The following is a 115,343-nucleotide window of genomic DNA, read 5'->3' as shown; positions in this document are numbered from 1 at the left end:
GGTCGGGCGCTTGCGGGGAATCTCATGAAACGTCGTGGGCATCAGGCGAATCGTTATAGGTATAGAAGATGCGGCAGTTTACCTGATGCATCGCCCCCTGCCCACGCGTTGGTCTTTTTTGGCGGATACGCCGTCAGTTGCGCCGCTCGACGATATACCGGGCCAGTTCGCGCAATGGCTCGGCGGCCGCGTCAAACGGTCGCAGGGCGTGCAGGGCCTGATCGCGCAGTTCCAGGGCGTAGGCCTTGGCGGCGTCGAGACCGAGCAGCGCCGGGTAGGTCGGCTTGTCCCGAGCGATATCGGCGCCCTGGCGTTTGCCGAGGGTTTCGGTATCGCTTTCGACGTCGAGGATGTCGTCCTGCACCTGAAAGGCCAGGCCGATGGCCTGTGCATAAGTCTGCAGGGCTTTGAGTTCATCCGGCTCGGCACGACCACTGGCCAGGGCGCCGAGTTTGACGCTGACTTCGATCAGCGCGCCGGTCTTGTGCCGATGCATCTGTTCGAGGGCTTTCTGATCGAGTTTGAGGCCGACCGAACCGAGGTCGATGGCTTGACCGCCGACCATGCCTGCCGGACCAGCGGCGTTAGCCAGCGCGGTGACCATTTGCAGGCGGATGTCACTGCTGCAATCGCTCAGACGCGGGTCGAGCAGGGCGCTGAACGCCAGACTCTGCAAACCGTCGCCGGCCAGAATCGCGCAGGCTTCATCGAATTTCTTGTGGGTGGTCGGCTGGCCGCGACGCAGATCGTCGTCGTCCATCGCCGGCAAATCGTCGTGCACCAGCGAATAAGCGTGGATCAGCTCAACCGCGCAGGCTGCGCCGTTGGCCTGTTCAGCCCTGCCACCGAGCGCTTCGCACGCGGCGTAGGCCAGCAGCGGGCGCACGCGTTTGCCGCCGTTCATCACGCTGTAGCGCATGGCTTCGTAAAGCCGCGCCAACTCTGGCAGCGGCGCATTGAAAAGGGTTTCCAGCGCTGCGTTGACCCGGGTCTGGCTGGTCGCCGTATACGCCGCAATCATTCTGGCTGTTCCGCGTCGAAGGGTTCCTCGGCGAGTTCGCCATCGCGCTCCAGCAGCACTTGCACCTTCTGCTCGGCCTGCGCCAGCGCTGCCTGGCAATCGCGGGTCAGACCGATGCCCTGCTCGAAAGCGGTCAGCGAGTCTTCCAGCGACAATTCACCGTTCTCCAGACGCTCGACCAATGTTTGCAGGTCGGCGAGGGACTGTTCGAAATCCAGTGCAGCTTTTTTGCGGGCCATGGCGGCGATTTCCGGTTGACGTTAAACCGGCGCGACACTAGCAGATAGGGGGGGTATGGGCAAATGAGCGGGGTGCGACCGGCCCTTTTTCCTGAGGCGATTCTGGAAAGCTGAAACCTATTCGGCTCATTTTGTGAGCCGAATAATCTCTCTATTCGGCTCACGCCCCTTAAAAAGCAGGTTTCCTACAGCAACAGCACATGTATCTGATTGTTAAAAAACCGCCGAATCGCTAATCTTCGCGCCTTCTACGACCCCATAGTCACGGGTCTTTCAGACGAAACGCAGTTTCACCGCTGTGAAGTACCGAGGATCGGGTGCAAGGTTTCGTTCAGGCATGGCAGGAGGCATCACATGCGTTCATTTCTTTGGCTGCTGATCGGCCTGGCCTGCGCGCCCGCGCTGCTGGCCGCGCCGACGGCCGAGCTGTCGGAGCCGGTCGGCGGCTGGCGCTATCAGGGCTTGCTCGACCGCACGGAAAACCCGCAAGTCGCCTACCCGACGCCGCCGATCGATCGCGGCATCCAGCGCAATCGCACGATGATCCAGGGCCAGCTCAAGGCCATCGGCCATATGCGCCCGCCGCACAGTCTCGCCGTAAATGGCAATCCACTGAATCTGTACACCGACGACCAGGGCCGTTTCGCCCGGCCGTACGCGTTCGGCGCCGGCTCCAACAGTGTCGAGGTGATCAGCGCCGAGGGCCAGTCGCTCAAGCGCGTGCAATTTTATGAAGCAAACAATTTGCGCACGCCGGCGCGGATTCGTCTTGTCTTGGGCTGGGACGATCCGAAAGCCGAGCTCGATCTGCACATTGTCACGCCGGATGGTCAGCATGCGTTCTGGGCGCAGCCGGCGTTGAGCAATGGCGGTGGTCTGGACCCGGATGGCGTCGATGGCCCCGGTCCGGAAATGTTCACCATGACCGCGCCGCTGCATGGCACTTATCTGGTTTACGTCAACTATTGGGGCAACTTCGGCAACGGCGGCTATAACTTCGAGGAGACCAGCAACCAGAACGAGGTGATCACCTCGCAAATCACGCTGGTGCTCAACGAAAACACCGTCGACGAAAAACGCGAAACGTTCATCGTGCCCCTGCGGGCGATCGGTGATCTGCTGCTGGTCAAGACTTTCAACTATTAAGCATTCCGCCACGGATGAAATCCTGAGCTTTGGGAAATGAGCGAGAAGATGAGCGATAACACTGTTACTCCGGCTGCCGACACGCCAGCGGCCAAACCTTCGCGGCGCTGGCCTTTGCTCCTGGCCGGGTTATGCCTGGTGGCCGGCGTGGCGGGTGGTTTTGGCTGGCTGCTGCTCAAGCCCAAGGCACCGCCGGCGGAATTGGCCAGTGACAAGCTTGGCCTGAGCCGTCCGGACGCGTTGCTGGAGACCCGCTCGCTGAGTCAGTTGCCCAAGGACCTGCTGACGGTGCCGTTCCTCAAGGCCACGCTCACCGAGGATTTCGTCTTCTATTACGAGACCCATGCTGATCGCCTCGGCTTGATCGGCAGTCTGCGCCGGATCATCTACGAGCATGACCTGAAACTGCAGGACAGCCTGATCGAGCAACTTTTCGATCAGCCAGCCGACGTTGCGCTGTGGCGTGGCGCGGATGGGCGCTTGAAAGATTTCCTGCTGGTGATGGACCGTGGTGGGCTGGCGAAACTGCTCGAGCCGCTGGCGAAAGTAGCGCTGGATGACACGCAGCTCAGTCAGATGGGCGAACTCAAAGTCGGCGGCGATAGCGTGCCGCTGTATCAGTTGACCTATAACGCCAGCAAAGCCCTGTTGTTCGCCTCTCACGGCGACAAACTGGTGGTGCTGTCAAATCCGGCCAAGTATTACGACCCCGAAAGCGGCGTCTCCGAAGAATCGGGCCATGTCTCGCCACAAGCGCTGGCGGCGCTGCTCAATGGCGAAAAACTGTTCCCCGAAGCGTTCGGTCTGCCAGCGAAAGCCCCGGAAACCAAGCAACGCCTGTCGGTCAACTCCAGCGTTCTGGCCATGGGTTATCAACGTTTCATCCCGAACTTCGCCGGGCTGCGCTTCGACATGGACGACAAGGGCTGGCACAGCTACCTCGCCATGGACGAGCTGGACAATCAGCCCGACTTCGATTTCAAACCGGTCTGGCAAGCAATGCCGCTGGGCGCCAGTGCCTGCGTAACCTTGCCGGTCGCGGCCGAACCGCAAAAACCATTGCTGGTAAAACTCGGCGCCGAAGAAGCGGTAGCGCAGACCCTCACCGAACATGTGGCCGGCGCGGCAGGCCTGTGCTGGTACGCCGATTCGCGTTTGTACACGCCATTGTTGGTGGCCAGTCTGAAAGACGAGGACAGCAGCAAACTCGATGGCGACCTCGGCAAACTGTTTGGCTCGATGGTCGGCGCGTTCGAGGCCAACGTCGACGAAAACGTGTTCCCGGTGGTCGAGAAGCAGGAAGGCCAGAGCCACGTCTGGCAGCGTCAGGTCAGTTCCAACTTCGGCCCTTATGCGGCGAAGACTGCCGAGAACCCGGACGCAATCAGCGGCAAGGCGTTCATGAAAGTCAGCCTCGCCCGTCACGGCTCGACACTGCTGTTTTCCCTCGACGACAAACTGGTCGACAAGGCCCTCGGCACCCTCGATAAGCGCTTCCCGCCAATGGCCGACGTGCTGCCCAAAGATGTGCTGATGCCGATCTACTTCGGCCCGGATTCGATGGCGCAACTGATGCAACAGGAAACCCTCGATAGCCTGCCACAGGACATGGAGCCGGTGTTCTACAACGCCGCGCAAACCTACCTGATTCCGAAACTGCGTACCCTCGGCGGCTACGGCAAATATGCCCTGACTTTGCCTGAAGGCAGCGAGCCTGACGGCCACTGGCAGTGGCTGCCGCTGGAGTGGAAAGCGCTGTGACGACACTGATCCGCAGCCTCGGCCTGCTCGCGCTGTTACTCAGCGCGGGCGCCCGCGCCGTTGAAACGCCGGCACTGGATCCGGCGCAATCCCAGGTGTTTCGCGCCTGGTTCGTGCGTATTGCCCAAGAGCAACTGAGCCAAGGCCCGAGCCCGCGCTGGTATCAGCAAGACTGTGCCGGGCTGGTGCGTTTTGCCGCCAACGAAGCGCTGAAAGTCCACGACGACAAATGGCTGCGTAGCAATGGCCTGTCCAATCGTTATCTGCCGCCGGAGCTTTCGCTCAGTGATGAGCAACGCAAGCTCGCCCAGCAATGGCAGCAGGGCGGTGGCAAGGTCGGGCCGTACGTCAACGCGATCAAATTGATTCAGTTCAACAGCCACCTGGTCAGCCGCGATGTGTCGCAAGCACGGCCCGGTGATCTGATGTTTTTCGATCAGGGCGACGACCAGCACCTGATGATCTGGATGGGCCGCTACATCGCCTATCACACCGGCACCACTACTCCCACAGACAACGGCATGCGTTCGGCAAGCCTGCAGCAACTCATGACATGGAAGGACACCCGATGGATACCCGACGCAGCCAACCCCAACTTCATCGGCGTCTATCGACTGAACTTTCTCTCCCAATGACCGGTGCCCGCATGTTGCGTATCTGCTCGCGAATTCCTTTGCTGCTGGCGCTGTTGCTGCCATTGGCGACCGTTAACGCCGAAGATTCGGTTGAGCCGAGCGGCTATACGCCGGTGTCCGGTGAGAGCTTTTTCCTCCTCGCCGACAGTAGTTTCGCGGCGGACGAGCAGGCGATGGTGCGCCTCGAAGCGCCGGGCCGTGACTACCGTCGTTTTCGCATGGAACCGTACGGCGGCGCCGACATTCGCGTGTATCGCATCGACAAACCGCTGGATTTCCTCAAGCGCCAGAAGAACCTGCACCGCGTGGTCAGCGACGGCCAATTCAAGGGTGAAGGCCTGTCCAACACCCTCGCTTACTTGTGGGACAACTGGTACCGCAAATCCCGTCGGGTGATGCAGCGTGCTTTCTCCTATGAGTCGCGCAAACAGGTCACCGAAGAAGTGCCGGAACTGAAGATGGGCAATGCCATCGCCGCACCGACGCCGTACGACGCGCAACCGCAATTTGCGCTGATTCCGGGTCTACCGGTGGTCAGCCAGTTCCGTTATCCGTTGTGGCAGGCCAAGCCGATTCAGCCGCCGGCCGGGGTCAATCTGGCCGGCTCCTCCAGCGATGTCGTCAGTGTTGCGCCGGGCAACGTTTACATCCCGTTGGGCAATCTGAAGCCGGGTCTGTATCTGGTCGAAGCATTGATCGGCAAGTACCGCGCGACCACCATGGTTTTCGTTTCCAACACCGTCGCAGTGAGCAAGATTGCCGGCGACGAATTGCTGGTCTGGGCCGCGCGCAAACACGAAGGCAATTCGGTACCGAAGGTCAATGTGCTGTGGACTGACGGCCTCGGCGTGATGAGCAGTGGCGCGACTGATGCCGATGGCTTGCTACGCCTGAAACACGTCAGCCCGGAGCGTTCGTTCGTCATCGGCGAGGATGAAGAGGGCGGCGTCTTTGTTTCTGAAAACTTCTATTACGACAGCGAAATCTACGACACCAAACTGTATGCCTTCACCGATCGGCCGCTGTATCGCCCGGGTGATTGGGTGTCGCTGAAAATCGTCGGTCGTGAGTTCAAGAACGCGCGGGATTCGGTGTTGCCGGGCGCGGCGGATGTCACGGTCAGCGTGCTCGACGCCACCGGCACCGAGCTGCAACATCTTGACCTGAAACTCGATTCGAAGGCCGGTACTCAGGGCCGTTTCCAGTTGCCGGACAACGCGGTGGCGGGCGGTTACGAGATTCGGTTCAACTATAAGGATCAGGCCTACAGCAGCGCCTTCCGTGTGGCCGAATACATCAAACCGCATTTTGAAATTTCGCTGAACCTGGCCAAGCAGGATTACCGCACCGGCGAGCCGGTCAAAGGCAGTCTGGTGTTGCTCTATCCGGACGGCAAACCGGTGGCCAACGCCAAACTGACCCTGAGCCTGCGCGCTCAACAACTGTCGATGGTCGACAACGAGCTGCAATACCTCGGGCAATTCCCGGTGGAACTGACCAGCACCGAACTGACCACCGACAGCAAAGGCAACGCGACCCTCGACCTGCCGGCCGCCGACAAGCCGAGCCGCTACATGCTCACCGTGTTTGCCAGCGATGGCGCGGCGTATCGGGTCAAGACCACCAAGGAAGTCCTCATCGACCGTGGCGCCGCGAGCTTCCGCGTTAGCGCGCCGCAACGCTTCAGTGCAGTCGGCGACAAGGTTGCGTTCAGCTACGCCAACGAGGGCGGCACCGAGCAAAGCAAAGCGGTGACGCCGAGCACGTATGGCTGGGTGCGTCTGGAAGACCAGAGCACCGGTGAAGGCAAACTCGCAGCGACGGATAAAGGCTTCAGTCTCGCTTTCGAGCGTCCGGGTACTTACAACCTGACCTTGAAAGATCAACACGGTCGCGTCCTCGGCGCCACCGGTCATTCGGTCACTGGCGATGGCGTCAAAGCAGTGCCGGGCACTGTGGAAATCGTCCTCGACAAGCCTGAGTACAAGGCTGGCGATGAAGCGCTGGCGCTGATCACCTTCCCGGAAACGGTCAGCGATGCATTGCTTTCGCTGGAACGCGACAAGGTCGAAGACACCGCGCTGCTGGCCAAGGGCGGCGACTGGCTGAAACTGGAAAAACTCAGCGACACTCAATACCGCGCGCGTATCCCGGTGAAGGACAACTTTGCACCGAACCTGACCTTCTCCGTGCTCTACACCAAGGGCGGTCAGTACAGCTTTCAGAACGCCGGGATCAAAGTGGTCGCGCCGCAAATCGACGTGGCGATCAACACCGACAAAGCGGTGTATCTGCCGGGCGACACGGTCACGGTTGACCTGACCACGCAGTTCGCCGGCAAAGCCGTTCCGGCGCATCTGACCGTCAGCGTCGTTGACGAAATGGTTTATGCGCTGCAACCGGAAGTCGCGCCGACCATCGACCAGTTCTTCTATCACCCGCGCCGCAACAACGTGCGCACCAGCGCGAGTCTGTCGTTCATCAGTTACGACGTCGCGTTGCCGGGTAGCCCCGGCGCACCGGGTAAAGCCAACCGCAGCGAGCGCGGGGTGAAAGTGCTGGAGCGGCCGCGTCGTGAAGACATCGATACCGCCGCATGGCAGCCAGAGTTGTTGACCGGTGCCGACGGCAAAACCCGCTTCACTTTCAAGATGCCGGACTCGCTGACCCGCTGGCGCATCACCGCCCGCGCGATCGCCGATGACGGTCAGGTCGGACAGAGGAAGCAGTTCGTTCGCTCGGAAAAACCGCTGTATCTGAAGTGGAGCGGCCCGAGCAAATTCCGCAAAGGCGATCAGCCGCAACTCGGTGTGTTCGCGTTCAGTCAGGCCGAGAAACCGGTCAAGGCTGAACTGGTCACTCACTACGCAGGCGCTGAACAGCGTGTCCCTGTGACCCTCAACAACGGCATCAACTACCTACCGCTGCCGGCATTCGCCCTGGCTTCCGGCGAGTGGACGGCGGAGCTGGTGCAGGACGGCAAGACTGCCGACTCTCTCGCCTTGCGCCTGAGTGCGACCGGTGACGGCTGGCAAGTGACGCAGACGCAAAGCCTCGATGTCGCCAGTGGTGACACGCCGTTGAGCCTGCCGGCGGATGCCACGGATATTCGCCTGCGTCTGGATGACAGTCCGCAAGCGTTGTTCCGCTCGGCACTCGATGATCTGCTCAGCTATCCGTACGGCGGCGTCGAGCAGACGGCCAGTCGTTTGCTGCCATTGAGCATCGCTTATCCGTCGCTGGCGTCGAATCCGCAGATCCGTGATCGCTTGCGCCTGATCATGCAGAACAGCCGTCTGCGTCTGGTGCAAATGGCCGGGCCATCGGCGAGTTTCACCTGGTGGGGTTACGACGGTGAGCCGGATGCGTTCCTCACCGCTTACGCCTATTACGCCGACTGGAATGCCAGCCAAGTGTTGGAGCTGACCCTGCCGCCGGAGCACTGGCAGCGGGTGCTGGAGGTTTACGCCAAGCAGGCGCCGAACACGCCGTTGCTGCAACGGGCGCTGATTCTGTCGTTCGCCAAGCAGATGCATTTGCCGGTGAACACGTTGCTCAGCGGTTTGATGGACGATCTGGCCAAGGCCGGCGAAGGCAACGCTGAAACGCTGATGGACGATGGCGAAGACAGTCTGGTGATGAGTGATCCGGATTCGGCGCTCGGTCTGGCAGCGGCACGGGTGTTAACCGCCTCTTTGGCCACGCAGTCGAAAGTCGCCTTGCCTGACGCGTTCAATCGTCAGGTGGGCGCTGCACAACAGCGTCTGTCGGTCAGTTCGCAGCCGTTTGCCGAGGCGCTGAACCTGTCGCTGCAACCGTTCGATCAGGCGCGTGCGCAAGCGCTGTTGCAACGACTGTTGCCGCAGCAATCGACCCTCGAACGTGCGCTGGCACTGACCTGGCTGCAACGCAGTATCGCTCAGGCTTCGCCGACCATTGCCTTGACGCCGGCTGAAGGCTGGAAGAAAAACTACGGTGCAACCGGTGAGATGTACTGGACTTGGCAGGGCGCCACTCCGGTGCCGAGCGTGTTGACAGTGTCCGGCACGCAAGAGCGTCCATTGCGCGCGGCGCTGAGCTTCCAGACTCAGCAACCGGCAGTCGATCCAATGGCCGTGACCATCACCCGCCGCCTGTCGCGACTGGTGCCGGGCGATGAAGCGTTCACCTTCAAACTGGAGCCGGTCGGCACCAAGCCGCTGTCCAGCGACAGCCTGTATCTGGACGAAGTGATCCTCACCAGCAAAGCGCCGAAACCACTGCGCTACGGCATGCTCGAAGTGCCACTGCCACCGGGCGCTGATGTTGAGCGCACGACGTGGGGCATCAAGTTGCAGGGCAAGGACGGCAACGAACCGACTGCGCTGGAGAAGGCGCGTTTCGAACCGGGCCAGTTGGCCTACGCGGTGCCGGTCGATGCGCTGAGCGGCGAGTTGCGCCTGCGCCACTTGGTGCGCTTCTCGCAGAAGGGCCAGTTCAACTTGCCGCCGGTGCGTTTCAAGCAGGTCTACGCACCGCAGCATCAGGCCCAGGAAGCGAAAGCCGCCCTCGGTCAGGTCACGGTCAACTGACATGACCCGGCCGCTGCTGTGGCTGCTGATGTGTGTGATGCCTGCGCTGGCGACGGCGCAGGATGAGCCGTTGCGCGTCGCCTATAAGGGCGAATTGTTGTCGTTGAGTCAGACGCAACTGATCAAGCGTGAACCGTTGCCGTCATCGCTGGATACGCCGCTGGGCAGTCTGTGGAAGTTGTTTGTCTACGCGTGGCTGGTGGACACCGGCGCGCGGGAGCCGGCGTATGAGTGTCGCGGGCAGTCGAAGGAAGAGGTTTATTGCTGCTCGGCGGGCGGCAAGATCGAGCGCGATCAGGCGCTGGTGAAATCCTGCGGGTTGTATTTTGAGCCGGCGCGGTTGGGGATTGCAGCGGCGGATTGGCGTACCTATTGGCAGGCGCGGCAGGCGCCGTCGTGGTTGCTCGACTTGCCGTCGGTGCAGCCGGCGCAACGGGTTTCCGTGGTTGAGTTGCTGAAAGTATTGGCCACTTTGCCGGCTCAGGATCAGGCACGTCGAGTGCTACTCGATGTAGTGCTGAATGCGGCGGATGGCAATGTCGTTGGTGAACTTGGCGGACGTCTACGGGTGAAAACCTGGAGCTGGCTCGGTGATCAGGATCCGCAATCGCGACAGGGTGGATTCGCTGGCTGGACGGCTGATGGCTCGCCGGTCTGGGCAGGCGGGCGCGGCACTAGTCAGATGGTTTTACGTCATTACGGGCAAGCGCTAGCGACGGTGTTACCTGCGGCTTGGCCGGCAGAGGCGGGGCGTTGTGTTCAGGTCGGTCTGTTTTCACGCTATCCACTTAGGCGTGTATTGGCTGGCGAGCAGGTAGTGAATTCCGGCCCGCTGCATGGCGACTACCGCGTCGAATTCGCCAACGGCAACGCGCTGGATATCCACAGCGACGGCGAACTGTTTCTGCTCAACGACAAACTCGTCGCAAGGCTTGATCGCGACGAATATGTCGCTCGCGTCCTTGAGCGCGAAGCCAAATCCGAACCCGCCGAAGCGGCCAAGGCGTTGGCCGTAGCGATCCGCACTTATCTGCTGCAAAACGCCACACGTAACGGCGACTGCCTGAGCATCGATGACAGCAGCAATCGCCAGCGCGTCGCCCCGCGTCCAGCCTCGGCCGAATCCCGCAATATCGCCGCCTGGACGGCAGACCTGGTACTGGCCGGCAGCACCGTCACCTATCACTCCGATCAACCCGGCCCGGACAAACTCGCCTGGCAACAAGCCGTCGCGCAAGCTAATGCCGGTCAGCGTTACGACGCGATTCTGCTACATGCCTATCCGCGCGCCAGCCTTAGCCGTTGGGACAACCCGGTCGCTTCCTGCGAAGCGCTGCCCGCCGCGCAAGACTGGCTGCAGAAACAGCGACGTGGCTGGCGCCCGAAGCTGGAAAGCGAAACCGGCTACAACGAAGTCAGCACCTTCGCCGTGTGCAAACTCGCCTTCGGCCGTCCCTTCGTCGACCGTGAACGCCAACGCATTTACGTACGCGGCGTGCTGACTTTGCAGGATCGCCTCGACCTGACCCACGAATATCTGCACCTGGCTTTTGAAGCGCATCCCAACGGCCAGGATGAAACCTACATCGAAGGGCTTGCCCGTCACCTTTTGCTGGAATAGACCATGACACTCCGTTATCCACAGGTCTTGCTGCTGCTCTGCACCTTGACTGCGCTCTCGCCGGCCATCGCTGCCGACGGCGTCAAACTCGACACCCCAGTCGGCGGCTGGCGCAGCGGCGCCCCCGAAGGCGAAGGGGAAAGCTTCCGCCAGACCGTCAACTACCCAGCCTCATCGGTCAACACCCCGGTGGGCCAGGCCAACACTGCACGCATCAGCGGCGAAATCAAAGCTACGCAGAAGGGCAACGAACCCGGACGGCTGATCGTCAATGGCGTGAGCATGCCGCTGAAAATCGATGACAGCGGCCGCTTCGATCGCCCGTTCTCGTTCCCCAATGGCAGCAACAGCGTCGAAGTGCGCAGCCCCGACGGTCAGCAACGTCACCGCACACAATTCCTCAATACCAGCGGCGGCGCGACCCCGGCGAAACTGCGCGTACTGCTGGCGTGGGACAGTGACGGCACCGACCTCGACCTGCACCTCGTCACCCCTGACGGCGCGCACATCTGGTACGGCAACCGCAGCGCCGCCAACGGCGCCGCGCTCGACGTCGACGTCACCACCGGTTATGGCCCGGAAATCTTCGCCATGCCGGCGCCGATCAAAGGGCAGTATCTGGTGTACGTGAATTATTACGGCGGTGGCTATCGCGGGGATGACGAGGGCGGCGAAGAGGCGGTGCAGGCGCTGACCACGGCGCAGGTGACGGTGATTACTGAAGAAGGCACACCGAGCGAGAAAATGCAGACGTTTCTGATCCCGATGCGCGCGGTGGGTGAGCTGACGCTGGTGAAGTCATTCAGTTATCCGTGAGGGGGATTGGTCAGCAGGTTGCTGACCAAATTATTGAATTAGCATCCATAAGATTTTTAAGGACACATCACTTGCCCATCAAAACGGATGTCTGGACGGTTGGACTGTCACCGAACAAGCTGCGTCAGAGCAGGTTGGCAAGTGAGCAGTTGCTGGAAGAGATGATCATCAGTTCGCCCAGCATTCTCTCGGATGAATGGATGCTGATAGGTCGGCAAGAAAATACTGGTGCCGGAGGGCGAATCGATTTGTTGGCCATTGCACCTGATGGCGCGTTGGTCTTGATTGAGCTCAAACGTGATCGTACTCCTAGAGAAGTCGTCGCTCAGACCTTGGATTACGCGGCTTGGGTAGAAAGTTTGCGGGGGGATGAAATCGCAGCAATCTACAAACGTTTCAAACCCGGCTGCAGTTTGGACGTAGATTTTTTAGCTCGCTTTGGGCGTGTACTGGATGAAGATGAACTGAACAAAACCCATCAATTGATTATTGTCGCCACGGAGTTGGATTCCAGCAGTGAGCGAATCGTTGAATACCTAAGCAAACGAGATATTCCGATTAACGTTTTGTGTTTTCAGATTTTCGAAGCTGGCGACCAACAATTGTTGAGTCGATCCTGGCTGCTTGACCCAGTTCATACTCAAGTCAACGCGGTGTCGACGAGCGAAGGTCATAACGAACCTTGGAATGGCGAGTTCTATTGCTCGTTTGGGGATTCCATCTCTCGCTCTTGGGCTGACGCAGTAGAGTTTGGATTTATTGCCGGTGGCGGCGGTACTTGGTACAGCAAGACGTTGCAGGTCTTAGCGCCGGGGGATCGAGTTTGGGTCAACATTCCTCAAAAAGGCTACGTTGGCGTTGGACTGGTTCGTGGAACCGCCACGCCTGCAGAGGCGTTTACGGTTTTACAGAATGGGATTGAGCGACCTGTGCTTGAGGTTGCAAAACGTGCGAAATATCACGCTGAGTTTGTGGATGACCCAGAGCGGTGTGAATACTTCGTTCCGATTGAGTGGCTTGAGACCGTTCCGCTAGAACAGGCTGTGCGGGAAATAGGGATGTTTGGTAACCAAAATACGATTTGTCGGCCTACTACACCTAAATGGCGTTGGACGATTGAGCGCTTGAAACAGAGATTCCCGCTTGTTGATTCGGTAACGGAGGCTATTTCAGTTTAGACATCGCAACGCTTGCTTGAGCCGAAATGGCTGGCTTTCAAGAGTTACATCAGCGTCAGGTACAGCGAACGCAAAGTCTGTACACGATTACGCCCCTGATCCTTGGCGCCGTACAGCGCCTGATCCGCTTCCGATAGCAGGCGTGACAAGTCGTATCCGGATTCACGGGTAGTCACAACTCCGATGCTGACGCTGAGCAGCCCCGGCTCAAGAATCGACAATTGCGAGAACGAACGGCGGATCCGTTCGGCAATTTCCAGTGCAGTCTGCTCATCGCAATTGTTGAGCAGGCAGGCAAACTCCTCACCGCCAATCCGCCCGCAAACATCTTCCTTACGCAGGCTCTCGGCCACGATCCGGCCGAACGCGATCAACGCCTGATCCCCAACGGGATGGCCATAGGTGTCATTCAGACGCTTGAAGTTATCCAGGTCACAAAGCAGCAAAGCCGCCGGTTCTGCGTGTTGCTGGCTTTCAGTAAGCAACTGCCCGGCGTTCATCATGAACGCGCGACGATTGCCAATGCCCGTCAGCGGATCGCTGAACGCCGCCGCTTTGAGCTTGAGCTCGGCACGCTCCTTGACCATCGCCAGCGTGATGTAGGCGATACCGATGACATACAGCATCGACTCGAACAGCATGAACGAGAAAAACGGCACGCCTTCGCCACTGCCCAGCAGCGCCTTTGTCACCGGCAGCCCTTCATCGGTCGCACTGCGAACGGCGTAGAACACCGTGTGCAAAACGGTCAGCACCAGCGCCGGCATAAACGCGACGTTCAGAGTGTGGCGGCTGCGCCAGAGCTCTAGCGTTGTCAGCACGCCGTAACCGAATGCCAGCAAGGAGTAGATTAAAACCCGATTTGGCATCGACTCGTAGAAGGCGGGAATCAGACACAAGGTCAGCCAGGCGAACGCCCCCGCCAGAATGCCGGACACTGACGGTCTGCGCCCGACCAGCGTGCGCATGGCCGTCCAGTTCAGCGCTGCACTGAGCAATAGAACAACATTGCCGAACACAATGGGAATGAAGTCGACCCCTCGATCACGCCAACTGACCAATACCACGCCCAAGGCGCCCAGCAGCATCATGCTGCCGAGGTACGCCAGTGGCGGCTCGCGGGTTTCGCGATACCAGGCGTGCAGCGTCAAAAGCCCCATCAAAAAGAAGACGAAGACCGAAACGACCAGCAGGGTCGGGATATGCAGGGCCATTCCATGGATTCCCGTGAGGCTCAATACCGGAATCCGGCCGGGGTCGGGGATGCGGGTAAAAAAAGAGGGGGTGGGTGTTGGGCAGGATTTAGCACTGAGGGGGTTAGGGTTGGCAAGTGTTGAGTCAAGCTCGCCAAGGTAAACGTGTTTTTTTGCAGGCATTAAAAAGCCGGCTTGTGGGCGGCGTTATTTTTGAATTATGGCCATATTTTATTGGAGTTGGCGAAAACTAGCGTTTCTGTCCCCCCATTTGTCCCCCCACGCGGGCCTTGCGTAGAGAGCGATGCTCAGCACAACGGCTACTGCTGAATAGTTGTTCAAGGGTAAATCTGCTTTAGCCCTATGACTGACTTCGAGTTTATAGCTCTCCTGCAAAATGATAGCAACGGCTCAATTCCGCCGTTTTTCACCAGATTCTCTGATTTTCCGGTTGCGCGTGTTTTTTGCACGGAGGCGCGTTACACGAAACGGGGGTTTACCATCATTATGCTACTAAAACGCATTAATCGGTTGAGTCACCCATGTATCATTCAGCCCTATCTGCCCGGCAGGCTTTCGCATTGCCCGAAGGTTTTAGGGTTTTACGCAATCGTAGGTTGTACGCATTGCGCTGAATAAGGAGTAGTGCATGACTGCGGCATTGGAAGAGGGGAGCTACCGAAGTATCCCAGAGGCTGGTCAGCTTGTTGAGGTGCGGCGCAGGCAATGGGTTGTCGCAGAGGTTAACTCATCAAAGCTGGGAAGCGTGCAGCAGCACGCCATCACACTAGCTTCGATCGATGACGATGCTTTAGGTGAAGAGCTACAAGTTATCTGGGAGATAGAGCCGGGGGCGCACGTCATTGAGCGCGCAGGTCTTCCTGATATCACGGGACAAGATGACTCCGACACGCTTGAGGCCTTCCTTGATGCCGTGCGCTGGGGCGCAGCCACTAATGCTGATCGTGGCTTTTTGCAGGCGCCCTTTCGTAGTGGTGTGACGCTGGAAGACTTTCAGCTTGATCCGCTTGTACGGGCCATCGATATGGCGCGGGTGAATCTGCTGATCGCTGATGATGTTGGTTTAGGCAAGACCATTGAGGCCGGCTTGGTCATCCAGGAAATGGTGCTACGCCATCGGGCACGCACCGTGCTGATCGTTTGCCCTGCCTCGCTACAAGAGAAGTGGCGCCTTGAGATGGCGGAGAAGTTCGGGCTCGAATTCCGTATCGTCGATAGCACGTACATTAAAGAGATGCGTCGCGAGCGTGGGATTCACGCCAATCCGTGGAACTCGTTCCCACGCCTGATCACCTCAATGGACTGGGCTAAAGCTGGCGAAGGATTACGGGCATTTCGCGATATTTTGCCGGCAAATGCTAATTATCCGCGTAAGTTCGACCTATTGGTCGTGGATGAGGCTCACAACGTGGCGCCGGCTGCCGGTGCCCAATATGCGCTTGAGAGTCAGCGAACTCGCTTGATTCGCACCATCGCGCCGCACTTTCAGCATCACCTTTTCCTGACTGCGACGCCTCACAACGGCTACACCGAGTCTTTCACCTCGCTGCTGGAGTTGCTTGATGATCAGCGTTTCGCCCGCAACATCCTGCCGGATGAGAAACAGCTCGCTCAGGTGATGATTCGCCGACTAAAAAGTGAAATCACCGACAAGGATGGGCAGCTGATCTACGCCCCACGCAAGCTTGAGGCCCTGGGCGTCGACTACACCGCAAAAGAGCGTGAAATCCACCACAAACTGCAGGCTTTCTGCGCCAGTCGAGAAGTTGCAGACGCTAAGCTAGGTAGTGTCACGGGCGTTTCCTTCATCAATCAGTTGCTGAAAAAGCGCCTGTTCTCGTCACCGGCCGCATTCGCTTCGACCTTGGCAAAACATATTGCCACATTGGAAAGCGGCGCAGTTCGCAAGGATCGCGGCGGGTTGTCAGATCGCATCTTGCTCAAGGCCATTCAGCGTGCTGAAGAGGATTACGCCAACGACGCTGATGTCGAGACGGCGCAGCAAGAGGCTGTCGAGGAAGCGACCCGTCATTCTCGGCCCTTGAATGACATAGAACGTGTTTTGTTGGACGAGCTACGTCAGTGGTCGCAGCAGGCGATGCACCAGAGTGATTCTAAGGCGGAAGCCGTTCTCGCCTGGATCCACAGCTATCTAAAAACCAAAGGTGACTGGAACGGTAAGCGTGTAATTCTCTTCACCGAATACCGCACGACGCTAGATTGGTTACAGCGAGTTCTGGCAACCCACGATTTGGGTGGCGACCGCCTAATGAAGTTGCATGGCGGCATGGATCACGACGACCGAGAGATGGTCAAAGCGGCTTTCCAGGCAGCTCCGGATGTTTCGCCAGTGCGCATCTTGCTGGCGACCGATGCGGCTTCTGAAGGTATTGACCTGCAGAACCACTGTAACTATCTCATCCATCTAGAAATCCCCTACAACCCCAACGTCATGGAGCAACGCAACGGTCGTATTGATCGTCACGGTCAGCGGGCAAAAGAGGTGCTTATCTGGCACCCGGTTGATGTCAAAGAAGATGGCGAAGCTGTCGGTGGGCATAAGGACGACATTCTGCGTGCACTGCGCAAGCTCGACTCAATGCGTGCAGATATGGGCAGTGTTAACCCGGTCATTGCCCCGCAAATGTCGGGGCTGATTGAAGGCTCTTTGCGTGACCTCGACACACGCATGGCGGAGGCAAAGATTGAGCGGGCCCGTCGCTTTGTTCGTACGGATAAAGAAATTAACTCTCGAGTGGCCAAGCTGCATGAGCGCCTAATTGAGACAAAAGAAGGCTTACACCTGTCGCCAGAACACATCCTGATGGCGGTCAAGACTGCTTTGGCGTTGGCCGAAAAACCCGCGCTGAAACCGTTGCAATTGGCCGGCTTCGAGGCAGGTGCCGTATTCGAGCTACCACCGCTGGGTGGCGCTTGGGAGCGTTGCCGAGAGGGGCTAGAACACCCATTCACCGGGAAGATTCGGCCCGTGACCTTCGATCACGAAGTCGCGAAGGGCCGCGACGATCTGGTACTGGTTCACCTCAATCATCGCTTGGTGCAGATGTGTCTGCGTTTGTTACGTGCTGAGGTCTGGGCGCAGGAAGACAACAAAAAACTCAATCGAGTAACCGTTCGCGTGCTGCCTGACGATCGCCTTGATACGCCTGCCGTAGTGGTTGTGTCGCGATTGGTCATTACTGGTGGTAACCACCATCGCCTGCATGAAGAGCTAACAGTGGCCGGTGGCTACCTTCGTGAGCAAGGTTTCAAGCGAGAGGAGGGCGTAGCCCGTGTACAAGCTTGGCTGGATGAGGGGCAACCGTTCAGATTGGAAACGGTTGCGTTCAACACCCTGCGAGCACGTTTCGGTGCTGCCGAAGAGTCTATTCAGCAAACTCTTAAAGCGCGCTCGCGCAACCGCCTCGAATCTCTGGGCAACACCCTCGAAACCCGGAAGAACTCAGAGCTGAAAGACATTAGCGCCGTATTGAGTGAGTTAGAGCGAGCGATTGGTGCAGAGCTTCGCAAGGCAGAGGATCCTGAGCAATTGACTCTGTTCAGTGAGGATGAGCACACCCAGCTGCGTCGTGACAAGTCAGCGCTGGAGGCGCGCCTAGCACGCATTCCAGTTGAGCGAGAACAAGAAATCAGCGCTATTGAAGCGCGCTATGCCGCGCCGCAGGATCGCACCTTTCCCATCGCTGTCATCTTTATCGTTCCCGCATCGTTTGCACAGGAAGGCCACGTATGAGCCAGGACAACAACCACGACGAATGGCTTTCGCTGATCGAGATTTCAGGCCCGTTCCTCGCTGTACCTGTATTAAAAAAAGCCTTTCCACAAGGTCTGGAGGCTGTCGATGGCCGCGTACGCAAGTACCTCCGTCAGGCCTACGATGAGTGGTGCGAGGCGCGTGATAATGACGACCCGCAACTCGAAGAATTACACCGTGCCTGGATTCGCGAAGTGCTGGCACGTGGCCTTGAATATGATGAGAAAGATTCGGGCGAGTTGCTCAAGCTAGGTGAGGCTATACCGGCGACCTTGCACATCGCGCTGCCAGAACATGGTGTCACGCTAAGCCCGGATTACGCGCTGGTCAATGGTGATAAAGCACTGCTGCTAATCCAGACCTACCCAGCGGATACCGACTTGGATGCAGCCATCAGCCAGCAAGGTTGGGTGGCCACTCCTGCCGAGCGGGTGGTACAACTCTGTCGTACTACTGGCTGTCGTTTGGGTTTGATTACCAATGGCGAACGTTGGCTGCTGATTGATGCGCCTGTCGGCTCGGTCGTGACCTACGCTAGTTGGTATGCGCGTTTGTGGGGGCAAGAGCCATTAACTCTCCAGGCCTTCCTCACGCTGTTAGGTATTCGCCGTTTTTTCGTGGATGCTAGTGAGCAGCTGCCTGCACTTTTCGATGAATCTCTACAACACCAGGAAGAGGTCACCGATGCATTGGGTGAGCAGGTACGTCGCGCTGTCGAAGTGCTTATCCAGTCGCTCGACAAAGAAGACCTGAATAGCGGTCGGACGTTGCTGCAGGATGTGGCGCCTGCCCAGCTGTACGAAGCCGGCCTGACCATCATGATGCGGCTGGTCTTTTTGTTGTCGGCTGAGGAGCGCGGGCTGCTGCTGATGGGCGATGCAGCTTATGAGGCTAACTACGCCATCTCCACCTTACGTATGCAGCTACGCAAAGAGTCGGACGAGGTGCTGGAGCGTCGGCATGACGCTTGGGCGCGTTTGCTGGCGACTTTCCGTGCCGTGTATGGCGGCATTGAGCATGAGGCTTTGCGTTTACCGGCGCTGGGCGGCTCGTTGTTCGATCCGGATCGTTTTCCCTTTCTCGAAGGCCGTTCAATGGGTTCAAACTGGCGCACGGATGATGCCCGACCCTTGCCGATCGACAATCGCACCGTGCTGCTCTTACTGGAGGCAATTCAGCAATACCAAGGCCGTACCCTGTCTTACCGTGCGCTCGATGTAGAGCAGATCGGCTACGTCTATGAAGGCTTGCTCGAGCGTACGGTTAAACGCACAGATGCAGTGACGGTAGAACTGGTCGGCGGCAAGGGCGCAAAAAAAACTATTCATGCCTTGAGTGAACTGGAAGCTTTACGAGGGCGTGATGAGGATGAATTCACTCGCCAACTGGCGAGTTCGGATGAGCTGAAGCGAAGTGAAAGTGCTATCCGCAAAGATTTGGCGGGTGTTGTGGATGCCGCTCTGACCAATCATCTGCTCACGGCCTGTCATGGCGACGAGGCGCTGCGTGATCGTCTATTGCCGATCGCTAATTTGTTGCGAGCCGACCCATGGGGCTACCCATTGGTGTATGCAAAAGGTGCCTTTATTGTCACCACGGGTTCTGATCGACGCGAAACCGGCACCCACTACACCCCGAAGTCGCTGACCGAAACAATCGTTGCCGAGACTCTCACGCCGGTGGCTTATGTTGGTCCAGCAGAGGGAACACCGCGCGAGCAATGGGTGCTTATTTCGCCCGCCGAACTGCTTGACCTCAAGATCTGCGACCCGGCCATGGGCTCGGGCGCATTCCTGGTGCAAGCCTGCCGTTGGCTCTCTGATCGCCTCGTCGAGGCTTGGTCACAGATTGAGGCTACAGGAAAAACCGTGAGTGTGGATGGCGAGGTTCTAGACGAAGGAGTGATCAAGGAACCTCTGCCCCGCGACAGCGAAGCACGCTCAGTGGTCGCGCGTCGCCTCATCGCCGAGCGTTGTCTGTACGGCGTCGATCTGAACCCGCTTGCTGTCGAGCTCGCCAAGCTGTCCATCTGGCTGGTGACGCTGGCAAAGGGACGCCCCTTCGGCTTCCTCGACCACAACCTGCGTTGCGGCGACAGTTTGCTCGGACTTCATAAGTTGGATCAACTGACAAAATTCTCTCTTCACCCAGAAGAAAAAAAGACCTCATTCATCTTCGCGTCTGATATTCAAGAAGCGGTCAAGGAGGCAATCGCGCTTCGCAAGCAGCTCCGAGGTACTCCGATTCGGGATATTAGGGATGTCTACTATATGGAACGGTTGGATAAAGAGGCCCGGCAGAAGCTAGAACATATCGAACACATTGCCGACGCCATGATCGGTGAACTATTAGCTTCTGATCGAAATCAACGAACGCTGGATGCGGCCATGGACGACCTTTCCATATGGGCGACTGCCTATATTGAAGGTGACGAGAAGACTGAACGGGGAACCATAGCTGAGTCAAGGAGATCTCTGTCGGTTGAGCTTTTGTCAGGCGAGCTACCACGGAGTCCTTTCCATTGGGCTTTGGAGTTTCCGGAGGTCTTTGAGCGAGGTGGGTTTGATGGAGTTATAGGTAATCCGCCGTTCTTGGGCGGAAAACGTATTGGTACAGTTCTTGGTGAAAAATATCAAAACGCTTTGAAAACCTCTTATGAATATTCAAAGGGGGCGGCGGATTTAAGTGCATTCTTCTTTAGACGGGCGCAATCAATTATCAAAAATGAAGGGTGCTTTTGCTTTATCGCGACAAATACAATTGCACAAGGTGACACAAGAAAGGTTGGCTTAGAGTATTTAATAGAGAAGAAGTGCAAGATATTTTTTGCGAATAATTCCGTTCCGTGGCCCGGAAAGGCTGGTGTGCACATTAGTGTTGTGGGTCTCCTAAAGGGAAGTTGGAGTGGTCCCGTGTACTTAGATGGTTCGTCAGTGGTAAATATTTCAAGTGCCTTGGAAAATGAGCATGGCTTTAATTCTTTTTCGCTGAAGAAAAACAAAGGTGGGATTGCCGAAGGAATTAAAATACATGGAAACGGATTTTTAGTTGATGAAAAAGCGTATGCCGAACTGATTAATCGTGATCCAAAAAATAAGACTATTCTGCGGATTTATTTGGGTGGAGAAGATGTTACGAATGATCCATCCCAAAGGAAGGTTAGGTATGTAATAGATTTCGGAGATTTTGATAAATTCAAAGCCGAAGAGTTTCCGGATTTATTTGACATAGTTACCCGAGAGGTCAAGCCTTATAGGGAGGGATTAAAGGGACAAATCCACGAGCATAGATATTGGATATTTTGGGATAGAAGAGAGGCATTTTTCAGGCAGTTAGATAAAGGAAAAAATATTTTAGTTTGTTCAGGGGTTGCAAAATATCTCGCCCTGGATTTTGTTCAGCCTGATGCTGTTATTTCACAGAAGCTGAAGGTTTTTAAATTTCAGGACTACGCGTATTTCAGTATTTTGCAATCAAGCCTGCATGAGTGTTGGGTTAGAAGAAATAGCTCTACCTTGGAAACTCGATTGAGTTACTCAAATAAAGATGCATTTGCGACGTTTCCTTTTTGCGATACGACCGACAGACTTGAACAGATAGGAAAAGTTTATTACGAGCATAGAAAGGAAGTCATGACTCAATTTCGTGAGGGTCTAACATCAGTATATAACCGACTTCACAATCCTGAAATTACTTCTGTTGATTGCGTTAGATTTAGACTGCTTCAAGCCCAGATGGATGAGGCTGTCGCATCTGCGTATGGATGGGATGACTTAGCGCTTGATCATGATTTTCTTGAAACCAAACTGGGAACTCGGTTTACGATTTCCGAGTCGGCTCGTTTAGAGATATTGCGTCGTCTTTTAAAGCTTAATCACGAGCGATATGAAGAAGAGTTAGTTGAAGGTGTACCTGGAACGCCCACTACCAAGAAGTCAGATAAAACTCTAAAACTAACAGCGCAGATAGCGAATTTGGATAAGGATGTTCAGTCCGGTTTTGATTTCGGCAAGTTGGCTCAATGAGCGATCAGTGTTACTCCGCTGAACTGATCTTCACGAAGCAAGACTTCGCGGATGTCTACTGGAAAAGTACTTTGGTCGATGAGGAACGCGAAGGCTATTCCTCCATGTGGCAGGCATTTCCCAGCGCCGCACGTAAAGCATTGGAAGACAATCGCCCGTCACACGGAAAAGTACGGCCATCGGGACAGCCATCACAAGGGGGCGTAATGACAGGAACTGAAACCATGCTCACGTTCGAGCTGAAGATAGCTTCGAGGATATCGGATTGCATAGGGAGAACCATTTTATGACAAAGCCAAGCACTGACACAGCTCAGGCCAGCCCAACGAAGCAGTTCTTCGTATCGATGCTAACGCGCGACATCAGTCTCGTTGATGCCATCCTTGACCTGCTCGACAACTGCCTTGATGGCGCAATGCGACTGAAACACGGTAATGAGGTCGATTACTCGAAGCACTTTGTGAGCATCAAGGTCGCCGAAGATCACTTCTCCATTGCTGACAATTGCGGCGGCATCCCGCGCGACGTTGCCATTAACTACGCATTCAAGATGGGGCGCGATTCCGACGACGACCGCGACTCGGATGCAGAAACCATTGGTATGTACGGCGTCGGCATGAAGCGAGCGATCTTCAAGATGGGTCGTAACGCGTTAGTGCGAACACGGCATGGTGATGACATGTTTGAGGTGCCGATCACATCGCAATGGCTGGAGGCAAAAAATTGGGATCCGCTTCCTATCAATGAACCGACTGAGACAAAGGAGCGGCTTGACGAAGCGGGCACCACGATTTACGTCACTGATCTCTATGAGGGTGTCTCGCGGCATTTTTCTAACGGGGGATTTATTAACGACGTGAGCACCGCGATTTCGGAGCACTTTACGACGTTTATTCAGTGGGGCCTGAAGGTCTCACTGAACGGCACGCCTATGAAGGCGGTCCCCGTACAGGTTCTCGTTTCGACTGAAGAGGGCAGTCCGGCCCCTTACGTTTACCAGGCGACGATTGACGAGGTGCTAGTGTCGATCTCCGTAGGCCTCAATACGGGGAAAAGCCTAGACGACGATGATGAAGATGATACGGGTTTCGAGCGTGATCGCTCTTCTGCAACTGCAGGCTGGACAGTACTTTGCAACGACCGTGCGGTTATCGTTGGAGATAAAAGCCGCCTGACAGGCTGGGGCGACGGCATTCCGCTCTACCACCCGCAGTTCGCCATGATCACAGGCATCATTGAGTTCCGTTCCAAGCATGCCGACAAATTGCCAGTTACGACGACAAAGCGGGCACTCGACACGTCCTCGAACGTTTGGTTGGAGTCCCTCGTCAAGATGAAGGAGGGTATGCGCATATGGATTTCTTACACGAACCAGTGGAAGAACCATCCACGCGCCGACCAGACGAGTCATTGGGAATCCGCCAAGCCGATGCCGTTGAACCAGGCTATTGAGGTTGTTGGCGCTCGTAGTGCTACTAAAAAAAACGCTGGCACGATCGAATTCAACCCCCAGAAAGCGAAGGTTTTGCCGGTACCGGATGACAAGAAGCCATCTTCCCGAAAGATCGTTTACTCACGCCCTGCCGAGGAGATACGACTCGTCTCGAAACTGCTGTTCGACGAGCCGGATGAGAAACCCGGGATCGTGGGCGATAAGTGCTTTGAGATCCAGCTCGCGAACGCCAAGAAGCAGGGGGACTGACAATGAGTGCAGGTTCGTCACTGCCGTACCAGTTACGGCCCAACAAAGCCGTGGACCGTGAGCTGTTTCTGTCTTTACTCATGCGATTGGCTCCGAAACTCGTGCTCGAAAAGTACCACTACGTTGGCCTTGGTGGGCCCTTTCTCGAAGATTTCCGGATGATCCACGGCCGGCTCGGCATTCCGAGGATGACATGCATTGAGATAGAAGAGCAGGTACATAAGCGTCAGCTCTTTAACCGCCCAATCTCGTCCATCGAATGCATTCATAAAACCCTTGAAGATTATCTTGATGAAACCGACTTCAATGACCCCGTCATCATTTGGTTCGATTTCACGGAGCCTAGAGGTATCACAACGCAAATCGAGCGATTTGCAAGGACCATGGGTTCCGTACCAATTGGAAGCATCCTACGAGTTACTCTGAACGCAAACCCTGGCTCCCTTGGTAAACCAGCAGAGAACCTGTCTGAAGCTGAGCTTATGGAGTGGCGACTCCAAGCATTCCAAAGGCGCCTCGGAGCACTATTTCCGAATGATCTAGCTGCGGACGGGATGAAGCAAAAAAACTTTGGTAAAAGTCTGCTGTACGCGCTCAAGCTGGCGGTGGAAAGAGAGGTGCTTAGCTTTAGGGATCGGCAGATCGTGTGGGCGCTCGCGACTCACTATTCCGATGGTCAGGCGATGGTCACAGCTACACTCATCATCTGCGAGGCGGACGACAAGTCGGTGGAAGAACTGGTGAAGGGGTGGGAGTTCTACTCGACTGCTGATGCCCCGCATCGAGTGGACCTACCTGCACTTTCGACTCTGGAGCGGTTGACGATGGAATCCAGCGTTGATGCCAAGGCATATATGGGCTTCGAGTTGCCAAAGTCAGATATGGACGAAAACCCGTTCGAGGTCTTCAGGAAGTTCTATCGCATCTACCCGCATTTTTCGCGTGTTGAGCTTTAGGAATATCAATGGCTACTAAATTGGTACCTAATAATCAGCTATCAATGAGTGAGCTGATTGTTGATGCGGTATATGAAGGCAGTGCTGATGGACAGCTTTCAGGCGAGCCCATTTCAAAATTGCTTCCAGGCTCGGGCAATATGGGCGGTTTCCGTGTGTCTGGTCGAGGCGAACGAAAGAATTGGGTGGTTTTATTTACGACGGGGGAAGATCGGGACTGGCCTGACACGCTTGATCTGAGCACCGGCCAATTTGTCTACTACGGTGACAATAAAACACCAGGTCATGAACTGCATGACACTCGTTCAGGTGGAAATAAGGTGTTGCGTCACGCGTTCTCACGGCTCCATGCCGATCATGAGCCGCGGTGCGATATTGCCCCGTTCTTGATTTTTAAAAAACTACCGACTGCTAATGCGGCTCGATCCGTTCAGTTCAAGGGCCTTGCCGTCCCTGGGTTTCAGGGGCTGTCGGCGACCGAAGATTTAGTCGCCGTCTGGAAGTCATCCGGTGGGCAGCGATTTCAGAATTACCGTTCGACTTTTACGATCCTCGACGTTCCGGTCGTCAAGCGTGCATGGATCAATGATCTTGCTGCAGGTAATTCTAGGACCGCGAATGCGCCAAAAGCCTGGATCGATTGGCTAGAGTCGGGAAGGTATTGCCCACTGGCGGCAGAGGCGACAACGATCATTCGCTCTGCCGAGCAGCAATCACCCGATACTGCCTTGAAACGCCGCATCTTGGCCGGTGTATGGCAGTATTTCAAAGATGTACCTATCGCATTTGAGGCATTTGCTGCACGCATTTACCAGATGACCGACTCGCGCGTCATCGTTGATGAAATCACTCGCGGCACTATTGATGGTGGGCGTGATGCAGTAGGGCGTTATTTGCTTGGACTTGGCGACGACCCTGTTTATGCCGAGTTCTCGCTTGAGGCCAAGTGCTACCGGCCAGCACTTGGTGGAGATACGCCGAGTACGGTGGGCGTAAAAGAGGTGTCTCGACTGATTTCTCGGATACGGCATAGACAATTTGGCGTGTTGGTTACGACCTCGATAGTTGCTCGTCAGGCCTATCAAGAAGTGCGAGAGGATCGTCATCCGATCATTTTTATATCGGGGCGAGACATTGCTGAAATTCTGATCAAGAACGGATTCAACACGGAAGGCAGAGTCGAAGCCTTGCTAAAAAATGAATTCAAGATTTAGAGGTGCTCATGGAGCCAAGCCCTGTGAAACAAACTGCTGATGCATGGATCGCTATTGATCATGGACTTACCATTGATCCGGCGCTTGCACGTTACACACTTGTCCTAAAAGGCGAGCGCGGGCTTTATCAAAAAATTGCTGCAGATGATTGGGTTTTGATTCTGAACACCTCTGGCGAGATAACCCGTGTGGGGCGCGTCATGCGCCTTCGCTCCAACCGCGAGACCACTTCTCTTTTCTTCGACAAAGTACTGGCTGTTGATTCACCAGTACCGTTTGTTAAAACGGGGCTCGCTTCGCCAACGGGTCGTATTTCTCGCGTGCAGTGGACTGAATTCGCTGAGGCGCTGCCCAAGGCGCTTGATCTGACGGTTGCCGACGTCCCCTTGATCAAAAATGAGGCCTACGTACGAGAGTTATTGCAGTTCGCCATCATGGATGATTTGTTAGGACCTGCCGGTGGCCCCGAAGAGTTCATCGTCGATATGGGCGTACGAGATCGTTACCTGGTAGGCAAGCTGGCGCCGATGGACAACGCTGAGCGTGGCGAAGACTGGGTGCCTGCCGAAAAAGGTGATGAAGATGAGCCTTCCGACCTAGAGCCAAAAGCGCAAGGTAAGAAAATTGACTCGCCCTTGATCTCTGGCAGCGGTGAGTCCGATGCAGATGAAGAGGTGGATGCTGCATCGAATCAATCGCTGGCACCCTCTAGTTTGGGTTTCACTTTTTGTGTCGATGGTAACATTGAAAGTCTTGAGGTAGCGGTGAGTTGGGGGCGTTATGAGCGTGTAGCCAGCGACGATCACGACCATACAAAGCTTATAAAAGACAAGCTCGTTAAGGCTAAGGTTTGGAAACGAGCACCTTCTGGTGGGGTGTTTTCGCTTGCGATGACACCGGGGGGTGTTTCACCTATCGCGCCAGATGCTAGCAGCCCTGAGGTACGCATCCAGGGCACTGTCAGATCGCCCAACGACAAGGGCGATCGCTTGGTCACTCTTTTTCTGGTTAACGGACAAGTGGAGCCAGATGAGAATCGCGATACCGCGTGGGTGTTTCAGCCTGAAATCATTGTGCGAGCGAAAGCTGGCAGCGCAGTAAGCGATATTTTTCGTCGCCGTCCGGCACTGGATTCGGATACTGGCGCTGAAGACGATGAGGATCTGCGAGAGCGCTTGGCACTGGAAATGATCTATCGCGATCGCGTCGAGTTTGCCGTAGGTCATGGTGTTGCGGTGCATGCAACAACTGGCAGCGTTCCAGCTAGGGCGCTTGAGCTGCGTACGGTAGTCATGCCGCAATACGAAGTCGCGGTCACTGAAACGCCAGGCTTAGATCCGCAAGATCGCCCTGCGATGCGCAAAATGACCGCCGATGGCTTACTGGATATGCAGACTCTGGCAGACCTTGATAAGGATGCCCTAATCGCGGCACTTGGTGTGCTGACGCAAGACTATGCCGCCTGGATTGAGGATCAGCGTGGTCGAATCGGTAGCGATGTGATTGGCTACGAGCAGCAGGCCAAAGAAGCGCTGGAACGCTGCGAGTTGATTCAAGCGCGACTGCTTGCGGGCGTGGAATTATTGGCTGTCGATGACAAGGCGCTGGCTGCGTTTCGCTTCGCTAACCGAGCAATGGCCATACAGCGTGTGCGCAGCGCTTATGCTCTAGCCCGGCGTCGAAAACAAGAAGTCGATGTGGCTGCTTTCGATGTATCGAAGAACCGTACTTGGCGACCCTTTCAGTTGGCCTTTCTGTTGTTGTCCGTTCCGGCGCTGGCCAATCCTGCCCATACGGACCGTACCCAGCCATTGCAGGCTTATGCCGATCTGATTTGGTTTCCCACGGGTGGCGGCAAGACTGAGGCGTACTTGGGTGTGGCGGCGTTCACCATGGCGATTCGTCGCTCACAGGGAAACTTGGGCGAGTACGACTCATCCCGTGGCTTAGCAGTCATCATGCGCTACACCTTGCGTCTTTTGACATTGCAACAGTTCCAGCGGGCCACTGCATTGATCTGCGCAATGGAGCATATACGGCGCGAGGCACTGGCTGCGGGGGACAAGTCCCTGGGTGAGAATGCCTTCACCATTGGCCTGTGGGTCGGTAACACCGTGACACCAGGTAAAACTGAGGATAGTCACAAGTTTATTGAAGCCGTTCGTACCCCAGGAAAGAATACTGCTGGTATGGCATCACCGGCGCAGCTGACGGGCTGTCCTTGGTGTGGCTCCGAAATTCTTCCCGGCCAAGATATTGTCGTCGACAAAGTTGCAGGGCGTACGTCGATCTACTGTGGCGACAAGAAGAGTGAGTGCGATTTCTCGCGTGGCCGCTCAAGTAAACAAGATCATCCTGGCCTACCAGTGATGGTGGTGGATGAGGAGATGTATCACCGGCCACCAACGATGATGATCGCCACCGTCGACAAATTCGCGATGATGGCCTGGCGCGGACAAGTGCGAAATTTGTTTGGTAACGTTTCGCAGGAGTGCACGCAGCATGGTTTGCTTTGGCCCGGTTCTAAATGTAATACGGCACATAAGGCTGCTGCAAAGGTCAGAGCAGTTCGTCCAATTCGACCGCCAGATCTAATCATTCAGGACGAATTCCACCTGATCAGTGGCCCACTGGGAACCATGGTGGGTCTCTATGAAAGCGCCGTCGATGAGCTGTGCAGCTGGCGTTTGGGTGAACACTCAATTCGCCCAAAGGTAATTGCATCCACGGCTACCGTGCGTAAGGCGCAGCAGCAGGTCAACAACGTGTTTATGCGCCAGGTAGCAGTGTTCCCGCCGCACGGTCTGGATGTTGAGGACAACTTCTTCTCGGTACAGCGGCCGATTGAGCAAAAACCTGGGCGACGTTATTTGGGCATTTGCTCACCTGGCAGTTCGCGTCCGGCGATGCTGATTCGGGTCTACACCGCGGCGTTGACGGGCGCGCAGGCGTTATTCGACCGCTTCGGTAAGGTCGCTGATCCGTACATGACCATGGTGGGGTACTTCAACTCGCTACGTGAGCTGGGGGGCATGAAACGTTTGGCTGAGGACGATGTGCAGACTCGTGCTTATCGCGTGCAAATGAGCATGGTCCAGCGCCCTGGGTTGGCTCAGCGCAGTGTCATGAATATTCGTGAGTTAACCTCGCGAGTGTCCAACCAAGACATCCCTAAGTACCTAGATCAGCTTGAGGTAATGTTCAAGTCCGAATGGGACCCTGAAAAGCTCAAGCACGTGACTCGCTGGGTTGATGGGGACTCTCGGGCCATCGACGTTGTGTTGGCGACCAATATGTTGTCGGTCGGGGTCGATGTGAGTCGTCTAGGAATCATGGCTGTCAATGGTCAGCCTAAAGGGACCGCGGAATACATTCAGGCGACTAGCCGGGTAGGGCGGCAGTCGCCAGGTCTGGTCTGCACCGTTCTGACTTGGGCAAGGCCTCGCGACCTCTCGCATTACGAGACCTTTGAGCATTATCACGCCACCTTTTACAAACATGTCGAGGCTCAGTCGGTCACGCCATTTTCACCGCGGGCGATGGATCGAGGGCTGACTGGCGCGATGCTGTCATTACTGCGAGCAAAACATGCGGACTTTGCTGCGAACACTGGGGCGGAGAGTCTCAAGCAGCCGAACCAGCCTGAGATGTTGGATGCCATGAAGGTGCTCGAAGCTCGAGCCGATAACGTTGCGGAAGAGCCGGCGCAGAAGCTCGCTGGAAGCATGCTCAAGCAGCGTGCGGATGAGTGGGTGAAGGAAGTGATACAGGGTAACCGTCTCTTGGCTTACGAGAAACGAGGACCGGATAAGGACAGAACCGCTGCATTGATTAATGCGCCTGGTCCGCAAACTTGGAACAACTGGACAGTGCCAATGTCGATGCGAGAGGTCGAGCCGGGTGTGCGTTTAGTGATGAACTCAGCGCGTATAAATGACGATATTCAATGGAAGCCTCGCCCTGCAGCGGTTGATAAGGACGAATGAAAATGGCTAACGAAAAAACTCCCGTTGGTTCAGTCCGGCCGAGCCAGCTGCTCTGGACCTATGGTCCTGGTGCGCTGATTGATTTGCCAAACCTGTCGGTCGTGACGCTAGGGATAAACTTTTGGGAGAAGGATCGCTGTCGGCCGGTGGTAGAAAGTCGCCTGCTGGCTGCCGTGCAAAAAGTACTCGGGCCGCAGGTTGAATCGCTACGTATGCCTCCATTCACGACTAGCGACGCGGTTGATCCGTACTCGGCTGAGGCTTATGTAGGGGTTCCTGTGCGGCCCTTTCCTCGCTGGTTGCGTTGCGTTAAGTGCGGAATGCTTTCGCCTTATGACAGTGGGCTGTTCGATCTGAAGGAAAATCGTTATCGGCCGGAGGCGACTTGCTTCGTTCATAAGGGCTGCACGGGGTCAAAAGGAGATCAGCCTGCGAAGGATGCCGATGCTGTGCCTGCGCGTTTCTTGCTGGCTTGCAAGAATGGGCATCTGGATGACTTTCCGTGGAACTGGTACGTCCACAGTGGTCTTGGTGGTTGCAAGGGTACGCTGCGATTCTTTGAAAGCGGCGCGTCTCTGCAAACCGAGAACCTTTGGGTGAAGTGTGACTCCTGTGGTGTGGCCCGTAATATGGCTCATGCTTTCGGGCAGCTAGGTAAAGAAAACCTTCCAGGGTGCCGCGGTCGGCACCCTCATCTGGATCATTTTGATCCTGATTGTGATGCGGAGCCGCGCGTGGTTCTGCTGGGGGCGACCAATAGTTGGTTTCCTATCTCTATTTCTGCGTTGGCCATTCCACAGGCTAAAGATTCGCTGAGTCAACTTATCGACGATGGTTGGGATTTCTTCCACGATCTTGATGGCGTAGAAGAGGTGCCGTTGACGGTAAAAATGTTAAAAAAAACCGGTGCGTTACCGGGGATTGACCAATATTCTGCCGAGCTGATCTGGGCTGCAATCGAGCAACATCGTAGCGGTGGTGATGCGAATGTCACTGAGTCGGACATCAAGGGGCCTGAGTGGCGCGTGCTGATTGATCCGTCACCAGTGAATGACTATCCGCATTTCACCTCAGACATAGTCAATGTTCCTGGGCGCTTCAAGAGCAAGATCTCGAGGGTGCTGTTATTGAAGCGCTTGCGTGAGGTTAATGCGCTGCTCGGCTTTACACGAGTGGAAGCTCCTGACGATTCAGCTGACCTGGCAACCGGTCCTACTAAGGCTCCGCTGTCACGGGGTAAACCCGATTGGATTCCTGCGAATCAGGTGCATGGCGAAGGCATTTTCATCCAATTCGATGAGCAGGCTATCGCTGAGTGGGAGCAACTTGAAGACGTCCAAAGCGTTGATGAGCGCTTACGTGGCGGTCATAAGGGCTGGCGAAACTCTCGGCATTTAAGCCCTCCGGAAGAAGGCTATCCAGGCGCTCGGTATGTGCTGCTTCATACCTTGGCGCATATGTTAATTCGTGAGCTGGCGTTGGAGTGCGGGTACAGCGCGGCCAGCATCCGCGAGCGTATTTATGCGGACGTGAATGCAGAGGGCTGCCAAGCGGGCTTTATTATTTACACGGCGGCTGCCGACTCCGATGGGACCCTGGGTGGTTTGGTCGAGCTAGGTAAGCCAGAGAACCTTGAGCGGTTGCTTGTGCAGGCTTTGCGGCGTTCTCGCATATGCTCGTCTGATCCGCTCTGCGCCGAGCATGATCCGCAGAAGGATCGAAGTTTGCATGCGGCCGCTTGCCATGCATGTTCATTCGTCGCTGAGACCTCTTGCGAGCGCGGTAACCGCTATCTCGATCGTGCGATGGTGGTTCCCACGTTTGAGAACGACAAGGCCGCATTCTTCAAGGACGTTTGAGATGAAAGCTCTGCTGGAGGCAGTGTCGGCATTGGTGGCTATTGTTTCTCCTGACCGTACCGCCGCTTTGGCGGCAGCGGTCAGGTTCATTGGTGCTGAGAGTGCGGGGAAGTTGAATAATGCTTCCGTGTTGTCTGCCAAAGCTGGTGACTCATTCAAGGCTATGGTCGCGGCATGGAAGTCTAACCCTGTCACCGGTGAAACCTTAGCGGCCATGCTGCTGGCCGCTGACCATGCTTATCGTCAGGCAGAGGCAAAGCAGGTAGTCGATTTGGTATGGACCGGCCCCACTACGGACATTGTTCCGGCTCGTCGAACCGAACAGGCTCTGATTCAGGTAATCGATGGTGCAAAGCACAGGTTGTTCATAACGAGTTACGTTGCTTACGACATCGAGTCGATCACAAAGGCTCTGAGGTCAGCGGCGGATCGCGGTGTGGCGATCAACTTCCTGATGGAGCTTTCGACAGCCAGCGGTGGCAAGGTCAGCATTGACCCCATTGATAACCTGCGCAAAGTCGTTCCTAGTGCGCGGTTCTACATCTGGAAGGACAAGGGTGCGATCTTCTCGAATGGCAGCGTGCATGCGAAGGTCGCGGTGTCCGATGGCTCGCACTGTTTCATAACTAGTGCCAACCTCACCGGGTACGCAATGGATCAGAACATGGAGGCCGGAGTCTTGATCTCCGGAGCTCCATTGCCCGAGCAGCTTCATCGGCACCTGGAGGCGTTGGCGATAACTGGGGTGATCGTGCCTGTCGGGTGATGTTCTTCTGGGGGGGGGGGAATGTCGCGAAGTGACATCATGCGAGCGGTGAAGCGCGCTAATACAGCACCAGAAATCATCGTTCGCCAAGTGCTGCATGCTTTGGGGCTACGGTTTCGTCTGCATCGCCGGGATCTTCCAGGTTCGCCGGATATAGTCCTGCCGAAATTCCAAACGGTGGTTTTCGTGCATGGATGTTTCTGGCACTGCCATCCCGACTGCCGCTACGCGACTACTCCTAAGAGTAGACAAGAGTATTGGCTACCAAAGTTCGAAGCGAATGTAGCGCGTGATGCGCGGAAGGAAGCTCAGTTACGAGAACTGGGCTGGCGTGTACTGGTGATCTGGGAGTGTGAAACGAAGAGTCTTGAGGCGTTGGAGGCTCGCCTCAGGCTTGAATTCGACCTTCCGCTTGGCGAATCGCTTCATAGTCCCTGATGTGTTGCATCAGGCTTTCTCCGATCACTTCTCCTAATCGCACCGGAACGGCGTTGCCGATCATGCGGCCGACGGCTTTGAAGGTGATCCGCTCTGGCTCCATAAACACGTAGTTTCTTGGAAAGGACTGTAGGATCGCTGCTTCACGTAGTGATATAGCGCGGGCCTGATCAGGGTGACCGAAACGGCCGTTCCCGAAGCCGTAGCAGAGGGTGGTCATTGTCGGGCTGGGGCGATCTGCGCGCATACGTCCGTATACGCTCGGATAGGTTTTTCCGCTCGCTTTGCGATGGCATTCAGCGACTAGCTCTGGCGGCCAATCTTTCCAGGATCCGCCTGGCCTGGAGTGAATGATGCGTCGCATGTTGATCGGGGTAAGTGTTGCTGCCCGGTGAAGTGGATCGTTCGGGTCGCACTCTCCAGCCGCCAGGCGAGGCAACGCGCCGATGACGTCCTCGACATGGACTGGGGCGTTCAGATGCGTGGGAGGGATGATGCTTATGGGTATTCCCAGTTTGGAAGCGAGCAGAACATGGCGACGTCGCTGCTGTGGCAAGCCGTATTCGACGCAAGCCACTCGTCCGTCCCAGATCTCGTAACCTTGGTCCCTGAGGCTTTGTACGAAGTCGTGGTAGACCTCGTGTTTGGTGACGTCAGGAACGTTTTCCATAGTTACCAAGTGAGGCTCAGTTTCTTTGATGAGGCGGCTGAAGTGATAGAGCAACGGCCACTTGCGATCGTTGCGGGTGTCTTTGCCTTGGTTGTAGGTTGAGAACGGTTGGCAAGGCGCGCAACCGGCCAGTAGCCTGTATTGGCCAGGACGATACCAGGCTAGCAACTCTTGGGCTGTCACTTCCTGCACGTCTTTTTTGACAAAGGCGGCCTGGTTGTTCTCCTGGTAGGCATACGCGCATTGGCCTTCGATGTCGTACCCGGCATGCACTGTAATGCCGGTGTTGCGCATGCCGGCAGTGAGGCCACCAGCGCCACAGAAAAGGTCAACAGCATCAATCATTGGGATAGGTCCTCTTAGCAGGAGGTATTCTAGCTGGAACCTTTGTAAAGATCGAGCACGATATGTCACACCCATATTTCTTTATCTCCCGTCGAAAGTAAGTACAACGGTTGGATCGCGACAAAAAATAAGTGATTGGGTACTGTGCCAATGACCGCCCTGGTGTCAACCAGGGCAGTCTATCGGGCGGAGTAAACTTCGGAGCTACAGGTAGCCTCGTTCCGCCAGCGACACGCAGCCTTCATGGTCCACCACTACATGATCCAATGTCTGGGTGCCAATCTTGTTGAGTGCATTCTTGAGGACTTTGGCCAGCGCACAATCTGCTTGGCTTGAGTCGGAATCGCTGGAAGGATATTTGTGCACTAGTATCAAGGCGGCTGCGTTATGTTCCAGGGCGATTTTGACCACCTCCCGAGGGGACACGCAGGTAACTTCCAAAGGCCCCCTGAATATTTCCCTAAAGCCAATCACCCGGTGCTCGATATCGAGCAGTAACAAAGCAAAGACTTCGTATTCATGGAACTGCAGAAGCGTTTGTAGGTGGCTGAAAACGAGTCTGCGCTCAGTCAACGCGCGTCCTTTAGACAGACGATACATCGCGAGTTGTTGAGCCATCTGCAGGATGTCGGCCTCGCTGACCGGTGATTCCATGGCATAGGTGTCGGGAGTTTCGCCGGCTTTGAGCTTGGGATATTTCATGCTGGTATTCCTGTCACGAACGCGTGAAAGCACTGAAGGGGGCGTGGCGCAGTCACTGCAAGGTGGGTGTCGGGATTGAATAATTCCGAGCGGCCATTAGGCGAGAATGCTCGGCGCTGCTGTGGCTCGATGGTTCACGCAACGAGTTGTAAGGCTGCATTGAGTGCCTTCTGTTTGATTACTGCGCCTTGACCAAACCATGCCGAATCCATTCGATACTCAGAACTCCTGGCGCGTCGTTCATGATCCACATATTCAGTAACGGCGTTCAGCAAGCCCCATGCTGTTCCGCGAGCGGACTCCATATCAGATCCTCGGCCTTCACCTTCGTAGAGGTTTTGCACCTTCTCCATAGCTCGCTTGTTGGGCAATACATTGGGAATGGGGTCATGGGCTCCGGTGTCGCACAGCACGTCCATAAAGAAGCCGATGACCTCTTTCGTCTGAACTTTGCGTTCGGCGAGGGCGCGCATCCGGTACATGAATTCGTCCCATCGCGAGACGGCAATGCCCAATTGTTTTTTGATGGTTTGCGGATCAAAACGCGTGCTGTGCGGCACTTTGATGGTGTGGTTGGCGCCGCTCAGGGAGATGCTCAGGGTGTTGCTGCAGACCACGCGAACGGTGGTGGGGGTCGCAATGGTAGCCAATGTGCCGTCGCACGAAGTCGCCAGCAGCAGATAGCCGTTGACCTGATCATTGCCCCTCAGGGTTGTCGCCTGGCCCGTTCTGGCAAGTGCCCAGAACTTGCGTCCACCTTTCAACACGCCAGCAGTTTCCAGCTCATAGCCCGAGAACTCGGTAAGGTCTCGGTAGAACTCCAGAACTTCACGTGGCTGTACCACTTGGTAGCGATTGGACACAACCGATAAAGGCGCTTTGGTGTCAGAGCGATACAACACCTTTTGTTCAGGGAACGAGTGGATGGTGCCGAGGTGGCCAGATGCATCTGCTTTAAAATGAACCGGGCTTTCCTGGATCTGCCAATTCATACCAGCTTCACGCTGCCAGATTTCTAGAGGCTGTTTCGGCGACAACGCAGAGCCAAGGCCGTGCCAGGGTGCATCACCAGCGTATGCTATTTGTTCAACGAGATGTGCCATGAGAATGGTTTCCTTAGGGTATAGAGCGGCATAGCGCCGCGCAGAACGCGGCACTAGACGGGGTAATTTGAGAGATTGATTAAGTAGGGAGGTTGAAACGATGCCCGCAGGTCAGGCAGAAGTTATTGGCAAGGATATGACGATCCAGCTTTTCACCAAGTTGAGCACCAACAATACAGCCGCTCACGCCTCCGGCCAGTCCGCCGAGGATGGCGCTAGAGACCGTACTGAGCGAGATGGCAAATGGATCGGGAATGCCACCGACAGAATGGGCTGTGCGGGTTGCAGCGAGCGCGGCGCTGACGCCTTGTGCTGCGCCTCCGACGGCGCCGACAACGGCACCGATTCTCATGGCTGTTTTATGGAAAGCGATTTTTTGCGAGTTACAGGAAGGGCACCGAAATGACATGGTTGAAGCATCCATGATGATTATTCAGTACCGTGATATAGGTGTGTAATGATTTTCAAAATCGTTTGGAGTGAAAGCAGTTGGTCGTCCCGCCCCCTACGGTCAGCGTTTGTCAGTCAAAACCCATGCAGAGTTAGTTCTTTGTATACGTACTTGGTTCCTATTGAGGGCAGTACTGCCTCTGACCCAGTCAAAGTAGTCGCTCGACTCGCAGAAAAAAAATACTGGTCGCTGGAGCCTTAAGTCCAGGGCGAGGGTGGCCTAAAGTCGCGTCATTCCCAACACATGACGAGAAGGCAAGTGACAAATACAGAAGCCGTTTTCTACCCAAGGATTTTGCGCCTGAAGCAACTGACCGAGCGTATCGGCCTTGGACGGTCAACGATCTACGACCGCATGGACACCCAGTCGCCGAGGTACGACGCTACGTTCCCAAAACCAATCAAATTAGGGTCAGCGGCCATCGGCTGGGTTGACTCCGAAATCACCACCTGGATTGAGCAGCGCATGTCTGCCAAGGAGGTGCGCTAATCTTCAAAGACCTGTTCGCTAATGGATGGGACTGGAGTTCCCTTTACTGTTTTTTTTGCTGAATTCGAACACTAACTCCGTATACGTTTTTAACTAATCTTTCTATCGTGAGGTGCGCTACTAGCAGTGCTTTGATCGGGGTCGGCTTGCCTTAATATTTTTGGTTTATATGTTATTAGTATTGCTGTTTACTAGTAATTACTACTCTAGGGATTAACTAGATCTGCTCTCCTAGAGAATGGTAACTATTCAGCAAGCATCACCTATGCTTGCGTGTAAGTAGAGAGCGAGGTGTGTCTACAGATATCAAAATGTAATGAAGTGACTTGATCAACAGTCAAGTCAGTCAGTAATGTGATTGACAGTTAAATTCCCTAGGCAAGAGGAGGTGTTTGTGAGAGGTGATGAAGAGCGCCTTGCAGCGCTCCAGAGTAAGATCGGGTTAACGGTAAAAGGCATAGAAGTAGGTGCTCTGGATAACGGTCTGATTGCGACTCTGAAGAGCGCATCGTGGTTGGTCAGAAGGCTTATAAAATCAGAAGGAGATGCGTTTAAGGTTGATGTTGTGGATGACTTCGGCAATGCACGCCTGAAGAGCAATGCTCCAGGCAATATCCTGCTCAAACTTCTAAAGGAGCACATTCCCAACGACAGTCGGTTTAATGCGCTTTACAAATTTGAACCGTATCTAGATATGGCGATTAGCCGCCTTGTTAAATTCGATTTGTATCCAGTACTTTTGTCTTGGTACATGGAAAGGCCAGCTAGTGAGGCTCGTAAGCTCATGGCGCACCTGAACCGGTGTGTGGATCAGATTCGTCAAGAGGTCAAATCTAAGAACTTTCTAGCTACGCTCAACAGCTATCAGAGGTCGAGTAATAAAAACTACAAGGAACTCACAGAATATGTAGATGCGTTGTTCAAACGCCATGCCAGACTGCTGGTGCTGAGGGTTGATCTTTCCTATTCGAAAGAAAACTCCAAGACGACGCAGGATCAAGCTAAGCAAGATCGACAGCGCCTGTTCGAAAACGCGAGGTCGAACAAGCTGTTTGGTGACATGGTGGGTTACATCTGGAAGCTGGAGCACGGGCCGGAGAAAGGCTTTCATTATCACATGATGTTTTTCTTTGACGGCTCCAAGGTTCGAGAAGACATAACTCTGGCCAAGCGGATTGGCGAATATTGGAAGGAGGTGATTACGAAAGGTCGAGGCCTGTACTACAACTGCAATGCGGTTAAGCTTGCCTATGCGAGCTGTGGGATTGGGATGATTGAACATGCGGATGCCGAGCTGCGCGCAGGTTTGTGCAAAGCTGTGTTTTATCTCACCAAGACGGATTTATACATGAAACTTCAAACTAAAGGGCGCGGCATGGGAAAAGGGTTATACCCTAGCCCTAAAGGTGCCCGTGGCAGACCAAGAGCGTTAATGGCTGCTTAGGAATGCACGGCCTAGAGATTAGCACTGTCGAGCGGCCTGCGCAGTGCTGAGAACTCTGTGGTGACGAGTGCGTATGTTTTATTTATTGTCTACTTGTGACGTTTGGTTTTCTCCCAAGCAGGATTGACGAGTTCATCTTCACACAACCATCTGGGCAGCCACGTTTCAATGTTTGAGGGTTGTACATCAAGGATGTTGTTGTTGACGATAAAATCACTCAGAGGTCGCTCTAGCGTAGCAACGGCTGTTGTTTTATATGGCCAGCCTGCTTCAGGTCGCAAGTCTTCCAGCAATCTTGCGATCTCTTCTTTTAATGGTAAGGTAGATTTATTCCGGCCTTGCGCGTTTTTACTGTTTCGTACAGAGCGTTTATCAGCTTCGTTAAGGTTTTGGATCGCAGCGGAACGCTCTATGATTTCGCCAATCATTAAGCTTGCGTAGCTATTAAAGGCCCAAGCTTTGTCGCGAGCTTTATTTTGCTCGGCAGTGCTGGCTAGTTCCAAATATAAGCAAGCGTACTTCACGTGTTGAAGCAATTTAGTGGCGTCGTTGTCGTGCTTGCTGGATTCGTTGTCCCAATCCTCCTCTAGCTGCCCCTGAAGTTCAGGGGTGCTGATGCTGGAACGGATGCTTTCTAACAGTTCTAGATGTGCGTCAGGCTCTGTAAGTGGTGAGAAAAAATGGAGATGCAGTATCCCGCGATTCCTAGCGATGGCTGCATCGATTGTGATGTTGCCGATGCGTTCATTCTCTTGTATAGCGAGTTGCGTTCTCGTAAACAACGCGGGCTTTTTTTCTTTCATTTTTCCTGCTGATCTTTGATGAAGTTGGTTTATTCGTATGTTATCGAGGCTCCACCGGTCGAACCGGTGGTGGGGTGTTGGTCGGGAGGGGCGTGTTTAACCCGCGTGGCTATTGAGGGCGCGTAATGAATTCACTCCAGTCTTTCATTAGGTCGCGTCGTTTATCGAGAAAATCAGTACGCGAGTATGCCCCTTCAGTCTGATCTCGCTCATCATGCGCTAGCGCCATTTCGCATACTTCACGTGGGTAGTGAGTGCATTCCCCAGCCCAGTCTCGAAATGAAGAACGAAAACCGTGTCGAGTGATTTGTTTGTATCCCATGTCATGTAGGAGCGTCCGTATGGCGTTTGCATGCATGACTCCTGTCTTGCCGTGGCCTGGAAATAGAAAGGGGCTTCTCTCATCTCTCGGAATGCGCTTGACCAGCTTTATGACTTCCTCAGCGAGCGGAATCACGAAAGCTACTCGCATTTTCATTCGCTCATCTGGCAGCGACCAAGTTGCAGCTTCTAGATCAAACTCATCCCAACGAGCGAACCTGACCATATGGGCGCGTGCGCTGGTCATGATCAGCAGTTGAGCAGCCCAAGATGGAGGAGTGGAGTTTGCACAAAGTTTTATCATCAGATCCGGCACATCCTGCCAGCGTAACGCCTCAAAGTGCTCTCGCTTTCGAGCCTTCTTCTTTTCAGCACGACTCAAAAGGTTTTCTAAGTGCCCGCGCCAGCGAGCAGGGTTTTCGCCGTTTCGAAGGTTGCGTGCCTTGGCGGCGTCTAGAACCTGTTCAATTTGTCCACGTACCTCGTCGGCGGTTCTGGTCTTGGTGGCCCAGATGGGTTGCAGCACCTTAAGCACCTGAGGAGTACCGATCTCGTCGGCTGATAGCTTGCCTATGTGATCAAACGCATACAGCTCTAACTTTCGTAGCCAGCCTTTACGCCACTTCTCCGACCACGCCGAGCCATGAGCATTACGGTATTCCGTTGCGAGCGTCTCGAACTTCACTTGCTTGGCTTCACTTACACGCTGAGCTTCCCGTTGAGCTGCACGCTCTATGTCTCTGGCTGCAAGGGGATCAATGCCGTCGCTCAGTTGGGTGCGTTTGGTGCTGGCATCTTGTCTGGCTTTCTTGAGACTCACCTCGGGGAATGAACCCAGCCCCATCTCTCTACGACGACCTGCCAGTTGGAAGCGGAGTAGCCAGGATTTACGCCCTGTAGGCTTAACGACCAAGCGAAGCCCATCACCATCTTCATAGGTGCCAGGTTCGGTCAAGTTTTCGACTTGTTTCGGATTCAACTTACCCATTGGATTTTCCCCTGTCGTCCGCTATGTCCCCCCACCTGTCCCCCCACTTCATCGTTGGATGAGGTCAGATGGCGTTGAACACCATCGGACAGGCGAATGCCTAGAGCCCCCGGAATAGCTAAGCTATCAGGAAGATTCTTGGATGGGATAGGATTATTTCGGACAATTAAAAAGCCGGCTTGTGGCCGGCTTCTCGGGGACTGGCTTGGCCTATTTTTGGTAAGCCTTGCCAGCCTTCAAAACGTACATCCGGATCTGCGTCCGGCTGTGGGACTTGGTCAGACGTTGGTCTGCCGCGTCGGGCGCTCTCTGAGCCGCGGGGCGGGTCGATGCGCAAATGTGGGGCGCAGGATACTGAGTTTTGCTTGGGATTCCCAGTCTGAAGTGCGGTTTAGAGCGACTTCTACGCCAGAAATCCGGGATTTGTACCGATTGTCCGGGCCTCTTCGCGAGCAGGCTCGCTCCCACAGGGTTCTGTGCAGGGTCGACAAACCGCATCAAGTCAGAGAAACGGCACCGCCGGTCGCCGCTTGCTCACTGTCGACCACCAAAACACCCAGCCCAATATGTGAATCCGTTGCTCTTCGATCTGCGCCGGGCGGAACACTTCGTCCGGGTATTCCGCGCTGTTGTGGCTGCGCAGGCGCAGGCCGTTGCCGGGCATGCGGTGCAGGTATTTGATGCGCAGCATACCGTCGTGTTCGATGGCGTAGATCTCGCCGTCGACGACTTGGGTCAGGCCGCGGTCGATCGCGACGACGGAGCCGTCCTCGATACGTTCGGCCATGCTGTTGCCGATCATGTGCGCGCAGATGGCATCGGCGGGGCGGATCTCCAGTTGATCAACCTGTGCACGCAGCAGGCGGATGGACAGGTCCGGGTCCTGAATGACGTGGGTTTTGTCGGAACCGTTGGTCAGTGGCGTTTCTTTGAAGAAGGCCAGTTCGATGTCGTTGGGATGGATGAATCTATACGCGCCCTGTGGATCATGGGCGTCAAAGCTGTCGCCGTTGCTGGCAGGCGGAGTCAGGCTTGGCAGCTCTTTTGTGCCTTGGCCGGTTTTCAGCCATTCGCTGTTGACGGACAGCAGGCGTGAGACTTCTTCCATGCGATACGCCGGGACGCCCCGGGTGTACCAGTTGTGGACATTTTGGGCTTCCGTGCCCCAGAACTTTGCGAAACCCGTCGTCGAGATGTTCGCAGCTTCCAGGAGTGCCTTGAATCTTGGACCGCTAGTGTTCTTTCTCATAAACACGGAGTCTACGGCCGTGCCAGAGCGGTTTGAATAAACCGGACGTTCAAAAACGGGCTGAATTTTGCGACGGGATGTAAGGCGATCTTGTGGGAAATTACACAGGCTAAAACTTTTCTGTAGTCCGTCATAAACACTCTGTTTAAGACAACTTTTCCCGAGCACAAAAAACCCCGGATCAACCGGGGTTTTCTTCAAGCCTCACGCGTGGCGCAGGTGCTTAGCCTTTGTAGGCGGCAACCGACTTGGTGATCGCTTCGCGGGCGGCGTCTGCACCGGCCCAACCTTCGATCTTGACCCATTTGCCTTTTTCGAGATCTTTGTAGTTCGCGAAGAAGTGCTCGATCTGCTGGATCAGCAGTGGCGGCAGGTCGGTGTATTCCTTCACATCGACGTACAGCTGGGACAGCTTGTCGTGTGGGACTGCGATGACTTTGGCATCGCCGCCGCCGTCGTCGGTCATGTTCAGGATGCCGACTGGACGCGCGCGGATCACCGAGCCTGGAGCAACCGGGTAAGGGGTCACAACCAGCACGTCGAGGGGATCACCGTCGTCAGCCAGGGTGTTCGGGATGTAACCGTAGTTGGCCGGGTAGAACATTGGGGTGGCCATGAAACGGTCAACGAACAGGCAATCGCTGTCTTTGTCGATTTCGTATTTGATCGGCGCGTGGTTGGCCGGAATCTCGATCGCGACGTAGATGTCGTTCGGCAGGTCTTTGCCAGCCGGAATCTTGCTGTAGCTCATTGGGCGTTGCCCCCGTAGTTGACCAAAAACACTTGGCCGGATTGACCAAAAAGTGGCGGCGATTATAGGCATATTCTGCCGTCGATGCCATGTACCGAAAGTCGTGCAGACCTTAGTCGTGAGCCTGATAGACCGGGTCTGAGGCCTGAAGTTGCCGCAACCGGCTCAACGGGTCCTGACGGTAGAAAAGCTGCAGCTGCGCATACACCTGTGGATAAGCCTCGTGCAACAGATCCGGGGCGCTGAAAAAGTACTCGCTGGTGACGGCGAAGAACTCGGCCGGGTTCTCGGCGGCGTAGGGATCAATGGCGGTTTCGGCGTCAGGGTCATGGTCGAGCTGACGGTTGAGATCGTCGTAAGCCTTTTGCATGACGTCTGCCCAGTCGCTGACACGCATGTCGGCGTGCAGTGGCGGCAGGCCGTTGGCGTCGCCGTTAAGCATGTCGAGTTTGTGCGCCAGTTCGTGGATGACCAGGTTATAGCCTTCCCAGCCACCACTGGCCATCACGCCCGGCCAGGCGAGGATGATCGGCCCCTGCTGCCAAGCCTCGCCGCTGTGTTCGCCGTCCCATTCGTGCTCGACACCGCTGGCGTCGCGATGACGTTGCGGGCTGAGAAAGTCGTCGGGGTAGAGCACGATCTCGTGGAAACCCTGATACCAGTTCAGATCGCCCAGATTGAGCAGTGGTAATTGTGCCTGGGCGGCGAGCAGCAGGCGTTGTTCCTGATGCAGTTCGACGCCGGGCAGAGCGCTCAGGTGTTTGTCTTCGAGGAACAGTACGCAGGCTTCGCGCAGCCACTGATCTTCGGCAGCGCTGATGCCATCAAGGAAGCTCAGGTGATGCCGCACCCGTTGCCACATGTTGTCGGCAATCGGGTGCTTCGCCAGAATGCGCCGGCGACGCCAGGCGCTCAGCGACCACATCGGCCTAGTGCGATTGCGCTTTGGTGCCGCCGAAACGGCTGCGAACCACGCCAAGGATCATCGGCACCAGCGACAGCAGAATGATCGCCACCACCAGCAACGACAGGTTTTTCTTGATGAACGGCACGTTGCCGAAGAAGTAACCCAGCGTCACCAGACCGCCGACCCATAGGATGGTGCCCAACACGCTGAAACCGAAGAAACGCGGGTATGGCATCTTCGCTACGCCGGCGACGAACGGCGCGAAGGTACGGATGATCGGCAGGAAGCGCGCCAGCGTCACGGTCTTGCCGCCATGCTTGTCATAGAAATCGTGGGTTTTTTGCAGGTAATCGCGACGGAAGATTTTCGAGTTCGGGTTGCTGAACAGTTTCTCGCCAGCCGTTCGTCCGATCACGTAGTTGGTGCTGTCGCCCAGTATGGCCGCGAGCATCAACAGTCCGCCCAGCAGCACCGGATCCATACCGCCGCCCGCCGCAACGGCACCGGCGATGAACAGCAGCGAATCACCCGGCAGGAACGGCATCACTACCAGTCCGGTTTCACAGAAGATCACCAGAAACAGGATGGCGTAGATCCATGGCCCATAGTTGTTCACCAGCAAATCGAGGTATACATCGAGATGCAGGATAAGGTCGAGCGGGTTGAAATCCATGGGGGCACCTGTTTGACGGCCCGACTCGGCAGGCATGTGCGGATGACTTCGTGTAAGCCTACAGCGGGGTGTAGTTTTTCTTACAAGCCGGAAAGATCGGGATTATACGGTCTGAAGGATGAAAAGCGCGTCGGTTTTGTAGCGAGGGATGTCGAGGTGTGAACAATTGTCAGGAAGCATTCGGGGTGCCTGAGGGAGCGGGCTCCCTCATCACACGTTGCACTTGCAGTCAGAGTTCTTCGCTGATCGGCAGCACGTAGTTCTTGAACTCGGTGTCTTCCTTGAATCCGATGGATTCATAGGTTTTCTGCGCCACTTCGTTGTTGCTGCTGGTGGAAACACGCATGCGCACGGCCTGGGTTTCCTTGGCCATTTTCTTCGCAGTGCGGATCAGGTTGTCGGCGACCAGTTGGCGGCGTGCATCTTCGGCGACATAGATGTCATTTAGGATCCACACGCGTTTGAGTGACAACGAGGAGAAGCTTGGATAGAGCTGACAGAAGCCCATGAGTTTCTTGTCGTCATCATCGGCCAAGGCCAGATAGATCACCGATTCCTTGCGACGCAGACGCTTTTCAAGAAAGGCGCGGGAGGAATCCGGGTAAGGCAGGGAACCGTAGAACTCGCGATATTTGACGAACAACGGAGTCAGTAAATCCAGATGTTCGAGGGTCGCTTGAATAATCCGCATGATAGGTCTCGTCTTCAAGTGGCTGTCTTCAACTGCTCTGACGGCGATGGGAAACCCGTGCGGCCGTGCATCGATCCTGCCTGAAACCGGCGCAGAAACGCAATGCGGAAACGGTTCAGGTAGGGGGCGGGCTGAGTAGGAAATTTCCTTTCATGTCCGCACCGGCGTCCGACTCCAGCGTCTGAACCTGTGCTTCGTCCTTCAGATTCACGCCCGACAGCTGTCTGCGACACGCTTCCCGCATCAAGTACAGCAAGCGGTGCGCCGCCATGCCGTAGCTCAAGCCTTCGAGCCGCACATTGGAAATGCAGTTGCGGTAGGCGTCGGTCAGGCCGATCTTTGGATTGTAGGTGAAATATAAACCCAGGCTGTCTGGCGAGCTGAGTCCCGGGCGTTCGCCGATCAGCATCACCAGCATTTTTGCGCCGAGCAATTGGCCGATTTCATCACCGACGGCAACGCGACCCTGTTCCACCAGGATAACGGGCGCCATCGACCAGCCGTCAGCGCTCATTTGCTCTTCCAGTCGGGTCAGAAACGGCAATGTATGCCGATGCACCGCCAGCGCCGACAAGCCGTCAGCCACGACGATCGCCAGATCGACGCCGCCCGGATGCGCGGCCGCGTAATCGCGCAATTGCCGGGCCGAGTCATCGCTCAGTTTGCGCCCCAGATCCGGGCGTTGCAGGTAGCTGTTGCGGTCTACTGCCGCGCTGTGCAGCAACAAGGAGTCGCGCTCGCGCTCGCTCAGCTGCGCGCTGAGCCCGGCATGGTCGAACGGCAGATGCACGGCATCCCGCGCCTGAGCATGGGCAAACTGGAAATCCAGTTGCGCAGTGGTCGGCAGGCTGGTGCCGGTGCGGCCGAGGGCGATCCGCGCAGGCGTCAGGCGGCGCAGTTCCAGCCAAGGGTTTTGCGGGTCCACGGGCGGTTTTTCCATGTGACTCATCCCAGTTGCGCCAGCGCCTGGCGGAAGGCCGGCGGCAAGTTGTTGCCAAAGCGAACCTTGCCGTCCGCTTGCGTGAAGATGCCCATGTTGGCCAGCCATTGTTCGAACTCCGGCGCCGGTTTCAGGCCCAGGGTCTGCCGAGCGTAGAGCGCGTCGTGGAACGAAGTGGTCTGGTAATTGAGCATGATGTCGTCGGAGCCGGGGATGCCCATGATGAAGTTGATCCCGGCCACACCCAAGAGGGTTAGCAAGGTGTCCATGTCGTCCTGATCGGCTTCAGCGTGGTTGGTGTAGCAGATATCGCAACCCATCGGCACGCCGAGCAGCTTGCCGCAGAAGTGATCTTCGAGGCCGGCGCGGATGATCTGTTTGCCGTTGTACAAGTACTCCGGGCCGATAAATCCTACGACCGTGTTCACCAGGAACGGCTTGAAATGTCGCGCCACCGCGTAGGCTCGGGTCTCGCAGGTCTGTTGGTCGACGCCGTGGTGGGCGTTGGCCGACAGCGCGCTGCCCTGACCCGTCTCGAAATACATCAGGTTCTGCCCGAGAGTGCCGCGATTCAGGCTCAGGCCGGCGTCATAGCCTTCCTGCAAGACATTCAGGTTGATGCCGAAACTGGCGTTGGCCGCTTCGGTACCGGCAATCGACTGGAACACCAGGTCCAGCGGCACGCCACGGTTGATCGCCTCGATGGAGGTGGTGACGTGGGTCAGCACGCAGGCCTGGGTCGGGATGTCGTAGCGCTGGATGATCGCGTCGAGCATTTCCAACATTGCGCAGATTGAGGCGATGCTGTCGGTGGCCGGGTTGATGCCGATCATCGCATCGCCGTTGCCGTAGAGCAGGCCGTCGAGAATGCTCGCGGCGATGCCGGACGGTTCGTCGGTCGGGTGATTCGGCTGCAGGCGGGTCGATAGGCGTCCGCGCAAACCGAGGGTGCCGCGAAACTTTGTCACCACGCGAATCTTTTGCGCCACCAGCACCAGATCCTGCACGCGCATGATCTTCGACACCGCCGCGACCATTTCCGGGGTCAGGCCGGGGGCGAGGTTGCGCAGGCTGGTTTCGTCGGCGGCGTCGCTGAGCAGCCAGTCACGAAAGCCGCCCACGGTGAGGTGGCTGACCACGGCAAAGGCTTGTTTGTCGTGGGTGTCGATGATTAGCCGAGTGACTTCATCGGTCTCATAGGGAATCAGCGCTTCTTGCAGGAAATGCGTGAGCGGAATGTCGGCCAGCGCCATTTGCGCGGCCACGCGTTCGCCGTCGTTTAGGGCGGCGACGCCTGCGAGAAAGTCCCCGGAACGCGCCGGGCTGGCTTTGGCCATGACGTCCTTGAGGCTGTCGAAGCGATAGGTCTGGGCGCCGACCGTGTGAGCGAAACTGGCCATACACAATTCTCCGTGACGGCGCAGACCGAGCCTGCGCCGGGATTGTCGGCACTCAGTGCAAGGCTTGCTCAGCCTTCTGGATCGCCGCGAACTCTTCCTCCGGCGTGCCTGCTACCAAGTGATGTCGACTGTAGAACGCAAAGTAAGCAATTAACACTCCATAGATGACGGCGGCACCGATTACCACCCGTGGGTCGACCAGGAAGCCCGCGACCACGGCGATGCACGCCAGCACCAAGGCCACGCCGGAGGTGAAGATGCCGCCCGGTGTGCGGTACGGCCGGTCCATTTTGGGGCGGCGAATCCGCAAGGTGATGTGCGCGGCCATCATCAGCACGTAGGAAATGGTTGCGCCGAACACCGCTACCAGAATCAGCAGATCGCCCTGGCCGGTCAGCGACAGGCCGAAACCGATGATGCCGGGAATCACCAGCGCCAGGACCGGTGCCTTGCTTTTATTGGTTTCGGACAGTTTGCGTGGCAGGTAGCCGGCCCGGGACAGCGCGAAAATCTGCCGCGAGTACGCGTAGATGATCGAGAAGAAACTCGCGATCAGTCCGGCCAGCCCCACGAGGTTGACGAAACTGCCCATCCAGGTCGAGCCGCCATAGGCTCTGCTCAACGCCTCGACCAACGGGTTGCCGGAGGTCAGCAACGAATTGGCACCCGCACCGCCGGGACCGACGATGAGAATCAGCAGGGCAAACATCAGAAGCACCAACATGGCGCCGATCAAGCCGCGCGGCAGGTCACGTTTGGGGTTTTTGGTTTCTTCGGCGGCCAGCGGCACGCCTTCAACGGCAAGAAAGAACCAGATCGCATAGGGAATCGCCGCCCAGACGCCAACATAACCGAATGGCAAAAACGGACTGGCACCCGCCGCGGCAGTGACCGGAATGTCGAGCAGGTTGGCGACGTCGAAATGCGGCACCATCGCCACCAGAAACACCCCCAGCGCCAGCGCGGCGACGGCGGTGATGACAAACATCAGCTTGAGCGCTTCGCCGACCCCGAAAATGTGGATGGCAATGAAAATGATGTAGAAGGCCAGATAAATCATCCAGCCGCCGATGCCGAACAGCGATTCGCAGTAGGCACCGATGAACACCGCGATAGCCGCAGGGGCAATGGCGTATTCGATGAGAATCGCGGTGCCGGTGAGAAACCCGCCCCACGGCCCGAATGCACTGCGGGCAAAACCGTAGCCACCGCCAGCGGTAGGGATCATCGAAGACAACTCGGCCAGAGAAAAGCACATGCACAGGTACATGGTGGCCATCAGCAGCGTCGCCAGGAACATGCCGCCCCAGCCACCCTGTGCGAGGCCGAAGTTCCAGCCGGCATAGTCACCGGAAATCACGTAGGCAACGCCCAGGCCCACTAGCAGTACCCAGCCGGCGGCACCTTTTTTCAGTTCGCGTTGTTGAAAGTAATCCGATCCGACTTTTTCAAAGTCGACGGAGGCGCCGGTCGCCGGAGCGCCAGCCGGGGATTCGCTAGGCATAGGTTTCACCGTTCTTATTGTTTTATTGGCCCGATCATTCCGTCAGGAATCATGGGGTTGAAAGGCACACCGCTTTCGCGAGCAGGCTCGCTCCCACATTGGCGTTGTGTCGATTCGAACATTGCAGGTGCACGCAATTCCCTGTGGGAGCGAGCCTGCTCGCGAAAGCTATCTGAGGGGCGATGCAGAAACGACTGCCTCGCCCCCGATCCGCTTAGAAGAAGCCCAACGGATTGATGTCGTAGCTCACCAGCAGGTTTTTCGTCTGCTGATAGTGATCGAGCATCATCTTGTGCGTCTCACGCCCAACACCAGACTTCTTGTATCCGCCAAACGCGGCATGCGCCGGATACAGGTGGTAGCAGTTGGTCCACACGCGGCCAGCCTTGATCGCGCGACCCATGCGGTAGGCGCGGTTGATGTCGCGGGTCCACAGACCGGCGCCGAGGCCGAACTCGGTGTCGTTGGCGATCGCCAGCGCTTCGGCTTCGTCCTTGAACGTGGTGATGCTCACCACCGGGCCGAAGATTTCTTCCTGGAACACGCGCATCTTGTTGGTGCCCTTGAGCAGGGTCGGCTGGATGTAATAACCGGTCGACAGATTGCCCTCGAGTTTTTCCACCTTGCCACCGGTCAGCAGTTCGGCGCCTTCGCCCTTGGCAATTTCCAGGTACGAAAGGATTTTGTCGAATTGCTGCTCGGACGCCTGCGCGCCGACCATGGTGTCGGTGTCCAGCGGATCGCCGCGTTTGATTTGCAGAACTTTCTTCATAACGACGGCCATGAACTCGTCGTAGATCGATTCCTGTACCAGTGCGCGGGAAGGGCAGGTGCAGACTTCGCCCTGGTTGAAGAACGCCAGCACCAGACCTTCAGCGGCTTTCTCAATGAAGGTCGGTTCTGCCTGCATGATGTCTTCGAAAAAGATGTTCGGCGATTTGCCGCCCAGTTCCACGGTCGACGGAATGATGTTTTCGGCGGCGCATTTCATGATGTGCGAGCCGACCGGGGTCGAGCCCGTGAAGGCGATCTTGGCGATGCGTTTGCTGGTCGCGAGCGCTTCGCCGGCTTCTTTGCCGTAGCCCTGAACAATGTTCAGCACGCCCGGTGGCAGCAGGTCGCCGATCAGTTCCAGCAACACGGTAATGCCCAGCGGGGTTTGCTCGGCAGGCTTGAGCACCACGCAGTTACCCGCTGCCAGCGCTGGCGCGAGTTTCCACGCGGCCATCAGGATCGGGAAGTTCCACGGGATGATCTGACCGACCACGCCCAGCGGTTCATGAATGTGATACGCCACGGTGTTGCCATCGATTTCGGCAGCGCTGCCTTCCTGGGCGCGCAGGCAGCCAGCGAAGTAGCGGAAATGGTCAGCGGCCAGGGGGATGTCGGCGTTAAGGGTTTCGCGGATGGCTTTGCCGTTGTCCCAGGTTTCGGTGATCGCCAGCAGTTCGAGGTTCTGTTCGATGCGATCGGCGATTTTCAGCAGGATCAGCGAGCGCGCCTGCACGGAGGTCGCGCCCCACGCGTCGGCAGCGGCGTGGGCGGCGTCCAGTGCCTTGTCGATGTCTTCGGCAGTGGAGCGGGGGAATTCGGCAATCGGCTGGCCATTCACTGGCGAGGTATTGGTGAAGTACTGACCTTTGACAGGCGCGACGAACTCGCCGCCGATGTAGTTACCGTACTTGGCTTTGAACGAGACTTTGGCGCCTTCAGTACCGGGGTGAGCGTAACGCATGATGATGTTCTCCTTGGCTTTGTACTTATTAGAGAAACGCGCAAGTGCGCTTGCTATAAGCGTAGAGCAAAGGTCGGGCCACTGCCGTGCAGCGCAGGTAAATCAAGGGCTTGGCAGGTTTTCCTCGGACGAGTGGATTTTGCCTGTGACGGTTTCGGTACAGTTGGGGTGACGGTTTGTACCGCTTTCGGTACAGCTGATGACCGGGCAGTCTTGCCAGCATTGCAATGCGTCGGTGGCTGGAGGATGCTGGGCGTCACCTCAGCATTGGGCCGTCGAGCCTCGGGGAGAACAATAAGAAATGCACGACAACCATTTGAGTCGCCATGCCCGACAGGTTCTCACCGCAACCCAGGGCAAACCGCACCTGTACGGACCCGGTGCCGATCCGTCGATTGCCCGTTCGTGGCTGCGCTGTCTGGAGGACTACCACCTCGACCCGGCGCTGAGCATGGCGCCAACCGTGCTCGAACACGGCCGGGTACTGGAAAGCCGCGAACGTCTGCAGCAGGTTCTACAGATCGCCGGCAATGAAATGAGCAGCCTGCATCAACAACTCTCCGGCGCCGGCCACGCGGTATTGCTGACCGACGCGCGCGGGGTGATCCTCAACTGCGTCACCGCGCCGGCCGAACGCAAGATCTTCGAACGCGCCGGTCTCTGGCTGGGTGCCGACTGGAGCGAAGCCTGCGAAGGCACCAACGGCATCGGCACCTGCCTGGTTGAACGTCAGGCCCTGACCATTCATCAGGATGAACACTTTCGCGGTCGCCACACCGGCCTGACCTGCTCGGCGAGCCCGGTGTTCGACCCGCATGGCGAACTGCTGGCGGTGCTCGACGTGTCGTCGGCGCGCCACGACGTTTCGCGGCAGAGCCAGTTCCACACTATGGCGCTGGTCAATCTGTCGGCGAAGATGATCGAGAGCTGCTACTTCCTGCGCTGTTTCGATAACCAATGGTTGCTGCGCTTTCATCTGCAAGCCGAATCGGTCGGGTTGTTCAGCGAGGGCTTGCTGGCGTTTGACGGGGAAGGGCGGATCAGCGCGGTCAACCAGAGTGCGCTAAACCTGCTCGGGCATATTCGTGGCGGCTTGCTCGGTAAACCGGTCGAGGCGTTCTTCGATTGTTCGCTGGATGAGTTGCTTGGCCGCGCCAGTGCCCATGCCAGTGCCAGTTGGCCGCTGCGCACTCGTGACGGGAGGCATTTGTTTGCCGTGCTGCGCGGTGAGTCGCGCAAAGCTGTACCGATGGCCGCGAGGCCGGCTGTGGCGCAGGCGCCGCGTCTGTCGGGTATCTGTCTCGGTGATGAGGCGTTGCAGGCAGACTTCTGCAAAGCCCTGCGCGTCTTCGAACGTGATGTACCGCTGCTGATCAACGGCGAAACCGGCTCCGGCAAGGAAGCTTTCGCCAAGGCTGTGCATCAGGCCAGCCAACGCTCCGCCAAAGCCTTCGTTGCGCTCAACTGCGCGGCCATTCCTGAAAGCCTGATCGAGAGCGAACTGTTCGGCTATCGCGGCGGCAGCTTCACCGGCGCGCGCAAGGACGGCATGCGCGGCAAGCTGCAGCAGGCCGATGGCGGGACGTTGTTCCTCGATGAAATCGGCGACATGCCGCTGGCCTTGCAGACTCGGCTGTTGCGAGTTCTGGAGGATCGTCAGGTGGTGCCGATCGGCGGCGAGCCGGAGTCGGTCAACGTGCGGATCATCAGTGCCACCCACCGCAATCTGCTGGCGCGGGTCGCGGATGGCAGCTTCCGCGAGGATTTGTATTACCGGCTCAACGGCCTGGAAGTGGCGTTGCCGGCATTACGCGAGCGTAGTGATAAATCGCAGTTGCTGGATTTTCTGCTGGCCGAGGAGGCGGGCGGTGAAACGATAGTCATCGAGGAACCGGCGCGTCAGGCTTTGCTTGCCTTTAATTGGCCGGGCAATGTGCGGCAGTTGCGCAATGTGCTGCGCACGTTGGCGGCGTTGTGTGATGAAGGGCGGGTCGGGATTGAGGATTTGCCGGTGATGATTCGGCAGGGGCGTCCAGTCCTTCCGCCAACCGAGTCTGGCGAACACCCACTGGCTGACGCCGAGCGGATTGCCCTGCTTAAAACTTTGGAGCAGACGCGGTGGCATATGACGCAAACGGCTGAGCAGCTTGGGGTCAGCCGCAATACCCTTTATAGAAAGCTGCGTAAGCATGGGATTGAGCGGCGAGTCAGTTAGAAGGCCCTCACCCTAGCCCTCTCCCAGAGGGAGAGGGGACTGACCGAGTCGCTCTACTGATCTACGCCGACCTGAGTTACAGAGCCGAACTCAAGGATTTGAACGCGACCGAGATCGGCTCCCTCTCCCGCCGAAAAGTGGACTGGCCGAGTCAGATCTACTGATCTACGCCGACCTGAAATATCGAGCCGAACTCAGGATTTGAAAACGACGCAGATCGGCTCCCTCTCCCTCGGGAGAGGGCTGGGGTGAGGGGCCGCAATCTACAGGCGAACCCAAATGCCAGGCCAAACCAGCCCCGCCTCTCAGCTAAAGAGTGCGATTTCCCCCTCCCTACGCTAACCTGCGGCCATGTTTTACGAGGTCGACTATGCACATTCATATTCTGGGTATCTGCGGGACTTTCATGGGCTCCATGGCGGTGTTGGCCAAAGAGCTGGGCCATCACGTGACCGGCTCCGACGCCAACGTCTATCCACCGATGAGCACACAGCTTGAAGCCCAGGGCATTCAGCTGACGCAGGGTTATGACCCGGCGCAGCTCGATCCGGCGCCGGATCTGGTGGTGATCGGCAACGCCATGTCGCGCGGCAATCCGGCGGTGGAATATGTGCTGAACAAAGGCCTGCCGTATGTGTCCGGCCCGCAGTGGCTGGCTGACCACGTGCTGCAAGGTCGCTGGGTGCTGGCGGTTGCCGGTACGCACGGCAAAACCACCACCAGCAGCATGCTCGCCTGGGTCCTGGAACATGCTGGCATGAGCCCGGGTTTCCTGATCGGTGGCGTGCCGCAGAATTTCTCGGTATCGGCACGTCTGGGCGGCACGCCGTTCTTCGTGATCGAGGCCGACGAGTACGACAGCGCCTTCTTCGACAAGCGCTCGAAATTCGTTCACTACCGTCCGCGCACCGCGATCCTCAATAACCTTGAGTTCGATCATGCCGACATCTTCCCGGATCTGCCGGCGATCGAGCGGCAATTCCACCACTTGGTGCGCACCATCCCGAGTGAAGGCCTGGTTATCCACCCGACTACCGAGCCGGCCTTGCAACGTGTGATCGAAATGGGTTGCTGGACCCCGGTGCAAACCACCGGTGCCGGCGGTCAGTGGCAAGTCAAACTGCTCAGCGAAGACGGTTCGGCGTTTGAGGTGATGTTCGAAGGCGTGTCGCAAGGCACCGTCGAGTGGGAGCTGACCGGTCAGCACAACGTCGCCAACGCATTGGCCGCTCTGGCGGCGGCGCGTCATGTTGGTGTGGTGCCGTCGATGGGCATCGCCGGGTTGAGTGCGTTCAAGAACGTCAAACGCCGCATGGAGAAAGTCGCCGAAGTCCGCGGCATCACCATCTACGACGACTTTGCCCACCACCCGACTGCGATTGCGACCACCCTCGACGGCCTGCGCAAACGCATCGGCGACGCGCCACTTATCGCGATCATCGAGCCGCGCTCCAACTCGATGAAGCTCGGTGCCCACCGTGACGGTTTGCCGGACAGTGTGGTCGATGCCGACCAAGTGATCTGGTATGCGCCGGCCAACCTCGGTTGGGACTTGGCCGGCACCGCCGCGCTGTGCAAAGTGCCGTCGATTGTCAGCGATTCGCTGGAAGGCATCATCGAACGCGTGAAGAGCCAGGCCCAACCCGGCACGCACGTGGTGATCATGAGCAACGGCGGCTTCGGCGGCTTGCACGGCAAACTCGCCGAGGCGCTGCAATGAACACTCGTTTTGAGAGCAATGGCCCCGAACGCATTACGCTGGCGATGACCGGCGCGTCCGGTGCGCAGTACGGTTTGCGCCTGCTCGATTGTCTGGTGCGGGAAGACCGCGAAGTGCATTTCCTGATTTCGAAAGCTGCACAACTGGTCATGGCTACGGAGACCGATGTCACGCTGCCGGCCAAGCCGCAGATGATGCAGGCATTCCTGACCGAATACACCGGGGCCGCCGCCGGGCAGATCCGCGTGTACGGCAAGGAAGACTGGATGTCGCCGGTCGCCTCGGGGTCGGGCGCTCCGGCGGCGATGGTCGTGGTGCCGTGCTCCACGGGCACGCTATCGGCGATTGCCACGGGCGCCTGCAACAACCTGATCGAACGCGCCGCCGATGTCACTTTGAAGGAGCGTCGCCAGTTGATTCTGGTGCCGCGCGAGGCGCCGTATTCGAGCATTCATCTGGAGCACATGCTCAAGCTGTCGAACATGGGCGTGACGATTCTGCCGGCCTCGCCGGGGTTCTATCACCAGCCGCAGACCATCGACGACCTGATCGATTTCGTCGTGGCGCGAATTCTCAATCTGCTCGGTATTCCTCAGGACATGCTGCCGCGTTGGGGCGAGCATCATCTGAGCAGTGATGAATAAGCTGCTGTTGATCGGGCTGGCGTTGTTGCTGAGCGGGTGCGCCACGGCACGCACGCTGGATGCGGCCAAACCGGGGGCACCAGTGGTGTACTCCGGGACGCGGCTGGATTTGTACGCAATGAATGGCGGGTGCTGCGCGATGGATCGGTTCGGGGCTGAAGCGCCGAGTTATCCGGGGGTAGATCTGCCGGCGAGTGCTTTGCTTGATACGCTGTTGTTGCCGCTGTCGTTGCTCACGGTGATTGGCGTGAGTTTTCAGGCAACTGGCGGATTGTAGGGAAGCGCTGCGCACTCCATTCGCGAGCAGGCTAGCTCCCACAGGGGGACGCGGTGCAAATGTGGGAGCGAGCCTGCTCGCGAAAGCTTTCTTCCGGGCGCTATAGATTATTTGCCGAGCTTGCGCAAATCATCCGACTCGATCACCCGCACACCATCCTGCTCTTCCAGCGCCAACCGCCACATCGCCCGCGCCAATTGGCAGGCCTCGATGCCACGGTATTTACCCGGAATCAGCTTCGACAACGGCCCGGCCAGTTGCTCGGCCAGACGCGGTTCAGTCCGCTCACCCAACAACAGCGATGGCCGGCAAATGGTCAGTTGCGGCCAGTCCTGCGCACGCAACGCCTGCTCCATTTCGCCTTTGATACGGTTGTAGAAAACCGATGATTTCGGATCGGCGCCAATCGCGCTGATCACAATCAGATGCCGCGCACCCATCTCCCGCGCGCGTTTGGCGAACGCCACCACCATGTCCAGATCCACCGCGCGAAACGCCGCTTCCGAACCGGCCTGCTTGATCGTGGTACCGAGGCAGCAATAGGCGATATCGACACGACCACTGAGCTGCGGCAGAAAAGCCTGCGGATCTCCCACCGGGTTTTCCAGGTGCGGATGTTCCGCCAAGGGGCGACGCGAAGGGGCGAGCACGCGCGAAATCGTTGGCTCGTTGAGCAAACGGTCGAGTAGATGTTCACCGGTCAAACCGGTGGCTCCGGCAAGCAGTACGTGCTGAGGCGTCAAGTACATAGTGTCTCTCCCTTGATACTGTTCAGCTTAGTTGCTCTTTATCGCCCCGTCGTTCAATGCAGCACTTTGCAAAGCTTTTCTTGCTTGCTGTTTGCGCAGCAGTTGCCAGTGCGCCAGCACGGTTTTCGGCGCCCAGATCTGCGGCTCTGACGCCTCGAAATTGTCCGCCAGTTCACGCTCGGCGACGTTGGCCTTGGCCAGTTTGAAGGCTTGCTCCAGATCATCGGTCTGGTTCAGCGCCTGGGCGAACAGCGCATCACCGAAGTAGGTGAAGTTGGCTTCTTCCGAGCAGCCGAAGGACACCCGGTCTGCGCGCGAGGCGGTCATGATCAGCGTGCGCTCGTCTTTCAGCGCCGGGATGAACCCGCCGGAGTAGCACGAAGAAATCACGATGATCTTGTCGCGGTTTTTCAGCGGGGCGAGCACGGCGGCGAGTTCGTCGGCGGGCAGGTCAGCCAGCTCCATGCGTGGCTGGTCGAGCACCAGTTCATGCTCGGCGGTGCCGTGGCTGGTCAGGTAGATGAATAGCAGATCTTCCGGGCCGCTGCGTTCGGCGAGGGTTTGCGCGGCGCGGCGCAGGTTCTCGCGGGTGGCCATCGGCCGGTCGCCGAGGTGGTCACGGTGGTTGACCAGACGGATCTGACCATAAGCACCGAAGCGCGTGTTGAGCATATTGGCAACGTAGTCGGACTCGCGCAGGAACACGCTTTGCTTGCCGTCGCCACCGAGGGTCAGGGTGTACAGCTCGACCGCCGGGGTCGACGCGGGGATGGCGGCCAACGCGTCTTCGAGCAGGCGACCCTGAGCGAGCAAACCGAGTTCGAGGGTGTCGGGCAGCAACTTGCCGTCGGCGTCGCGCACGCGCTGGCCGTTGATCCAGGTGCCACTCATGACGCTGCCATCGGTGAGCACCAGCGTGCCGCGTCCGGAGTAGCTGTCGTTGTCGAAACCGCCAATGTAGAAGCTGCCATCAGACAGGTTCAAACGGCCCTGCCCGCTGAAGCGCCAGTCGCTGAACGCGCCGATGTAGTGGCTGCCGTCGGCACCGATCAACTCGCCCTTGCCGGTCAGTGCGCCTTCCTTGAACTGGCCAAGCCAGACATCGCCGTCAGCGTTTTCGTAACGACCTTTGCCGTGCAGCTGATTGTTCTTGAAGCCGCCGACATAGATGTCGCCGTCAGCGCTGTTGAACGTACCGTTGCCTTCCAGCTGACCGTTGACGAAATGCCCGGTGAATGAATTACCGCTGGAGTCGCCGCGCTGACCCTCGCCGTTCGGTTTGCCGTGGGCGAACTGGCCCTGATAGGAGCTGCCGTCGTCCATTTCCAGACGACCGAGCCCGGAATACTGGTCAGCCTTGAATTCGCCACGGTAGGTCATGGCGTTTTCTTTCAGGGTGCCTTCGCCGTCGCGCCGGCCTTGCTTGAAGCCGCCGGTGTAACTGCTGGCGTTGGTGGTCAGGCTGCCCTGGCCGTCGAACAGGCCTTGCTGGAACTGCCCGCGATAGATCTCGCCATTGCTGCCATGCCATTCACCCTGACCATGCCACTGGCCCTTGTCGAACTGGCCGGCATACCAACTGCCGTTGGGGTAGTCGACGCGGCCCTGACCTTGCAGCAAGCCATCGACCAGTTCACCGCGATAGCGTCCGCCATCGGGCAGGCGCGCATCCGGCGGCAACAGCGATTCGCCGTCGCCGCAAGCGGTGAGCATCAGGGTCAAGGCAAGGGGTGCAAGACGTGCAATTGAGCGCATAGCGGGATCCGGGCAATTAGGCGACCGAGTATGCCGCAGCTATGTGAACTAATGCAGCCGGTAAAACCAGTGTTGACGCGAAACAGCGTGCGCTGCTTCGCATCCGGAACGATTACACGAAGCAGAGCGACAGTGGCTCGGCGATATAGGCCGGTTTTTCCGAGCCTTCTATCTCCAGTGTCGCGGTGGCTTTGAGCAGCCACTGGCCAGGCTTTTTCTCGGTCACTTCGCCCAGATCGACCTTGAGCCGGACTTTCGAGTTGACCTTGACCGGCTGGATGAAACGCACGCTGTCCAGGCCGTAGTTGACGACCATCTTCACGCCTTGCGGCAGTATCAGGATGTCTTCCATCAATTTCGGGATCAGCGACAACGACAGGAAACCGTGGGCAATCGTGCTGCCGAAAGGCGTCTGAGCGGCTTTGACCGGGTCGACGTGAATGAACTGATAATCACCGGTGGCTTCGGCGAACAGGTTGATGCGTTCCTGATCGATGGTGAGCCATTCGGAACGTCCGAGTTCCTTGCCGACATAATCTTTGAGCTCTGCAACTGGAACATAGGGCATTGAGACTCTCCTTGGGTTCATCGGTTTTATAGTTTTTCAGGTGGGGGGATTTGACCTCCCTGCGAACCACTGTAGATCATCATGGCGATTTGCTCCGGTCAACCGACCATGCTTTTGGCGAATGCCGATTCATAGCGCAGGCGTGCTTATAATGCGGGCGACTTGCACAGTGGAAAGTAAGACGGAGATGTCGGATGTTGCTACGTGGCCTGACCCTGCTGGTGCTGTTTCAATTGCTCGGTACGGCGCTCAATCATTTGCTGTTGCCGATACTGCCAGGGCCGATCATCGGTCTGTTGCTGTTGCTCGTCTTCCTGATCGTTCGCGGTGAAGTCGGCGAGCCGCTGAATCTCGCGGCCGGCAGTCTGCTGCGTTATCTGCCATTGCTGCTGGTGCCGCCGGCGGTGGGTGTGATGGTTTATGCGAGCGACATTGCCGCGGATTTCTGGGCGATTGTCGGCGCGCTGGTGCTGTCGTTGATCCTGTCGATGGCCTTTGCCGGCGTGCTGATGCAGCGCCTGGTCAAACGTCACGCGCCTGCGTCGGAGGAGTCCTGATGCTTTTCGACTGGCAAGGGGCGTGGGCTTCGGTGATTCATCACCCGCTGTTCGGCATCGGCATTACCCTCGGTGCCTATCAACTGGTGCTGGCGGCGTTCGAGAAAACCCGCTGGATCTTTCTGCAACCGGTGCTGGTCTCCATGTTGTTGGTGATCGGCGTGCTGGTCGGCTGCGGCCTGACCTACGCCGAGTACCGCAAGAGCACCGAGATCCTGAGCATTCTGCTCGGCCCGGCCACCGTGGCGCTGGCGGTACCGCTGTATCTCAACCTGCGACGTATTCGGCAATTGTTCTGGCCGATTTTTACTACGCTGGTGATAGGCGGGGTGGTCGCCACGGGCATGGGCGTGCTGCTGGGCTGGTGGTTCGGTGCCGAGCACATGATTCTGATGACCATGGCGCCGAAGTCGGTGACCTCGCCGATTGCCATGCTGGTGGCCGAACAAATCGGCGGCGTTGCGGCGCTGGCGGCGGTGTTCGTGCTGATCACCGGGGTGATCGGCGCGATCTTCGGCCCCGCGCTGCTGACCCGCCTCGGCGTGCACAGTCCCGAAGCGCGAGGCATGGCGCTGGGCATGACCGCCCACGCGGTCGGCACGGCGGTGGCCATGCAGGAAAACGATGAGTGCGGCGCCTTCGCGGCGCTGGCGATGAGTCTGATGGGCGTGGCCACGGCGGTGTTCCTGCCGTTGGCGGTGTCGATGGTGGTGTAAGGAAATGTCTATGAGTCTGCCGCTTTTCCCGTTGAACACAGTGCTGTTTCCCGGCTGCAACCTCGATCTGCAGATCTTCGAGGCGCGTTACCTCGACATGATCGGCCGCTGCATGAAACAGGGTGGTGGCTTCGGCGTGGTGTGCATCCTTGACGGCCACGAAGTCGGTGTCGCGCCTGAGGGTTTCGCGCTGGTCGGCTGCGAAGCACGGATTACTGATTTCCAGCAGCAGGACAATGGCTTGTTGGGGATTCGCGTGCAGGGTGGGCGGCGCTTCCAGGTGTTGCGTACCGAAGTGCAGCGCGATCAGTTGATCCTCGCCGATGTCGAGTGGCTGGATGACGAACCCGAGCAACCGCTACAGGACGAAGACGCTGACCTGGTGGCGCTGCTCAAAGCCTTGGCCGAGCATCCGATGGTTGAAGCGCTGAACATGGGCACGGATGCGCTCGGTCAGCAGTCGCTGGCCAATCAGTTGGCCTATCTGCTGCCATTCGCCGAAGAGGACAAGGTCGATCTGCTGCAACTCGACGACCCACAACAGCGGCTGGATGCGATTCAGGCATTGCTAGATGAGTTGCAAGGCGAGCTGTTTGCCTAGTTGTACTTTGAATTAACTGGCCGACGTTGCCAGCATTGTCTTGCTGTTGTCTTTGTCTTAACTTCAAGTTGCCCCGCAGGACGCGGGCAATTTGAATAACAACAAGGATAAACACATGACTGTCTATGAAGATGAACGGGCGTTTTGGGATGACATCGCCGGCAAGTATATTTTGAAACATGCCGAAACTGACCATAACGTCGACCACGTCATTGAAGCTGCCTCAACGTATGCCGACCGGATGGTGTTGGCCCGGCGTAAACGAAAATCTGAAAAAGTCCCCGTCGGTGATGTTTCGCGGATGTCGGTAACCGCCGCTATCGCCGTCTGATCATTTCCCTTTTTCAACTTTGCCTGTCGTTGCAATCTGGTGATGACAGGGCGTTTACAGGTGGGCAACTTAATGTCTTTAGCAAACATAAACAGCAACGCATTCACGGCGCATCTTTATCTTGATGGCCGCCCCGTGGTGCTTAATCAACAACGTCTGCAGCAGGTTCTGCGCGACCTGCGCATAACCCAGAGCGAAAAACTGGATGCCGAAGTAGGGCTGGCAGATCTGCGGGTTTCCAGTTTCATAACGCTGGCCGACCATGAGGAGGATAAACCGCTGTTGTTGAAGTTCGTCCCTCAGGGCGACCAATATGCCATCAGCCTTGTGCAGTCGGGGACGTTCGATGGCGCACGGTTATTCATTGAGGACAAGACACATAACCTGTTGGCCAGCACCAGTGCCCCCGTGCAGTACTTTTCATTCAGTACCTATGGTGTGAGCAAGGCTTCTCTGCGGCATATCGAACCGGGTCCGGCGTATCTCGAGTTGAACAGCGAGCCGAATGACAAGCCTTTATATCGAAATACAAGCAGCGGTATGAGCACCTTCCTGAACAAAGACCCCAATCAGACGGAGCATAATGCGTTCAATAACAAACCCGCAAAATTCGTGATCAAGGTAATCAAGTAGCGTAAATCCGCTGTTCAGTAAAAGGCGCCATTCATCACTAAAATGAATGGCGCCTTTTTCACGCTCGGTAATGTTCGGCCACGGGCCAGGTCACATCGTTGGAAAATGTGTTTTTGCCTTTGGCCAACGTCAACACGACGCCACCGGAGCGGGCTATCTGATTTATCAAGTCGTCATAAGGCGTGGTCCCATGCGTGTAGGCGTCGTACGCATCGGTTCCCGCCCACGTGGCTTTCTCGATCGCCTCAGCGCGGTCACCGGCCTGCACTAAAATATCCTCGACTCTGGCCGCGCGGCTCAGGTCCGAACTCACCAGCCAGATCCGTTCTGCGCTGATACCTCGCGTCGGCATTGATATTCGACCCTCCAGTACATCCCCGTCAAAATCCCTGTCGTTCAGGTAGATATTTTCCACCCGGGGTACCACTTCGATGCCGCGCGTGTCGATGACATAAAGGAAGCCAAGCAGTTGTCTGCGTCGGAGCAATGGATAGTCGCGCGAGTTGTCCATTTCAAACGATGTTTCTGATTCGTTAGCCGAACTGTGTCGGTTTCCGCTCGACGAATCACTGTCAGAGAAATGCCCCGGATAGCGGTTGGCCTGGCTGTTGTAGTGCCGAGGGTTGGAATAGTAATCAAACCCCATGTAGGTCAAACCATTGGCTGCACCGAAGGTCGCGCTGAAAGCCGATTTGGTCGTGGAGTCAGAAGGGTTGCCCCTCAACTTTACCAAGCGTTTGTCTCGAGCCAGTTCAAAAGGCGTTCGCATATCAGCGCGGAACATGGCCGGGATGTCTGTTCGGTAAAGATAGTCATGCTGATTGCGCTGGTAGCCGGCATGTTCCAGATAGCCTTTCAGGAAGCTTTCCTCATAACGTTGTTCGACGGGAGGCAAGTCATAGGTATAGCTTTCGCCTTCCTCTCGGAGTCTGAGACTGAAAGGGCCCAGTTCTTGTGCTATCAGGGCAAACCGCTTGTCATCCAGCGTGTTCTGAGTCAATCGTTTGTGGTGTTCGGCCCATTCAGGGAAGTGGCCGTGCTCCATGTCCAGTCGCAGGCGGTTTTGCTGAGCAATGCTCAAGTTGTAGCTGCGCAGGATTTGCGAACGCTCATCTTTGGTTTTTTGCGGATAAGACCATCTCAGTGAGTCGGTCAAAAAGGTGTGGATATCCGGTTCGTTGTAGCGCGTGGCCCAGTCGGGTGCTTTTCCTGAAGATTCAGCTTCGATTCGAAATGCCAGGGCCTGCGCACCTTCCAGGCGATAGACGCTCCAGATATCGCCATCGCTCCAATGTGCCAGTTTCAAGGGAATGGCGCTGTCTCCCCGTGCCTCAATGGGATCAACGCGAATCAAACGCCTTTTTTCATCGGTGAAGGCGAAACCTGCATCTCTGGCCGTTACTTTGAATTCAGTCCAATTGCCATACGGGCCGGAGTGCTGCAACGCCACCTGTTGGTGAACGGAGTAGTACCCTTGTGCATCGGCGGTATGAGACGGGACGTATTGCCGGGGGTCATAGTATTCAATGGGTTTCTTCAGGCTCCAGAGATTACTGTCGGACACTCGATAAAGCGGTGGCCCTGAGGGAGTCCGCTCACTGGGCAACCTGGCCCGCCAGGTCTTGATCAAATCGTGGAATGCCACCATCACCGTCAGCCCGGAGGCTGATCCATCTTCGTTGGCGACGTCCGCGAACTGTCGCCCTTTGTAGGTCTTCAGTCCGTCTGCCTCGTGGGGCAAAGAGGCGTCGACATGCTGGAAGTACGGTTCCAGAGGCGATGTTGTTGGCGAACGCGCAGGCGTCTGCGCATCGGGCATCCGTGTAATCGTAATGCTGGGCTCGACGCTCGCGGTGCTGCTGGGAGAACCGTCGGTGTTCATGCCCGGTAACTCGCTCGAACTGGCCGTTCTGAGGCGGCCAGGCAAACGTGAATCCAGATCGAATGGCCGATCGTAGGGCGCAGGGCTGGGTGTCGATGTGCCGGGTATTTCAGTTGTAGGGGAGGGGCGCAGAGGCCCGGGTTTCTGGCGCATAAAAGTCACTCCATGTGATTGAGTCAGCCATCCCTTGGCTGAATTGTGTTCAAGGCCGGTCATGCTCGGCAACCGGCCAGGTGATGTCATTAGCGAACGTCGTGTCGCCTTTGGGCAGATCCAGTATCACGCCGCCTGAACCTTTGATTTCGTCGATCAGGCTGTCATAAGCGTTACTGCCAAAGTGCCCGGCGGCTCGACTGTCGGTTCCCGCCCAGGTGGCCTGCTCAATAGACGCTACACGGTCACCCGCTTGCGCCAGTACATCGTTGACTCTGGCAGCGCTCGTCAGGTCGGAACGCACCAGCCAGATCCGCTCGGCGCTGATGCCGCGTGTAGGTGTGGAGATATGTCCTTCCATATCATCGAAGAGAAACTTGCCATTGCCGGGATTGAACGCCTTGTTCTCCGCCCCCGGCACCACTTCCAGGCCTCGGGTATCGATGGCGTAGACAAAGGATGTCGTTTGCTGGCGACGTCTGGACTCATAGCCTTTCGAATCATCGAAAACAAAAGAACTGTCGGAGTCGGCCTCGTCGCCGGTTCGTTTGCCCTCCGACACCGAACTGCCGCCCGAATCGGAAGACTCCCCGCTACGTCCTTTGGACGACTGCGGATTCACGCCGGGAAAACGATTGGCCTGCGAGTTGTAATGCAGCTCGTGATAGAAGCCGCCCTTGGTCGCCGCGTAGGCGGTGGCGTCATGCAGTCCGAACGTTGCACTCAACGCACGCTTGTTCGTGGTACCCGTGGGATTGCCTTTGCGGTACATCATCCGGCCGTCCCGGGCCAATTCGAACGGTATGCGGGTTTCGCCTCGGAACATCGCCGGGATGTCGGTGCGGTACAGCATGTTGTGCCGGGTTCGCTGGTAGCCGAGGTGGGTCGCATAGTCGGCTAAAAAAGCCTCGCTGTAGCGGCTGGCAGGCCAATGATGATTGAGCGCCAGCCCTTGGGTTCGCAAGTCTTGAACATAGTTTTCCAATTCTTCGCCGATCAGTTTGAAACGCTGTTCATTGCTCGTGTCGAGGGTGAGCCGTTTATGTTGTTCCGCCCACTGCGGCACCTGGCCGTTGATCAGTTCTGTGCGAAGCTGGCGCAACTGGGCTTTGCTCAGGTTATAGCTGCGCAGTAACGTCAGGCGCTGTGCGAATGTCAGCAGTGGATGCCGCCACTTCAGTGATTCGGCGACATGTTGGTAGTCTTCGGTGTTCTGCGCTCGCAGCGCCCACGACGGTGGCTGGCCGGACGTTTGTGCCTGCTCGCGGAAGTCAGCCAGACGCGCGTCATCCACGATGTACATCTGCTGAATGTCCTGATCGGTCCAGTGTGCGAGCTTCAGTGCTGGCGGCATCGGAGTGCTTGCTCGCGTCGGGTCGACGGCGATCCAGTGATGGCTTTGATCCTTGTAGGCGTAACCCAAGGTCGGCAATTCTTCGCTCGAGGACCGGCGACGAAATTCATGAAGCCCATCGGCGCTGGCTTGTGCGGAAAATGAATAATCGTCGGCATTGAGATAAGTCAGGTGGCGATCCAGGCTCCAGAGATTGTCGTGGATCGTTCGATAAACCGGCGGGCCCGGCGCTAAAACCCTGAACGACATGACCCGGTACGTTTTGAGTTGCGCATCGTATTGGACACACACGTGATGCCTGCCCTCAGTGCCGGGGAGTTGCACATCGACCCAGTCCCTGGCGAGGTAACTGCGCAGGCCGGCCGCATTCGGCGCTGGCATGTCGCCGAAGTACGGATGGGCGTAATCCTCAAGTGAACTTGCCGAAAAAAATCGCGTGTCCGTGCCGGTAACCGGTGAAGTGCTGACTTCGATTGCCCGGGAGATTGATCGGGACGTGCCCGGCTCATCCTGGCGCGGTCGTTTCGGCGACGAGGGCACATCGGGCGAGAGCGCGCTGCCGCGGGCAGGCAGCAGCGGGGTGTCGGTTGAGCGGTCTCGCGGCGGCGATGCGCGGGTCGAGGACTCGACGGGGGGAGACTTGGGCCGTGGGCCCGGTTTTTGTCGCATCGGCTGTCACTCCCTGTGGATTCGTCAGCCATCCATTGGCTGAATTGAACATGCGTCGGTGTGAGTATCCACTCACACCGACGCTCAGTTATTGGCGTCTGGCCGCTCAGGCTTTGGCGGCGGGCGAGATCTGAAGATCTTGCGGCTTGAGTCGCGCCACAGGGTCACTGTCGATGCCCCAGTACTTTCTCACGGAGTTGTAAAACACCGTGCCGGATTTCCCGGGGGCAAAACCAATGTTCGTGACATGAACTTTCGCCGCCAGTTCGTTGCGCTGCAGGTGCAGATCGATGTCGGCCACCAGCGCTTCGACACTGGCATACCCACGGGCATCGATGACGTACAACTGAAGCACTTCAAACAGCAGGGAGACTTCATAAACGTTGCCTGCCGACGTCACCACGCTGATGGATTCCACCGGGGCGTCATCGTCGACCTCGGGCAATTCGATGGTCACGCTGGCGATGTGCAGGCGGTTGCCCTCCAGTTGAATATCTTCGCGCACGACCCGTTCTTTCAATGTGCGGGTATACAGATTCCAGATGGAGGCGTCGGCGGTTTTTGCCGTGGCGCCTGGTGTCGAAAGACGAACGATCGAGTTGCTGGCGAGATGCACGTCATAGGTCGAACTCTGGCCCTCAAGCACATAAATTCCGGTATGCGATCCGGCTTCAATGGTGATCCGGCTGGGCTGTGCAGTCAGCGCTGGCTTGACGCTCGCCAGCGGTCTGACAAAGCGATAACTGCCATTGCGTCGCTTGAGGAAACTGCGGGTGCTGCGCACGCGAGTGCCGGGATTTTTTGCATCGTCTTCATAGTCCATCTGCGGAACTTGCAGTCGGTACGAAACCTGATCCTGCATGATCAACACCACGTCTTGCATCAGCTGTGGCGTCGTGACTTTCAGGCTGTTTCTGCCGCTGTAACCGGTGGCAGCCGAGAGGGGTTGAACGACACTTTTGAAGGTCAGCACTTTCGACGGCAACAGCACAGACAGGTTGATGTCCCGGTAGTACAGATGAGTATTGCCCGAGACACCTTTGCGCACCTCCACTTCATAGGTGAGCAGGGCGTCGACAATGTCGGCGTCGTTGTAGGCCAGAAAAACCGAGCGCGATGTTTCGGCTGTATTGCGCCGCGCGACAAACGCTACCGGACGAGCCGTGCGTGAGACGTAATGTCGCTTCATACCTTCTTCCGCAATCTCGACAGTACCACCGTTGACGATGTGTACGGCGGGGGCGGGCTGGCCAATCACGGTCACAGCGGGTTCGATCGTGTGAGTCGATGCATCGTCCAGTTGCCTCGGCAGCTGAGCCAGAAGCTCAAAGCCATCCTGGGTTCTGAACGTGAACTGATCATTCTTCAGTTGGCGCTTGCCGTCGATCCACTGATAGACATTTTCGACGGTCAACTCATGCTCGGGATCGTCACCGTCCTTGCCGCGCAGGGAGCTGACCACCAATGACGTGCCGATGATCTGCCAGCGCTGAATGATGTCCGCCGGCCAGCCGAATTCGATCAGGCTCGACTGCTCGCCGTCCTCGACGAGGGTCGTGCGCGCATTGCTGCTCGCGATGTAATAGCGGTCCGCGCCACTGCCGCCCTCCACCCGACAGTCGAGTCCGTAGATGGCAATCGTGTCGTCGCCAGCGCCGGTGGATATGCGGTCGTAACCGTTGGCGGTAATCCGGTTGGCCTCGGCGTTGCCGGTTACCCGGCTGGTGCCTCTGCGCAGTGTCGAAACGTTTTCAATCGAGGTGAGTTGCGCGACGTCAACGGTATCGACGGCGGAATCAAGACCACGCAGGGCCAGTTTGCCGCTGTGCAGGTTGATGTCGTGGCCGATGTTTCGTGTATCGCTGATCGGGCGACTGCCTTCGAAGGCCAGTGTGTCGGAGCCGGCACCACCATCGAGCACGCTGAGGTGCGCCGGTTTGCCGGTGCGGTTCAACTCTTTTTCGCTGACGTCCTGGTAAAACGCATCGTTCTTGTCACCCCCGGTCAGCGCTTTGTGATCGTCGCGATAGGTGAACAGGTTGGGTTTGTTGCCGACACCGATGACCCGGTCATTGCCGCTGCCCAGGCGCCAGAACACGCCTTTGTCGTCACCGGCGCTACCGGATATTTTGCCTTTGAGGCCGGCGGGCAAACCGTTGCCGGCATCGATCACATCGTCGCCCTCGACAATGGCTGCCTGGCTGTCGAGTTTGAATGGCTGTTCGCCTGCGCTTTCATCCCATCGGTAGCGCCAGAGTTTCACCGGCTTGAGTTCAACCTGGAACGCGCCGTTGATCACGTGTTCGATGGAGTGCTTGTACGCGCCTTGCAGCATGTCCTTGGCCGACACGTCGAGCTGCTTCTGGTAATCATCAAAGCCCTTGGAGAGTTTGAAGCGATCCATGACCTCCTTGTCCAGTTCCTTGCCGGTGAAGGCGAACCAGCCCGAGCGCATGCGTTCTTCGAAAGTCAGCTCAATGTAGTCATCGATATCGTCCACCACCCGGGCGGCTTGATAGATGATCGAGGCGGCGATGAGCAAACCGGCGGCGACTAGGCCGACAGGGCCGGCGACGCTACCGAATCCCGCCAGCGCGGCGACACCCAGCACGAGGCTGATGCTCGCTCCCGCTACGCTCAAGCCGCCGCTGACATAGTGGTCCTGAGCTACTTTTCCCTGCGACGCAGCGGCGGCATTGAACGATTTGACGGCGTCGGTGATATCAAAGGGCAAAGTGATTGCGCTGGCGAACATTCCGGCGCCCCGGCTCATGTATTTGCCGACGGATGTACGCGGGAAGTACTTCAGCGTATTGCCGCCATTTCTGAGCATGTATTCACCGCCCTTGGCCAGCCCTCGCTCGATGATCAACGAGCCGAATTCGGCGGCGATGGAGCCGCCCTGGAAAAGCGCTTCCAGCTTTTCGCCGGCCTTGATCGCATCAATCATGGCTCTGTAACCGCTGTAGATGCCAAACGCCTGCATGCCCACGCCGGCGCCGCTCATCAGATAGCTTTTGTTTTTGCTGATCCAGCCTGGCGCGTTTGCCAGTGCGTCGACACGATGGATATCCAGTTTTTGCGCAGCCTTGCCCAATTGATTCAGGCGATCCATGGCGCTGCCGGGATCGATGACGGTGTCGGCGACGAACAGCGGCGCGGCATCGACGGAGCGCTTGCAGGCGATTTCATAGAACAGCATGGCCGCCTCGCCGCTGTCGGCAATGTTCACGGATTTCAAGCGCGCCTGCACCTTGTCCGCGTCGAAGTTGAGCCCGTCGAGAAACGCTTGATCCGCTCGTTGCAGACCGGCATTCGCCGGGCTGATGGGCTGGCCATTGATCGTTGCGCCCATGGCCTGGAGTTCGACCCGGCTGGTCATCACCTCGCCGATGCGCAAAGGGCCGAAGTGTTTGTCGAGGGATTTGAGCGTGCGCCGCCAGGACGCGCCGGCGTCAGTGTCAGTGTCAGTGGCCGGCGTTGCGGCGTTGAGCGTGCCGGCCGCAGGTGCATGGGCATTGTCCGAAGCACTGACAGGGGTGACCTGAATGGGGCTGACGCTGGACATCTGCAGGGGCGGGGAAAGCATTTTTGACATGTCATTAATCCTTTAATGAGGTGTGTTGATTCCGGTGTCCGTACCGGTTTTTTACGGGTTCTGAGTCGTCGGCGTATGCACGTCTGGCCAGCTGATGTCGTAGGCAAATTCGTTACCGTTGCCCGACAGCCTGAGCACGGGCTTGCCTGCGGCCTCGGTCTTGTCGATCAATTGGTCGTATTCGAATTTGTTGCGGTGTCCTGCATGGGTGGCGGCTTTGATGCGCTTGGCGCTTGCGCCGGCCTGCTCCAGGAGGTGGTCGATCTGCACCGCTTTGGTAAGGGAGGAGTTCAGCAGCCAGATACGATCTGACTCCAGACCGCTGCGGGTCACCGAAACCAATCCTTCGAAGTCATCGGACGGAAACCAGGTCGTGGGTGTCTTGATGGCCTCTGAATTGAAACTCATGTTTTCTTCGTGGGGGACGACTTCCAGTTGGCGTGTATCCAGGACGTACAGAAACATTTCGTTCTGCTTTTCGCGGGTGCGTCTGTAATTTCGTTCGTAATTCCATGGGACCGAAGTGCCCGGGTCAGACCAATCGGAAGAGTCGATGCTGTCGGTGTCACTGGCGTTGTTGGCATCATTTGAGTCACTGTCCGAGGACGATTCGTGCCTTTCGCGTCCGGGGTATTTGTTGGTCTGACGGTTGAAGCGCAAGTACTCAGGATCCGGGGCGCTGGCATACATCTTTCCTTCTTTGAGACTGAAGGTAGCGCTCATCGGCTTGTGCGTCGTGGCGCCGGGCTTGTGGTGATAGCGCGGCAGCATGAAACCGTCCTTGGCGAGCTCGAAGGGCGTGCGTTCATCGCCGCGAAACAGCGCCGGAATGTCTGTGCGGTACAGGCAATTGTTCTGGTTGCGTAAATAGCCGAGCCTGTTCAGGAGTGCTTCACGCACCTCGCGCGTCAGGCTGGCCTTTGGGCTGTACCAGTCATGCCGGGCATCGCGTTTGAGGTTGAGGTCCTCGACGGCGGTCTGGCTCCACTGCTCGAGGCGCTGGGGATTGTTGACCTCTTCAGTCAGGCGTTTGTGCGCCTGAGCCCACTGCGGGAAACCTTGCCCGCTCGTCATCTCCTGCTGCAGGCGCAGCAATTGGCTGGGCAGCAAATTGTAGGACTGCAGTAATGTCTTGCGTTGTTTCAGGGTCATGTCCGGATGCAGCCAGCGCAAGGCATTGTTCGCGAGTTCTTTGGGCGGAGAGTCGCTGGAAACCGATTCGACCCAGGGCGGCGCTTTGCCGATGGCGTGTGCCTCGGCGCGGAACCGTGGGATATCCGCACCTTTAATGTCGTACAGCAGCCAAATCTCCTGATCGGTCCAGTGTTTCAAGTGCGTGGGTTCTGCACCGAATCCTGCGACGGGGGGATCCACTTCGAACCAGTTGGCGGAGCTGTCCTTGAACGCAAACCGGATGTCGGACTGGCTGGTACTGCGCGTCGGGGTGAACTCGTAATAGCCTTGGGCATCCGGCGAACGTGACGAGACGGTGTAGCGGCTTTTATCAAAGTAGGTCGGCAGGCGCGCCGGGCGAGGTCGTTTGACGGGCTGTTCGGTCAAGCGCCAGGTCGGCCGACCCTCATTCTTGTACAGACGCGGGCCGGAAGGCTGGCGTTCGGTCAGCAGTTTGCTGCGGTAGACGCCGGACGCGTCAAGGTCGACATGGGTCGTGTGCAGGCTGCCTTCCCATTCGACGTCGGCGAATCGACGCCCGACGATCCAGCGAATGCCGTCGTCGTCCGCCGGTTTCATCCCGCGCAAAAAGTTTTCGTTCAGCCAGTAATTGTCCAGCGACCCGGCGGCAATGGTCTGGCTTTGCATTGGCATGTCGCGGATAACCACGGCGGGCGTCTGGGGCGTATCCGCTCCCGTGCGGGCGCTGCCGGGCTGGAGCGGCGTTGCGTAATCAGGCAAACCGGACAGTCGATAGCCGGCGGCCGCTCCGGTGGTGAGCGGTGTGTCGGGGCTGCTGATCGGGTCTGATTGTTGAAGTGTGGAATATGGACGTTTACGCGGTATTTTCGGACTCATGACTGACTCGAAATCAACTGATCAATAAATCCCCGAAAGTTTGTAAAACTGTCTTAGGGTTTTTATGAACAGTCATTAAGTTGAAGGGTGAGCGAGTCAATCTAATGGTTTTTCAGATGAGTGAAAGCAGTGAGTACCTTGCGTTGCGTTAAATGTGTAACTTGGATTTTTAGGGCGTATTGAACGGGGTTTTTTCATCGGGTAACTAGGGAAAAGTTACCGTGGAAGAGAAAGTTGGAGTGAGGTAATAGCGCTGCTCTCGTCGGAAACTTCCTAAAAGAGCAGCGTGGAGACATTAAGGGTTGTTAGCGCTTAATTAATAGGCATAGCGCAACAGCGTGTGAGGCAAGTGTCGAAGCACAAAGAAACCGAACATCGCCACCATGGCCGGCAAAATCAACCACCACACTTTGAATGGCATGGGATTAAGGGCCGTCGAGCGCTGGCTCAGCCACAGGCTGGCGGCGCAGACGCAACTGGCCAGCATGGCACCAGCCAATACGTCGGTCGGCCAGTGCGCGCCCAGGTAGACCCGCGACAAGGCGATGGCCAGTGCAGGGATGCAGCCGATCAGCAGCCAGGTCAGGCGCATACGCGGCGGCTGGCCACGGCCCGCGAGTACGGCCAGGGTCAGAAACAGTGCGAAGGAACCTGAGGCATGGCCGCTGGGCATGCTGTAAGTGGTCAGCGGATCGGTCAGCACTTCCGGGCGCACCCTAGCGAAGAAATACTTCGTCCCGGTGTTGGCCAGCGCGGTCACCAACAGCGTGCCCACCGCGAACAGCGCTTGGCGCCATTGGCGGCACACTAACAGCAGGGCGACGAGCAGCGCGCTGAACATCAGCATGTTGCGGAATTCGCCGATCAACGTCAGCGTGACGGCCACTTCGTCCAGTACCGGCTGGCGATGCTCCTGCACCAGCGTCATCACGCCTTGATCAAGCGCTGTCAAATACGGATAGCCGATGAACAGCCCGATCAGAATCAACAGGCTCATGCTGCTGATCCAGATCGTTGCGCGGCGGTGACGGCGCAGGCTGCTGTTCACACTGAGGCCGACCATTGCCGCAATACTGCCGGCGACAATCCCGGCTTGCAGCCAGAACCCCTCAGGCAATGGCAGCCGGAAGGCCGCGCCGGTGGCCCAGCCCGGCAGCAGATAGGCCAGGCTCCAGCCAGCGGCGGCCAGCAGGCTGACAGCGGCGAAGCGGGGGAAGGGCATGTCGCACATGCCGGCGACCATGGGCAGCATCGGCCGCAACGGTCCGATAAAGCGACCGACCAGCAGGCTGGCGATGCCGTAGCGCTGGAAATACGACTCGGCGCCAGCCATCCATTCTGGATGATGACGCAGTCCCGGCAGACGACGGATGTTCTGGTGAAAGTGGCGGCCGAGGAAATACGAAACGGCGTCGCCGAGAATCCCGCCTAGAAACCCCAGCAACAGGGTCTCGCTCAGCGACAGTGCGCCGCTACCGGCCAGAACGGCGATGGCAAACAGCAGCACCGTGCCCGGTACGATCAAGCCGGCAATCGCCAGGCATTCCACCATAGCAACAATGAACACCGCAGCAGCCAGCCATTGTGGATTGGCCGCCAGCCACCCGGTCACGCTATCGAGCCATGGGCCCATACCAAAAAACTCCAATCATTGATTAACCCGGCAGGCGCAGCCGTCGGCAGCCCGCAGGGGCGTGTGTTTACAGCAGAAAATAATCCCGGCCTTCGACCTGACCGCGTCGCAGCGGGTTCCGCGTGCACCATTGCGCGTAAGTCGCATCGACGAAGCGGTACATCAAGTGTTCGTCCCGGCCATGGGGGATACCCAGGCGGGTGGTCTGAATGATGTGCGAGGGCGCAGGCCCGGTGTCTTCTACCAGAAGGACTTCATGATCGAAACGTTTGGCATCCCACACTGGTACTCTCAGCCCCAGCGCCTTGCACAGCAGGGTCTGCCCGGCGCAAAGCTTTTGCGAAGGGCGCGCACGTCCCTGAGCATCGGGATTGTTCAACAGCATCTGCGCCAGACTCGCCGGCCCGCTGATTTCATCGACCCACGGATAGGCGGATTTGATCAATACCGCATTGCCCGGGCCCTGCGCACTGAAGTTCAGCGAATCACCGCCACGGGCGTAGTACATATAGATGTGCCCGCCATCCAGAAACAAAGCCTTACGCTTTTCTGTGTAGCCGAGGGACGCGTGGCTGCCCTTTTCTGCGCAGTAATAGGCTTCGGTTTCAATGATTCGCGCGCTCAGCCACAGATCCCCAACCCGGTGGCGAATGACTTTGCCGAGCAGATCCTGCGCCAGCACTTGCGCATCTCGGTCGAAAAAGGCGTCCGGCAGCCCCAGCGGGAGGCGTTCGGCGCGGTGGCGAACGGTCAGGTTGGACATGGCAGGCAACGTTTATCCAGACTCAGGAGGTCGTGATGATAACAACGCACGGCTTAATTGGGCCTGAACGCTGGTGAATCTGCGTTCATTTTGACCATCCGCCCGTCACCGCTGTTAGTCCCGGGACGCGACAGCTATAATCTGCCGCTTTCCTCTTTGCCAAGACCCCAGCAGACCATGACTGAGTCCGTTCTTGACTACATGACCCGATTGGGTCGCGCCGCCCGCGAAGCCTCCCGCGTCATCGGCCGTGCCAGCACCGCGCAGAAAAACCGCGCCCTGCAGGCCGCTGCCAATGCCTTGGACGCCGCGCGTGCCGAGCTTGCTGCAGCCAATGAACAGGATCTGGCTGCCGGTCGCGCCAATGGTCTGGAGCCGGCACTGCTGGAGCGTCTGGAGCTGACCCCGGCGCGCATCGACGGCATGATCGTCGGTTTGCGTCAGGTCGCGGCACTGCCGGACCCGGTCGGTGCGATCCGTGACATGAGCTTCCGTCCGTCGGGGATTCAGGTCGGCAAGATGCGCGTGCCGCTGGGCGTGATCGGGATCATCTATGAATCTCGTCCCAACGTGACCATCGATGCTGCGAGTCTGTGCCTGAAGTCCGGCAACGCGACCATCCTGCGCGGTGGCTCCGAAGCGATTCACTCCAATCGGGCGATTGCCGCGTGCATTCAGCGCGGTCTGGCCGAGGCAGACTTGCCCGGCGCCGTGGTGCAAGTGGTCGAAACCACCGACCGTGCGGCCGTTGGCGCGATGATCACCATGCCCGAGTATGTCGATGTCATCGTGCCGCGCGGTGGCCGTGGCCTGATCGAACGTATCAGCCGTGATGCCCGGGTGCCAGTGATCAAGCATCTGGACGGTATCTGCCACGTTTACGTCAGTGCCCACGCCGATCTGCCGAAAGCCCAGCGCATTGCCTTCAATGCCAAGACTTATCGTTATGGCATCTGCGGTGCGATGGAGACGTTGCTGGTCGATCAAACGGTTGCCAAGGATTTCCTGCCATTGATGGCGGCGCAGTTCCGCGAAAAAGGCGTCGAACTGCGCGGCTGCGAGCGCACCCGGGCGATCATCGACGCCGTTGCCGCCAGCGAAGACGACTGGAACACCGAATATCTGGCACCGATCCTGTCGATTCGTGTGGTCGACGGTCTGGATCAAGCCATCGAACACATCAACCATTACGGCTCCCATCACACCGACTCGATCGTCAGCGAAAACCTCGCCGACACCCGGCGTTTTGTGGCGGAAGTCGACTCGGCGTCGGTGATGATCAACACCCCGACCTGCTTCGCTGATGGATTTGAATACGGATTGGGTGCCGAGATCGGCATTTCTACTGATAAGCTGCACGCCCGCGGCCCGGTGGGTCTCGAAGGACTGACCTGCGAGAAGTACATCGTGGTCGGTGATGGCCAGTTGCGCGGCCAGGCGCCGGTCTGACTTGACCGACCTCGACCTGACAGCGCCGCAAACCGGCAGCGAAACCCGTCCGCAGCGCATCGGCGTTCTGGGCGGCACGTTCGACCCGGTGCACATCGGCCATTTGCGCGGTGGGCTGGAAGTCGCCGAAGCGTTGGCGCTCGATGAGTTGCGCCTGATGCCGAATGCGCGGCCGCCACATCGCGGTACGCCGCAGGTGTCGGCGCAGGATCGGCTGGCGATGGTTGAATGTGCGGTGGCGGGCATGCCGCCGCTAGTGGTGGACGCCCGTGAATTGCAGCGGGACAAACCGTCCTGGACCATTGATACCCTGGAGTCGATGCGAGCCGAAATGCCCGCCGAGACCCAGGTTTTTCTGCTTTTGGGCTGGGACGCATTTTGCGGCCTGCCCACTTGGCACCGCTGGGAAGAGTTGCTCCAGCATTGCCACATCCTGGTGCTACAGCGCCCGGACGCCGACAGCGAACCGCCGGATGCCTTGCGCAACCTGCTGGCAGCGCGCTCGGTGAGCGACCCGCTGGCCCTGAAGGGGCCGAGCGGACAGATTGCATTCGTCTGGCAGACACCGCTCGCGGTTTCCGCCACCCAGATCCGTCAACTGCTGGCCAGCGGTAAGTCGGTACGTTTCCTGGTGCCCGACGCGGTCCTGGCCTACATCGATGCGCACGGTCTGTACCGTGCGTCGAACTGAACAAGGCGTGCTTCACTGATACGAATCCACGTGTCGCCAAGCCGCCGAATATACGAGCAAAACGAGTTTTATATGACTAACAAAGACGTAAGCAAAGTTAAGCGCAAAGGCACGTTCAAGAGCGCCCCGCTGCCAGAACCGGTCAACACCAATGAGCCGCTGAAGGGCGACGAGCTGGTCAAGCTGGCTGTAGCTGCGCTGGAAGACGTCAAGGCACAAGATATCCAGATCATTGATGTTCGCGACAAGCAGAGCATCACTGACTACATGATCATCGCCACCGGTACGTCCAACCGCCAGATCAACGCGATGCTCGACAAGGTTCGCGAAGAAGTCAAAAAGCAGGGCGCCAAGCCGCTGGGCGAAGAAGGCAAGGGCGACAGCGATTGGGTGCTGCTCGACCTTGACCTGGTGATCGTGCACATGATGACCGCCTCGGCACGTCAGTTCTACGATCTGGAGCGCCTGTGGGCCGGTGCCGAGCAGAGCCGTGCGGCCGACGCCAAGCACCACAGCCCGGAAAACACCCACGAGCATTTCACCAAGCTCAACAAAGACCAGCTGTAAGGGATTGCTGTGCGACTGCGCCTGATCGCCGTCGGTTCACGCATGCCCAAATGGGTGGAAGAAGGCTGGCATGAATATGCCAAGCGTCTTCCGTCCGAGCTGGCGCTGGAACTGGTGGAAATACCGCTCAATACCCGTGGCAAGAATGCCGACGTGGCCCGTTTCATCCGCCAGGAAGGCGAAGCCATGTTGGCCAAGGTCGGGCCGAACGAGCGGATCGTCACGCTGGAAGTCCACGGCAAACCCTGGAGCACCGAGAAGCTGGCGGTCGAACTCGACCGTTGGCGGCTGGATTCGCGCACGGTCAATTTCATGGTCGGTGGCCCGGAAGGGCTGGCGCCGGAAGTCTGTGCCCGTGCCGACCAGCGCTGGTCGTTGTCGCCGCTGACGTTGCCGCACCCGCTGGTGCGGATCCTGATCGGCGAACAGTTGTATCGTGCCTGGACCGTGTTGTCCGGTCACCCTTACCACAAGTAATCCAGCCCTCATGTCTCAGCCGATCCGCATCAAGGACCACGAAAAGGACGCACGCCTGGTGCGTAGCCGCGTCGTGTTCGGGGCCATTGCGATCATGCTGTTGATCGGTGTGCTGATCGCGCGGCTGTATTACTTGCAGGTGATCCAGTACGAGTACCACTCGACGCTCTCGGAAAACAACCGCGTTCACGTGCAGCCGATTCCGCCGACGCGCGGGCTGATTTTCGACCGTAATGGCGTGGTGGTGGCGGACAACCGTCCGAGCTTCAGCCTGAGCATGACCCGCGAGCGCTCCGGCGACTGGCAGCAAGTGCTCGACGTCATCGTCGAAGTGCTGGAGCTGACGCCCGAGGACCGGGTGATTTTCGAGAAGCGCATGCGTCAGGGGCGCCGGCCATTCGAGCCGGTGCCGATCCTGTTCGAGCTGAGCGAAGAGCAGATCGCCCGCATCGCGGTCAACCAGTTCCGCCTGCCGGGCGTGGAAGTGGTCGCGCAGCTGGTTCGTCACTATCCGCAGGGCGCGCATTTTGCGCACTCGGTCGGTTACATGGGGCGGATCAACGAGAAAGAGCTGAAGAGCCTCGATCCGGTCAACTACAGCGGCACCCACCACATCGGCAAAACCGGCATCGAGCGTTTCTACGAGCCGGAATTGCACGGTCAGGTCGGTTACGAAGAAGTCGAGACCAACGCCCGTGGCCGCGTGCTGCGTGTGCTCAAGCGCACCGATCCGATTCCCGGCAAGGACATCGTCCTCAGTCTGGACATCAAATTGCAGGAAGCCGCCGAGGCGGCATTGGGCGGGCGCCGTGGTGCGGTGGTTGCGCTGGACCCGAAGACCGGCGAAGTGTTGGCGATGGTCAGCCAGCCGAGTTTCGACCCGAACCTGTTCGTCACCGGGATCAGCTTCAAGGCGTATGCCGAGTTGCGTGATTCGATCGACCGGCCGTTGTTCAACCGTGTATTGCGCGGTCTGTATCCGCCGGGTTCGACGATCAAACCGGCGGTGGCGATTGCCGGTCTCGATTCCGGTGTGGTGACCGCGTCCAGTCGAGTGTTCGACCCGGGCTACTACATGCTGCCCAACTACGATCACAAATACCGTAACTGGAACCGCACCGGTGACGGCTTCGTCGACCTCGATACGGCGATCATGCGTTCCAACGACACCTACTTCTATGACCTGGCGCACAAGCTCGGCATTGATCGATTGTCGACTTATATGAACAAGTTCGGCATCGGCCAGAAGGTCTCGCTGGACATGTTCGAAGAATCCCCCGGCCTGATGCCGTCCCGCGAATGGAAGCGGGCGACGCGTAAACAGGCGTGGTTCCCGGGCGAAACCCTGATTCTCGGGATCGGCCAGGGCTACATGCAATCAACGCCGCTGCAACTGGCCCAGGCCACCGCGCTGGTCGCCAACAAAGGCATCTGGAATCGTCCGCACCTGGCCAAATCCCTCGAAGGGGTGAAGCCGGTTGACGAGAATCCGATGCCGGACATTGTCCTGCGCGATCCGTCCGACTGGAACAAGGTCAACCACGGCATGCAGCAGGTGATGCACGGTGCGCGCGGTACTGCGCGTAAAGCCGCTATCGGTGCGCAATACCGGATTGCTGGCAAATCGGGTACGGCTCAGGTCGTGGCAATCAAGCAGGGTGAGAAGTACGACCGTTCCAAGGTTCAGGAGCGCCACCGTGACCACGCCTTGTTCGTCGGCTTTGCCCCGGCCGATGACCCGAAAATTGTTGTTTCGGTGATGGTCGAGAACGGTGAGTCCGGCTCCGGCGTCGCGGCGCCAGTGGTGCGTCAGGTCATGGACGCCTGGCTGCTCGATCAGGACGGACGTTTGAAGGCCGAATACGCCAGCCCAATCAGTGCGGAGGCTACGGCCCGTGATGAATAACTTTGATCGCATGCTCTCCAGTGAGGATGTGATGCGTCGCCGCGCGACGTTGCTGCAAAGACTGCATATCGATGGTCCCTTGTTGATCCTGCTGCTGATCCTCGCCGCCGGCAGTCTGTTTGTGCTGTATTCCGCCAGCGGCAAAAGCTGGGACCTGCTGGCCAAACAGGCCACTTCGTTCGGTATCGGTCTGGTCTCGATGATCATCATCGCCCAGTTCGAGCCGCGTTTCATGGCGCGTTGGGTGCCGCTCGGCTATGTGATCGGCGTGGTGCTGCTGTTGGTGGTGGACATCATGGGCCACAACGCCATGGGTGCGACGCGCTGGATCAACATCCCCGGGGTAATCCGCTTTCAGCCCTCGGAGTTCATGAAGATCCTGATGCCGGCGACCATCGCCTGGTATCTGTCCAAGCGCACGTTGCCGCCGCAACTCAAGCATGTCGGCATCAGCCTGATGCTGATCGGCGTGCCGTTCGCGCTGATCGTGCGCCAGCCCGATCTGGGCACTTCGCTGCTGATTCTGGCGGGCGGTGCATTCGTCTTGTTCATGGGCGGGCTGCGCTGGCGCTGGATTCTCAGCGTGCTGGCCGCCGCGATTCCGGTGTCGGTGGCGATGTGGTTTTTCATCATGCACGACTACCAGAAGCAGCGAATCCTGACCTTCCTCGACCCGGAAAGCGATCCGCTCGGTACCGGCTGGAACATCATTCAGTCGAAGGCCGCGATCGGTTCCGGCGGCGTGTTCGGCAAGGGCTGGCTGCTCGGCACCCAGTCACACCTGGACTTCCTGCCGGAAAGCCATACCGACTTCATCATCGCTGTACTCGGCGAAGAATTCGGTCTGGTGGGCATCTGCGCGCTGCTGCTGATCTATCTATTGTTGATTGGCCGGGGGCTGGTGATCACCGCTCAGGCGCAAACGCTATTCGGCAAATTGCTCGCCGGTGCGTTGACCATGACGTTTTTTGTTTACGTTTTCGTCAACATCGGTATGGTCAGTGGCCTGTTGCCGGTCGTAGGGGTGCCGTTGCCGTTCATTAGCTACGGCGGAACTTCGCTGGTGACGCTGCTGTCAGCGTTTGGGGTTTTGATGTCGATCCATACCCATCGCAAGTGGATCGCACAGGTTTGAATAAGGTGAAGAGTGCAATGCAAGTAATGCGTGGCTGGGCGACTCGATGCGCGCCAGTGGTAGGCCTGATGGGCCTCCTTGGCGGTGTGCAGGAAGCGCTGGCCGGCGAATACGAAGGCTCGCCTCAGGTGGCCGAGTTCGTCGGTGAAATGACCCGCGACTACGGTTTCGCCGGTGAGCAATTGATGGCGGTGTTCCGCGAGGCTCAGCGCAAACAGGCGATTCTCGACGCCATTTCCAGACCTGCAGAGCGCGTCAAGCAGTGGAAAGAATACCGTCCGATGTTCATCACCGACGCGCGTATCGCCCGTGGTGTGGATTTCTGGCGTCAGCACGAGGCGACGCTGGCCCGTGCCGAGCAGGAATACGGCGTACCGGCACAAGTGATCGTGTCGATCATCGGTGTTGAAACCTTTTTCGGACGTAATACCGGTAATTACCGGGTGATCGATGCCTTGTCGACGCTCGGTTTCGACTATCCTCCCCGTGCCGAATTTTTCCGCAAGGAACTGCGTGAGTTCCTGCTGCTGGCGCGCGAAGAACAGGTCGATCCACTGACCCTCAAAGGCTCGTACGCCGGGGCCATGGGCCTGCCGCAGTTCATGCCGAGCAGCTTTCGCGCGTACGCGGTGGATTTCGACGGTGACGGCCACATCAATATCTGGAACAACCCGGATGATGCGATCGGCAGCGTCGCGAGCTATTTCAAGCGTCACGGCTGGGTCGCGGGTGAGCCTGTGGTCAGCCGCGCCGATGTCCGTGGCGAGCAGGTCGATGAAGGCCTGACCACCGGCATCGAACCGACGAAAACCGTTGGAGAGTTGCGAGTGCTGGGCTGGTCAAGTCATGATGCGCTGCGCGATGATATGCCGGTTACTGCATTTCGCCTCGAAGGCGACAACGGCCCTGAATACTGGATGGGCCTGAAGAATTTCTACGCGATCACGCGTTATAACCGCAGCGTGATGTACGCCATGGCCGTACATCAACTGTCTGAACAGCTGGTACAAGCACGGGGCGTCAAGTAATGCGGGCATTGCCTAACAATAAACCCCTGAAGCTGGTGGCATTCGCTGCGTTGGCGGTATTGGTCGCCAGCTGCACGACCAGCCGTTCCCCGACGCCGAAAACCTCCAATACCGCCGTGCGGGCGCAGCCTGGCCTGGACATCAATCGCGCGCACAAAGACGGCGCGCCGTGGTGGGACGTTGACGTGTCGCGCATCCCCGATGCCACGCCGACCCTGCACACCGGTCCGTACAAGGCCAACCCGTACACCGTATTGGGCAAAACCTACTTCCCGTTGCAGGAATCCAAGACGTACGTCGCCTCCGGCACGGCGTCCTGGTATGGCACCAAGTTTCACGGTCAGAACACCGCCAATGGCGAGGTTTACGACCTGTACGGCATGAGTGCCGCCCACAAGACATTGCCACTGCCAAGTTACGTTCGGGTGACCAACCTGGACAACAACCGCACAGTGATCCTGCGCGTCAACGACCGTGGGCCGTTCTATTCCGATCGCATCATCGACTTGTCCTACGCCGCCGCGAAAAAACTCGGTTACGCCGAAACCGGCACCGCGCGCGTCAAGGTTGAAGGCATCGATCCGCAGCAATACTGGGCAGCCAAGGGCCGTCCGGCACCGTTGATGCTCAACGAGCCGCAGGTCGCGCAGAACAGCGCGCCGGTGATCACGGCCTCGGCCGGCACCGTCGAGCAGTGGACGCCGCCACCGCAGCAACATGCCTCTGACACCGTCCCCGTGCCGATGAGTGCAAAAAAAAACGCTTCTGCAACAGCAACTGGCCAGTATCTGCAGGTGGGCGCGTTCGCCAACCCGGACGCTGCAGAACTCCTGAGGTCGAAGCTCAGCGGGATGGTGAGCGCTCCGGTGTTCATCAGCTCGATCGTGCGCAATCAGCAGACCCTGCACCGGGTTCGCCTGGGGCCGATCGGCTCGCCGGGTGAAATTGCCCAAGTGCAGAACAGCGTGCGCCTGGCCAACCTTGGTTCGCCAAGTGTGGTTACCGAGTAATACGTAGAACTTGATTGACGATTCGCCAGCGATTGGGGGGCGAATCAGGTTGTTGGCTCGTCGAAGAACAAAAGCCCGGCAAGGGTGACTGGAGTGAGCAACTGAACACGCGATGGCTCGTTAGAAAGTCATCTGATTAAATTTTGTCCGCAAGGACAGTTTCCATTAGCGATTTCGAGAGACGGATGAACATCACCACCTTTGCCAAACGCCTGTGTCTGCTAGTCCCGCTGCTCCTCTCGCCAGCCGCCTTCGCGGCCGAGATGATGCCGTCGCCACCGCAACTGGCCGCCAAAGCCTACGTTCTGATGGATGCCAGCAGCGGCAACGTGCTGGTCGAGAACAATGGCGACCAGCGTCTGCCACCGGCCAGCCTGACCAAGCTGATGACCGCGTACATCGCGACCCTGGAAATCCGTCGTGGCCAGATCGGTGAAAACGATCCGGTGACCGTCAGCGAAAACGCCTGGCGTACCGGCGGTTCGCGGATGTTCATCAAAGTCGGCTCGCAGGTGACTGTCAGCGACCTGCTGCACGGCATCATCATCCAGTCCGGCAACGACGCCAGCGTGGCGCTGTCCGAGCACATCGCCGGCAGCGAAGATGCATTTGCCGACCTGATGAACAAGACTGTGACTGATCTGGGCATGACCAATTCCCACTTCATGAACCCGACCGGTCTGCCAAACCCTGAGCACTACTCGTCGGCTCACGACATGGCGATCCTGGCCCGTGCGATCATCCATGAAGATCCGGCTCACTACGCGATCTACTCGCAGAAAGAGTTCTTCTGGAACGGCATCAAACAGCCTAACCGCAACCTGCTGCTGTGGCGCGACAAGACCGTTGACGGTCTGAAAACCGGTCACACCGACGAAGCCGGCTACTGCATGGTGTCTTCGGCAGTACGTGATGGTCAGCGTCTGATCGCCGTGGTGTTCGGCACCAACAGCGAAGTGGCTCGTGCCGCTGAAACCCAGAAGCTGCTGACCTACGGTTTCCGCTTCTTCGAAACCCAGACCTTCTATCAGAAGGGCACCGAACTGGCTCAGGCCCCGGTGTGGAAAGGCACCACCAATCAAGTCAAGGCCGGCCTGGCTGAAGACCTGACCATGACCCTGCCAAAAGGCCAGCTGAAGAAGCTTGCTGCGAGCATGACCATGAACCCGCAACTGACCGCGCCAATCGCCAAGGGCGACGTGATCGGTAAAGTCGAAGTCAAACTGGAAGACAAGGTCGTGCACAGCGCTGACCTGATCGCTCTGGATGGCGTCGAGGAGGGTGGTATCTTCCGCCGCATGTGGGATAGCATCCGTCTATTCTTCTACGGCTTGTTCAACTGATTTGTGTTGACCTGCATGGCCCCGCCCCGATCCGGTGCGGGGCCATGCGCGTTATCACGGCTTGCGCTCAAGAGGCCGTTACGCCATGACCGATACCGAAGTAAAGGCGCCAAAGATCGAATTCCCTGTCACGGATTATCCCGTTAAGGTGATCAGCGATACCGGTGTGGGCAACAAAGACAAGATCATCGACATCGTCAAAAAACATGCGACCATCAATGATGAGCGCATCGACGAGCGTCAAAGTACCAACGGCAAGTACACCACCATTCAGTTGCACATCGTCGCGACCGACCAGGATCAGCTGTACAACATCAACAGCGAACTGCGGGCGACCGGCTTCGTGCATATGGTGTTGTGATGCCGGGCACGCTGGGCTTTCGTGAGCTCGGCCAGATGGCCTACGAGCCGGTCTGGCATGCCATGCAGCGCTTCACCAACGAACGCGGCAGCGATGCCGCCGACGAAATCTGGCTCGTCGAGCACCCACCGGTGTTCACTCAGGGCCAGGCCGGCAAGGCCGAACACCTGTTGCTGCCGGGCGATATCCCGGTGGTGCAGGTCGATCGCGGCGGGCAGGTGACTTATCATGGTCCCGGCCAGTTGGTGGCCTATCTGCTGCTGGATGTGCGCAAGCGGGGTTTCGGCGTGCGTGATCTGGTCAGCCGCATGGAGCTTTGCCTGATTGAACTGCTGGCCAGCTACGGCGTAACCGCTGCAGCCAAGCCAGATGCTCCCGGCGTCTATGTCGATGGAGCGAAAATCGCTTCTCTGGGTTTGCGGATTCGCCACGGTTGTTCCTTTCATGGCCTGGCCCTGAACGTGGATATGAACCTGGAACCGTTTCGACGGATTAATCCCTGCGGCTATGCCGGGCTGGCGATGACCCAGCTGAGCGATCACGCAGGATCGATTGAATTTGCCGAGGTAAGTGCCCGGCTGCGCGCGCAGCTCGTCAAACACCTCGACTATGCTGAGCAGACGACCCTGACGGGCGGAATCGACTGATATGACTACTGATGCAGTGCAAACCATGATCCCGACGCTCGACGTGACCGAGCGCCCGGCCCCGCGTCCCAAGGTAGAAGCCGGCGTCAAGCTGCGCGGCGCCGAGAAGGTTGCACGCATCCCGGTAAAGATCATTCCGACCACCGAGCTGCCGAAAAAGCCTGACTGGATTCGCGTCCGCATCCCGGTTTCGCCGGAAGTCGACCGGATCAAGAGCCTGCTGCGCAAGCACAAGCTGCACAGCGTTTGCGAAGAAGCGTCCTGCCCGAACCTCGGCGAGTGCTTCTCCGGCGGCACCGCGACCTTCATGATCATGGGTGACATCTGCACCCGTCGCTGCCCGTTCTGCGACGTTGGCCACGGTCGTCCGAAGCCACTGGACGTCAACGAGCCGGAAAGCCTGGCCATCGCCATTGCCGACCTCAAGCTCAAGTACGTGGTGATCACTTCGGTTGACCGCGACGACCTGCGTGACGGCGGTGCCCAGCACTTTGCCGATTGCATCCGCGAAATCCGCAAACTGTCGCCGAACGTGCAGCTGGAAACTCTGGTTCCGGACTACCGTGGTCGCATGGATGTTGCCCTGGAAATCACCGCAGCCGAGCCGCCGGATGTGTTCAACCACAACCTGGAAACCGTGCCGCGCCTGTACAAGGCTGCGCGTCCGGGTTCGGATTACCAGTGGTCGCTGACCCTGCTGCAGCGCTTCAAGCAGATGATGCCGCACATTCCGACCAAATCCGGCCTGATGCTGGGGCTGGGCGAGACCGACGAGGAAGTCATCGAAGTCATGAAGCGCATGCGCGAACACGACATCGACATGCTGACCCTCGGTCAGTACCTACAGCCTTCGCGCAGCCACTTGCCGGTGCAGCGATTCGTGCACCCGGACACTTTCGCCTGGTTCGCCGAGGAAGGTTACAAGATGGGCTTCAAGAACGTTGCGTCGGGCCCGTTGGTGCGTTCTTCGTACCACGCCGACGAGCAGGCCAAGCTGGTCAAGGCTGAGCTGCTGGGTTCCTGATCCCGCGCTGAATGAAAAAATGCCCGCCGAGGCTTTAATGCCCGGCGGGCATTTTTTTGCCCGGATTACCTTCTCTGCTGATTTTTCATTCAATCCACGGCGTGCCTGACCCTCTTCTGTTTGCCGCCGTTCCTGACTACTGTGTGTGCATGACTTCACAGGGAGATCCAAGGATGACCGTTCGACCGACCCACACACTTTGTCCGCACAGAGCCGTGCCCGCACTGCCTTCAGAGGGACTGATCGGCGTTATTGCACCTGCCGGTCCCGGTACTCTGGACACCGACAAGGCGCTGCAATGGATGCGCGCCCGTGGCTATGGGCTGAAGGTGTTTCCCGGTGTCTATGAAAAGGACGGCTATCTGGCCGGCAGTGACGATGTGCGCCTGCGTGACCTGCACGCGGCGTTCGCTGATCCCGAGGTCGATGCGATCATTTGCCTGCGCGGTGGCTACGGCACGCCGCGATTGCTCGACCGCATCGACTACGACCTGCTGAGCCGCAACGCCAAGCCCTTCGTCGGCTACAGCGATATCACTGCGCTGCATCTGGCCATCAGTCGTTATGCCGGATTTGTGACCTTTCACGGGCCACTGCTCAACGCCGATCTGTTGGGCGACAAAGAGCCGCCGACGGTGACTTCGTTCTTCGCCATGCTGCGCGGGCAATTGAAGGCGGGGAGTGTGCTGAGCCATCCGGTGGCTTATCCGTTGACTACCGTCGAACCTGGCATCGCGCACGGACGCTTGCTCGGCGGTAATCTGGCGATGATCGCTTCGACGTTGGGTACGCCTTACGAAATCGATGTCGAGGGGGTGATTCTGCTGATCGAAGACATCAACGAGCCGCTGTATCGCATCGACCGCCTGCTGACCCAGATGCGTCTGGCCGGCAAGTTGGCGAAGTTGCGTGGCGTGTTGGTCGGGGATGTTGCGGGAGTGGATATTGAAGCGCTGAACCGCTTGCTCAAGCAGACCTTCGAGCCGTTGCGGATTCCGGTGTTGTCAGGGTGGCGCAGCGGCCATTGCGATCCGAACCTGACGCTGCCGATGGGTGCGTTGGTGCGGCTGGATGCGGGGAAGCAGGAATTGATGCTTGAGCAGGATGTAGTGACCCGATAAAGCAAAAGATCGCAGCCTGTGGCAGCTCCTACATTGGAATGCGATCCCTGTAGGAGCTGCCGCAGGCTGCGATCTTTTGATCTTGCTTTATTGTCCTCGCAGGCTTTCCAGCAACTTGTGCGTCGGATACCCGTCCGCCGGCCAGCCAAACGATTGCTGGGCACTGCGAATCGCTTTACGCGTATTGGCACCAATGATCCCGTCCGCTGTGCCGGCATCGTAATTGCGTGCGCTCAGCAAGGTCTGCAATTCCATACGCTCGGTGCGGCTCAGCGGCAGGTCATCTTTCGGCCAACTGCCGTTGATCAAGCCGCCACCGCTGAAACGCTCGGACAACAGGCTCACTGCCAGCGCGTACGACGACGAGTTGTTGTACTTGAGGATCGCGCGGAAGTTGTCGAGGATCAGGAACGCCGGCCCACGATAACCAGCCGGCAGTAGCAGGGCGGCAGACAGCTGTTCAGAGCCTGCTGGCACCTGACCGCCATTCGGCAGAGTCACGCCCAACAGACGCCATTCGGCGACGCTCTTGCGAATCGCGCCATCAGCCAGCGTGTAATTGAAACTGCTCGGCAATTGCACCTCAAAACCCCATGGCTGGCCACGCTGCCAGCCGGAACTTTGCAGGTAATGCGCAGTTGATGCCAGCGCATCGGCAGGGCTGCCCCAGATATCGCGGCGGCCATCGCCGTCAAAGTCCACGGCATGGGTATTGTAGGTGGTCGGAATGAACTGGGTCTGACCCATCGCGCCAGCCCACGAGCCGAGCATCTTCTCCGGCGTGATATCGCCCTGTTGCAGGATCTGCAGGGCGGCGATCAATTGAGCGTGGGCAAAGCCCGGACGGCGGCCCTCGTAGGCGAGGGTGGCCAGCGAGTTGATCACCGACTTGCTGCCCTGGAACTGGCCGAAGTTGCTTTCCATGCCCCACACCGAGACCAGCGCCTGGCGGTCAACGCCATAACGCTGTTCGATGCTTTGCAGAATATCGGCGTACTGGCTGATCAGTGCCTGGCCCTTGCGCACGCGCAGAGGCGACAGCGCGCCGTCGAGGTATTCCCACACCGGGCGGGAGAATTCCGGCTGACTGCGGTCGGCACGAATCACACTGGCGTCGAAGCTGACATTGGCAAAGGCGCGATCGAACAGGTCGGCGCGAATCCCGGCGGCCAGTGCATCTTTGCGAAAGCCTGCCTGCCATTCGGCAAAAGTCTGGGTCGGCTGAAGATCAAGTGGGTCGGCGGACGGCACTACCGGCGGGATGATCGCTGGGGCCGTGGCGACAGGCGCGGCTTGAAGGGGTTGCGCATCGGCGGCGGTGGGTTTTTCCGCACAGGCGACAAGCAAAATGAAGCTGGAGGCAGCGATCAATTGGCGAACAGGCCAACGACGGGAAAGACTTAGGGGCATGCACAGTTCCAGGAAAACGAATCAGGTGCAGACCTTAACATGACCAGGGGGTACTGCGCTTTAAGCGGCCAGAAAGTAAGAAGCCTCCCAGCTGTCAGACTGGAAGGCTTCGCGGCGGTAGCTGCCTTTACCCTTGGTTGGTCGTTCCTGACGACTGCGGAACAGGGGTTGGGCGACGATGGATTTGGCCTTGTTGGGGCCATGTTTCGATGGCTTTTTGCTCATGAGGATTCTCTCGAGTGAGTGGGTTTTGCGGGGGAAATAATCTGCCGATGTCGGGCGTCTGTCCAGTGCCTGTTGTGTGGGAATGTTCTGGCGCTTTCGCTAGCAGGCTCGCTCCCACATTTGGAATGCATTTCAATGTGGGAGCGAGCCTGCTAGCGAATGGCCGTTATGCGCTACAACAGATTATTCGGCGGGGAGTGTCAGACGCTGGCCGGACATCAACAATGCCAAGCGACTCAGGCTCATCCACGGCGAACCGGCAGCCTGGCCTTTGATCTGCGCATCAATACGCTGCGCTTCGAGCAACAATTGCGCCCAGCGTTGCGCCGAATAGCGCTGCAGGGCTTTGCTCATCAGTGGTTTGCGCTTGTCCCAGACCGGCGGTTTCGCCTGACTGAAGCACTTGTCCAGCGGGGTGCCCTGGCTGTATTGCAACGAGATGTTGGCCAGCAGGCGCAACTCCCGTGCCAGCGCCCAGAGAATCACCGGCGGTTCGACACCTTCACCGCGCAAGCCTTCCAGCATGCGCAATGCGTGAGCGGGCTCGCCATTGAGCACGGCATCAGTCAAGCCAAACACGTCGAATCGCGCACTGTCGGCTACGGCAGCCTGCACGGTTTCAACGGTGATTTGCCCACCTTCAGCCATCAGCTTGAGCTTTTCGATTTCCTGCGCAGCGGCGAGCAAGTTGCCCTCGACACGTGCAGCAATCAATTCGACCGCGTCCTGGCTGGCCGACAAACCGGCCTGCGACAGACGCTGACGAATCCAGCTCGGCAGTTGATTGGCGTCTACCGGCCAGATCTGGATGAACTGGGTTTGCTGGCCTTCGACCAACGCCTTGCCCCACTTGGTCTTCTGCGCGCTGCCATCCATCTTGGGCAGGCTGATCAGCAGCACCGTGTCTTCAGCGGGACGCGAGCAGTATTCGATGAATGCAGCAGCACCTTTGTCACCGGGTTTGCCCGAGGGCAGGCGCAGTTCCAGCAGGCGCTTTTCGGCGAACAACGACATGCTGGCGCCGGCCTGCAACAGCGTGCCCCAATCGAAATTGGCGTCGGCAGAGAAGACCTGGCGTTCGTCGAAACCTTGCTGGCGCGCAGCACTGCGGATGGCGTCGGCGGCTTCCTGACACAACAGCGGATCATCGCCGCTGATGATGTAGACGGGGCCGAGAGCACCTTGCAGGTGTTTACCGAGTTGAGCGGGAGCGAGCTTCATAAGAAATGTCGAACGGGGCGCCTGAGCGCCCCGAACGTCTTACTGCTGCGGAATTTCAAGCGGCGACTGACGCGGGGTTTCCGCTTCAGCCTTTTGCGCCGCTTGCAGTGCATCGGCTTCTGCCTTGGCGCGATCATTGGCCGCTTGCTGCAGTTGTTGCAGTTGGCCCGGCGTCAGTTGCTGCAGACGCAGCATCATGCGCTGAACCAGTTCGCGGCGGGTTTCGCGGCGGGCGTCATTGGCTTCCTGATCGGAGCCCACGAGGTTGTTACCGTCGTGAATGAACACTTTCTGCACTTCCAGCTTGTCGCTCAGCAGTTGCAGGTTTTTGTCGCCACGGATCTCGTAGTTCAGGACCGTATTGACTTGATATTCACCCGTACGGCCAGCACCGGCGTAGCTGAGGATGCGCTGGCTTTCCTGCTCGTCAGCCAGGAACAGCTTGTACGGTGCGCCGCTGTAAACCTTGACGCCGCTCGACTCCAGCACCTGACGCAGTTGCGTGACCGTTTCGCCGTAGGCGTTGCGGGCGCTCAGATCAAGTTCCTTGATTGACAGCTCGTTGGTGCCGGTGCCGCGCAGCTGGAAACCGCAGGCGCTCAACAGAACGGCGAGGCCCATCACCAGCAGATTGCGTTTGATCATTGTGTTGCTCCCCTTGAAACCACGTGGGCCGACGGTGCGGCCCGAAAGGTTTTACTTGGCGTCAGGCGAACCTGACGCCCGATCCAATTAGCTGGCGACGATATTGACCAGTTTCCCGGGCACTACGATCACTTTACGAATGGTCAGACCGTCGACGAAACGCAGTACGTTTTCGTTGGCGCGCGCTGCCGCTTCCACTTCTTCACGGGTTGCGCTGGCTGGCATGTCGATCTGGCCACGCAGCTTGCCGTTGACCTGGATAACCAGGGTCAGGCTGTCCTGCACCAAGGCACCGTCATCCACTGCTGGCCAGCCAGCGTCGATGACGGCACCGGCGTGCCCCAACTGACTCCACAGCTCGTGGCTGATGTGCGGGGTGATCGGTGCCAGCAGCAAGGTCACCGCTTCCAGACCTTCGTGAACCAGTGCGCGATCCTGTTCGGTGCTTTGCGCGGCTTTTTCCAGCACGTTCATCAGCGTCATCACTTGGGCGATGGCGGTGTTGAATTTGTGGTTCTGGCCGACATCGTGGCTGGCTTGCTTGATGGCCAGGTGGATCGAGCGGCGAACGGCTTTTTGTTCGTCGTTCAGGCTGGCGATGTCCAGTTTGCCCGGCAGACCCTGGCTGACGTGGGCTTGCGCCAGGCGCCAGACGCGCTTGAGGAAACGGTGCGAACCTTCAACGCCGGAGTCGGACCATTCGGCGCTCATGTCAGGTGGCGAGGCGAACATCATGAACAGGCGGCAGGTGTCGGCGCCGAACTGATCGATCATCGACTGTGGGTCGACGCCGTTGTTCTTCGACTTGGCCATTTTCTCGGTGCCACCGATTTCCACCGGCAGGCCGTCGGATGTCAACTTGGCGCTGATGACCTTGGCTTTGCTGTCGCGCTCGAGTTCCACGTCCGCCGGGTTGAACCAGGTGTAAGCACCGTTGGTTTCGCGACGGTAGTAAGTCTCGGCGATCACCATGCCTTGGGTCAGCAGGTTCTTGAACGGCTCGTTGGAGCTGACCAGGCCTTCGTCACGCATCAACTTGTGGAAGAAGCGCGCGTAGAGCAGGTGCAGAATCGCGTGTTCGATACCGCCGATGTACTGATCCACCGGCAACCAGTGGTCGGCTGCGGATTTTTCTACCAGGCCACCTTCAAAGTGCGGCGAGGCATAACGGGCGTAGTACCACGACGATTCGACGAAAGTGTCCATGGTGTCGGTTTCACGCTTGGCAGGCTGACCGCATTTCGGGCAGGAGCACTCGTAGAACTCCGGCATGCGCGCCAGCGGCGAACCGGCGCCGTCCGGCACCACGTCTTCCGGCAGGACCACAGGCAGTTGATCTTCCGGCACCGGCACGTCACCGCAAGCATCACAGTGGATGATCGGGATCGGGCAGCCCCAGTAGCGCTGGCGGCTGATGCCCCAGTCGCGCAGACGGAACTGAGTGCGCGAGGCGCCCAGTTCTTTCTTGATCAGGGCGACTTCCATGGCATCGAACGCGCCAGCGAAGTCGAGACCGTCGAACTCGCCGGAGTTGATCAGCGTGCCGTGCTCACCGTAGGCGTCTTGCCACGGGGCAGGGTTGCTGTCGCCAGAGCTGGTACGCACTACCGATTTAACCGGCAGGTTGTACTTGTGGGCAAATTCGAAATCGCGCTCGTCGTGTGCCGGTACCGCCATGACAGCGCCGTCGCCGTAATGCATCAGCACGTAGTTGGCGACCCACACCGGCAGTTTTTCGCCAGTCAGTGGGTGCTCGACGAACAGGCCGGTTGGCAGGCCTTTCTTCTCTTGTGTGGCAACGTCGGCTTCAGCCACGCTGCCGCCCTTGCATTCAGCGATGAACGCTTGCAGCTCGGTGTTGTTTTTTGCGGCCAGGGTGGCCAGTGGGTGCTCGGCAGCCACGGCGACATAGGTCGCGCCCATCAGGGTGTCCGGACGGGTGGTGAAGACTTTCAGAGCGCCGGCTTCGCCGATGGAATCGACGTTGTACGGGAACTGCACTTCCATGCCGCGGGATTTGCCGATCCAGTTGCGCTGCATGGTCTTGACCTGTTCAGGCCAGCCAGTCAGCTCGTCGAGGCTCTCCAGCAGCTCATCCGCGTACGCGGTGATCTTGAAGTAGTACATCGGGATTTCGCGCTTTTCGATCAGCGCGCCGGAGCGCCAGCCGCGACCGTCGATCACCTGTTCGTTAGCGAGAACGGTCTGATCGATCGGGTCCCAGTTCACGGTGCCGTTTTTACGGTAGATCAGGCCTTTTTCGAACAGGCGAGTGAACAGCCATTGTTCCCAACGGTAGTAATCCGGCTTGCAGGTAGTCACTTCGCGCGACCAGTCGACCGCCAGACCCAGGCTGCGCAGCTGGGTTTTCATGTAGGCGATGTTTTCGTAGGTCCACTTGGCCGGGGCGACGTTGTTCTTCATCGCGGCGTTTTCCGCCGGCATGCCGAACGCGTCCCAACCCATCGGTTGCAGAACGTTTTTGCCGAGCATGCGCTGGTAGCGGGAGATCACGTCGCCGATGGTGTAGTTGCGCACGTGCCCCATGTGTAGCTTGCCGCTGGGGTAAGGGAACATCGACAGGCAGTAGTAAGTTTCCTTGCCTGGCTGTTCACTGACTTCAAAGGACTTTTGCTCGTCCCAGAACGACTGGGCGGCGGCTTCGATTTCACGGGGCTGATATTGTTCGTGCATGGCTACTTTTGTACTGGATAGGGGTGGCCTAATCCTCTTCAACGCAGGTTCCGGGGTGGCCCGGACGAGCTGGAAGTGGAATTACAGGAAGCGCCGTAGCATACATGACCGCGCTTGGCCTAGGGAAACCCTGATTACAGCTGTTTGTCCCGGCAAATCCATGGCGAGGGCCGTTGGTCGCGGCGTACAGCCGGTTTGTGCAGCGAAGCTAAGCTCTAACTGGGGAGTGAGTCTTATCTTCAATGAGGTGAGGGATGGTGGAGCAACGGCAAAAAAACGTGACGAAACCCGAGTTGTACGAGAGGTTGATCGATCGTCTGGGAATGGCCCTGGACGCTGTAAAAACCGCTGACCGGCTGCGCGACGAGCGCCCCCTGGAACTGGAATTGCGTGGCTTGAGTCCCGCCGAGTTCAAACTGGTCAAGGCCTATCTGGATCGTAGTGAACGTGAATCGCACGGATGCTTGTCACAGGCAGTGAAGCAGCTCGATGCAGCACATTCGGCCAAGATCATCTGGCTCAAGGACAAGGCACCCGGCAGAGACGCCGTCAAGGTTCGCTCTGTGCAGGCCAAGTAAGCGCATGGCAGGTCAAGAACCGGATCTTTTTCAACAGGATCCCACCTATTGGTTGTAACGCTTTATTAACACTCTTAGGCTTCGGGCATCTCTGGAGATGCTCGATGCCCTTTCGTTATTTCATCAAACAACTTTTATTGCCGCCCGGCATTCTCTTGCTGTTGTTGCTGGTTGCATGGTGGCTGCGCCGCTCACGGCCGCGCCTGGCGGGCGTGTGTTTTGCCCTTGGCTTTGGCGGATTGTGGCTGATGAGCTTGCCGGTGGTCGTGCAATGGGGCGCGAAAGCGCTGGAGCGCGAGCCACCGCTGGCCCTTGAAGAATGGGCGACGCTGGCGCAACGGGCCGATGCGATCGTGGTGCTGGGTTCCGGACGCGAGCGCGGCGATCTGGCGTGGGGCGAGGATCAGCCGACTGGCGTGGGGCTTGAGCGTCAGCGTTATGCGGCGCGTCTGGCCAAGGCATCGGGCTTGCCGATTCTGACCACCGGTGGCTTGCATTACGGAACGCCGCCGACCGAGGCGAAGTTGATGGCGGATTCATTGCGCGATGATTTCGGTGTGACGGTGCGCTGGCAGGAAGGTGAAAGCCGTACCACGTGGGAAAACGCGAAATTCACGGCTGGTATCTTGTTGCCGCAGGGGATCAAACGTGTGGTCGTGGTCACACAGGCGTGGCATATGCCGCGCTCGGTGTGGAGTTTTCAGCAGGCGGGATTTGAAGTGGTGCCGGCGCCGGTCGGGTTTCTGGGGACCGATAATGCAAGACCGTTTGGTGGCTGGCTGCCGGAATTCAAATCGATCTGGCAGAGCGGGCAGTTGCTGAATGAAGCGGTGGGGCAGGTGGGGTATTCACTGTTTTACCGCTGAAGAGCAAAAGATCGCAGCCTGCGGCAGCTACAGGGAAAAATACAAATCCCATGTAGGAGCTGCCGAAGGCTGCGATCTTTTGCTTTAGAGGGTTTTCGACATCCGGCTGGCCATCAGTGCCCAGCCAAACAGCAGCAAGCAGACAATGATCAACGGCCACGAGCGCCATTGCAGGTACGGCGTCAGGTTGTGCATCGGCACCACTTCACCGTACAAAATCCCTTGTTCGAACTGCGGAATCTGCTCGGTGATCTGCCCGAACGGGTTGATCAACCCGGTCACGCCGTTGTTGGTTGCGCGGATCATCCAGCGCCCGGCTTCCAGTGCACGCATTTGCGCCATCTGCAAATGTTGCAGCGGACCAATCGAGGTGCCGAACCATGTGTCGTTGCTGATTGTCAGCAGCAGATCACTGCGTGCCGACAAACCAGCCGCGAAGTCCGGGTACACCACTTCGTAGCAGATGAATGGCGCAATCTGATAACCCTTGGCTTGCAACAACGCCTGATCGGCCGGGCCACGGGCGAAGTCAGACATCGGCAAATCAAAGAACGCGATCAAGCCACGCAAGACGTCCTGCAACGGCACGTACTCGCCAAACGGCACCAGTTTCTGTTTCAGATAAGTACCATCGCCTTCGCCGACGACGGTGATGCCGTTGAAGAAGCGTTTTTCGTGACGAACCATTTCGCGAATCGGCACGCCGGTGATCAGCGCTGATTTACGCTCGGCGGCGAAGTTGCCCATCATGCTGAGGTAGCCCTCGGCGGACTCCTTGAGCACCGGCACAGCGGTTTCCGGCCAGATCAGCAGATCCACCGGTTTCGAACGGAAACTCAGATCGCGGTACAACGCCAACTGCGCGTTCAGCTCGGCCGGATCCCATTTCATGCTTTGCGCGACGTTGCCCTGAATCGCAGCAACGCTCAAAGGCGCGCCCGACGGACTTGTCCAGGCGTGACCCTTAAGCGTAATGCCGGCGATCCACGGCCCGACCAACAGCACCAGGCCCGCCACAATAAAAGTTTTGCGGCCGCTTTGCAGCAAGCGCGGTGCGTTGTAGATCAGTGCTGCAGTCAATGCCAACACGAACCCCACCAACCACATGCCACCGACCGGTGCAAGCCCGGCCAACGGGCCGTCGAGCTGACTGTAGCCCGAATACAGCCACGGGAAACCGGTGAGGAACCAGCCGCGAAACATTTCCTGAGCGACCCACAGTGCAGCAAACGCGAGGGCGTCGGCCAGCGGCGCTTCGTTACGGCGTAACCAGCGCGCCCATAACCAGGCGGGCAGGGCGAAGAACCAGGCAATCGCCGCTGTGAACAGCAGCATCAGGAACCCGGCCAGCAGCACCGAAGCGCCGCCGAAGTGGTGAATGCTGTAATAGATCCAACTGGTGCCGGCACCGAACAGGCCGAAACCGAAGCACCAGCCACGGCCCAGCGCCTGACGCGGGCTCAGTTCGCGCAAGCCGGCATAGAACAAGCCGACCGCCAGCAAAGCCAGCGGCCAGATGTTGAACGGTGCCAGAGCGAAGGTGGTGATTGCACCGGCCGCCACGGCCAGCAGGTTACCGGGCCAGCCGGGGCGGGTTGTCCAGCGCATTTCAGTCCTTAGATTTTTTACCGGGCGATTGGCGTCAGTCGCAGCAAATGAATCCGACGACTGTCGGCGTTCAGGATGCGGAAACGATAGGCGCCGATTTCAGTGATTTCGTTGCGTTTTGGCAAGTGTCCGAACGCGCTCATAACCAGGCCGCCGACGGTGTCGAATTCATCGTCGGAGAATTCGCTGTCGAAGAACTCGTTGAAGTTCTCGATCGGCGTCAGGGCCTTGATCAGGAAGTCGCCACTGGGCAGCGGCTTGATGTAGCTGTCTTCTTCGACGTCGTGCTCGTCTTCGATGTCGCCGACGATCTGTTCCAGCACGTCTTCGATGGTCACCAAGCCCGCCACGCCGCCGTATTCGTCGATGACGATGGCCATGTGGTTGTGGTTGGCGCGAAACTCACGCAGCAACACGTTCAGGCGCTTGGACTCCGGCACGAAGGTGGCCGGGCGCAGCAGGTCCTTGATGTTGAAGCTGTCGCCATTCTCCTTGAGGATCAGCGGCAGCAGATCCTTGGCCAGCAGCACGCCCATCACGTCGTCATGGCTTTCGCCGATGACCGGATAGCGCGAGTGGGCCGAGTCGACCACTGCGGGGAGGAATTCACGGGGTGTCTGGGTCGCCTTGATGCTGATCATCTGCGAGCGCGGCACCATGATGTCGCGTACTTGCAGGTCAGCCACCTGAATGGCGCCTTCGACAATGGCCAGCGCTTCGCTGTCCAGCAGTTTGTTCTGATGCGCATCACGCAGCAGCTCGAGGAGCTCCTGGCGGTTCTTCGGCTCGTGGGCAAAAGCCTGGGTCAGTTTACCCAGCCATGACTTCTGCCCGTTGCTCGATCGATCTTCGCTCATAGCGATTACTCTGAATCCTTTGTTGTAACGATAGGGGATGTTTCGGTTTCGTCGTCCGCGTACGGATCGGGATAGCCCAATTCGGCAAGCAACTCGCGTTCCAGTGCTTCCATTTCTTCGGCTTCCTCGTCATCCATATGGTCGTAACCAAGCAGATGCAAGCAGCCGTGAATGACCAGATGCGCCCAATGGGCCTTTAGTTCCTTGCCCTGTTCGGCGGCTTCGCGTTCGACCACGGCCACGCAGATCACTAGATCGCCAAGCAATGGGATGTCGAGAAACTCGTCGGGCACTTCGGCCGGGAACGACAGGACGTTGGTCGCGTAATCCTTGTGACGCCAGGTGTGATTGAGCTCGCGGCCTTCTTCCTCGTCGACCAGACGAATGGTCATTTCCGAGTCGGCGGTGCGCTGGCGCAGGGCCAGTTCGCACCACAAACGGAAGTCGGCTTCACTCGGCGCGTTTGCTTCAGTCGCGATTTGCAGGTCTAGCTCAAGCATCTCGCGAGGTGTCCTTGGGGGCTTCGTCTCGGTTTTCGAAGCGCTCGTAGGCTTCGACGATCCGCTGGACCAAAGGATGGCGCACGACGTCTTTAGGCTGGAAGTGAGTGAAGCTGATACCCGGCACGTCTTTGAGCACTTCGATCACATGGTGCAGACCCGACTTGGTGCCTTTCGGCAGGTCGACCTGGGTAATGTCACCGGTGATGACGGCGGTGGAACCGAAGCCGATCCGGGTCAGGAACATCTTCATCTGTTCGACGGTGGTGTTCTGGCTCTCGTCGAGAATGATGAAGCTGTTATTCAGCGTACGACCGCGCATGTAGGCCAGCGGCGCAACTTCAATCACCTGACGTTCGATCAGTTTGGCCACGTATTCGAAGCCGAGCATTTCGTAGAGCGCGTCGTAGAGCGGGCGCAGATACGGGTCGATCTTCTGCGACAGGTCGCCGGGCAGGAAGCCGAGTTTTTCACCCGCTTCAACCGCCGGACGCACCAGCAGGATGCGGCGAATTTGCTCACGCTCCAGTGCATCGACAGCGCAAGCAACGGCCAGATAAGTCTTGCCGGTACCGGCCGGGCCAATGCCGAAGTTGATGTCGTTGCCGAGGATTTCCTTCACGTAGCGCAACTGATTCAAGCCGCGCGGGCGAATCATACCTTTCTTGGTGCGCAGGGCGACGGAGGCTTCGGCGGGGGCGTGGTTGTCCAGCTCGACGACGGACGATTCCTGCAGGAACAGGTGCACCGTATCTGGCGACAGCTCTGAACCCTTGGTTTCCCGGTACAGGCGACGAATCAGATTTTCCGCAGACGTGGTGAGTTTGGGGTCGCCGATCAGCTCGAACTGGTTTCCGCGGTTGCGGATCTCGATGGTCAGGCGCTGTTCGATCAAGCGTAAATGCTCGTCGAATTGCCCGCACAGATTGGCGAAGCGGCGAGCCTCAAAGGGCTCGAGGATAAAACGATGTGGTTCTATGGGTGCGTTCAAGGTCGTATTTAGCCGCCCTGGGGCAATTAAGATGAAATCAAGGATAACGCCAGAGGCGTGGGTGCGAAAGCTCTTAAATATTCTTGGCGTCGAGACCGTCAAGATCGCAGCCTTCGGCAGCTCCTACAGGGGAATGTAATCCATGTAGGAGCTGCCGAAGGCTGCGATCTTTTGCATTTATTGGATCAGCGAGCCGCGCAGCGAGTGCGGCTGCGCCGCGTCGATATGCACGTCGGCGAACTGGCCGATCAAGGTCGGATTGTCGCAGCGGAAGTTGACGATACGATTATTCTCGGTGCGCCCTTGCAGTTCGCCCGGGTCTTTCTTCGAATAATCGGTCACCAGAATGCGCTGGATCGAACCGACCATTTGTCGGCTGATCTCGAAACCTTGCTGATTCAGACGGTGCTGCAGCGCGTTCAGGCGTTCCTTCTTCAGCTCTTCCGGGGTGTCGTCCGCCAGATCGGCAGCCGGGGTGCCCGGGCGCTGGCTATAGACGAAGGAATAAGAGAAATCGAAACCGACGTCGGCAATCAGCTTCATGGTCTGTTCGAAGTCTTTCTCGGTCTCGCCGGGGAAACCGACGATGAAGTCCGAGCTGATGCAAATGCCCGGCACGGCAGCGCGCAGTTTGCGCAGCTTGGATTTGTATTCCAGCGCGGTGTGGTTGCGCTTCATCGCCGCGAGAATCCGGTCGGAACCCGATTGCACCGGCAAATGCAGGTGCTTGACCAGCTCCGGCACATCGGCGTGGGCCTGGATCAGGCTGTCCGAGAACTCCAGCGGGTGCGAAGTGGTGTAGCGAATGCGGTCGATGCCGTCGATGGCGGCGACAACACGGATCAATTCGGCGAGATCAGCCAGACGACCGTCATGGGTCGTACCGCGATAGCCGTTGACGTTCTGCCCCAGCAGCGTCACTTCACGTACGCCGTTTTCGGCGAGGTGAATGACTTCGGCGATCACGTCGTCGAACGGCCGGCTGACTTCTTCGCCACGGGTATAAGGCACCACGCAGAATGTGCAGTATTTGCTGCAACCTTCCATCACCGACACGTAGGCGCTCGGGCCATCGATGCGCGGTTCGGGCAAGTGGTCGAATTTTTCGATTTCCGGGAACGAGACGTCGACCTGCGGCATCTTGGTGATGCGCGCGGCGTCGATCATTTCCGGCAGGCGGTGCAGGGTCTGCGGGCCAAAGACCACGTCGACGTACGGCGCGCGATCGCGGATCGCCGCGCCTTCCTGGCTGGCCACGCAACCGCCGACGGCGATCACCATCTCCGGGTTGGCCAGTTTCAGTTCGCGCCAGCGGCCGAGCTGCGAATACACGCGATCTTGTGCGCGCTCGCGGATCGAGCAGGTGTTGAGCAGAATCACGTCGGCGTCTTCGGCACGTGCGGTGACTTCCAGGGCCTGATGTTCACCCAGCAGATCGACCATGCGCGAGCTGTCGTACTCGTTCATCTGGCAACCGTGGGTTTCGATGTAAAGCTTCTTGGCCATGGATTAGGGTCATCACGTGATTCAAAGAACCGCGCATTATAGGGAACAAGCCTTCAGGTTCCTACCGCTGCGCGTCCGGTGGCTATGCTATAGTTTGCGCCCTCATTTTTATCCCCGATGTTATCCCCCCGCCATGACCAAACGCGAAGCTCCAATCTATAAGGTGATTTTCCTCAACCAGGGCCAGGTGTTCGAAATGTACGCCAAGCAGATCTATCAAAGTGATCTGTGGGGCTTTCTGGAAGTGGAAGAGTTCGTCTTTGGCGAGCGCACGCAAGTGGTCGTCGATCCGAGCGAAGAAAAGCTCAAGGCGCAGTTCGAAGGCGTGGTGCGCAGCTTTGTGCCGATGCATTCGATTGTGCGCATCGACGAAGTGGAGCGTCTGGGCACCCCGAAAATCAGCGAAGCCCGCGGCGCGGTCGGCAATGTGATGCCGTTTCCGATGCCGATGCCTGAGAAGTAAGCCTTAACACCGAGTCGCCTCTTCGCGAGCAGGCTCGCTCCCACAGGGGAATGCATTCCAATGTGGGAGCGAGCCTGCTCGCGAAGGGGCCGGAAAGGTCGGCGCAAAAATCAGGGAAGAGGCGAAAACGGCGTACGCCCATCGGCGCTCTGCAATTCCATCAGGTATTTACGGAAAATTTGCCCGAGCACTTGCGTGGCAGTCTCGAGATCTTCGCGGGACATTTTTTCGGAAACTTCGTCAGCCGTATCCAGCGCATCTTCAGCGCCGTTGACCGCGGCCATCTTCAGCACGATATACGCCTGAATGTTGTTGGCCTGCACGCCTTCACCGTGGAAGAACATCGTGCCGAGCTTGAACTGAGCCTGAGCGTGGCCTTGCAACGAGGCTTTTTCGAAATAGCTCAGGGCTTGATTGAGGTCGCGCGGCGCGTTTTTGCCGTCGTAGTAGAACTCACCCAACTCGTATTGCGCTTGCGCATCCCCTTCATCCGCCGCTTTCTGGCAGGCGGCCAGTGCCTGCGTGACGTCTTGCGGCTGAGTATTGAGGGTGCAACGACCCATCGCCGGGATCAACAACGAGTTGCCGCCTGCTTGTGCATGCGCGAGCAGGGGCTGAAGGAGCAACAGGCAGCCCAAGGCAAGGGTGCGGCCGGTGCGGTTCATGGGAATCGACTTACCTCTGAAGGGCACGCGGACCCATCGAGGGATCCAATAAGCGCGCATTATGAAATAAGCAGGGCCAACCTTACAAAGTCTTTACTCGTTTTTCTGCTGCGCGGGGAATATATCGCCCACTTTAGGGGAGATTTTTAGCAGGAGCATCGGAAAAACAGCGCGGGTGTAGGTGAATGCTGACGCTGGCCATAGCCAACGTCAGCGGTACGGCGATTACTTCAGTGCAGCGAAGGCGCGTTCGGCTGCGTCCAGGGTCAGTTTCAACTCGGCTTCGCCGTGGGCGATCGAGGTGAAACCGGCTTCGAAGGCGCTCGGTGCCAGGTACACGCCACCTTCCAGCATCAGGTGGAAGAAGCGACCGAACAGTGCAGCGTCGCTGGCCATCACGTCTTCAAAGGTGACGATGTCGTCGGCGCCGCTGAAGTACAGACCGAACATGCCGCCAGCCTGGGTGGTCACGAACGGAATGCCAGCGGCATCAGCGCGCTGTTGCAGACCGTCGAGCAGACGCGTGGTGTAGTCAGTCAGCTCGGCGTGGAAACCCGGGCGGCTGATCAGACGCAGCGTGGTCAAACCAGCGGCCATCGCCAGCGGGTTACCCGACAGCGTACCAGCCTGATACACCGGGCCCAGCGGCGCGATGCGCTGCATGATTTCGCGCTTGCCGCCGAAACAGCCGACCGGCATGCCGCCGCCGATGATTTTGCCGAAGGTGGTCAAATCAGGATTGACCCCGTAGTACGCCTGAGCACCACCGAGGGCAACGCGGAAACCGGTCATCACCTCGTCGAAAATCAGCACCACGCCATGGTTGTCGCACAGCGAACGCAGGCCTTCGAGGAAGCCTGGTGCCGGTGGTACGCAGTTCATGTTGCCGGCAACCGGCTCAACGATGATGCACGCCACGTCCTCGCCCACTTCAGCGAGCATCTTTTCCACAGCGTCGATGTCGTTGAACGGCAGGGTCAGGGTGTGTTTGGCGAATGCCGCCGGCACGCCGGCCGAACTCGGTACGCCTTGGGTCAGTGCGCCGGAACCGGCCTTGACCAGCAGGCTGTCGGAGTGACCGTGGTAGCAGCCTTCGAACTTGATAATGCTGTCGCGGCCGGTGTAGCCACGGGCCAGACGGATCGCGCTCATGGTCGCTTCGGTGCCGGAGCTGACCATGCGCACCATGTCCATCGACGGCACCAGCGAGCAGACCAGGTCGGCCATCTCGGTTTCCATCGCAGTCGGCGCGCCGTACGACAAGCCGTGTTGCAGTTGATTACGCACCGCGTCGAGCACGTCCGGGTGGCTGTGGCCGAGGATCATCGGACCCCACGAGCCGACGTAATCGACATAACGCTTGTCGTCTTCGTCAGTGACGTAGGCACCTTCAGCGTGCTTGAAGAACAACGGCGTGCCGCCAACGCTCTTGAACGCGCGAACGGGCGAGTTCACGCCACCGGGGATATGTTTCTGGGCATTGGCAAACAGGGTTTCGGAACGAGACATGATCGGGCTCTCAAATCAGACTTTCAGTAATTCATTGAACGCGCGGGCGCGGCGGGTCACTTCGGCGCTGCTCTCGGCACCGAACAGTCCGTGAACCACGGCGAGCAGGTCGACCCCGTGGGCCACCAGCGGTGCGGCGTTGTCGAGGGTGATGCCGCCAATCGCGCAGACCGGCAGGTGCAGCGTGCGCTTGGCGTCGTCGAGCAGATCGAGGCTGCAGGTCGGCGCGCCGGGTTTGGTGTTGGAGTTGAAGAAGCGGCCGAAGGCGACATAGCTCGCGCCTTCTTTGGCCGCTTGTTCGGCCAGCGCGAGTTGCGCGTGGCAGGTCGAACCGATAATCGCTTTTGAACCGAGCAGGGCGCGGGTCGGCGATAGCGGGCCGTCGGTCTGGCCGAGGTGCACGCCGACGTTAAGGCGCGCCGCCAGTTCAGCGTCATCGTTGATGATCAACTGCGTCTTGTAGCGCTCACACAGATCACGCAGCGCTTCGGCCTCACGCAGACGGCGGGCCTCGTCGTTGCTCTTGTCGCGGTATTGCAGCAGGGTGACGCCGCCTTCCAGCGCCGCCTCCACGTAAGACAGAAACTTGCCCGCCAGCAGTGCGCTGTCGGTAATGGCATACAGGCCACGTAGTTTCATCGGGCAGACCTCACGACGTTACGAGCAGAAATCCAGCGGCAGGCGACGCGGGACGAACTGGCCTTTGCCCAGTTGTTCGGCATCGCGCAGGGTGCGCCAGGTGTAATCCAATGCACTGCGCACGGCGCTGGCGAGGTGTTCGCCCTGAGCCAGGCGACCGGCCAAAGCACTGGCCAACGTGCAACCGGAACCGTGATAGCTGCCCGGAAGACGCTGACAGATAAAGGTTTCACGCAGACCATCGCGGCTGTACACGCGGTTATGGATTTCAGTTTCGTCGCCGTGGCCGCCGGTGATCAGCAGGTTTTTGACGAACGGCAGGAGTTTTTCAGCGCACTCGTCTGCGGTGCCTTCTGGCAATTCGGCGAGGATGCGCGCTTCAGGAAGGTTAGGCGTGGCAATGATCGACAGCGGCAGCAGACGCTCGCGCATCGCATAGCCGACCTCGTCCTTGCCCAGGCGACCGCCACCACCGGCGCGCAGCACCGGGTCGCAGACCACCGGCAAGTGCGGGTGCGCCGAAAGCAGTTCGACAACGGTGTCGACCATTTCCAGCGAACCGAGCATGCCCAGTTTGACCGCAGCGACTTCGGAGTCGTTGAGCACGGCATTGGCCTGAGCCAGTACCCACTCACGGTCGAGGACGCGGAAGTCAGTGACGTTGACGGTGTCTTGCACGGTCAGGGCGGTGACGGCCGGAGCCGCATGGCAACCCTGCGCGAGCAAGGCTTCGATATCTGCCTGCAAGCCGGCGCCACCACTTGGGTCGTGGCCGGAGAGACAGAGGACAACGGGGCGGGAGCTGTAGATATTCATGGTGCGCGAGCTTACCACCAAAGCTGATTTTCGGGTTCAGTGCCGTTGTCCCGGGCCGATAATCTGGCAGGAGAATCCGACCGCTCTGTCACAAACTGACCAACTCAACAGCTCTAGCTCGCTGCTTTGCTCTGGAACGCCCGTTCTAGAGCCTTTGTAGGAAAAAATTCAATGGTGCTCAATGGCCATCAACGGCTATGCTAGTCTGGATCCAAACCAATAACAGGTAATACCGGTTTTACGTCTACTCAAAGGGAATGGGGGGCTTCCTGACACAACCGGACGAGCCACGCTGGGGCTTCAATGCGCTATTTGCTGATGTTGTTGTTCTGCTTGCCCCTTATGGCGAGCGCCGTCGAATTCGACGAATTTACCCAGAGCCTCCCTCTGGGCCGGTCGCTGCAAGTGTTCGAAGACCCGAGCGGTCAGGCGAGCATTGCCGATGTTCGTGCGCAAGCTGCCGCCGGCAATTTCAAACCTCACGATAAAGCCACGCTCAATGCCGGTTATTCACGCTCGGCGTTCTGGCTGAAGATTGACCTGCATTATCGTCCGAGCAATCCCGCCGCCCAGCGCACCTGGCTGCTGGAACTGGCTTATCCACCGCTCGACCATCTCGATCTCTATACGGCCGACGCCAATGGCGACTACCGCCTCGTCCGGCAAACCGGCGATGCCTTGCCGTTCGCCAGCCGCGAGATTCGCCAGAACAACTATCTGTTCGATCTTTCATTCAAGCCGGATCAAACGCAGACCGTGTATCTGCGACTGGCCAGCGAAGGGTCAATCCAGGCGCCGGTGACGTTATGGTCAAGCACGGCGTACCTCGAAGACCAGCCAGTGCGCCTGTATGTGCTCGGCATCATTTACGGCGTTCTGCTGGGGATGGTGGTTTACAACCTGTTCATCTTCCTTAGCGTGCGCGATACCAGCTATCTCTACTACATCTTCTATATTGCCTCGTTTGGCCTTTATCAGTTGTCGGTGAATGGCGCCGCCGTCGAGTATTTCTGGCCGGACAATCCATGGTGGGCCAACGCCGCCACGCCGTTCTTCATCGGTTGCGCGGGCTTGTTCGGCAGCCAGTTCGCCCGCAGTTTCCTGCAAACCAAAACCCACAGCCGCTGGCTCGATCGTTTGCTGATCGGACTCATTGCATTCGGTGCGTTGGTCATCGGTCTGTCGCTGATGACCAGTTACGCCTTGGCCCTGCGCCTGGCAACAACGCTGGCACTGACCTTTACAGTGGTGATTTTTGCCGCCGGGATTCTGGCCTGGTGGCGCGGCTTGCGCGTGGCGCGCTATTTCATCATCGCCTGGTCGGCGTTTCTGCTCGGCGGCATCGTCAACACGCTGATGGTGCTGGGATTGCTGCCGAACGTGTTCCTGACCATGTACGCCAGCCAGATCGGTTCGGCCATTGAGGTGGCATTGCTGTCACTGGCACTGGCCGACCGCATCAACGCCATGCGTGAGCAACAGGCGCAGACCCTGTACGACGCCGGGCAGAAACTCGAAGTGCTCAACCAGCAACTGGCCCATAGCAACAAGCTCAAAGATGAGTTCTTGGCGACCCTGACCCACGAACTGCGCACGCCAATGAACGGTGTGATCGGTTCGCTGGAATTGATGCAGACGGTCGAGCTTGATCCGGAGCTGGAGCAATACCAGCAGACGGCCGCCGGTTCCGCGCGAGACATGATGCGTATGGTCAACGGCATCCTTACCCTCACTGAATTGCAGGCTGGCAAACTCAAGGCTGCGCCGGGCAGTTTCAGTCTGCGCGCAGTGGTCGAGGCGTTGCGCGTACAGTTCGACGGTAACGCGGCGAGCAAGTCGCTGGACTTCAAGGTTGAAGTACTGCCAACCCTGCCGGATCGCCTGCACGGCGACAGCGCCAAACTCGCGCAATGCCTGGAATGCCTGCTCGACAATGCGATCAAGTTCACCCGTGTTGGTGGGTTGGCGTTGCGCGTGACGGGCAAACCGTCGACGGGCAATCGTCTGGCGCTGTCGTTTGCGGTGATCGACACCGGTATCGGGTTCACTGATCTGGGCGAAGCGACGATGTACCAGCGCTTCTTCCAGCTCGACGGTTCGATGACCCGCGAATACGGCGGGCTGGGCGTCGGTCTGGCGATCTGCCGACAGTTGGTCGAGTTGCTCGGCGGCAAACTCACGCATCGCTCGGAACCTGGGCGCGGCAGCCGCTTCCAATTGGATGTCGAGTTCGAACTGCCGGTGGTGGAAACTGCGCCGATCTCTGCGCCTTCGCACGATTGCGTACGTGCACCGCAGGACTGCACGGTGTTGTTGGTGGACGACAACAGCGTCAATCAACTGGTGATGCGCGGCATGTTGCTCAAGCTCGGCTTCCGCGTGCGCAGTGCCGACAACGGTGCGGCGGCGCTCGAATGCCTGCAGCGTGAAACGGTGGATGCAGTATTGATCGACTGCCAGTTGCCGAGCAATGAAGGCGCGTCATTGTGCTGCCAGATTCATGCGTTACCCGGATGCGCCAACCTGCCAGTGTTCATGCTGGCGTTGAACGCTGATCGAGAGCTGTGCACCACCGGTGCAGCGATCGATTACCTGAACAAACCGGCGAAATTCGAAGACCTGCAATCTGCGCTGGCACGGCGGGTGCTGTGCTGCTGACAAGGTAAAAGCGCCGCAAATTCGGCTGATATGACACTTTGACCGGTTGCAGTGCGGTGCTTAACTGAGTTCCTTGGTTGCATTAAGGAGCCCCGTCATGAACCTGCATCAGTTCGCCGAAACCCACGAAGTCACCAACCAGCCACCGTCGCTGGACGGTACCAACCTGTACCGCATCGACCTGCCATTGCAGGAGTGGTCGCGGCGCTTTGGTGCCGGTTGGGCCGAGTCGCGAATCGATGCCTACGGCGCGCTCGCCGGTGGACCGCTGATGGAAGCCGGGTTCCTCGCCAATCAGAACAAACCTGTGTTCGCCAGCCATGACCGCTACGGCCATCGCATCGATCTGGTGGAATTTCACCCGGCTTATCACGAGCTGATGCGCACGGCGATCGAGCATGGCCTGACTTCGCTGCCATGGGCGCATCCACAGGATGGCGCCCACGTCGCCCGCGCCTCGATGACTTATCTGCACAGTCAGGCCGAGGCGGGCAGCGGTTGCCCGTTGACCATGACCTTCGCCAGCGTGCCAGCCCTGCGTTTGCAGCCGAATCTGGCCGAGCAATGGCTGCCGAAAGTCCTCGCCACTGAATACGATCCGCGCAACGTCGGCATGGCGCACAAGGCCGGCGTTACCATCGGCATGGCCATGACCGAGAAACAGGGCGGCACCGACGTGCGCGCCAACACCACCAAGGCTTATCCGGTCGGCGCCAGCGGTCCGGGTCAGGCCTATGAACTGGTCGGGCACAAGTGGTTCTGCTCGGCACCGATGTGCGATGCCTTCCTGACGCTGGCGCAAACCGACAAGGGTTTGAGCTGTTTCCTGCTGCCACGCCATCGTCCGGACGACACGCGCAATCAGTTCTACATCCAGCGTCTGAAAAACAAACTCGGCAACCAGTCCAACGCCTCCAGCGAAGTGGAGTTTCGTGGCGCGCTGGCGTGGATGGTCGGTGAGGAAGGGCGCGGGGTGCCAACTATCATCGAAATGGTCGCAATGACTCGCTTCGATTGCATGGTCGGTTCCAGCGCGTTGATGCGTCAGGCGCTGACCCAGGCCAGCCACCACTGCGCGCATCGCAAGGTCGGCGGCAAACTGCTCAGCGAACAGCCGCTGATGCAAAACGTGCTGGCCGATCTGGCCCTGGAAAGCGAAGCTGCACTGGCGCTCAGTCTGCGCATGGGCAAGGCACTGGATCATCTGGACGATCGCCATGAAGCGCAATTTGCCCGGCTGGTGACGGCGGTGGGCAAATACTGGATCTGCAAACGTGCGCCGGGGATGATCAACGAAGCGGCGGAGTGCATGGGCGGCGCCGGGTACGTCGAAGAGAGCATCCTGCCGCGCCTGTACCGCGAGGCACCGGTGAACTCGACGTGGGAAGGCTCCGGCAATGTGCAATGCCTGGACGTGCTGCGCGCGTTGTCGAAAGAGCCGGGTGTGCTGGATGTGTTGTTCAGCGAGTTGGGCGATGGGCATGGCGACAAGCGCTTGGCTGCGCACATTCAGCAGTTGCAGGCGCAGTTCAAGGATACGGGCGACATTCAATATCGGGCGCGGCAGTTGACTGAGGACATTGCGCTTGGTTTGCAGGCCAAGCTTCTGTTGGAGGGGGGAAACTCAGCCGTCAGCGATGCTTTCATTGCCAGCCGTCTGAGCGGTGGTGGCCGGGTCTACGGCGCCTTGCCGCGTGGGCTGGACGTCGAAGCCATCGTCGCCCGCTCAACCCCACAGATTCTCTGACCCACCACACATCCCCTGTAGGAGCTGCCGAAGGCTGCGATCTTTTGATCTTCTAAACAACAAGATCCAAAGATCGCAGCCTTCGGCAGCTCCTACAAGGATTGGGGTGACCCATATATTGTGCGGTTGCCAACATGCCACTGTTCCCGTGACGCCACGATGCAGGCAAGATGAAGCTCTGCAAGTCAGAACACAGGAAGCTGATCGTGACCGAAGCGTTTATTGTCGTTCAAACCGCCGAACAAGCCGTGGATCGTCTGGCCGAGCTGCATGAGCGGGCCACCACTGCGCTGAACTCGGCGCTCAAGCGTTACCTGAAAGATCGCGTCGAACCCGACGCTGCGCAGCGTGCTCTGTTTCGTTATCCCGAACTGCGTCTGACCTACCATTGCCAGGGCGAAGTCCCGCAGACCACCCGCGCTTACGCCAAGGTGCAACTGCCAGGCACTTACAGCGTCACCGTCACCCACCCGGCAGCGTTCCGCAAATATCTGCTCGAACAGCTTGTGCCGTTGATGCACGACTTCACCGTGACCGTGGAAGTCGGCGTCAGCCAGCAAAACATTCCGTATCCGTATGTGGTCGAGCAGGGCGATGAACTCGCTGGTTCCGGCGTCACCGCTGCCGTGCTGGCGCGAGTGTTCCCGAGTACCGATCTGTCCGCCGCCACCGATGGCATCGCCGACGGTCTCTACGACTGGGAAAACACCGATCCGCTGCCGCTGGCCTTGTTCGACGCTGCGCGCGTGGATTTCTCGCTGCGCCGTCTGGTTCACTACACCGGCAGCGACTGGCGCCATGTGCAGCCGTGGATTCTGCTGACCAACTATCACCGCTACGTCGACCAGTTCATCGTCCATGGTCTGGAGCAACTGCGCAGCGACCCGCGTTTTGTGCGCATGGTGTTGCCGGGTAACGTGATCATCGAGAAAGGCATGGATCACGGCGAAGCGTCGGCGATCGCAGCCGGTGTGGTCTGGCACCGCTATCAGATGCCGGCCTATCACCTGATCGCCAGCGATGGCCACGGCGTGACCCTGGTGAACATCGGCGTCGGCCCGTCCAACGCCAAGAACATCACCGACCACTTGGCGGTGCTGCGTCCACATTGCTGGCTGATGATCGGCCACTGCGGTGGCCTGCGTCAGTCGCAGACCATTGGCGACTACGTGTTGGCGCACGCGTACATGCGTCGCGACGGCATTCTTGATCGCGTAGTGCCGCCGAACATTCCGATCCCGGCCTTGGCCGAAGTGCAAATGGCCCTGCAACAGGCTGCGGCCAATGTCACTGGCGAGAAGGGCGACGACCTGAAAAAACGCCTGCGCACTGGCACCGTGCTGACCTACGACGACCGTAACTGGGAACTGCGTTGGGCTCAGGAACGGCCGTTGATCAACCTGTCCCGCGCGGTCGCGGTGGACATGGAGAGTGGCACGATTGCCGCGCAGGGTTATCGCTTGCGAGTGCCGTACGGCACGTTGCTCTGCGTTTCGGACAAACCGCTGCACAGCGAAATCAAGCTGCCGGGTTCGGCTAACGCCTTCTATGAGCGCGCGGTCAGCCAGCACTTGAAGATCGGCATCGAAGCGGTCGATTTGCTGCGCACCGAACTCAACTCGCTGCACTCGCGCAAACTGCGCAGCTTCGACGAGCCGCCGTTCCGCTGATTTGTTGATGGTCATTTAACGGTCAGGCTACTAGCATTGGCAGCCCTGACCGTTAGATGTTCTTTTCGCCATGTCCCGTCCTCCACGTCCACCTTCCCGCCGTCCTGGCGCGAAGCCTCAGTCTGCTTCCCCGCGCCGTGTTGCCAAGGCACCACCGGGCGAGCCGAAACTGATCCTGTTCAATAAACCGTTCGATGTGCTGACGCAATTCAGCGACGGCGAAGGGCGGGCGACGCTCAAGGATTACATCGATGTGCCCGGCATTTATCCGGCCGGACGCCTGGATCGCGACAGTGAAGGCTTGTTGCTGCTGACCAACGACGGGCAGTTGCAGGCGCGCATCGCCGATCCGAAACACAAATTGGCGAAGACCTATTGGGTGCAGGTTGAAGGCGTGCCGACGGCCGAACAGCTGCAGCGTTTACGTGACGGCGTTGAGCTAAATGACGGCATGACCTTGCCCGCCGAAGCGCGGCAACTGGATGAACCTGAGCTGTGGCCGCGCAATCCGCCGGTGCGCTTTCGCGCAACCATACCTACTTCATGGCTGGAACTGGTGATTCGCGAGGGGCGTAACCGTCAGGTACGGCGCATGACGGCGGCGGTCGGTCTGCCGACGTTGCGGCTGGTGCGGGTCAGGATTGGCGACTGGACGATCGATGGCCTTGATCAGGGCCAGTGGAAAGAAGTGCCGGCGCGCTTATAAAGCGCCGGATTCGATCAGGCCGATCACCACACTCTTGATGATAAAGGCGGCCACGCCCAGGCCCAGCACGAAGAACAGAATGAACGAGCCAAAGCGCCCGGCCTTGGACTTCTTCGCCAGATCCCAGACGATGAAACCCATGAAAATGATCAGGATGCTGACCAGACCGGTCATCATCCACTCTTCTAATAATGCAGGATCCATTGGGTTTCTCCGACACGCGCGCGGCTAAAAGGGCGCGGCGAGTATACGCCAAGGTGTGTGGGGTGGCATTGATCTGGGTCTGATCCGAAGCCTTTTGCCCTCACCCTAGCCCTCTCCCAGAGGGAGAGGGGACTGATTGGGGGATGCTCAAGGAATACGCCGACCTGAACGCTCTGTTGTGAATCCACAATCGACTCGATCTTTCAGGTCGATGCATGACGCCAGACACCTCGGTCAGCTCCCTCTCCCTCCGGGAGAGGGCTGGGGTGAGGGTGCCTTTGATCAGCTACGCAAATGAGTCAGCGGCAGTTCGGTGCTGTTGAGCACCTGATTCAGCACAAAACTCGATCGCACACTGGTCACGCCCTCGATCCGGGTAAGGTGCCCCAGCAACAGCTTCTGATAGTGATCCATATCCGGCACCACCACTTTCAACTGGTAATCGGCATCCACCCCAGTCACCAGACTGCACTCCAGCACCTGCGGCAACGTCCGAATCGCCGCTTCGAAATTCTCGAAACGCTCCGGTGTATGCCGGTCCATGCCGATCAGCACATAAGCCGTCAGGCTCAACCCAAGCATTTTGCGATCGAGCAATGCCACCTGGCGCGAAATATACCCGTCGTCTTCCAGTTGCTTGACCCGGCGCGAGCACGGGGAAGGCGACAGACCGATACGCTCGGCCAATTCCTGGTTGGAGATGCGGGCGTCGCGCTGCAATTCCGCCAAAATACTCAGGTCGTAACGGTCGAGTTTGCTCATCAATCTGTCCTTGGTTGTAACTATTGCGGCAGATTATCTATCCAGGGTTAAAAATTGCGCAAGTGGTGTTTATTTCAGCAATCTTCGCAATCCTCTGTCGCGACCTCAGGCCTATTCTTATCACCAGAATCACTGCTCGGTAACACAGTCCACGCGGCCCGCCCTATCCGGCCTGCCGCGGCCGCCACCCCCATCGGGGTTGTGCCGGCCCCCGAGCTGCACACTGTCCAGAAGACGGCGTGAGGTGAGCCGACGTCAAAAGCGTCGAGCCAGGACGAAGTTCTCTAGAAGGGAGGCCGACGGGTCTCCCTTTTTTCTTGCCTGCGATTTCATGCCAGACGCTCAATAAATAAGTTGCGCGACTGATAACCTGTTGCAGAACCCGGTGTGTGTATTCCCGGTCTTAGCTACAAGTCCTCTTACATTTACAGGCCCCGCAGTGAGAAAAAGCATGAAGTCGCGCATTTGGCGTCTGGCCGGTGTTGGTTTGCTGTGTGTGAGTGTCAGTGCGCAAGCGCTTGCCGATGAACCGCAGAATCGCGGGCCGGAGGGCGGTGGCCATGGCCAGGACCATCAGGGCAATAATCAGGGCCATGGCGGCAACAATCAGCCGCGTCCGCAGAATAATCAGCCACAGCAGAATCAGCCGCGCCCGCAGAACAACGAGATCATTCGTGGCGACAACAGCCGCCAGTTCGAGCACAACGGCCAGCAGCACAACAATAATGGTCAGTGGCAAAACCACGACCAGAACCGTCCAGCCTACAATCCCAACCCGGTGCGCCAGCCGCCACCGCCGCCACAACTGCCGGCCAACAGCCTGCCGATCCAGCCACGGCCCGACGCCGTGCGCCAGACCCAGGAGCCGCGTCAGGGCTACTACCGCGACGAGCGTCCACAAAATGGTTATCACAACCAGCAATGGCAGACCGGTAACCGGCCCAATGACAATCGCTGGCCTGGGCGTCCGGACGGTCACGGCAACGGTTGGGGCCCTGGTCCGCAATATCGCCCGGGGCATGTGATCGACCGCTTCCCGGATCGCGACTATCGCGTGCCGTATCGCGGGCAGGATTACTTTTTCTCCGGTGGCTACTGGTATCGCCCGCAAGGCCCGCGCTACATCGTCGTGCAGCCACCGCGCGGGATCCGCATCCAGTATTTGCCCGATTACGCCCGTGAAGTGTGGATCGGGGGGGCGCTGCTATTCCTCGCCGCCGGTTCCTACTACGCCTATCAGGAAGCGACGCAGGATTACGTGGTCGTCGAGCCGCCGGTGCAGCAACAACCGCAGCCGCAATCACAAGGCTATGACGTCGAAGCGTACCCGGCCAACGGCCAGTCGCCGGAGCAGGTGCAGCAGGACGGTTATCAGTGCTATCAGTACGCCGTGCAGCAAAGCGGTTTCGATCCGCGCACCGCGACCTATCAGCCAGCGCCTGAAGTGGTTCAGGCGTATCGCCAGGCTCAGGGCAATTGCCTGAGCAGTCGCGGTTATCAGGTCCAGTAAGAGCAGCTACGAGTTGCAAGTTTAGAGCTACAAGCTTGAAGCTTGCGGCTCGCGGCTTGTAGCTGCTTTTATCGGGTCGGCGTGCACCAGCACTTCGGCTCGCGGGTAGGCCTTGTGAATGGCATCGGCAGCTTGATCACTGATGCCGTGCGCCACTGACAAGGTCAATTCCCCCGGCAATTCCAGGTGCAATTGCACGAACCAGTGGTTGCCGGAGATCCGTGTGCGCAAGTCATGCGCGCCCAACACGCCCGGCACACCGCAGGCCAGTTCAAGCATGTGCTGACTGACATCCGCCGGCAGCTCTTCATCCATCAACACTGAAAAGCTTTCCCGGGCGATCTGGACTGCGCTCCACAAAATGTACGCAGCAATGCCCAGACCGAACCACGCATCCAGTTGCTCAAAACCAAACCCGGCGAGGATCAGCGCAAGCAGAATGCTGCCGTTGAGCAGCATGTCCGAGCGATAGTGCAGCGAGTCCGCGCGCACGGCGTTGGAGCCGGTCTGCTTGATCACCCGATGCTGCAACACCAGCAGCGCCGCCGTCAGCAGCAACGAAAACACAATCACACCGATGCTCAGCCACGGTGCGCCGATCGGCTCTGGCGTCTTCAACCGTTCGAACGCCTGAAACGCGATCAACACCGCACTGCCGCCAATGAACAACGCCTGCGCCATCCCCGCCAGCGATTCCGCCTTGCCGTGGCCATAACGGTGATCGTCATCGGCGGGGCGCAGCGCGTAATGCACCGCCAGCAGATTGAGCATCGAAGTGACGCCATCCAGCGCCGAGTCGGTGAGGCCGGCGAGCATGCTCACCGAACCGCTCAGCCACCAGGCGATGGCTTTGGCAACGATCAGCGTGCACGCGACCGCCACCGAGGCGCGGGTCGCCAGACGTAGCAGGCGAGCGTGTTCGGGGCTGGATGTCATTTAACTTCCTTTTTAAGCGGCGGGTTGCAGGCCGAACATCGCCAGTTGTTGAGTGCTGCCTTTGTGTTGAATCAGGCGCGGGTCATCCAGAGGAAAGTCCCGCCCAAGTTCACTTTCGAGAATAGCCTGCAGCTTGTGATTATCGACCTGACCGTCCGGGCCGATGGCTTGCTTGAGTTTGGCCGGGTCGATCTGCGCGGTGTGGCCCGGTTCGAAGTAGATCGCGCCGGTGGCAAAGTCGACGGCGAACGCGATCAGGCCGGGGATGACATAGAAAAGCAGGCCCACAGCATCGAGCACGGCAATCGCCGGGTCGATCTTGCCGTCGATCTGACCGCGACGGTCCGGGTAGAAAATCGAACCGCACGCGGTGATTTGCGTGAGCAGGGTGGCGACCAGTGCACCGCCGATCAGGCGAAAAGGTAAGCGCATGGGAAAATCTCCTGATTGATCTAAGAACGAAGCGTCGTCGTGTGAAGTTAAGACCCTGACGAACGCCCGCCAGTTCGCCGTTATACTCGCCGCTCTGTTTGGGAGCCAGCATGAATTCTTTGCCAATCGATGAAGTTTTACCCGCCCTGCGTGAAGCCCTAGCGACACGCCACGAAGCTGTGCTCGAAGCACCGCCCGGCGCTGGTAAAACTACCCGCGTGCCGCTGGCCTTGCTCGATGAGGCGTGGCTGGCCGGGCAGACCATTCTGATGCTCGAACCGCGCCGTCTGGCCGCGCGCGCAGCGGCGGAACGTCTGGCCAGTGAGTTGGGCGAGAAGGTCGGTGAAACCGTTGGTTATCGCATTCGTCTTGACAGCAAGGTCGGCCCCAACACACGCATCGAAGTAGTCACCGAAGGCATTCTCACCCGGCGTCTGCAGGATGACCCGGCGCTGGAAGGCGTGGGCTTGCTGATCTTCGACGAATTTCACGAACGCAGTCTCGACGCCGATCTGGCGTTGGCCTTAAGTCTGAACGGTCGCGAGCTGTTCCGGGCTGAACAACCGCTGAAGATTCTGCTGATGTCGGCCACGCTCGAAGGTGAACGTCTGGCCGGGTTGCTGGACGACGCGCCGATCCTGCGCAGCGAAGGCCGCATGTATCCGGTGACGATGCGCTGGGGCCGTCCGTTTCAGCCCGGCGAATACATCGATCAGCGTGTAACGCAAACCGTGCTCGAAGCGCTGCACGATGAAAGCGGCAGCCTGTTGGTGTTTCTGCCGGGGCAGGCGGAAATTCGTCGTGTGCATCAACAATTGGCCGACGCGATCGGTGAGCGCAGCGACGTGTTGCTGTGCCCGTTGCACGGTGAACTCGATCTCAATGCCCAGCGTGCTGCAATTGATCCGGCGCCGCCCGGCCAGCGCAAAGTGGTGTTGGCGACCAACATCGCCGAGACCAGTCTGACCATCAACGGCGTGCGTGTGGTGATCGATGCCGGGCTGGCGCGGGTGCCGCGTTTTGACCCGGGCAGCGGCATGACGCGTCTTGATACCCAGCGGATTTCCAAGGCCAGCGCCACCCAGCGTGCAGGCCGCGCCGGGCGATTGGAGCCGGGGGTTTGCTATCGCTTGTGGTCGCAGGATCAGCACGAGCAATTGGCGGCGTATGGCAGTGCGGAAATTCTCTCGGCGGATCTCGCCAGCCTCGCCCTGCAACTCGGACGTTGGGGCGTCACGCCGGGCGAACTGGTCTGGCTCGATGTTCCGCCAGCGGCGGCTTATGCCCAGGCGCAGGATTTGCTGCAACGGCTGGGTGCGCTGGAAGGTGAGGCGCTGACCACTCATGGTCAGGCCATGGCTGAGTTGCCTGCGCATCCGCGCATCGGCCATTTGCTGTTGCGCGGACAGGCGTTGGGTTTGGCCAACATGGCCTGCGACGTCGCCGCATTGCTTGGTGAGCGCGATATCGTGCGCGGTGCTGGGGCGGATTTGCACAGTCGGCTTGTGCTGCTTTCTGGCGAAGAGCGTGCCGCCCGTGGTGCGCAGGGCGGGGTGCAGCGCGCTAAGCAACTGGCGCGGCAATATCGCGGTTACCTGCGTGGCAAGGCGAGCGAGCCGGTCAGCGATCCTGATCATCCGCGCTGGCTCGGTGCGTTGCTGGCGCTGGCCTATCCCGATCGCGTCGCGCAACAGCGGCGTGCCGGTGGCGCTGAGTATCGTCTGGCCAACGGTCGCGCGGCATTGTTCGCTGAGGCGGACAGCCTGATGAAAGAGCCGTGGATCGTCATCGCCGACCTCGGCAGCCGTCAGGGCCAGCGCGAAGAACG

The 115,343-nt window shown here is 58.3% G+C and carries 95 protein-coding genes (2 of these 95 only partly in view); 49 read left to right on the top strand and 46 right to left on the bottom strand.

Annotation, left to right across the window (positions count from 1 at the left end):
• The 3 genes from dxs to PspR84_RS25700 form a co-directional block, all read right to left on the bottom strand.
• Window positions 1-42: the 5' end (the start) of a 1-deoxy-D-xylulose-5-phosphate synthase gene (gene dxs, locus PspR84_RS25710; protein WP_160059589.1), read on the bottom strand. The gene continues 1,857 nt to the left of window position 1, outside the view; the window shows 42 of its 1,899 coding nt (coding positions 1-42); it begins with the start codon at window positions 40-42; its stop codon lies off the left edge, out of view.
• A gap of 91 nt (window positions 43-133) precedes the next feature.
• Window positions 134-1,021 carry a (2E,6E)-farnesyl diphosphate synthase gene (ispA, locus tag PspR84_RS25705; RefSeq protein ID WP_160059588.1) on the bottom strand — a complete coding sequence of 296 codons (888 nt, stop codon included), beginning with the start codon at window positions 1,019-1,021 and terminating at the stop codon, window positions 134-136.
• Window positions 1,018-1,260, bottom strand: a complete 243-nt coding sequence (locus PspR84_RS25700; protein WP_003228627.1) for an exodeoxyribonuclease VII small subunit — start codon at window positions 1,258-1,260, stop codon at window positions 1,018-1,020. The genes ispA and PspR84_RS25700 overlap by 4 nt, the downstream gene beginning before the upstream one ends.
• A gap of 354 nt (window positions 1,261-1,614) precedes the next feature.
• Between PspR84_RS25700 and PspR84_RS25695 the strand changes: the two genes are divergently transcribed.
• The 7 genes from PspR84_RS25695 (at window position 1,615) to PspR84_RS25665 (ending at window position 12,988) form a co-directional block, all read left to right on the top strand.
• A complete protein-coding gene (locus PspR84_RS25695) occupies window positions 1,615-2,406 on the top strand; it encodes a DUF2135 domain-containing protein (protein WP_160059587.1) in 792 nt (263 codons plus the stop codon).
• 48 nt (window positions 2,407-2,454) lie between these two features.
• A complete protein-coding gene (locus tag PspR84_RS25690) occupies window positions 2,455-4,167 on the top strand; it encodes a DUF2138 domain-containing protein (protein ID WP_160059586.1) in 1,713 nt (570 codons plus the stop codon).
• Window positions 4,164-4,802: a DUF1175 family protein gene (locus PspR84_RS25685; RefSeq protein WP_127929933.1), complete on the top strand. Its 639-nt coding sequence runs from the start codon at window positions 4,164-4,166 to the stop codon at window positions 4,800-4,802. The genes PspR84_RS25690 and PspR84_RS25685 overlap by 4 nt, the downstream gene beginning before the upstream one ends.
• Window positions 4,799-9,373, top strand: a complete 4,575-nt coding sequence (locus PspR84_RS25680; RefSeq protein WP_160059585.1) for an alpha-2-macroglobulin — start codon at window positions 4,799-4,801, stop codon at window positions 9,371-9,373. Before PspR84_RS25685 ends, PspR84_RS25680 begins: the two co-directional genes overlap by 4 nt.
• Before the next feature lies 1 nt (window position 9,374).
• Complete coding sequence (locus tag PspR84_RS25675; RefSeq protein ID WP_160059584.1) at window positions 9,375-10,994, top strand: DUF2300 domain-containing protein; 1,620 nt, start codon at window positions 9,375-9,377, stop codon at window positions 10,992-10,994.
• Window positions 10,995-10,997: 3 nt separating this feature from the next.
• Window positions 10,998-11,810 (top strand): DUF2135 domain-containing protein, encoded by an 813-nt coding sequence (locus PspR84_RS25670; RefSeq protein ID WP_160059583.1) that lies wholly within the window; start codon window positions 10,998-11,000, stop codon window positions 11,808-11,810.
• A 71-nt stretch (window positions 11,811-11,881) separates the two neighbouring features.
• Window positions 11,882-12,988 carry an endonuclease NucS domain-containing protein gene (locus tag PspR84_RS25665; RefSeq protein ID WP_160059582.1) on the top strand — a complete coding sequence of 369 codons (1,107 nt, stop codon included), beginning with the start codon at window positions 11,882-11,884 and terminating at the stop codon, window positions 12,986-12,988.
• 44 nt (window positions 12,989-13,032) lie between these two features.
• Here PspR84_RS25665 and PspR84_RS25660 read toward each other — a convergent pair whose 3' ends face one another.
• Window positions 13,033-14,202: a diguanylate cyclase gene (locus PspR84_RS25660; RefSeq protein ID WP_160059581.1), complete on the bottom strand. Its 1,170-nt coding sequence runs from the start codon at window positions 14,200-14,202 to the stop codon at window positions 13,033-13,035.
• Window positions 14,203-14,830: 628 nt separating this feature from the next.
• On the opposite strand from PspR84_RS25660, the gene drmD reads away from it, so the two are divergent.
• The 9 genes from drmD (at window position 14,831) to PspR84_RS25615 (ending at window position 32,923) form a co-directional block, all read left to right on the top strand.
• Window positions 14,831-17,956, top strand: coding sequence for a DISARM system SNF2-like helicase DrmD (gene drmD, locus PspR84_RS25655; RefSeq protein ID WP_160059580.1), 3,126 nt, complete (start codon window positions 14,831-14,833; stop codon window positions 17,954-17,956).
• Window positions 17,953-22,002, top strand: coding sequence for a DNA methyltransferase (locus PspR84_RS25650; protein WP_178121148.1), 4,050 nt, complete (start codon window positions 17,953-17,955; stop codon window positions 22,000-22,002). Before drmD ends, PspR84_RS25650 begins: the two co-directional genes overlap by 4 nt.
• Window positions 22,003-22,288: 286 nt before the next feature.
• The gene (locus PspR84_RS25645; protein WP_160059579.1) at window positions 22,289-23,704 is read left to right on the top strand and encodes an ATP-binding protein; all 1,416 of its coding nucleotides are present in this window, start codon (window positions 22,289-22,291) and stop codon (window positions 23,702-23,704) included.
• Between the two features lie 2 nt (window positions 23,705-23,706).
• Window positions 23,707-24,660, top strand: a complete 954-nt coding sequence (locus PspR84_RS25640) for an O-methyltransferase (protein WP_160059578.1) — start codon at window positions 23,707-23,709, stop codon at window positions 24,658-24,660.
• An 8-nt stretch (window positions 24,661-24,668) separates the two neighbouring features.
• Entirely contained in the window at window positions 24,669-25,874 is a 1,206-nt protein-coding gene (locus PspR84_RS25635; protein ID WP_160059577.1) for a restriction endonuclease, read from the top strand.
• A gap of 23 nt (window positions 25,875-25,897) precedes the next feature.
• A complete protein-coding gene (gene drmA, locus PspR84_RS25630) occupies window positions 25,898-29,860 on the top strand; it encodes a DISARM system helicase DrmA (protein WP_238785175.1) in 3,963 nt (1,320 codons plus the stop codon).
• 2 nt (window positions 29,861-29,862) lie between these two features.
• A complete protein-coding gene (locus tag PspR84_RS25625) occupies window positions 29,863-31,719 on the top strand; it encodes a DUF1998 domain-containing protein (protein WP_160059575.1) in 1,857 nt (618 codons plus the stop codon).
• Between the two features lies 1 nt (window position 31,720).
• Entirely contained in the window at window positions 31,721-32,485 is a 765-nt protein-coding gene (gene drmC / locus PspR84_RS25620; RefSeq protein WP_160059574.1) for a DISARM system phospholipase D-like protein DrmC, read from the top strand.
• A 21-nt stretch (window positions 32,486-32,506) separates the two neighbouring features.
• Window positions 32,507-32,923 carry a very short patch repair endonuclease gene (locus PspR84_RS25615; RefSeq protein WP_160059573.1) on the top strand — a complete coding sequence of 139 codons (417 nt, stop codon included), beginning with the start codon at window positions 32,507-32,509 and terminating at the stop codon, window positions 32,921-32,923.
• Here PspR84_RS25615 and PspR84_RS25610 read toward each other — a convergent pair.
• The 4 genes from PspR84_RS25610 to PspR84_RS25595 form a co-directional block, all read right to left on the bottom strand.
• Window positions 32,874-33,944, bottom strand: coding sequence for a DNA cytosine methyltransferase (locus tag PspR84_RS25610; protein WP_160060144.1), 1,071 nt, complete (start codon window positions 33,942-33,944; stop codon window positions 32,874-32,876). The genes PspR84_RS25615 and PspR84_RS25610 overlap by 50 nt on opposite strands.
• Window positions 33,945-34,142: 198 nt before the next feature.
• Window positions 34,143-34,640, bottom strand: a complete 498-nt coding sequence (locus PspR84_RS25605) for a JAB domain-containing protein (RefSeq protein ID WP_160059572.1) — start codon at window positions 34,638-34,640, stop codon at window positions 34,143-34,145.
• A gap of 134 nt (window positions 34,641-34,774) precedes the next feature.
• The gene (locus tag PspR84_RS25600; protein WP_160059571.1) at window positions 34,775-35,743 is read right to left on the bottom strand and encodes a DUF932 domain-containing protein; all 969 of its coding nucleotides are present in this window, start codon (window positions 35,741-35,743) and stop codon (window positions 34,775-34,777) included.
• A 79-nt stretch (window positions 35,744-35,822) separates the two neighbouring features.
• Entirely contained in the window at window positions 35,823-36,095 is a 273-nt protein-coding gene (locus PspR84_RS25595; RefSeq protein WP_174244534.1) for a hypothetical protein, read from the bottom strand.
• A 357-nt stretch (window positions 36,096-36,452) separates the two neighbouring features.
• On the opposite strand from PspR84_RS25595, the gene PspR84_RS25590 reads away from it, so the two are divergent.
• The gene (locus PspR84_RS25590) at window positions 36,453-36,683 is read left to right on the top strand and encodes an AlpA family transcriptional regulator (protein ID WP_238785174.1); all 231 of its coding nucleotides are present in this window, start codon (window positions 36,453-36,455) and stop codon (window positions 36,681-36,683) included.
• A gap of 394 nt (window positions 36,684-37,077) precedes the next feature.
• Complete coding sequence (locus tag PspR84_RS25585) at window positions 37,078-38,127, top strand: inovirus-type Gp2 protein (RefSeq protein WP_160059569.1); 1,050 nt, start codon at window positions 37,078-37,080, stop codon at window positions 38,125-38,127.
• An 89-nt stretch (window positions 38,128-38,216) separates the two neighbouring features.
• On the opposite strand, the gene PspR84_RS25580 is transcribed toward PspR84_RS25585, so the two are convergent.
• From PspR84_RS25580 to PspR84_RS25530, 11 genes are all read right to left on the bottom strand, one after another.
• Window positions 38,217-38,930: a hypothetical protein gene (locus PspR84_RS25580; RefSeq protein ID WP_160059568.1), complete on the bottom strand. Its 714-nt coding sequence runs from the start codon at window positions 38,928-38,930 to the stop codon at window positions 38,217-38,219.
• Between the two features lie 109 nt (window positions 38,931-39,039).
• Complete coding sequence (locus PspR84_RS25575; protein ID WP_160059567.1) at window positions 39,040-40,239, bottom strand: integrase arm-type DNA-binding domain-containing protein; 1,200 nt, start codon at window positions 40,237-40,239, stop codon at window positions 39,040-39,042.
• A gap of 502 nt (window positions 40,240-40,741) precedes the next feature.
• On the bottom strand, window positions 40,742-41,488 hold the full coding sequence (locus tag PspR84_RS25570; protein ID WP_160059566.1) for a helix-turn-helix transcriptional regulator: 747 nt from the start codon (window positions 41,486-41,488) through the stop codon (window positions 40,742-40,744).
• Between the two features lie 223 nt (window positions 41,489-41,711).
• Complete coding sequence (gene ppa, locus PspR84_RS25565) at window positions 41,712-42,239, bottom strand: inorganic diphosphatase (protein WP_003205933.1); 528 nt, start codon at window positions 42,237-42,239, stop codon at window positions 41,712-41,714.
• Window positions 42,240-42,351: 112 nt separating this feature from the next.
• Window positions 42,352-43,164: a zinc-dependent peptidase gene (locus PspR84_RS25560; RefSeq protein WP_160059565.1), complete on the bottom strand. Its 813-nt coding sequence runs from the start codon at window positions 43,162-43,164 to the stop codon at window positions 42,352-42,354.
• A 4-nt stretch (window positions 43,165-43,168) separates the two neighbouring features.
• Window positions 43,169-43,819 carry a DedA family protein gene (locus PspR84_RS25555; RefSeq protein WP_007910892.1) on the bottom strand — a complete coding sequence of 217 codons (651 nt, stop codon included), beginning with the start codon at window positions 43,817-43,819 and terminating at the stop codon, window positions 43,169-43,171.
• A gap of 229 nt (window positions 43,820-44,048) precedes the next feature.
• On the bottom strand, window positions 44,049-44,510 hold the full coding sequence (locus PspR84_RS25550; RefSeq protein WP_007910890.1) for a GNAT family N-acetyltransferase: 462 nt from the start codon (window positions 44,508-44,510) through the stop codon (window positions 44,049-44,051).
• Between the two features lie 115 nt (window positions 44,511-44,625).
• A complete protein-coding gene (gene eutC, locus PspR84_RS25545; RefSeq protein ID WP_160059564.1) occupies window positions 44,626-45,450 on the bottom strand; it encodes an ethanolamine ammonia-lyase subunit EutC in 825 nt (274 codons plus the stop codon).
• A 5-nt stretch (window positions 45,451-45,455) separates the two neighbouring features.
• Entirely contained in the window at window positions 45,456-46,850 is a 1,395-nt protein-coding gene (locus PspR84_RS25540; protein WP_160059563.1) for an ethanolamine ammonia-lyase subunit EutB, read from the bottom strand.
• A 52-nt stretch (window positions 46,851-46,902) separates the two neighbouring features.
• Complete coding sequence (eat, locus tag PspR84_RS25535; protein ID WP_160059562.1) at window positions 46,903-48,354, bottom strand: ethanolamine permease; 1,452 nt, start codon at window positions 48,352-48,354, stop codon at window positions 46,903-46,905.
• A 214-nt stretch (window positions 48,355-48,568) separates the two neighbouring features.
• The gene (locus tag PspR84_RS25530; protein WP_016984137.1) at window positions 48,569-50,089 is read right to left on the bottom strand and encodes an aldehyde dehydrogenase family protein; all 1,521 of its coding nucleotides are present in this window, start codon (window positions 50,087-50,089) and stop codon (window positions 48,569-48,571) included.
• Window positions 50,090-50,390: 301 nt separating this feature from the next.
• On the opposite strand from PspR84_RS25530, the gene PspR84_RS25525 reads away from it, so the two are divergent.
• The 4 genes from PspR84_RS25525 to PspR84_RS25510 all read left to right on the top strand — a co-directional run bounded on the left by PspR84_RS25525 (window position 50,391) and on the right by PspR84_RS25510 (window position 54,945).
• Window positions 50,391-52,304 carry a sigma-54-dependent Fis family transcriptional regulator gene (locus tag PspR84_RS25525; protein WP_160059561.1) on the top strand — a complete coding sequence of 638 codons (1,914 nt, stop codon included), beginning with the start codon at window positions 50,391-50,393 and terminating at the stop codon, window positions 52,302-52,304.
• Between the two features lie 370 nt (window positions 52,305-52,674).
• Window positions 52,675-54,024 carry a UDP-N-acetylmuramate:L-alanyl-gamma-D-glutamyl-meso-diaminopimelate ligase gene (gene mpl, locus PspR84_RS25520; RefSeq protein WP_077574683.1) on the top strand — a complete coding sequence of 450 codons (1,350 nt, stop codon included), beginning with the start codon at window positions 52,675-52,677 and terminating at the stop codon, window positions 54,022-54,024.
• Window positions 54,021-54,668 (top strand): flavin prenyltransferase UbiX, encoded by a 648-nt coding sequence (gene ubiX, locus PspR84_RS25515; protein ID WP_034153751.1) that lies wholly within the window; start codon window positions 54,021-54,023, stop codon window positions 54,666-54,668. Before mpl ends, ubiX begins: the two co-directional genes overlap by 4 nt.
• Window positions 54,661-54,945: a YceK/YidQ family lipoprotein gene (locus PspR84_RS25510; protein WP_160059560.1), complete on the top strand. Its 285-nt coding sequence runs from the start codon at window positions 54,661-54,663 to the stop codon at window positions 54,943-54,945. Before ubiX ends, PspR84_RS25510 begins: the two co-directional genes overlap by 8 nt.
• Window positions 54,946-55,052: 107 nt before the next feature.
• Here the strand turns inward: PspR84_RS25510 and PspR84_RS25505 are convergent, their stop codons facing one another.
• The 3 genes from PspR84_RS25505 to PspR84_RS25495 form a co-directional block, all read right to left on the bottom strand.
• Window positions 55,053-55,694 (bottom strand): oxidoreductase, encoded by a 642-nt coding sequence (locus PspR84_RS25505; protein ID WP_160059559.1) that lies wholly within the window; start codon window positions 55,692-55,694, stop codon window positions 55,053-55,055.
• A gap of 27 nt (window positions 55,695-55,721) precedes the next feature.
• Complete coding sequence (locus tag PspR84_RS25500; RefSeq protein ID WP_160059558.1) at window positions 55,722-57,449, bottom strand: C13 family peptidase; 1,728 nt, start codon at window positions 57,447-57,449, stop codon at window positions 55,722-55,724.
• Window positions 57,450-57,561: 112 nt separating this feature from the next.
• Window positions 57,562-58,017, bottom strand: coding sequence for a MaoC family dehydratase (locus PspR84_RS25495; RefSeq protein WP_064390755.1), 456 nt, complete (start codon window positions 58,015-58,017; stop codon window positions 57,562-57,564).
• A gap of 194 nt (window positions 58,018-58,211) precedes the next feature.
• Between PspR84_RS25495 and PspR84_RS25490 the strand changes: the two genes are divergently transcribed.
• The 5 genes from PspR84_RS25490 to PspR84_RS25470 all read left to right on the top strand — a co-directional run bounded on the left by PspR84_RS25490 (window position 58,212) and on the right by PspR84_RS25470 (window position 60,855).
• Window positions 58,212-58,574 (top strand): CidA/LrgA family protein, encoded by a 363-nt coding sequence (locus PspR84_RS25490; RefSeq protein ID WP_160059557.1) that lies wholly within the window; start codon window positions 58,212-58,214, stop codon window positions 58,572-58,574.
• Complete coding sequence (locus PspR84_RS25485) at window positions 58,574-59,290, top strand: LrgB family protein (RefSeq protein ID WP_077574679.1); 717 nt, start codon at window positions 58,574-58,576, stop codon at window positions 59,288-59,290. Before PspR84_RS25490 ends, PspR84_RS25485 begins: the two co-directional genes overlap by 1 nt.
• A 10-nt stretch (window positions 59,291-59,300) precedes the next feature.
• Window positions 59,301-59,891 carry an LON peptidase substrate-binding domain-containing protein gene (locus tag PspR84_RS25480; RefSeq protein WP_160059556.1) on the top strand — a complete coding sequence of 197 codons (591 nt, stop codon included), beginning with the start codon at window positions 59,301-59,303 and terminating at the stop codon, window positions 59,889-59,891.
• A gap of 115 nt (window positions 59,892-60,006) precedes the next feature.
• Window positions 60,007-60,222 carry a hypothetical protein gene (locus PspR84_RS25475; protein ID WP_160059555.1) on the top strand — a complete coding sequence of 72 codons (216 nt, stop codon included), beginning with the start codon at window positions 60,007-60,009 and terminating at the stop codon, window positions 60,220-60,222.
• A gap of 72 nt (window positions 60,223-60,294) precedes the next feature.
• Window positions 60,295-60,855, top strand: a complete 561-nt coding sequence (locus PspR84_RS25470; RefSeq protein WP_160059554.1) for a hypothetical protein — start codon at window positions 60,295-60,297, stop codon at window positions 60,853-60,855.
• A 58-nt stretch (window positions 60,856-60,913) separates the two neighbouring features.
• On the opposite strand, the gene PspR84_RS25465 is transcribed toward PspR84_RS25470, so the two are convergent.
• The 6 genes from PspR84_RS25465 to PspR84_RS25440 form a co-directional block, all read right to left on the bottom strand.
• Window positions 60,914-62,737 (bottom strand): hypothetical protein, encoded by a 1,824-nt coding sequence (locus PspR84_RS25465; protein WP_238785173.1) that lies wholly within the window; start codon window positions 62,735-62,737, stop codon window positions 60,914-60,916.
• A gap of 202 nt (window positions 62,738-62,939) precedes the next feature.
• Window positions 62,940-64,913, bottom strand: coding sequence for a hypothetical protein (locus PspR84_RS25460; RefSeq protein ID WP_160059552.1), 1,974 nt, complete (start codon window positions 64,911-64,913; stop codon window positions 62,940-62,942).
• A 106-nt stretch (window positions 64,914-65,019) separates the two neighbouring features.
• Window positions 65,020-68,511 carry a calcium-binding protein gene (locus PspR84_RS25455; protein WP_160059551.1) on the bottom strand — a complete coding sequence of 1,164 codons (3,492 nt, stop codon included), beginning with the start codon at window positions 68,509-68,511 and terminating at the stop codon, window positions 65,020-65,022.
• 51 nt (window positions 68,512-68,562) lie between these two features.
• Entirely contained in the window at window positions 68,563-70,542 is a 1,980-nt protein-coding gene (locus tag PspR84_RS25450; protein WP_160059550.1) for a hypothetical protein, read from the bottom strand.
• Window positions 70,543-70,858: 316 nt separating this feature from the next.
• On the bottom strand, window positions 70,859-72,175 hold the full coding sequence (locus tag PspR84_RS25445) for a bifunctional DedA family/phosphatase PAP2 family protein (protein WP_160059549.1): 1,317 nt from the start codon (window positions 72,173-72,175) through the stop codon (window positions 70,859-70,861).
• 67 nt (window positions 72,176-72,242) lie between these two features.
• Window positions 72,243-72,938 carry a DNA-3-methyladenine glycosylase gene (locus tag PspR84_RS25440; RefSeq protein ID WP_160059548.1) on the bottom strand — a complete coding sequence of 232 codons (696 nt, stop codon included), beginning with the start codon at window positions 72,936-72,938 and terminating at the stop codon, window positions 72,243-72,245.
• A gap of 177 nt (window positions 72,939-73,115) precedes the next feature.
• Between PspR84_RS25440 and PspR84_RS25435 the strand changes: the two genes are divergently transcribed.
• From PspR84_RS25435 to PspR84_RS25375, 13 genes are all read left to right on the top strand, one after another.
• Window positions 73,116-74,387, top strand: coding sequence for a glutamate-5-semialdehyde dehydrogenase (locus PspR84_RS25435; protein ID WP_160059547.1), 1,272 nt, complete (start codon window positions 73,116-73,118; stop codon window positions 74,385-74,387).
• A gap of 1 nt (window position 74,388) precedes the next feature.
• The gene (gene nadD / locus PspR84_RS25430; RefSeq protein ID WP_174244484.1) at window positions 74,389-75,078 is read left to right on the top strand and encodes a nicotinate-nucleotide adenylyltransferase; all 690 of its coding nucleotides are present in this window, start codon (window positions 74,389-74,391) and stop codon (window positions 75,076-75,078) included.
• Window positions 75,079-75,150: 72 nt separating this feature from the next.
• The gene (gene rsfS / locus PspR84_RS25425; protein WP_160059545.1) at window positions 75,151-75,645 is read left to right on the top strand and encodes a ribosome silencing factor; all 495 of its coding nucleotides are present in this window, start codon (window positions 75,151-75,153) and stop codon (window positions 75,643-75,645) included.
• Between the two features lie 9 nt (window positions 75,646-75,654).
• Entirely contained in the window at window positions 75,655-76,122 is a 468-nt protein-coding gene (gene rlmH / locus PspR84_RS25420) for a 23S rRNA (pseudouridine(1915)-N(3))-methyltransferase RlmH (protein WP_160059544.1), read from the top strand.
• Window positions 76,123-76,132: 10 nt separating this feature from the next.
• Window positions 76,133-78,028 carry a penicillin-binding protein 2 gene (gene mrdA / locus PspR84_RS25415; protein WP_077574667.1) on the top strand — a complete coding sequence of 632 codons (1,896 nt, stop codon included), beginning with the start codon at window positions 76,133-76,135 and terminating at the stop codon, window positions 78,026-78,028.
• Between the two features lie 31 nt (window positions 78,029-78,059).
• Complete coding sequence (gene rodA, locus PspR84_RS25410) at window positions 78,060-79,163, top strand: rod shape-determining protein RodA (protein WP_049802149.1); 1,104 nt, start codon at window positions 78,060-78,062, stop codon at window positions 79,161-79,163.
• Between the two features lie 17 nt (window positions 79,164-79,180).
• On the top strand, window positions 79,181-80,191 hold the full coding sequence (gene mltB / locus PspR84_RS25405) for a lytic murein transglycosylase B (RefSeq protein ID WP_160059543.1): 1,011 nt from the start codon (window positions 79,181-79,183) through the stop codon (window positions 80,189-80,191).
• Window positions 80,191-81,201, top strand: a complete 1,011-nt coding sequence (locus PspR84_RS25400) for a septal ring lytic transglycosylase RlpA family protein (RefSeq protein ID WP_007909599.1) — start codon at window positions 80,191-80,193, stop codon at window positions 81,199-81,201. The genes mltB and PspR84_RS25400 overlap by 1 nt, the downstream gene beginning before the upstream one ends.
• Window positions 81,202-81,386: 185 nt before the next feature.
• Window positions 81,387-82,544: a D-alanyl-D-alanine carboxypeptidase family protein gene (locus PspR84_RS25395; protein ID WP_038361911.1), complete on the top strand. Its 1,158-nt coding sequence runs from the start codon at window positions 81,387-81,389 to the stop codon at window positions 82,542-82,544.
• A gap of 85 nt (window positions 82,545-82,629) precedes the next feature.
• Window positions 82,630-82,905: a DUF493 domain-containing protein gene (locus PspR84_RS25390; protein ID WP_039761816.1), complete on the top strand. Its 276-nt coding sequence runs from the start codon at window positions 82,630-82,632 to the stop codon at window positions 82,903-82,905.
• Window positions 82,905-83,552: a lipoyl(octanoyl) transferase LipB gene (lipB, locus tag PspR84_RS25385; protein WP_160059542.1), complete on the top strand. Its 648-nt coding sequence runs from the start codon at window positions 82,905-82,907 to the stop codon at window positions 83,550-83,552. Before PspR84_RS25390 ends, lipB begins: the two co-directional genes overlap by 1 nt.
• A gap of 25 nt (window positions 83,553-83,577) precedes the next feature.
• Window positions 83,578-84,576: a lipoyl synthase gene (lipA, locus tag PspR84_RS25380; protein WP_161986515.1), complete on the top strand. Its 999-nt coding sequence runs from the start codon at window positions 83,578-83,580 to the stop codon at window positions 84,574-84,576.
• A gap of 173 nt (window positions 84,577-84,749) precedes the next feature.
• Window positions 84,750-85,697 (top strand): LD-carboxypeptidase, encoded by a 948-nt coding sequence (locus PspR84_RS25375; protein ID WP_160059541.1) that lies wholly within the window; start codon window positions 84,750-84,752, stop codon window positions 85,695-85,697.
• 87 nt (window positions 85,698-85,784) lie between these two features.
• Here the strand turns inward: PspR84_RS25375 and PspR84_RS25370 are convergent, their stop codons facing one another.
• From PspR84_RS25370 to leuS, 5 genes are all read right to left on the bottom strand, one after another.
• A complete protein-coding gene (locus PspR84_RS25370) occupies window positions 85,785-87,107 on the bottom strand; it encodes a lytic murein transglycosylase (protein WP_160059540.1) in 1,323 nt (440 codons plus the stop codon).
• Between the two features lie 60 nt (window positions 87,108-87,167).
• Window positions 87,168-87,332, bottom strand: a complete 165-nt coding sequence (gene arfA, locus PspR84_RS25365; protein WP_016986126.1) for an alternative ribosome rescue factor ArfA — start codon at window positions 87,330-87,332, stop codon at window positions 87,168-87,170.
• A 183-nt stretch (window positions 87,333-87,515) separates the two neighbouring features.
• Entirely contained in the window at window positions 87,516-88,553 is a 1,038-nt protein-coding gene (gene holA / locus PspR84_RS25360) for a DNA polymerase III subunit delta (RefSeq protein WP_160059539.1), read from the bottom strand.
• Between the two features lie 39 nt (window positions 88,554-88,592).
• Window positions 88,593-89,198, bottom strand: coding sequence for an LPS assembly lipoprotein LptE (gene lptE / locus PspR84_RS25355; RefSeq protein ID WP_007909616.1), 606 nt, complete (start codon window positions 89,196-89,198; stop codon window positions 88,593-88,595).
• Between the two features lie 87 nt (window positions 89,199-89,285).
• Window positions 89,286-91,892, bottom strand: a complete 2,607-nt coding sequence (gene leuS, locus PspR84_RS25350; protein ID WP_160059538.1) for a leucine--tRNA ligase — start codon at window positions 91,890-91,892, stop codon at window positions 89,286-89,288.
• A 254-nt stretch (window positions 91,893-92,146) separates the two neighbouring features.
• Between leuS and PspR84_RS25345 the strand changes: the two genes are divergently transcribed.
• A complete protein-coding gene (locus PspR84_RS25345; RefSeq protein ID WP_160059537.1) occupies window positions 92,147-92,470 on the top strand; it encodes a hypothetical protein in 324 nt (107 codons plus the stop codon).
• Window positions 92,471-92,574: 104 nt separating this feature from the next.
• Complete coding sequence (locus PspR84_RS25340) at window positions 92,575-93,336, top strand: YdcF family protein (RefSeq protein WP_160059536.1); 762 nt, start codon at window positions 92,575-92,577, stop codon at window positions 93,334-93,336.
• Window positions 93,337-93,420: 84 nt separating this feature from the next.
• Here PspR84_RS25340 and lnt read toward each other — a convergent pair whose 3' ends face one another.
• The 5 genes from lnt to miaB all read right to left on the bottom strand — a co-directional run bounded on the left by lnt (window position 93,421) and on the right by miaB (window position 98,798).
• The gene (gene lnt, locus PspR84_RS25335; RefSeq protein ID WP_160059535.1) at window positions 93,421-94,944 is read right to left on the bottom strand and encodes an apolipoprotein N-acyltransferase; all 1,524 of its coding nucleotides are present in this window, start codon (window positions 94,942-94,944) and stop codon (window positions 93,421-93,423) included.
• Window positions 94,945-94,961: 17 nt separating this feature from the next.
• Window positions 94,962-95,801 carry an HlyC/CorC family transporter gene (locus tag PspR84_RS25330; RefSeq protein WP_007909641.1) on the bottom strand — a complete coding sequence of 280 codons (840 nt, stop codon included), beginning with the start codon at window positions 95,799-95,801 and terminating at the stop codon, window positions 94,962-94,964.
• A 5-nt stretch (window positions 95,802-95,806) separates the two neighbouring features.
• Entirely contained in the window at window positions 95,807-96,301 is a 495-nt protein-coding gene (gene ybeY, locus PspR84_RS25325) for an rRNA maturation RNase YbeY (RefSeq protein WP_160059534.1), read from the bottom strand.
• Window positions 96,294-97,292, bottom strand: a complete 999-nt coding sequence (locus tag PspR84_RS25320) for a PhoH family protein (RefSeq protein WP_160059533.1) — start codon at window positions 97,290-97,292, stop codon at window positions 96,294-96,296. The genes ybeY and PspR84_RS25320 overlap by 8 nt, the downstream gene beginning before the upstream one ends.
• A gap of 177 nt (window positions 97,293-97,469) precedes the next feature.
• Window positions 97,470-98,798 carry a tRNA (N6-isopentenyl adenosine(37)-C2)-methylthiotransferase MiaB gene (miaB, locus tag PspR84_RS25315; protein ID WP_160059532.1) on the bottom strand — a complete coding sequence of 443 codons (1,329 nt, stop codon included), beginning with the start codon at window positions 98,796-98,798 and terminating at the stop codon, window positions 97,470-97,472.
• A 133-nt stretch (window positions 98,799-98,931) separates the two neighbouring features.
• On the opposite strand from miaB, the gene PspR84_RS25310 reads away from it, so the two are divergent.
• Complete coding sequence (locus PspR84_RS25310; RefSeq protein ID WP_003185742.1) at window positions 98,932-99,261, top strand: DUF1820 family protein; 330 nt, start codon at window positions 98,932-98,934, stop codon at window positions 99,259-99,261.
• 110 nt (window positions 99,262-99,371) lie between these two features.
• Here the strand turns inward: PspR84_RS25310 and PspR84_RS25305 are convergent, their stop codons facing one another.
• The 4 genes from PspR84_RS25305 to PspR84_RS25290 all read right to left on the bottom strand — a co-directional run bounded on the left by PspR84_RS25305 (window position 99,372) and on the right by PspR84_RS25290 (window position 102,890).
• Window positions 99,372-99,926, bottom strand: coding sequence for a tetratricopeptide repeat protein (locus PspR84_RS25305; RefSeq protein ID WP_003228518.1), 555 nt, complete (start codon window positions 99,924-99,926; stop codon window positions 99,372-99,374).
• Window positions 99,927-100,151: 225 nt separating this feature from the next.
• Window positions 100,152-101,435, bottom strand: a complete 1,284-nt coding sequence (gene hemL, locus PspR84_RS25300) for a glutamate-1-semialdehyde 2,1-aminomutase (RefSeq protein WP_160059531.1) — start codon at window positions 101,433-101,435, stop codon at window positions 100,152-100,154.
• 15 nt (window positions 101,436-101,450) lie between these two features.
• Window positions 101,451-102,074 (bottom strand): thiamine phosphate synthase, encoded by a 624-nt coding sequence (thiE, locus tag PspR84_RS25295; protein WP_160059530.1) that lies wholly within the window; start codon window positions 102,072-102,074, stop codon window positions 101,451-101,453.
• A gap of 18 nt (window positions 102,075-102,092) precedes the next feature.
• Window positions 102,093-102,890 carry a hydroxymethylpyrimidine/phosphomethylpyrimidine kinase gene (locus PspR84_RS25290; RefSeq protein ID WP_007909650.1) on the bottom strand — a complete coding sequence of 266 codons (798 nt, stop codon included), beginning with the start codon at window positions 102,888-102,890 and terminating at the stop codon, window positions 102,093-102,095.
• Between the two features lie 303 nt (window positions 102,891-103,193).
• Between PspR84_RS25290 and PspR84_RS25285 the strand changes: the two genes are divergently transcribed.
• The 4 genes from PspR84_RS25285 to PspR84_RS25270 all read left to right on the top strand — a co-directional run bounded on the left by PspR84_RS25285 (window position 103,194) and on the right by PspR84_RS25270 (window position 109,671).
• Window positions 103,194-105,548, top strand: a complete 2,355-nt coding sequence (locus tag PspR84_RS25285; protein ID WP_160059529.1) for a hybrid sensor histidine kinase/response regulator — start codon at window positions 103,194-103,196, stop codon at window positions 105,546-105,548.
• Between the two features lie 97 nt (window positions 105,549-105,645).
• Window positions 105,646-107,295, top strand: a complete 1,650-nt coding sequence (locus tag PspR84_RS25280) for an acyl-CoA dehydrogenase family protein (protein WP_160059528.1) — start codon at window positions 105,646-105,648, stop codon at window positions 107,293-107,295.
• Window positions 107,296-107,465: 170 nt separating this feature from the next.
• A complete protein-coding gene (gene amn, locus PspR84_RS25275; protein WP_161986511.1) occupies window positions 107,466-108,965 on the top strand; it encodes an AMP nucleosidase in 1,500 nt (499 codons plus the stop codon).
• 70 nt (window positions 108,966-109,035) lie between these two features.
• Window positions 109,036-109,671, top strand: coding sequence for a pseudouridine synthase (locus PspR84_RS25270; protein ID WP_160059527.1), 636 nt, complete (start codon window positions 109,036-109,038; stop codon window positions 109,669-109,671).
• On the opposite strand, the gene PspR84_RS25265 is transcribed toward PspR84_RS25270, so the two are convergent.
• Together PspR84_RS25265 and PspR84_RS25260 are read right to left on the bottom strand one after the other, a co-directional pair.
• Window positions 109,666-109,875 carry a DUF2788 domain-containing protein gene (locus PspR84_RS25265; RefSeq protein ID WP_007909655.1) on the bottom strand — a complete coding sequence of 70 codons (210 nt, stop codon included), beginning with the start codon at window positions 109,873-109,875 and terminating at the stop codon, window positions 109,666-109,668. The genes PspR84_RS25270 and PspR84_RS25265 overlap by 6 nt on opposite strands.
• A 282-nt stretch (window positions 109,876-110,157) precedes the next feature.
• The gene (locus PspR84_RS25260) at window positions 110,158-110,637 is read right to left on the bottom strand and encodes an Lrp/AsnC family transcriptional regulator (RefSeq protein WP_007909658.1); all 480 of its coding nucleotides are present in this window, start codon (window positions 110,635-110,637) and stop codon (window positions 110,158-110,160) included.
• Window positions 110,638-111,088: 451 nt separating this feature from the next.
• Here PspR84_RS25260 and PspR84_RS25255 point away from each other — a divergent pair, with 451 nt between their 5' ends.
• Entirely contained in the window at window positions 111,089-112,147 is a 1,059-nt protein-coding gene (locus PspR84_RS25255) for a DUF6515 family protein (protein ID WP_160059526.1), read from the top strand.
• A 27-nt stretch (window positions 112,148-112,174) separates the two neighbouring features.
• Here PspR84_RS25255 and PspR84_RS25250 read toward each other — a convergent pair whose 3' ends face one another.
• Both PspR84_RS25250 and PspR84_RS25245 read right to left on the bottom strand, forming a co-directional pair.
• Window positions 112,175-113,083, bottom strand: coding sequence for a cation diffusion facilitator family transporter (locus PspR84_RS25250; RefSeq protein WP_160059525.1), 909 nt, complete (start codon window positions 113,081-113,083; stop codon window positions 112,175-112,177).
• Between the two features lie 12 nt (window positions 113,084-113,095).
• A complete protein-coding gene (locus PspR84_RS25245) occupies window positions 113,096-113,515 on the bottom strand; it encodes a polyribonucleotide nucleotidyltransferase (protein WP_160059524.1) in 420 nt (139 codons plus the stop codon).
• 110 nt (window positions 113,516-113,625) lie between these two features.
• Here PspR84_RS25245 and hrpB point away from each other — a divergent pair, with 110 nt between their 5' ends.
• Window positions 113,626-115,343: the 5' portion of an ATP-dependent helicase HrpB gene (gene hrpB, locus PspR84_RS25240; RefSeq protein WP_160059523.1), read on the top strand. The gene runs 802 nt beyond the window's last position; 1,718 of the gene's 2,520 nt are visible here — the first part of the coding sequence; its start codon is at window positions 113,626-113,628; its stop codon lies off the right edge, out of view.

The sequence above is a fragment of the Pseudomonas sp. R84 genome (assembly GCF_009834515.1).
Taxonomy (GTDB): Bacteria; Pseudomonadota; Gammaproteobacteria; order Pseudomonadales; family Pseudomonadaceae; genus Aquipseudomonas.
Note: the sequence above shows the minus strand (reverse complement) of the source record. Positions and strands in the feature narration are given on the sequence as shown.

Bases quoted from the DNA above. Each gene is read 5' to 3' on its own strand.
- ispA (WP_160059588.1), bottom strand. From the start codon at position 1,021: ATGATTGCGGCGTATACGGCGACCAGCCAGACCCGGGTCAACGCAGCG.
- PspR84_RS25700 (WP_003228627.1), bottom strand. From the start codon at position 1,260: ATGGCCCGCAAAAAAGCTGCACTGGATTTCGAACAGTCCCTCGCCGAC.
- PspR84_RS25695 (WP_160059587.1), top strand. From the start codon at position 1,615: ATGCGTTCATTTCTTTGGCTGCTGATCGGCCTGGCCTGCGCGCCCGCG.
- PspR84_RS25690 (WP_160059586.1), top strand. From the start codon at position 2,455: ATGAGCGATAACACTGTTACTCCGGCTGCCGACACGCCAGCGGCCAAA.
- PspR84_RS25680 (WP_160059585.1), top strand. From the start codon at position 4,799: ATGACCGGTGCCCGCATGTTGCGTATCTGCTCGCGAATTCCTTTGCTG.
- PspR84_RS25675 (WP_160059584.1), top strand. From the start codon at position 9,375: ATGACCCGGCCGCTGCTGTGGCTGCTGATGTGTGTGATGCCTGCGCTG.
- PspR84_RS25670 (WP_160059583.1), top strand. From the start codon at position 10,998: ATGACACTCCGTTATCCACAGGTCTTGCTGCTGCTCTGCACCTTGACT.
- PspR84_RS25660 (WP_160059581.1), bottom strand. From the start codon at position 14,202: ATGGCCCTGCATATCCCGACCCTGCTGGTCGTTTCGGTCTTCGTCTTC.
- drmD (WP_160059580.1), top strand. From the start codon at position 14,831: ATGACTGCGGCATTGGAAGAGGGGAGCTACCGAAGTATCCCAGAGGCT.
- PspR84_RS25650 (WP_178121148.1), top strand. From the start codon at position 17,953: ATGAGCCAGGACAACAACCACGACGAATGGCTTTCGCTGATCGAGATT.
- PspR84_RS25645 (WP_160059579.1), top strand. From the start codon at position 22,289: ATGACAAAGCCAAGCACTGACACAGCTCAGGCCAGCCCAACGAAGCAG.
- PspR84_RS25640 (WP_160059578.1), top strand. From the start codon at position 23,707: ATGAGTGCAGGTTCGTCACTGCCGTACCAGTTACGGCCCAACAAAGCC.
- PspR84_RS25635 (WP_160059577.1), top strand. From the start codon at position 24,669: ATGGCTACTAAATTGGTACCTAATAATCAGCTATCAATGAGTGAGCTG.
- PspR84_RS25625 (WP_160059575.1), top strand. From the start codon at position 29,863: ATGGCTAACGAAAAAACTCCCGTTGGTTCAGTCCGGCCGAGCCAGCTG.
- drmC (WP_160059574.1), top strand. From the start codon at position 31,721: ATGAAAGCTCTGCTGGAGGCAGTGTCGGCATTGGTGGCTATTGTTTCT.
- PspR84_RS25615 (WP_160059573.1), top strand. From the start codon at position 32,507: ATGTCGCGAAGTGACATCATGCGAGCGGTGAAGCGCGCTAATACAGCA.
- PspR84_RS25605 (WP_160059572.1), bottom strand. From the start codon at position 34,640: ATGAAATATCCCAAGCTCAAAGCCGGCGAAACTCCCGACACCTATGCC.
- PspR84_RS25600 (WP_160059571.1), bottom strand. From the start codon at position 35,743: ATGGCACATCTCGTTGAACAAATAGCATACGCTGGTGATGCACCCTGG.
- PspR84_RS25595 (WP_174244534.1), bottom strand. From the start codon at position 36,095: ATGAGAATCGGTGCCGTTGTCGGCGCCGTCGGAGGCGCAGCACAAGGC.
- PspR84_RS25580 (WP_160059568.1), bottom strand. From the start codon at position 38,930: ATGAAAGAAAAAAAGCCCGCGTTGTTTACGAGAACGCAACTCGCTATA.
- PspR84_RS25575 (WP_160059567.1), bottom strand. From the start codon at position 40,239: ATGGGTAAGTTGAATCCGAAACAAGTCGAAAACTTGACCGAACCTGGC.
- PspR84_RS25570 (WP_160059566.1), bottom strand. From the start codon at position 41,488: ATGAGAAAGAACACTAGCGGTCCAAGATTCAAGGCACTCCTGGAAGCT.
- ppa (WP_003205933.1), bottom strand. From the start codon at position 42,239: ATGAGCTACAGCAAGATTCCGGCTGGCAAAGACCTGCCGAACGACATC.
- PspR84_RS25560 (WP_160059565.1), bottom strand. From the start codon at position 43,164: ATGTGGTCGCTGAGCGCCTGGCGTCGCCGGCGCATTCTGGCGAAGCAC.
- PspR84_RS25555 (WP_007910892.1), bottom strand. From the start codon at position 43,819: ATGGATTTCAACCCGCTCGACCTTATCCTGCATCTCGATGTATACCTC.
- PspR84_RS25550 (WP_007910890.1), bottom strand. From the start codon at position 44,510: ATGCGGATTATTCAAGCGACCCTCGAACATCTGGATTTACTGACTCCG.
- eutC (WP_160059564.1), bottom strand. From the start codon at position 45,450: ATGGAAAAACCGCCCGTGGACCCGCAAAACCCTTGGCTGGAACTGCGC.
- PspR84_RS25540 (WP_160059563.1), bottom strand. From the start codon at position 46,850: ATGGCCAGTTTCGCTCACACGGTCGGCGCCCAGACCTATCGCTTCGAC.
- eat (WP_160059562.1), bottom strand. From the start codon at position 48,354: ATGCCTAGCGAATCCCCGGCTGGCGCTCCGGCGACCGGCGCCTCCGTC.
- PspR84_RS25530 (WP_016984137.1), bottom strand. From the start codon at position 50,089: ATGCGTTACGCTCACCCCGGTACTGAAGGCGCCAAAGTCTCGTTCAAA.
- PspR84_RS25525 (WP_160059561.1), top strand. From the start codon at position 50,391: ATGCACGACAACCATTTGAGTCGCCATGCCCGACAGGTTCTCACCGCA.
- mpl (WP_077574683.1), top strand. From the start codon at position 52,675: ATGCACATTCATATTCTGGGTATCTGCGGGACTTTCATGGGCTCCATG.
- ubiX (WP_034153751.1), top strand. From the start codon at position 54,021: ATGAACACTCGTTTTGAGAGCAATGGCCCCGAACGCATTACGCTGGCG.
- PspR84_RS25510 (WP_160059560.1), top strand. From the start codon at position 54,661: ATGAATAAGCTGCTGTTGATCGGGCTGGCGTTGTTGCTGAGCGGGTGC.
- PspR84_RS25505 (WP_160059559.1), bottom strand. From the start codon at position 55,694: ATGTACTTGACGCCTCAGCACGTACTGCTTGCCGGAGCCACCGGTTTG.
- PspR84_RS25500 (WP_160059558.1), bottom strand. From the start codon at position 57,449: ATGCGCTCAATTGCACGTCTTGCACCCCTTGCCTTGACCCTGATGCTC.
- PspR84_RS25495 (WP_064390755.1), bottom strand. From the start codon at position 58,017: ATGCCCTATGTTCCAGTTGCAGAGCTCAAAGATTATGTCGGCAAGGAA.
- PspR84_RS25490 (WP_160059557.1), top strand. From the start codon at position 58,212: ATGTTGCTACGTGGCCTGACCCTGCTGGTGCTGTTTCAATTGCTCGGT.
- PspR84_RS25485 (WP_077574679.1), top strand. From the start codon at position 58,574: ATGCTTTTCGACTGGCAAGGGGCGTGGGCTTCGGTGATTCATCACCCG.
- PspR84_RS25480 (WP_160059556.1), top strand. From the start codon at position 59,301: ATGAGTCTGCCGCTTTTCCCGTTGAACACAGTGCTGTTTCCCGGCTGC.
- PspR84_RS25475 (WP_160059555.1), top strand. From the start codon at position 60,007: ATGACTGTCTATGAAGATGAACGGGCGTTTTGGGATGACATCGCCGGC.
- PspR84_RS25470 (WP_160059554.1), top strand. From the start codon at position 60,295: ATGTCTTTAGCAAACATAAACAGCAACGCATTCACGGCGCATCTTTAT.
- PspR84_RS25465 (WP_238785173.1), bottom strand. From the start codon at position 62,737: ATGAACACCGACGGTTCTCCCAGCAGCACCGCGAGCGTCGAGCCCAGC.
- PspR84_RS25460 (WP_160059552.1), bottom strand. From the start codon at position 64,913: ATGCGACAAAAACCGGGCCCACGGCCCAAGTCTCCCCCCGTCGAGTCC.
- PspR84_RS25455 (WP_160059551.1), bottom strand. From the start codon at position 68,511: ATGTCAAAAATGCTTTCCCCGCCCCTGCAGATGTCCAGCGTCAGCCCC.
- PspR84_RS25450 (WP_160059550.1), bottom strand. From the start codon at position 70,542: ATGAGTCCGAAAATACCGCGTAAACGTCCATATTCCACACTTCAACAA.
- PspR84_RS25445 (WP_160059549.1), bottom strand. From the start codon at position 72,175: ATGGGCCCATGGCTCGATAGCGTGACCGGGTGGCTGGCGGCCAATCCA.
- PspR84_RS25440 (WP_160059548.1), bottom strand. From the start codon at position 72,938: ATGTCCAACCTGACCGTTCGCCACCGCGCCGAACGCCTCCCGCTGGGG.
- PspR84_RS25435 (WP_160059547.1), top strand. From the start codon at position 73,116: ATGACTGAGTCCGTTCTTGACTACATGACCCGATTGGGTCGCGCCGCC.
- rsfS (WP_160059545.1), top strand. From the start codon at position 75,151: ATGACTAACAAAGACGTAAGCAAAGTTAAGCGCAAAGGCACGTTCAAG.
- mrdA (WP_077574667.1), top strand. From the start codon at position 76,133: ATGTCTCAGCCGATCCGCATCAAGGACCACGAAAAGGACGCACGCCTG.
- rodA (WP_049802149.1), top strand. From the start codon at position 78,060: ATGCGTCGCCGCGCGACGTTGCTGCAAAGACTGCATATCGATGGTCCC.
- mltB (WP_160059543.1), top strand. From the start codon at position 79,181: ATGCAAGTAATGCGTGGCTGGGCGACTCGATGCGCGCCAGTGGTAGGC.
- PspR84_RS25400 (WP_007909599.1), top strand. From the start codon at position 80,191: ATGCGGGCATTGCCTAACAATAAACCCCTGAAGCTGGTGGCATTCGCT.
- PspR84_RS25395 (WP_038361911.1), top strand. From the start codon at position 81,387: ATGAACATCACCACCTTTGCCAAACGCCTGTGTCTGCTAGTCCCGCTG.
- PspR84_RS25390 (WP_039761816.1), top strand. From the start codon at position 82,630: ATGACCGATACCGAAGTAAAGGCGCCAAAGATCGAATTCCCTGTCACG.
- lipB (WP_160059542.1), top strand. From the start codon at position 82,905: ATGCCGGGCACGCTGGGCTTTCGTGAGCTCGGCCAGATGGCCTACGAG.
- lipA (WP_161986515.1), top strand. From the start codon at position 83,578: ATGATCCCGACGCTCGACGTGACCGAGCGCCCGGCCCCGCGTCCCAAG.
- PspR84_RS25375 (WP_160059541.1), top strand. From the start codon at position 84,750: ATGACCGTTCGACCGACCCACACACTTTGTCCGCACAGAGCCGTGCCC.
- PspR84_RS25370 (WP_160059540.1), bottom strand. From the start codon at position 87,107: ATGCCCCTAAGTCTTTCCCGTCGTTGGCCTGTTCGCCAATTGATCGCT.
- arfA (WP_016986126.1), bottom strand. From the start codon at position 87,332: ATGAGCAAAAAGCCATCGAAACATGGCCCCAACAAGGCCAAATCCATC.
- holA (WP_160059539.1), bottom strand. From the start codon at position 88,553: ATGAAGCTCGCTCCCGCTCAACTCGGTAAACACCTGCAAGGTGCTCTC.
- lptE (WP_007909616.1), bottom strand. From the start codon at position 89,198: ATGATCAAACGCAATCTGCTGGTGATGGGCCTCGCCGTTCTGTTGAGC.
- leuS (WP_160059538.1), bottom strand. From the start codon at position 91,892: ATGCACGAACAATATCAGCCCCGTGAAATCGAAGCCGCCGCCCAGTCG.
- PspR84_RS25345 (WP_160059537.1), top strand. From the start codon at position 92,147: ATGGTGGAGCAACGGCAAAAAAACGTGACGAAACCCGAGTTGTACGAG.
- PspR84_RS25340 (WP_160059536.1), top strand. From the start codon at position 92,575: ATGCCCTTTCGTTATTTCATCAAACAACTTTTATTGCCGCCCGGCATT.
- lnt (WP_160059535.1), bottom strand. From the start codon at position 94,944: ATGCGCTGGACAACCCGCCCCGGCTGGCCCGGTAACCTGCTGGCCGTG.
- PspR84_RS25330 (WP_007909641.1), bottom strand. From the start codon at position 95,801: ATGAGCGAAGATCGATCGAGCAACGGGCAGAAGTCATGGCTGGGTAAA.
- ybeY (WP_160059534.1), bottom strand. From the start codon at position 96,301: ATGCTTGAGCTAGACCTGCAAATCGCGACTGAAGCAAACGCGCCGAGT.
- miaB (WP_160059532.1), bottom strand. From the start codon at position 98,798: ATGGCCAAGAAGCTTTACATCGAAACCCACGGTTGCCAGATGAACGAG.
- PspR84_RS25310 (WP_003185742.1), top strand. From the start codon at position 98,932: ATGACCAAACGCGAAGCTCCAATCTATAAGGTGATTTTCCTCAACCAG.
- PspR84_RS25305 (WP_003228518.1), bottom strand. From the start codon at position 99,926: ATGAACCGCACCGGCCGCACCCTTGCCTTGGGCTGCCTGTTGCTCCTT.
- hemL (WP_160059531.1), bottom strand. From the start codon at position 101,435: ATGTCTCGTTCCGAAACCCTGTTTGCCAATGCCCAGAAACATATCCCC.
- thiE (WP_160059530.1), bottom strand. From the start codon at position 102,074: ATGAAACTACGTGGCCTGTATGCCATTACCGACAGCGCACTGCTGGCG.
- PspR84_RS25290 (WP_007909650.1), bottom strand. From the start codon at position 102,890: ATGAATATCTACAGCTCCCGCCCCGTTGTCCTCTGTCTCTCCGGCCAC.
- PspR84_RS25285 (WP_160059529.1), top strand. From the start codon at position 103,194: ATGCGCTATTTGCTGATGTTGTTGTTCTGCTTGCCCCTTATGGCGAGC.
- PspR84_RS25280 (WP_160059528.1), top strand. From the start codon at position 105,646: ATGAACCTGCATCAGTTCGCCGAAACCCACGAAGTCACCAACCAGCCA.
- amn (WP_161986511.1), top strand. From the start codon at position 107,466: ATGAAGCTCTGCAAGTCAGAACACAGGAAGCTGATCGTGACCGAAGCG.
- PspR84_RS25270 (WP_160059527.1), top strand. From the start codon at position 109,036: ATGTCCCGTCCTCCACGTCCACCTTCCCGCCGTCCTGGCGCGAAGCCT.
- PspR84_RS25265 (WP_007909655.1), bottom strand. From the start codon at position 109,875: ATGGATCCTGCATTATTAGAAGAGTGGATGATGACCGGTCTGGTCAGC.
- PspR84_RS25260 (WP_007909658.1), bottom strand. From the start codon at position 110,637: ATGAGCAAACTCGACCGTTACGACCTGAGTATTTTGGCGGAATTGCAG.
- PspR84_RS25255 (WP_160059526.1), top strand. From the start codon at position 111,089: ATGAAGTCGCGCATTTGGCGTCTGGCCGGTGTTGGTTTGCTGTGTGTG.
- PspR84_RS25250 (WP_160059525.1), bottom strand. From the start codon at position 113,083: ATGACATCCAGCCCCGAACACGCTCGCCTGCTACGTCTGGCGACCCGC.
- PspR84_RS25245 (WP_160059524.1), bottom strand. From the start codon at position 113,515: ATGCGCTTACCTTTTCGCCTGATCGGCGGTGCACTGGTCGCCACCCTG.